The 115,343-nt window shown below is 29.8% G+C and carries 107 protein-coding genes and 1 riboswitch (1 of these 108 running past the window's edge); of the genes, 65 read left to right on the plus strand and 42 right to left on the minus strand.

From position 1 onward, the window contains the following. The coding region (locus XO10_RS05115; protein ID WP_175421208.1) for an AAA-like domain-containing protein at positions 1–639 on the minus strand (639 nt) is incomplete at its 3' end. 219 nt (positions 640–858) lie between these two features. Here XO10_RS05115 and XO10_RS05120 point away from each other — a divergent pair. The 9 genes from XO10_RS05120 (at position 859) to XO10_RS05160 (ending at position 10,454) form a co-directional block, all read left to right on the plus strand. Continuing rightward, positions 859–2,535 carry an ABC transporter substrate-binding protein gene (locus XO10_RS05120; protein WP_075780464.1) on the plus strand — a complete coding sequence of 559 codons (1,677 nt, stop codon included), beginning with the start codon at positions 859–861 and terminating at the stop codon, positions 2,533–2,535. A gap of 104 nt (positions 2,536–2,639) precedes the next feature. Next, positions 2,640–3,629 carry an ABC transporter permease gene (locus tag XO10_RS05125; protein ID WP_014296510.1) on the plus strand — a complete coding sequence of 330 codons (990 nt, stop codon included), beginning with the start codon at positions 2,640–2,642 and terminating at the stop codon, positions 3,627–3,629. A 4-nt stretch (positions 3,630–3,633) separates the two neighbouring features. After that, positions 3,634–4,491 carry an ABC transporter permease gene (locus XO10_RS05130; RefSeq protein ID WP_175418259.1) on the plus strand — a complete coding sequence of 286 codons (858 nt, stop codon included), beginning with the start codon at positions 3,634–3,636 and terminating at the stop codon, positions 4,489–4,491. A 9-nt stretch (positions 4,492–4,500) separates the two neighbouring features. Then, complete coding sequence (locus tag XO10_RS05135) at positions 4,501–5,469, plus strand: ABC transporter ATP-binding protein (RefSeq protein WP_014296512.1); 969 nt, start codon at positions 4,501–4,503, stop codon at positions 5,467–5,469. Beyond that, positions 5,462–6,406: an ABC transporter ATP-binding protein gene (locus tag XO10_RS05140; RefSeq protein ID WP_014296513.1), complete on the plus strand. Its 945-nt coding sequence runs from the start codon at positions 5,462–5,464 to the stop codon at positions 6,404–6,406. The genes XO10_RS05135 and XO10_RS05140 overlap by 8 nt, the downstream gene beginning before the upstream one ends. Positions 6,407–6,417: 11 nt before the next feature. Beyond that, entirely contained in the window at positions 6,418–7,866 is a 1,449-nt protein-coding gene (bgaS, locus tag XO10_RS05145; RefSeq protein WP_075780465.1) for a beta-galactosidase BgaS, read from the plus strand. Positions 7,867–7,889: 23 nt separating this feature from the next. Further along, a complete protein-coding gene (locus XO10_RS05150; protein WP_175418260.1) occupies positions 7,890–8,888 on the plus strand; it encodes a LacI family DNA-binding transcriptional regulator in 999 nt (332 codons plus the stop codon). Between the two features lie 4 nt (positions 8,889–8,892). Next, positions 8,893–9,753, plus strand: coding sequence for a DegV family protein (locus XO10_RS05155; RefSeq protein ID WP_014296516.1), 861 nt, complete (start codon positions 8,893–8,895; stop codon positions 9,751–9,753). Positions 9,754–9,776: 23 nt separating this feature from the next. Continuing rightward, positions 9,777–10,454 carry a hypothetical protein gene (locus XO10_RS05160; RefSeq protein WP_014296517.1) on the plus strand — a complete coding sequence of 226 codons (678 nt, stop codon included), beginning with the start codon at positions 9,777–9,779 and terminating at the stop codon, positions 10,452–10,454. A gap of 41 nt (positions 10,455–10,495) precedes the next feature. Here XO10_RS05160 and XO10_RS05165 read toward each other — a convergent pair whose 3' ends face one another. From XO10_RS05165 to nth, 3 genes are all read right to left on the minus strand, one after another. Next, on the minus strand, positions 10,496–11,812 hold the full coding sequence (locus XO10_RS05165; RefSeq protein ID WP_075780467.1) for a TldD/PmbA family protein: 1,317 nt from the start codon (positions 11,810–11,812) through the stop codon (positions 10,496–10,498). After that, positions 11,809–13,197, minus strand: a complete 1,389-nt coding sequence (locus tag XO10_RS05170) for a TldD/PmbA family protein (RefSeq protein ID WP_014296519.1) — start codon at positions 13,195–13,197, stop codon at positions 11,809–11,811. Before XO10_RS05170 ends, XO10_RS05165 begins: the two co-directional genes overlap by 4 nt. 77 nt (positions 13,198–13,274) lie before the next feature. After that, positions 13,275–13,907, minus strand: a complete 633-nt coding sequence (gene nth / locus XO10_RS05175) for an endonuclease III (RefSeq protein ID WP_014296520.1) — start codon at positions 13,905–13,907, stop codon at positions 13,275–13,277. 124 nt (positions 13,908–14,031) lie between these two features. Here nth and XO10_RS05180 point away from each other — a divergent pair, with 124 nt between their 5' ends. From XO10_RS05180 to XO10_RS05200, 5 genes are all read left to right on the plus strand, one after another. Continuing rightward, the gene (locus XO10_RS05180; RefSeq protein WP_175421209.1) at positions 14,032–16,494 is read left to right on the plus strand and encodes a CDP-glycerol glycerophosphotransferase family protein; all 2,463 of its coding nucleotides are present in this window, start codon (positions 14,032–14,034) and stop codon (positions 16,492–16,494) included. A 320-nt stretch (positions 16,495–16,814) separates the two neighbouring features. Then, positions 16,815–17,318 carry a glycerol-3-phosphate cytidylyltransferase gene (gene tagD / locus XO10_RS05185; protein ID WP_014296522.1) on the plus strand — a complete coding sequence of 168 codons (504 nt, stop codon included), beginning with the start codon at positions 16,815–16,817 and terminating at the stop codon, positions 17,316–17,318. A 409-nt stretch (positions 17,319–17,727) separates the two neighbouring features. Further along, on the plus strand, positions 17,728–19,092 hold the full coding sequence (locus tag XO10_RS05190; RefSeq protein ID WP_175421210.1) for an ATP-binding protein: 1,365 nt from the start codon (positions 17,728–17,730) through the stop codon (positions 19,090–19,092). A 147-nt stretch (positions 19,093–19,239) separates the two neighbouring features. Beyond that, positions 19,240–20,505, plus strand: coding sequence for an AAA family ATPase (locus tag XO10_RS05195; protein WP_175421211.1), 1,266 nt, complete (start codon positions 19,240–19,242; stop codon positions 20,503–20,505). A gap of 47 nt (positions 20,506–20,552) precedes the next feature. Then, a complete protein-coding gene (locus tag XO10_RS05200; RefSeq protein WP_014296525.1) occupies positions 20,553–21,194 on the plus strand; it encodes an HAD family hydrolase in 642 nt (213 codons plus the stop codon). Positions 21,195–21,226: 32 nt separating this feature from the next. Here XO10_RS05200 and XO10_RS05205 read toward each other — a convergent pair whose 3' ends face one another. The 7 genes from XO10_RS05205 to XO10_RS05235 form a co-directional block, all read right to left on the minus strand. After that, positions 21,227–22,213, minus strand: a complete 987-nt coding sequence (locus tag XO10_RS05205; RefSeq protein WP_175421212.1) for a LacI family DNA-binding transcriptional regulator — start codon at positions 22,211–22,213, stop codon at positions 21,227–21,229. 18 nt (positions 22,214–22,231) lie between these two features. Beyond that, entirely contained in the window at positions 22,232–23,704 is a 1,473-nt protein-coding gene (gene bgaS / locus XO10_RS05210; RefSeq protein WP_175421213.1) for a beta-galactosidase BgaS, read from the minus strand. Between the two features lie 15 nt (positions 23,705–23,719). After that, complete coding sequence (locus tag XO10_RS05215; protein ID WP_014296528.1) at positions 23,720–24,634, minus strand: ABC transporter ATP-binding protein; 915 nt, start codon at positions 24,632–24,634, stop codon at positions 23,720–23,722. After that, positions 24,627–25,613 (minus strand): ABC transporter ATP-binding protein, encoded by a 987-nt coding sequence (locus XO10_RS05220; protein WP_175421214.1) that lies wholly within the window; start codon positions 25,611–25,613, stop codon positions 24,627–24,629. The genes XO10_RS05215 and XO10_RS05220 overlap by 8 nt, the downstream gene beginning before the upstream one ends. A gap of 5 nt (positions 25,614–25,618) precedes the next feature. After that, complete coding sequence (locus XO10_RS05225; protein WP_014296530.1) at positions 25,619–26,482, minus strand: ABC transporter permease; 864 nt, start codon at positions 26,480–26,482, stop codon at positions 25,619–25,621. A 1-nt stretch (position 26,483) separates the two neighbouring features. Then, positions 26,484–27,473, minus strand: a complete 990-nt coding sequence (locus XO10_RS05230) for an ABC transporter permease (protein ID WP_175421215.1) — start codon at positions 27,471–27,473, stop codon at positions 26,484–26,486. A gap of 67 nt (positions 27,474–27,540) precedes the next feature. Continuing rightward, the gene (locus tag XO10_RS05235; protein ID WP_175418278.1) at positions 27,541–29,226 is read right to left on the minus strand and encodes an ABC transporter substrate-binding protein; all 1,686 of its coding nucleotides are present in this window, start codon (positions 29,224–29,226) and stop codon (positions 27,541–27,543) included. 214 nt (positions 29,227–29,440) lie between these two features. Here XO10_RS05235 and XO10_RS05240 point away from each other — a divergent pair, with 214 nt between their 5' ends. Then, positions 29,441–31,819: a Lon protease family protein gene (locus tag XO10_RS05240; RefSeq protein ID WP_175421216.1), complete on the plus strand. Its 2,379-nt coding sequence runs from the start codon at positions 29,441–29,443 to the stop codon at positions 31,817–31,819. After that, on the plus strand, positions 31,807–32,736 hold the full coding sequence (locus XO10_RS05245) for a tyrosine-type recombinase/integrase (RefSeq protein ID WP_014296534.1): 930 nt from the start codon (positions 31,807–31,809) through the stop codon (positions 32,734–32,736). The genes XO10_RS05240 and XO10_RS05245 overlap by 13 nt, the downstream gene beginning before the upstream one ends. Here XO10_RS05245 and XO10_RS05250 read toward each other — a convergent pair whose 3' ends face one another. From XO10_RS05250 to XO10_RS05270, 5 genes are all read right to left on the minus strand, one after another. Beyond that, positions 32,737–34,647, minus strand: a complete 1,911-nt coding sequence (locus XO10_RS05250) for an HD domain-containing phosphohydrolase (RefSeq protein ID WP_175418280.1) — start codon at positions 34,645–34,647, stop codon at positions 32,737–32,739. A gap of 29 nt (positions 34,648–34,676) precedes the next feature. After that, entirely contained in the window at positions 34,677–36,326 is a 1,650-nt protein-coding gene (locus XO10_RS05255; protein ID WP_014296536.1) for a methyl-accepting chemotaxis protein, read from the minus strand. 77 nt (positions 36,327–36,403) lie between these two features. Further along, positions 36,404–37,414 carry a mannose-1-phosphate guanylyltransferase gene (locus XO10_RS05260; RefSeq protein ID WP_175421217.1) on the minus strand — a complete coding sequence of 337 codons (1,011 nt, stop codon included), beginning with the start codon at positions 37,412–37,414 and terminating at the stop codon, positions 36,404–36,406. Further along, the gene (locus XO10_RS05265; RefSeq protein ID WP_014296538.1) at positions 37,411–40,089 is read right to left on the minus strand and encodes a hypothetical protein; all 2,679 of its coding nucleotides are present in this window, start codon (positions 40,087–40,089) and stop codon (positions 37,411–37,413) included. Before XO10_RS05265 ends, XO10_RS05260 begins: the two co-directional genes overlap by 4 nt. Positions 40,090–40,143: 54 nt before the next feature. Then, positions 40,144–42,261: a hypothetical protein gene (locus XO10_RS05270; protein ID WP_014296539.1), complete on the minus strand. Its 2,118-nt coding sequence runs from the start codon at positions 42,259–42,261 to the stop codon at positions 40,144–40,146. 231 nt (positions 42,262–42,492) lie between these two features. Between XO10_RS05270 and XO10_RS05275 the strand changes: the two genes are divergently transcribed. Further along, a complete protein-coding gene (locus XO10_RS05275) occupies positions 42,493–43,149 on the plus strand; it encodes an HAD family phosphatase (RefSeq protein ID WP_014296540.1) in 657 nt (218 codons plus the stop codon). 32 nt (positions 43,150–43,181) lie between these two features. Here XO10_RS05275 and XO10_RS05280 read toward each other — a convergent pair whose 3' ends face one another. Next, on the minus strand, positions 43,182–43,679 hold the full coding sequence (locus XO10_RS05280) for a tellurite resistance protein TehB (RefSeq protein ID WP_014296541.1): 498 nt from the start codon (positions 43,677–43,679) through the stop codon (positions 43,182–43,184). 116 nt (positions 43,680–43,795) lie between these two features. Between XO10_RS05280 and XO10_RS05285 the strand changes: the two genes are divergently transcribed. From XO10_RS05285 to XO10_RS05330, 10 genes are all read left to right on the plus strand, one after another. Beyond that, entirely contained in the window at positions 43,796–44,413 is a 618-nt protein-coding gene (locus XO10_RS05285; RefSeq protein ID WP_014296542.1) for a YigZ family protein, read from the plus strand. Between the two features lie 64 nt (positions 44,414–44,477). Next, positions 44,478–45,578 (plus strand): alanine racemase, encoded by a 1,101-nt coding sequence (gene alr / locus XO10_RS05290; protein ID WP_175418284.1) that lies wholly within the window; start codon positions 44,478–44,480, stop codon positions 45,576–45,578. Between the two features lie 10 nt (positions 45,579–45,588). Next, a complete protein-coding gene (locus XO10_RS05295) occupies positions 45,589–46,629 on the plus strand; it encodes a 3'-5' exoribonuclease YhaM family protein (RefSeq protein ID WP_083635659.1) in 1,041 nt (346 codons plus the stop codon). Beyond that, positions 46,630–48,873: a type I DNA topoisomerase gene (gene topA / locus XO10_RS05300; protein WP_014296545.1), complete on the plus strand. Its 2,244-nt coding sequence runs from the start codon at positions 46,630–46,632 to the stop codon at positions 48,871–48,873. Then, positions 48,863–49,762: a D-alanine--D-alanine ligase gene (locus XO10_RS05305; protein ID WP_014296546.1), complete on the plus strand. Its 900-nt coding sequence runs from the start codon at positions 48,863–48,865 to the stop codon at positions 49,760–49,762. The genes topA and XO10_RS05305 overlap by 11 nt, the downstream gene beginning before the upstream one ends. A 60-nt stretch (positions 49,763–49,822) precedes the next feature. Beyond that, the gene (locus XO10_RS05310; RefSeq protein ID WP_175418285.1) at positions 49,823–50,836 is read left to right on the plus strand and encodes an elongator complex protein 3; all 1,014 of its coding nucleotides are present in this window, start codon (positions 49,823–49,825) and stop codon (positions 50,834–50,836) included. Between the two features lie 106 nt (positions 50,837–50,942). Continuing rightward, positions 50,943–52,037 (plus strand): iron-containing alcohol dehydrogenase family protein, encoded by a 1,095-nt coding sequence (locus tag XO10_RS05315; protein WP_014296548.1) that lies wholly within the window; start codon positions 50,943–50,945, stop codon positions 52,035–52,037. A 25-nt stretch (positions 52,038–52,062) separates the two neighbouring features. Continuing rightward, entirely contained in the window at positions 52,063–52,704 is a 642-nt protein-coding gene (locus tag XO10_RS05320) for a histidine phosphatase family protein (protein ID WP_014296549.1), read from the plus strand. Further along, positions 52,701–53,417, plus strand: a complete 717-nt coding sequence (locus XO10_RS05325; RefSeq protein ID WP_075780485.1) for a 2-phosphosulfolactate phosphatase — start codon at positions 52,701–52,703, stop codon at positions 53,415–53,417. The genes XO10_RS05320 and XO10_RS05325 overlap by 4 nt, the downstream gene beginning before the upstream one ends. A 13-nt stretch (positions 53,418–53,430) precedes the next feature. Beyond that, positions 53,431–55,101, plus strand: coding sequence for a peptidylprolyl isomerase (locus XO10_RS05330; RefSeq protein WP_175418286.1), 1,671 nt, complete (start codon positions 53,431–53,433; stop codon positions 55,099–55,101). A gap of 184 nt (positions 55,102–55,285) precedes the next feature. On the opposite strand, the gene XO10_RS05335 is transcribed toward XO10_RS05330, so the two are convergent. Next, positions 55,286–55,861, minus strand: coding sequence for a hypothetical protein (locus XO10_RS05335; protein WP_014296552.1), 576 nt, complete (start codon positions 55,859–55,861; stop codon positions 55,286–55,288). A 234-nt stretch (positions 55,862–56,095) separates the two neighbouring features. After that, positions 56,096–56,274: riboswitch (cobalamin riboswitch) on the plus strand. A 52-nt stretch (positions 56,275–56,326) separates the two neighbouring features. Between XO10_RS05335 and XO10_RS10785 the strand changes: the two genes are divergently transcribed. From XO10_RS10785 to XO10_RS05350, 3 genes are all read left to right on the plus strand, one after another. Then, positions 56,327–57,349 (plus strand): ATP-grasp domain-containing protein, encoded by a 1,023-nt coding sequence (locus tag XO10_RS10785; RefSeq protein WP_014296553.1) that lies wholly within the window; start codon positions 56,327–56,329, stop codon positions 57,347–57,349. Continuing rightward, positions 57,346–58,182: a CoA-binding protein gene (locus XO10_RS05345; protein WP_175418287.1), complete on the plus strand. Its 837-nt coding sequence runs from the start codon at positions 57,346–57,348 to the stop codon at positions 58,180–58,182. The genes XO10_RS10785 and XO10_RS05345 overlap by 4 nt, the downstream gene beginning before the upstream one ends. Positions 58,183–58,258: 76 nt before the next feature. Beyond that, entirely contained in the window at positions 58,259–59,410 is a 1,152-nt protein-coding gene (locus XO10_RS05350) for a hypothetical protein (protein WP_175418288.1), read from the plus strand. 36 nt (positions 59,411–59,446) lie between these two features. Here XO10_RS05350 and XO10_RS05355 read toward each other — a convergent pair whose 3' ends face one another. The 5 genes from XO10_RS05355 to XO10_RS05375 are packed head-to-tail and all read right to left on the minus strand — an operon-like array spanning position 59,447 to position 64,177. Beyond that, positions 59,447–59,770 carry a hypothetical protein gene (locus XO10_RS05355; protein WP_014296556.1) on the minus strand — a complete coding sequence of 108 codons (324 nt, stop codon included), beginning with the start codon at positions 59,768–59,770 and terminating at the stop codon, positions 59,447–59,449. A gap of 12 nt (positions 59,771–59,782) precedes the next feature. Beyond that, the gene (locus tag XO10_RS05360; protein ID WP_175418289.1) at positions 59,783–60,247 is read right to left on the minus strand and encodes a 23S rRNA (pseudouridine(1915)-N(3))-methyltransferase RlmH; all 465 of its coding nucleotides are present in this window, start codon (positions 60,245–60,247) and stop codon (positions 59,783–59,785) included. Between the two features lies 1 nt (position 60,248). After that, a complete protein-coding gene (locus tag XO10_RS05365; protein WP_014296558.1) occupies positions 60,249–61,406 on the minus strand; it encodes an FtsW/RodA/SpoVE family cell cycle protein in 1,158 nt (385 codons plus the stop codon). Further along, positions 61,393–63,477 (minus strand): HD domain-containing phosphohydrolase, encoded by a 2,085-nt coding sequence (locus tag XO10_RS05370; RefSeq protein ID WP_075780490.1) that lies wholly within the window; start codon positions 63,475–63,477, stop codon positions 61,393–61,395. The genes XO10_RS05365 and XO10_RS05370 overlap by 14 nt, the downstream gene beginning before the upstream one ends. Beyond that, positions 63,467–64,177 (minus strand): ABC transporter substrate-binding protein, encoded by a 711-nt coding sequence (locus XO10_RS05375; RefSeq protein WP_014296560.1) that lies wholly within the window; start codon positions 64,175–64,177, stop codon positions 63,467–63,469. Before XO10_RS05375 ends, XO10_RS05370 begins: the two co-directional genes overlap by 11 nt. Before the next feature lie 165 nt (positions 64,178–64,342). Between XO10_RS05375 and XO10_RS05380 the strand changes: the two genes are divergently transcribed. From XO10_RS05380 to rpsT, 20 genes are all read left to right on the plus strand, one after another. Continuing rightward, positions 64,343–65,068 carry a DUF2520 domain-containing protein gene (locus tag XO10_RS05380; protein ID WP_014296561.1) on the plus strand — a complete coding sequence of 242 codons (726 nt, stop codon included), beginning with the start codon at positions 64,343–64,345 and terminating at the stop codon, positions 65,066–65,068. Position 65,069: 1 nt separating this feature from the next. Continuing rightward, positions 65,070–65,885, plus strand: a complete 816-nt coding sequence (gene panB / locus XO10_RS05385; RefSeq protein ID WP_075780492.1) for a 3-methyl-2-oxobutanoate hydroxymethyltransferase — start codon at positions 65,070–65,072, stop codon at positions 65,883–65,885. A gap of 11 nt (positions 65,886–65,896) precedes the next feature. Beyond that, positions 65,897–66,625, plus strand: a complete 729-nt coding sequence (locus XO10_RS05390; RefSeq protein WP_255370596.1) for a biotin--[acetyl-CoA-carboxylase] ligase — start codon at positions 65,897–65,899, stop codon at positions 66,623–66,625. After that, positions 66,622–67,152, plus strand: coding sequence for a hypoxanthine phosphoribosyltransferase (gene hpt, locus XO10_RS05395; protein WP_014296564.1), 531 nt, complete (start codon positions 66,622–66,624; stop codon positions 67,150–67,152). The genes XO10_RS05390 and hpt overlap by 4 nt, the downstream gene beginning before the upstream one ends. Positions 67,153–67,206: 54 nt before the next feature. Next, positions 67,207–68,040, plus strand: a complete 834-nt coding sequence (locus tag XO10_RS05400) for a purine-nucleoside phosphorylase (protein ID WP_075780493.1) — start codon at positions 67,207–67,209, stop codon at positions 68,038–68,040. A gap of 1 nt (position 68,041) precedes the next feature. Next, positions 68,042–69,043 (plus strand): lytic transglycosylase domain-containing protein, encoded by a 1,002-nt coding sequence (locus XO10_RS05405; protein WP_171814210.1) that lies wholly within the window; start codon positions 68,042–68,044, stop codon positions 69,041–69,043. Positions 69,044–69,052: 9 nt separating this feature from the next. Next, the gene (gene fliF / locus XO10_RS05410; protein WP_075780494.1) at positions 69,053–70,603 is read left to right on the plus strand and encodes a flagellar basal-body MS-ring/collar protein FliF; all 1,551 of its coding nucleotides are present in this window, start codon (positions 69,053–69,055) and stop codon (positions 70,601–70,603) included. Positions 70,604–70,614: 11 nt separating this feature from the next. Further along, a complete protein-coding gene (gene fliG, locus XO10_RS05415; RefSeq protein ID WP_014296568.1) occupies positions 70,615–71,625 on the plus strand; it encodes a flagellar motor switch protein FliG in 1,011 nt (336 codons plus the stop codon). Next, the gene (locus XO10_RS05420; RefSeq protein WP_075780495.1) at positions 71,618–72,301 is read left to right on the plus strand and encodes a hypothetical protein; all 684 of its coding nucleotides are present in this window, start codon (positions 71,618–71,620) and stop codon (positions 72,299–72,301) included. The genes fliG and XO10_RS05420 overlap by 8 nt, the downstream gene beginning before the upstream one ends. Next, entirely contained in the window at positions 72,288–73,610 is a 1,323-nt protein-coding gene (gene fliI, locus XO10_RS05425; RefSeq protein ID WP_014296570.1) for a flagellar protein export ATPase FliI, read from the plus strand. Before XO10_RS05420 ends, fliI begins: the two co-directional genes overlap by 14 nt. Positions 73,611–73,635: 25 nt before the next feature. Beyond that, a complete protein-coding gene (locus XO10_RS05430) occupies positions 73,636–75,000 on the plus strand; it encodes a carbohydrate ABC transporter permease (protein ID WP_217671664.1) in 1,365 nt (454 codons plus the stop codon). Positions 75,001–75,018: 18 nt separating this feature from the next. Next, positions 75,019–77,244 (plus strand): carbohydrate ABC transporter permease, encoded by a 2,226-nt coding sequence (locus XO10_RS05435; protein ID WP_014296572.1) that lies wholly within the window; start codon positions 75,019–75,021, stop codon positions 77,242–77,244. A gap of 2 nt (positions 77,245–77,246) precedes the next feature. Beyond that, positions 77,247–77,594 (plus strand): hypothetical protein, encoded by a 348-nt coding sequence (locus XO10_RS05440; RefSeq protein WP_041638518.1) that lies wholly within the window; start codon positions 77,247–77,249, stop codon positions 77,592–77,594. Further along, positions 77,521–78,282, plus strand: coding sequence for a class I SAM-dependent methyltransferase (locus tag XO10_RS05445; protein ID WP_014296573.1), 762 nt, complete (start codon positions 77,521–77,523; stop codon positions 78,280–78,282). Before XO10_RS05440 ends, XO10_RS05445 begins: the two co-directional genes overlap by 74 nt. Next, the gene (gene miaA / locus XO10_RS05450; protein WP_014296574.1) at positions 78,279–79,187 is read left to right on the plus strand and encodes a tRNA (adenosine(37)-N6)-dimethylallyltransferase MiaA; all 909 of its coding nucleotides are present in this window, start codon (positions 78,279–78,281) and stop codon (positions 79,185–79,187) included. Before XO10_RS05445 ends, miaA begins: the two co-directional genes overlap by 4 nt. 46 nt (positions 79,188–79,233) lie before the next feature. Continuing rightward, on the plus strand, positions 79,234–79,494 hold the full coding sequence (gene hfq / locus XO10_RS05455) for an RNA chaperone Hfq (RefSeq protein WP_014296575.1): 261 nt from the start codon (positions 79,234–79,236) through the stop codon (positions 79,492–79,494). After that, positions 79,484–80,695: a GTPase HflX gene (hflX, locus tag XO10_RS05460; protein ID WP_175421218.1), complete on the plus strand. Its 1,212-nt coding sequence runs from the start codon at positions 79,484–79,486 to the stop codon at positions 80,693–80,695. The genes hfq and hflX overlap by 11 nt, the downstream gene beginning before the upstream one ends. Next, a complete protein-coding gene (locus tag XO10_RS05465; RefSeq protein WP_014296577.1) occupies positions 80,692–81,684 on the plus strand; it encodes a M23 family metallopeptidase in 993 nt (330 codons plus the stop codon). Before hflX ends, XO10_RS05465 begins: the two co-directional genes overlap by 4 nt. 114 nt (positions 81,685–81,798) lie before the next feature. After that, a complete protein-coding gene (gene metK / locus XO10_RS05470) occupies positions 81,799–82,995 on the plus strand; it encodes a methionine adenosyltransferase (protein ID WP_014296578.1) in 1,197 nt (398 codons plus the stop codon). A gap of 33 nt (positions 82,996–83,028) precedes the next feature. After that, the gene (rpsT, locus tag XO10_RS05475; RefSeq protein ID WP_014296579.1) at positions 83,029–83,307 is read left to right on the plus strand and encodes a 30S ribosomal protein S20; all 279 of its coding nucleotides are present in this window, start codon (positions 83,029–83,031) and stop codon (positions 83,305–83,307) included. 38 nt (positions 83,308–83,345) lie between these two features. Here the strand turns inward: rpsT and XO10_RS05480 are convergent, their stop codons facing one another. The 8 genes from XO10_RS05480 to XO10_RS05515 all read right to left on the minus strand — a co-directional run bounded on the left by XO10_RS05480 (position 83,346) and on the right by XO10_RS05515 (position 89,326). Beyond that, positions 83,346–84,341 carry a bifunctional 5,10-methylenetetrahydrofolate dehydrogenase/5,10-methenyltetrahydrofolate cyclohydrolase gene (locus XO10_RS05480; RefSeq protein ID WP_041638520.1) on the minus strand — a complete coding sequence of 332 codons (996 nt, stop codon included), beginning with the start codon at positions 84,339–84,341 and terminating at the stop codon, positions 83,346–83,348. Positions 84,342–84,362: 21 nt separating this feature from the next. Further along, positions 84,363–84,692 (minus strand): DUF1292 domain-containing protein, encoded by a 330-nt coding sequence (locus XO10_RS05485; RefSeq protein WP_014296581.1) that lies wholly within the window; start codon positions 84,690–84,692, stop codon positions 84,363–84,365. A gap of 29 nt (positions 84,693–84,721) precedes the next feature. Next, complete coding sequence (locus tag XO10_RS05490; RefSeq protein ID WP_014296582.1) at positions 84,722–85,375, minus strand: metallophosphoesterase family protein; 654 nt, start codon at positions 85,373–85,375, stop codon at positions 84,722–84,724. Next, positions 85,376–85,996: a hypothetical protein gene (locus XO10_RS05495; protein ID WP_014296583.1), complete on the minus strand. Its 621-nt coding sequence runs from the start codon at positions 85,994–85,996 to the stop codon at positions 85,376–85,378. It lies immediately after the preceding gene. A gap of 18 nt (positions 85,997–86,014) precedes the next feature. Beyond that, complete coding sequence (pdxT, locus tag XO10_RS05500; RefSeq protein ID WP_014296584.1) at positions 86,015–86,587, minus strand: pyridoxal 5'-phosphate synthase glutaminase subunit PdxT; 573 nt, start codon at positions 86,585–86,587, stop codon at positions 86,015–86,017. Between the two features lies 1 nt (position 86,588). After that, on the minus strand, positions 86,589–87,464 hold the full coding sequence (gene pdxS / locus XO10_RS05505; RefSeq protein WP_014296585.1) for a pyridoxal 5'-phosphate synthase lyase subunit PdxS: 876 nt from the start codon (positions 87,462–87,464) through the stop codon (positions 86,589–86,591). A gap of 40 nt (positions 87,465–87,504) precedes the next feature. Then, positions 87,505–88,800 (minus strand): nicotinate phosphoribosyltransferase, encoded by a 1,296-nt coding sequence (locus tag XO10_RS05510; protein ID WP_075780497.1) that lies wholly within the window; start codon positions 88,798–88,800, stop codon positions 87,505–87,507. 67 nt (positions 88,801–88,867) lie between these two features. Then, positions 88,868–89,326 carry a methylated-DNA--[protein]-cysteine S-methyltransferase gene (locus tag XO10_RS05515; RefSeq protein WP_014296587.1) on the minus strand — a complete coding sequence of 153 codons (459 nt, stop codon included), beginning with the start codon at positions 89,324–89,326 and terminating at the stop codon, positions 88,868–88,870. A 170-nt stretch (positions 89,327–89,496) separates the two neighbouring features. Between XO10_RS05515 and XO10_RS05520 the strand changes: the two genes are divergently transcribed. Then, positions 89,497–90,318, plus strand: a complete 822-nt coding sequence (locus tag XO10_RS05520; RefSeq protein WP_014296588.1) for an ATP-dependent Clp protease proteolytic subunit — start codon at positions 89,497–89,499, stop codon at positions 90,316–90,318. A 42-nt stretch (positions 90,319–90,360) separates the two neighbouring features. Here the strand turns inward: XO10_RS05520 and XO10_RS05525 are convergent, their stop codons facing one another. The 3 genes from XO10_RS05525 to XO10_RS05535 form a co-directional block, all read right to left on the minus strand. After that, positions 90,361–91,206: a carbohydrate ABC transporter permease gene (locus XO10_RS05525; RefSeq protein WP_014296589.1), complete on the minus strand. Its 846-nt coding sequence runs from the start codon at positions 91,204–91,206 to the stop codon at positions 90,361–90,363. 10 nt (positions 91,207–91,216) lie between these two features. Beyond that, positions 91,217–92,092 (minus strand): carbohydrate ABC transporter permease, encoded by an 876-nt coding sequence (locus XO10_RS05530; protein ID WP_014296590.1) that lies wholly within the window; start codon positions 92,090–92,092, stop codon positions 91,217–91,219. 65 nt (positions 92,093–92,157) lie between these two features. Next, positions 92,158–93,471, minus strand: coding sequence for an ABC transporter substrate-binding protein (locus XO10_RS05535; protein WP_014296591.1), 1,314 nt, complete (start codon positions 93,469–93,471; stop codon positions 92,158–92,160). Between the two features lie 432 nt (positions 93,472–93,903). Here XO10_RS05535 and XO10_RS05540 point away from each other — a divergent pair, with 432 nt between their 5' ends. Together XO10_RS05540 and XO10_RS05545 are read left to right on the plus strand one after the other, a co-directional pair. Further along, positions 93,904–94,497 (plus strand): hypothetical protein, encoded by a 594-nt coding sequence (locus tag XO10_RS05540; protein ID WP_175418293.1) that lies wholly within the window; start codon positions 93,904–93,906, stop codon positions 94,495–94,497. 22 nt (positions 94,498–94,519) lie between these two features. Next, positions 94,520–94,915 carry a hypothetical protein gene (locus tag XO10_RS05545; RefSeq protein WP_175418294.1) on the plus strand — a complete coding sequence of 132 codons (396 nt, stop codon included), beginning with the start codon at positions 94,520–94,522 and terminating at the stop codon, positions 94,913–94,915. 739 nt (positions 94,916–95,654) lie between these two features. Here XO10_RS05545 and XO10_RS05550 read toward each other — a convergent pair. The 8 genes from XO10_RS05550 to XO10_RS05585 form a co-directional block, all read right to left on the minus strand. Then, the gene (locus tag XO10_RS05550) at positions 95,655–96,977 is read right to left on the minus strand and encodes an NYN domain-containing protein (protein WP_014296592.1); all 1,323 of its coding nucleotides are present in this window, start codon (positions 96,975–96,977) and stop codon (positions 95,655–95,657) included. Positions 96,978–97,002: 25 nt separating this feature from the next. Further along, positions 97,003–98,598, minus strand: a complete 1,596-nt coding sequence (locus tag XO10_RS05555) for an NAD(P)/FAD-dependent oxidoreductase (RefSeq protein WP_175421219.1) — start codon at positions 98,596–98,598, stop codon at positions 97,003–97,005. Positions 98,599–98,671: 73 nt separating this feature from the next. Next, on the minus strand, positions 98,672–99,847 hold the full coding sequence (locus XO10_RS05560) for a PLP-dependent cysteine synthase family protein (protein ID WP_175421220.1): 1,176 nt from the start codon (positions 99,845–99,847) through the stop codon (positions 98,672–98,674). A gap of 177 nt (positions 99,848–100,024) precedes the next feature. After that, on the minus strand, positions 100,025–101,062 hold the full coding sequence (locus XO10_RS05565; RefSeq protein WP_175421221.1) for a DUF362 domain-containing protein: 1,038 nt from the start codon (positions 101,060–101,062) through the stop codon (positions 100,025–100,027). Positions 101,063–101,160: 98 nt separating this feature from the next. Further along, a complete protein-coding gene (locus XO10_RS05570) occupies positions 101,161–101,691 on the minus strand; it encodes a folate family ECF transporter S component (protein WP_014296597.1) in 531 nt (176 codons plus the stop codon). A gap of 70 nt (positions 101,692–101,761) precedes the next feature. Next, complete coding sequence (locus XO10_RS05575) at positions 101,762–102,238, minus strand: hypothetical protein (RefSeq protein WP_014296598.1); 477 nt, start codon at positions 102,236–102,238, stop codon at positions 101,762–101,764. Position 102,239: 1 nt separating this feature from the next. Beyond that, positions 102,240–102,887, minus strand: coding sequence for a hypothetical protein (locus XO10_RS05580; protein WP_014296599.1), 648 nt, complete (start codon positions 102,885–102,887; stop codon positions 102,240–102,242). A 1-nt stretch (position 102,888) separates the two neighbouring features. Further along, entirely contained in the window at positions 102,889–103,125 is a 237-nt protein-coding gene (locus XO10_RS05585; protein WP_014296600.1) for a helix-turn-helix transcriptional regulator, read from the minus strand. A gap of 162 nt (positions 103,126–103,287) precedes the next feature. Here XO10_RS05585 and XO10_RS05590 point away from each other — a divergent pair, with 162 nt between their 5' ends. The 12 genes from XO10_RS05590 to XO10_RS05645 form a co-directional block, all read left to right on the plus strand. Then, complete coding sequence (locus XO10_RS05590; RefSeq protein WP_075780501.1) at positions 103,288–104,379, plus strand: 4Fe-4S binding protein; 1,092 nt, start codon at positions 103,288–103,290, stop codon at positions 104,377–104,379. A 352-nt stretch (positions 104,380–104,731) separates the two neighbouring features. Next, positions 104,732–105,100, plus strand: coding sequence for a hypothetical protein (locus XO10_RS05595; protein WP_175421222.1), 369 nt, complete (start codon positions 104,732–104,734; stop codon positions 105,098–105,100). An 83-nt stretch (positions 105,101–105,183) separates the two neighbouring features. Further along, on the plus strand, positions 105,184–105,678 hold the full coding sequence (locus XO10_RS05600; protein WP_175421223.1) for a hypothetical protein: 495 nt from the start codon (positions 105,184–105,186) through the stop codon (positions 105,676–105,678). Between the two features lie 2 nt (positions 105,679–105,680). After that, on the plus strand, positions 105,681–106,013 hold the full coding sequence (locus XO10_RS05605) for a hypothetical protein (protein WP_175421224.1): 333 nt from the start codon (positions 105,681–105,683) through the stop codon (positions 106,011–106,013). A 33-nt stretch (positions 106,014–106,046) separates the two neighbouring features. Continuing rightward, a complete protein-coding gene (locus tag XO10_RS10500) occupies positions 106,047–106,253 on the plus strand; it encodes a 4Fe-4S binding protein (protein ID WP_175421239.1) in 207 nt (68 codons plus the stop codon). A 361-nt stretch (positions 106,254–106,614) separates the two neighbouring features. Continuing rightward, positions 106,615–108,300: a Na+/H+ antiporter NhaC family protein gene (locus XO10_RS05615; RefSeq protein WP_014296602.1), complete on the plus strand. Its 1,686-nt coding sequence runs from the start codon at positions 106,615–106,617 to the stop codon at positions 108,298–108,300. A 198-nt stretch (positions 108,301–108,498) separates the two neighbouring features. Then, complete coding sequence (locus XO10_RS05620) at positions 108,499–109,755, plus strand: ABC transporter substrate-binding protein (protein ID WP_075780502.1); 1,257 nt, start codon at positions 108,499–108,501, stop codon at positions 109,753–109,755. Positions 109,756–109,766: 11 nt separating this feature from the next. After that, on the plus strand, positions 109,767–112,427 hold the full coding sequence (locus XO10_RS05625) for a discoidin domain-containing protein (RefSeq protein ID WP_075780503.1): 2,661 nt from the start codon (positions 109,767–109,769) through the stop codon (positions 112,425–112,427). Positions 112,428–112,471: 44 nt separating this feature from the next. Further along, positions 112,472–113,350 (plus strand): carbohydrate ABC transporter permease, encoded by an 879-nt coding sequence (locus XO10_RS05630; protein WP_075780504.1) that lies wholly within the window; start codon positions 112,472–112,474, stop codon positions 113,348–113,350. Between the two features lie 9 nt (positions 113,351–113,359). Further along, on the plus strand, positions 113,360–114,187 hold the full coding sequence (locus XO10_RS05635; protein WP_075780505.1) for a carbohydrate ABC transporter permease: 828 nt from the start codon (positions 113,360–113,362) through the stop codon (positions 114,185–114,187). 17 nt (positions 114,188–114,204) lie between these two features. Further along, entirely contained in the window at positions 114,205–115,143 is a 939-nt protein-coding gene (locus tag XO10_RS05640; protein WP_083635661.1) for a glycoside hydrolase family 130 protein, read from the plus strand. Between the two features lie 16 nt (positions 115,144–115,159). Next, positions 115,160–115,343: the beginning of a GntR family transcriptional regulator gene (locus XO10_RS05645; RefSeq protein ID WP_075780507.1), read on the plus strand. It continues 842 nt past the right edge of the window; 184 of the gene's 1,026 nt are visible here — the first part of the coding sequence; the start codon lies at positions 115,160–115,162; its stop codon lies off the right edge, out of view.

Genomic DNA, 115,343 nt, shown 5'->3' on the forward strand with positions numbered 1-115,343 from the left:
GAATATTTGCCCTGTTTCCTTTTCATGTTGTGAAAGTAAATCATATACCTGTTCTTTTGTAAAGTATGGCACTTCCATATGTTCTGCTATATTAAATGGACTGGCGTTGTCTTCTAATACTCCGCTTAAATAGCTTACGCTGATTAATATTACACTTCGAAGTTTGTACATCTCTTTTTTATGATATATTTTTCTTATTACATGCAATAATGTATTCATTATTTCCTCATTATTTAATTTTTCAAATTCATCTATCATTAATACTACTTCTTTTCCGGTTTTTTTATATATCTCCTCAAATATATTTTTTATCATTCTTATTTTTTGAGGTTTTGTTTCAAGAGTTATATTGTATTTTTCTGCTTCTTCTATTATTTCTTCATAAAAGGTTTCTATAAACTCTTCTTCCGTTTTCATATTTTTATAATCTTCAAAGGATAAAAAAATAGTTATATATTTATCCTTTATCTTCTCAACTATATCATTTAATAACGTGGTTTTTCCACTCTGTCTTGGTGCAGATACTGTAAAGTATCTCCAGTTTTCTATATGATTAAGTGATTCTGCCATTATATCCGGTCTTTCAACATAATAACATGTTTTCTTATCAACAGGTCCTGATGTACAAAACGTCCTCATCATTTCCACCTCCACACAGTAAATAGGCATAAATATTATATCACAATATGCTTATTCTAATTTAAACAAATATTTTAAAAATTTCAAAGAAACACATTTAAGTTTTTTTATTGTCTTTTTTCTATATGAAATGGAAAATTTTTTCATTTTTTCTTGTTTGGAATGTAAATATTTTCATGAGAGAATGAAAACGTTGAAATTTTATAAGGGGGGAATCTTATGAAAAAAGTTATGGTAACCTTGGGAATATTGGTATTGTTAGTAAGTACTTTTTTTGGTGCAAGATATGCAAGAAATGAAACTTTGTACGTTGGGGGAGGATTATGGGAACCACCAAGTAACTGGAATCCATTCCTTCCATGGGGTTCAGTCTCAGGGACGATAGGGTTAGTTTATGAAACACTTTTCAACTATGATCCAATTACAGGTCAAATGGAACCATGGCTTGTAAAAGATGGAAAATGGGTAGATAAAAACACATATGAAATAACATTAAGAGATAATTTAAAATGGAGCGATGGGAAAAAATTTACAACTCAGGATGTGAAATTTACATTTGAGCTTGGTAAGAAATATGAAGATGTTTATTATCACAATCTCTGGGAAAGTCTTGACAGAATTGAGCTCGGAAGCAACAATAAAGTAAGATTCATTTTTAAAGAACCATCTTATCATTCATGGGAAGTAAATTTATACAGTATTCCTATTTTGCCAGAACACATATGGAAAAACAAATCAAAAAATGAAATCATAGAAGGTGCAAATGAATATCCTGTTGGTTCTGGTATGTATAAGGTCGAAGGCTGGAGTCAGGATAGATGTATCTTTGTTAGAAATGACGATTGGTGGGGTAATGAAGTATTTGGAAAACCCGTTCCAAAAAGGGTAATTGAAATTGTTATTTCAAGTAACAACGTTGCACTTGGTATGTTATTACAGGGAACTCTTGATTGGAGTAACTTCTTCCTTCCTGGAATACCAAGACTTGCAAAAATTTATGAAAATATTAAAACATGGTATAAAGAATCTCCATATATGTTATCTTCAAGTACAGCATATTTATTCATGAACACAAAGAAACCACCTATGGACAATGCACAATTCAGAAAAGCCGTAGCTTATGCAATTGATAAGCAGAATATAGTTAATAAAGTTTATGAAAATCAGGTTATTGCAGCAGATTCACTTGGTTTCTTGCCAACACCTGCATGGAAAAAATACGAAGACAAAAAGGTTTTAGAAAAATATGGATTTAATTATTCACCAGCAACAGCAAAGAAATTATTGGATGAAGCAGGATATGTAGATAGAAACGGTGATGGCTGGAGAGATTTGCCAGATGGTAGCACAATTGATTTATTAATAGTTGTTCCATATGGCTGGACAGACTGGATGGAATCAGTAAAATCAATTGCTGAAGATTTAAGAAAGGTTGGAATTAAAGCTGAAGCAAAATTCCCTGATCAGGGTAAATATGAAGAAGATATGTCAACAGGAAACTTTGATATGCTCATTAATGATTACGGTTCAACAAGTTCTGTTTCGCCATGGACATTATTAAATTTTGTAGCAAATCCATTGATTATGGATGAAATGTGGGATGGAAACTTTGGAAGATATGAAAATGAAAAATTGTTCTCACTTATAAAAGAAATAAACAAAACACCTTTCTCAGAAGAAGCAAAATTAAAGGAACTATTCTCAGAAGCAGAAGAAATCTTATTAAAAGAAATGCCAGCAATTCCTGTATGGCACAACGGATTGTGGTTCCAGGCAAGTACTTATGCATGGGAAAATTGGCCAGATGAAAATAATCCTTATGGTTATCCATGTAGCTGGCCAGGACAATGGCAGTTTGGAGCAGTAAAAATCTTATTAAACTTAAAAGCTAAGTAATTATAAGTTTCTTCATATACTTTGTCCTCAATATTCGGCTGTCAGGCCACCTGGCAGCCTTTCCTGATTACCCTGTTTTTTTACTTCGTTTGGAGGTGCCATTAATGAATAGTTATTTAAAGAAAAAGTTTTCAATATACTTTTTAACCTTTTTTGTAGCAATAACAATTGACTGGGCAATACCCAGATTCATGCCAGGTAATCCTGTTGCATTGCTTATGGGCAGATTTGCAGCAATGCCAGGTTCAAGGCAATTAATGATGTCTTACTTCACTGAAGCATTTGGATTAAACAAACCGCTTTTAACTCAATATATAGATTTCTGGAAAGCCTTCTTTCACGGTGATCTTGGCGTAAGTTTATATCTTTATCCAAAACCTGTTATGGAAGTAATAAAAGAGGCTATTCCATATGATTTAATGTTATTATTGCCATCAATATTATTAAGCTGGATTGTTGGGAATAAACTCGGTGCTTATGCAATAAAGAATAAATTCGTGGAAAAGGTTATTATTCCTCTTTCTTACTTTTTTACAGCAATGCCATACTTCTGGTTTGCTATTATTTTAGCCTGGTTTTTAGGTGTTGTAAATCCTATATTTCCAATTTCAGGTGCTTATAGTTATTCAATAAATCCTGAATGGTCTGTAGATTTTATCCTTGACTTTCTTTCACACTGGATATTGCCATTTTTATCATTATTTATGGTAATGCTTGGCGGTTGGGCTATAGGTATGAGAAATATGATTATTTATGAAGTTGAATCAAATTACTCAAGATATATGAGAAGTTTAGGATTATCTCAGCGTTTGAGATTAAATTATGCATACAAAAATGCTTTGCTTCCACAAATTACAGGTCTTGCTTTACAATTGGGAACAATAGTTGCAGGAGCCTTAACAACAGAGGTTGTTTTTTCATATCCTGGAATTGGTTATTTATTATTACAGGCAATTTTACATCAGGATTATTTCCTTATCCAGGGTTGTTTCTTATTTATAGTTCTTGGTGTATTAATAGCTAATTTTATTGTTGATATAGTTTATGTATTAATCGATCCACGTGTAAAAGCTTCATTTGTAGAAGGGGCGTGAGGAAATGAAAGAATGGTTGAAAAATCATGAAGGGTTATATTATACCTTTACAAATAGACGTGTAATTTTTGGGAGCATTGTATTGATATTTTTTGTTTTACTTGCAATAATTGGACCAATGATTGCAAAATTTGATCCGCTTGATACCTCAAGCATGCCATATTCTCCGCCAAATCCCACCAACTGGCTTGGAACAACAACCTTTGGTCATGATATATTTTCACAACTTGTCTATGGTTTAAGAAGTTCATTATACCTTGGAATAATAGGCGGTGGAATTGCTACAATAGTAGGACTTATAATTGGATTTATATCCGGCTATTTAGGAGGATTTTCAGATGAGTTCTTAATGATGATTACAAATATCATGATGGTAATTCCTACTATGGCATTACTGATTATAATTGCAGCTTATTTACCATATAGAGGCGTTACAATAGAAAGTATAATAATTGGTTTAACCAGCTGGCCGTGGACAGCCCGTGCTGTAAGATCACAAACACTTTCATTAAAATCAAGGGAATTTGTACAGCTGGCTAAAATTACAGCGGTAAAACCCATGAAAATAGTTTTTAAGGAAATAGCACCAAATATGATGTCTTATGTGTTTATGGTATTTATCCTTCAATTTGGAGGAGCAATATTATCGGCAATTGGACTTGATTTTATAGGTCTTGGTCCAACAAGGGGCGTTTCACTTGGAACCATGCTTCAACAGGCTGTATTATGGAGTGCTATTCAATTAAAAATGTGGTGGTGGGTTGTTCCACCAGGATTGGTAATAACAATCTTTGTAGGAACATTGTTCTATGTAAATACAGGATTAGACGAAGCATTTAACCCTCGTCTCAGGAAACAGTGAGGTGGTATGATGAACCCATTATTAGAGGTAAATAATCTAAAAGTTTATTATAGTACATTAAAAGGTGAAGTTAAGGCTATAGACGGTGTTTCATTTAATCTACATGAAGGTGAAGTTCTGGGAATAGCTGGAGAATCAGGTTGTGGAAAATCCACACTTGTTAATTTCTTTGTATTCCCATATGAGCCAATGCATTACGCCGGAGGCAGTGTAAAATTACGGGGAATGGAATTAACAAATCTGGCAGATAAGGATATGAATAAGATTCTCTATAAAAAGATTTCCATAATTCCTCAATATGCTTTAGATGCACTATCACCAACAAAAAAGATTAAACGTATAATCACGGATTTCCTTGCTGAACATGGTTATCAATATGATGCAAAAAAAGTAGAAGAACGTCTTGAAATGGTGAATCTTGACAAAAGTGTTTTAAACAGATATCCTGTAGAGTTATCCGGTGGGATGAAACAAAGAGTGGTTATGGTTATTTCAACTTTACTCGATCCAGATATTTTAATTGCAGATGAAGTAACCTCGGCTCTGGATGTTAGCTCGCAAAAGTTTGTAATTCAAATGCTTGAAAAGTTTATGCATGAGGGAATTGTAAAATCAATAATGTTTATAACCCATGATATTTCAGTATTATATCAAATTGCCAACAGAATTATGATTCTATACGCAGGGCATGTCGCTGAAATAGGGCCCACAGATGAAATAATAAAAAATCCAAAACATCCATATACAAAAGCACTTATAGATTCATTACCAAAGATGAATATAAAATTTGAAGAACAAAGACTTAAGAGCATTCCTGGACATCCACCAATGTTATTGAATCCACCTTCAGGATGCCGATTTGCAGATAGATGTCCAGTTGCAATTGATAAATGTAGAAAGGCTGTACCTCAGGAAAAAAGAATTGGAGAAAATCATTCTATATATTGCTGGAATGCTGGAGATGATTTAAATGATTAAAATTAAAAATTTATCTAAAACCTTTTCAAGTGGATTTATAAAAAAAGAATATGTAAAAGCGGTGGATAATGCTACATTTGAAATAGAAGATGGAAAAATTGTTTCACTTATAGGAGAATCAGGAAGCGGAAAAACTACAATTGGAAAGTTAATATTAAAATTGGTAAAACCTACTGAAGGCGAGATATTATATAAAGATAGAAATATATATGATTATAATCCCATTGAATATTATAGAAATGTTCAGGGTGTTTTTCAGGATCCATTTGCATCATTCAATCCCATTTATAAAATAGATAATATATTCGATATGCTCTTTAATAGCTTATACAATGAAATTCCAAAAAGCGAAAGGCTTGGAAGAATTGAAAAATCACTTAAAGATGTGGGATTAAATCCAAAACATATTATTGGAAAGTATCCTCATCAATTATCTGGAGGACAATTACAAAGATTATTAATAGCAAGGGCTTTAATACTTGAAAGCAAATTCCTCGTTGCCGATGAGATTATCAGTATGCTCGATGCATCAACAAGGGTTGACGTTTTAAATATTCTTGGAGATTTAAAATATAAAAATAAAATGAGTATTTTATTTATTACACATGATTTATCCCTTGGATATTACATAAGCGATTGGATGCTTATTATGTATAGGGGAACTATCGTAGAAATGGGAGATACAAAGGAAATATTTTCCAATCCTTTGCATCCATATACACAAATGCTTTTTGATTCAGTACCAACTCTGGATAAAAAATGGGATGATTCAGAAACAAGCACAGAAACAGGTGAAGAACCACCGAAAACAGGTTGTAAATTCGCACACAGATGTCCTTTTGCAACAGATAAATGTAAAACATATAATATGGAAAGCTATACAGTTAATAAAAATCATCAGGTAAGTTGTATAAAATTTGCCAACAAAAATAATTGAGAGGTGATAAGATGTTTAAAAATGATTTTTTATTTGGTGTTTCATTATCAGGAATGCAATTTGAAATGGGCTCAATAAAGGATTTAGACGATAGAACAGATTGGTATAAATGGACTACAGATAAGATGAATATAATAGCGGGAATTGTTAGTGGAGATAGAGCTGAAAATGGCTCCAATTACTGGAATCAATATGAAGAAGATCATTCAAATATGGTGAAATACGGAATGAATGCTATTAGAATTGGCGTTGAATGGTCAAGAATATTCCCTGAAAGCACAGAAAATATATTTGCAAAGATTGAGCGCGATGGTGATAAAATATATAATGTAGAGGTTACAGAAGAAACAATTTCTGAATTAGAAAAAGTTGCTAATATGGAAGCCGTTGAACATTATAAAAAGATATTAAAGGATTTGAAAAATAAAGGAATTCATGTTATACTGGATTTAACCCATTTCAGTTTACCTGTATGGCTTCATGATCCTATAAAAGTTCAAAGAAAAGGTTTATGGAATGTTAAGGAACAGGGGTGGGTATCAACATTATCTGTAACAGAACTTGCTAAGTTTGCAGGTTTCTGTGTAAAACACTTTGATGAATTTGTAGATGAATGGAGCAGCATGAATGAACCACAAATTGTCTCCTCTCTTGGATATCTTCTGGTAAAATCAGGATTCCCACCAGCATATCCAGATGAAAAAGCATATAAATTAAGCATGATAAATCAGGCTCAGGCACATGCAAGAGCATATGACGTTATAAAAAAATACACAGATAAACCTATGGGACTTGTATACTCATTTACACCTGTTTATCCAGAAAGTGATGAAGCTGGAGACTGTGTGGCAAAAGCTCTTGATTTCTATAACTTCTGGTTTATGGACATGATTACATATGGAAATGTAGACGGTGAAATAAGGGAAGATATGAAGAACAAAATCGACTTTATAGGTGTCAACTATTATACAAGAGCTGTTATTGCAAAAGATGAAAACTCAGAAGAAGGATGGACTGTATTAAGCGGCTATGGCTACGATTGCGAACCATATTCAAAATCAAAAGCCGGATTTCCAACAAGCGAAATGGGCTGGGAAATATATCCAGAAGGAATATACGAGGTTTTAAAATTCCTCAATGAAAGATATAATTTAAGAATGATAGTTACGGAAAATGGAACAGCGGATTCAGAAGATAGGGTAAGACCTTTCTTTGTATTATCTCATTTAAATCAAATTGAAAAAGCCGCTGAAGAAGGAATAAAAATAGAAGGATATCTTCACTGGTCATTAATAGATAATTTCGAATGGGCTGAAGGATTCTCAAAGAGATTTGGACTTATGAAGGTTGATTATGAAACTAAAAAACGAACACCAAGACCAAGTTTATTGGTATATGCAGATATTATAAAAAATAAAACTACAAAGCATTTAATTGACAGTGTTTTCTATATGAAATGATTTAAGTTAGGAGGCGTTTTGCCTTGAAAATAACCATAAAAGATGTTGCAAGAGAAGCCAATGTTTCCATTGCAACGGTATCCAGAGTATTAAATGGAACAGGTAAGGTTAATAAAAAAACAAAAGAACAGGTATTAAAAGCTGTTAAAAAGCTTGGTTATAAAACTTCCACAATTCCACTGGCACAGGATCTCAAGATTATAGGGATCCTCGTGCCGGATCTTTTTGCATATCATTATAGTGAAATTATAGAAGGAGCTACAGAAACATTAAGAAAAAATGGTTATGGTTCTATAATTGCCACATTTAATGGTCGTATTCTCGAAGAAGAGGTTGCAATTGAATACTTTTTTACAAGAAGGGTATATGGAGTAATAGTCTGCACATCAGAAGAAGATGATGAAAAATTAAGAAGATTACTCGATATAGCCATTCCAGTGGTTACTGTAGACAGAGAAAATACTGATTTCAGGTTTGACTCTGTAAACATAGACAATTATCTTGGTGGAAAAATGGTTGCAAAATATTTACTGTCAAAAGGACATAAAAAATTCTTACACATTACCGGAGATATTGATTTATACTCAATTAGATATAGAAGAGACGGCTTCAAATATCAAATAGAAAAATCTGGTGGAAGAGTAAATGTTCTTGAATCAAGCTTTACAACAGGAACAACTTATAAAAAGCTAAAAGAATATATAAGAAAAAACGGTGTTGATTTTACAGCAATATTCACATCAGACGATTTAATTGCTCTTGAAACATTAAAGGTATTATACGATGAAGGAATTAAAGTGCCTGATAATGTTTCAGTAATGGGATTTGATGATGGTTATATGGCACAATTTAGCATTCCACCATTAACAACAGTAAAACAGCCAAGAAAAGAAATGGGAAAAATGGCTGCAAGATTGTTAATTGATAGGCTAAATCCCGAAAAAAGAAATAGCGTTGTTAGAAAAATGATGATGTCCCTTGAAATAGTTGAAAGGGAATCTGTAAAAAATATTGAGAGGTGATTATATGGAAAAAATAGGTGTTGTTATTGATTCAGGTTGTGACCTTCCAAAAGATATAGCTGAAAAACATAATGTAAGAATTCTTCCTTTACGAACATTTATAAATGGTGAAGAATATGAAGACGGGACATTTAGTGAAGAATTTCTCTTCGAACATTTAGATGAAGATGTTAAAACATCACTGCCAAAACCAGAAAAAATTAAAGAAACTATGGAAAATATGATTAATGAAGGTTATAAAAAAATTCTTACATTTAACATTTCACATGGTTTAAGCGGCTCTTATAATATATTTACAATGGTATCAAGGGAATTAAGGGAAAAATATCCAGATGTAAGAATAGAAAATATCGATACACTAAATATTTCCATTGGTTCAGGTATTATAGTATATAGAGCTTTAGAATATATAGAACATGGTTTTTCATATGATGAAATACTGGAAAAAGTGAAAAAAGACATTAATAACGCTACTGTATTTTATGTTATCCCAACATTAAAATACCTTGCAAGAGGAGGAAGGATAGGAAAGGTTTCTGCTGCTATTGGAAACTTTCTCGATGTTAAGCCTATAATTTCTGTTAACGAAGAGGGAATCTATTATACAGTGGCTAAAGTAAGAAACATTAGAAGAGCTGTTAATGCCATGTATGAGGAATTCTTGAAATTCGTTGGGGAGAGGGATTTTTATGCTGTTGTTAGTATTACAGGAAAATCAGAAAAGGCTGTATCTTTGCAGAACATGTTATTTTCAAAAATGAGAGCACTTGAAAATTCTTTAAAGGTTTTTATGTGGGATGTTTCTGCAACATTGGCTGTTCATACAGGACCGGATCTTGTTGGAATTGGAATTTTAAGGATATAAAATTTTTATCATAGGTGATACAGATGAAAAAAGGATTTTATTTCCTATTGATAATTATTATCATCTTAATTCTAATATCCTGCGAAAAAGGAGAAAAAGATATGCAAAACAACTATATATTACATAAGGATATCACCGTTACAATATTCTGGGTTGGAGAAGATGCCAGCGAAGAAAATGGCTATATCACCAACACTCCAAGCGCATGGGACGAAAAATGGACAGAACATTATGGCGGCATAGACGATCCAGATAACAGAAACGGTTATTATCCTGCAGGATTTATCCCAAAAGAAAATCCATTCTATTTTGCTTTACCATATAATGATTTCGATGAAAACGGAAATAGAAAAAAAGAAGCATATGAAATTATTCCATGGGCCAAAGAAAAGAAATGGGGAAATCTGGAATCCATGTGCAAAAACAGATGGATAAAGATAATAAAAGGCGATAAAGTCGCTTATGCACAATGGGAAGATGTTGGTCCATTTAATGAAGACGATAAAGAATATGTTTTTGGAAATTCAAAACCTAAAAATACCATAAACAATTATGCAGGATTGGATGTTTCACCTGCTGTAAGGGATTATCTTAACTTAAAAGACATTGATAAAATAGACTGGCAATTTGTTGATGAAAAAGACGTTCCAGATGGTCCGTGGAAAGAAATAATTACAACAAGTCAAATATACTGGGAATAAAGAAAAAGGTCCGGATAAAACCGGACCTTTATTATTGATTATTATGCATTACCTGCTATATCAATTTCAGAAATAATTACTGATGGTGCTATTGTACTGCTAAATGAAATCCACATATCGTTTCCTGCTTCTTCAATCTTTGATAATACATCAAGGAAATTACCGGAAATTGTAATCTGTTCCACACCACTTACTATCTTACCGTTTTCTACCTTTAATCCCTGTGCTCCAAGTGAAAATTCACCGGAAATAGGATTTGCACCTGAATGTAATCCTTCAAGAGAAGTAATTATAATACCGTCTCCCAGAGTTTCAACAAGTTCATCAAAATTTTTCTTTCCAGGTTCAAAATACATATTAACAGGTGCAATACCTCTTCCAAGGGCATTACCTGTAGATTCCTTTCCCTCTTTTTTAGCTGTTTTTAAGTTATATAAAAATGTTTTAAATACACCATTTTCAAGTATTGTTTTTTCCTGTGTAGGAACACCTTCACTGTCAAATGGAGCATTGTTTAAAGAACCTTCATAATATGGAATATCTTTAATATTTACAATATCGCTTCCAATCTTTTCACCAAGTTTTTCCTTCAATGGTGACATATTTTTCTGTGCGTTTTCAGCTGAAATCATAGGAATAAGCATAGTTGCCAATAAACTGGTAAATTCGTCACTTCTAATAATAACCCTATATTTCCCGCTTTTCACTGATTTTGAACCTATTTTGGCTATAGCCTCTTCAGCTGCTCTTTTTCCAATTGCTTCAAGGTCTAATTTTTCAGGTTTTGGGGCAATTCCAAACCAGAATCCTGATCTTGGTGATTCGTCTTTTGCCACAACTGAAGCATATGCATATCCGCCATCACCTTTATAACTTTTCTCCAATCCCAATGTATTTGCAATAATAATTTCAGATGTTTGGTGAGCAAACATTGCCATTGGAACCATCACAATTCTTTCATCTTTACCTGCTGCTTCTGACATTTTATATAATCTATCCAATTTTTCCTTTACGCTTAACTTTTCAAATTCACCATAATATGATTCAAATTCAGGATACTTCCCAGAACCGTCATAAAAAAGATTTTCTTCTTCTGAATCTATTATTTCATAATTTGTAATTGCTTCTTCCACTAACTTTTCAGGAGTATCAAATATCGTTGTTGAAGCTGTTCCTATCTTTCCATCCTTTAATACCGTTAAAGAAATTGAATTGCTATTTGCATCTTTATACTCATCCAATTCTCCATTGCCCAATCTTAAAGAAAATTCATATGTTCCATTATATGAAATCTGTGCTTCAAAACCTTTTTCTTTTGCTAATTTAAATGCTTTATCTTTAAATTCATTGAATGTCATTTATTTCGCCCCCCAACGATAATTTCAGAAACCCTTATTGTTGGCTGTCCTACATCAGCAGGAATGCTTCCTGAAATGGAACCACACATTCCCTGACCACGTTTTATATCGTTTCCAACCATATCTATCTTTTGAATTATTTCATAACCTTTTCCTATTAAAGTTGCACCTCTAACTGGTTTTGTTATTTTACCGTTTTCTATTAAATATCCTTCATTAACTGCAAAATTAAATTCGCCTGTTGATGGATTTACAGAACCTCCACCAAGTCTTTTTGCATATAATCCATATTCTGTATTTGCTATTATTTCTTCTGGATGATAATCACCTGGCAAAATAAATGTATTTGTCATTCTTGAAGTTGGTGCAAATGTATAATCCTGCCTTCTTGCGCTACCAGTGGATTTCATACCCATTTTTCTTGCACCAAGCTTATCTATCATATATCCTTTTAAAATACCATTTTCAATTAATACATTCCTCTGTGTTGGCGTTCCTTCATCATCTACATTTAAAGAACCCCATGCATTTGGAATTGTTCCATCATCAACTGCAGAAACGCATTCTGCTGCAACCTTTTCTCCCAATTTACCTGCAAATACAGATGCGCCTTTTGCTACAGCTGTTGCCTCTAAAGCATGTCCAACAGCTTCATGGAAAATAACACCACCAAATTCATTTGAAATAACAACAGGATATTTCCCAGCTGGTGCTGGTTCTGCCTTAACCATTCTTGCAGCTGTTCTCGCAGCTACCTTTCCAGCTTCTTCTACATCTATAACATTAAAAAATTCAAATCCCATTCCTGCTCCAGGGCCATAAAATCCTGATTCCATAACGCCATTATGTTCTGCAACAGCATTTATCATTAATCTTGTTCTTACCCTATTATCTTCAACAAAAACACCTTCTGAGTTTGCTATTAATACATTTTGATCATATTCCCAATAATATACAACTACCTGAGATATTAAGTCTGAGTAATTTTTTGCTGCATTATATGCTCTCTTCATTACAGCAACCTTTTTTCTTTTTGAAATATCTTCAGGATACAAAAATACAGGATGTTTATTTTCATATTCTGTTTTGTTTAAATTTAAAACAAGGTCTTCTACCTTTATTTCACCAAGAGCTTCTCCAACTCTTTTGGCTACACTTAATAATGACTCTCTTGAAAGATCATTGGTATATGCATATACTGCCTTTGTTCCTAAAAATCCTCTAACCCCAACTCCAAATCGATTCCCTGTTGTTGCACTTTCAAGACTTCCATTCTTCATAGTAAAGTTATTTGTATATCTTTTCTCAACAAATACTTCGGCAAAATCTCCGCCGTGTTTGAGAACGGTTCCTATAATATCCTGTACAAGCTCTTTACTTAACACCATTTCACCCCCGAATATTTTGTTATGATATCATTATAACATAAGAACCCATAATTCGCAAAGCGAATTATGGGTTCTTATTTTTGATTATAATCACATAACTCTTTTATTGGACAAATATCGCACTTCGGATTCCTCGCCTTACAAATATTTCTTCCATGATAAATTAACCAGTGATGCGCCTGTCCCCACAAATTCTTTGGAATTACCTTCATTAAATCCTCTTCGGTTTTTTTAACATCCTTTGCATTTGCCAGTCCAATTCTATTTGCAACTCTAAAGACATGTGTATCAACCGCAATTGCATCTTTTCCAAAAGCTACGCTTAAAATCACATTTGCTGTTTTCCTTCCAACTCCCGGCAATTCCATTAACTCTTCTCTCGTTTGTGGAATTTCTCCATTGTACTTTTCAACCAAAATCTGACATGTTTTTATAATATTCTTGCTTTTTGTTTTGTATAATCCAACACCTTTAATGTATTCCTCAAGCTCCTCAGGATTTAATTTAGCAAAATCATAAGGTGTTTTAAACCTTTTAAACAACTCTGGTGTAACTTTATTTACCTGATTATCGGTTGTCTGTGCTGAAAGCATTACAGCAATTAACAATTCGAAATTATTACTATATTTCAACGCTGTTTTCGATTCGGGATAGGTTTCTGATAGTATTTTTAATATCTTTTTTATTTCCGATTTTGATTTTTTCATTTATTTTATCACCTCGATACTATTATATCATATTATTTTACCAATATTTTGTACGATTATATTTATGATATAATATAGAAAAGAGTACTTTTAATACAAAAATTTAATACTTAGGAGGAAGTCCATGGCATTAAAAAAATTTTTTGAAAAAAATGAATTTAGTAAAGTAATTGATCTGTTTAATTCAAAAAATCATAAAACTGAAGAAGACTATATTATCACTGCTTTATCTTATTTTAATTTAAATCAAACAAATAAAGCTATTTCTCTTTTAAAAGAAATTTTAAGAGAAAATCCAGACAATTTGGATGCTCTTTTTAATCTAACAACTATATATTATAAAATAAAAAACTGGAATAAAGTAAAAGAATTTGGTTTAAAATATTATGAAAAGGATAATAATGATTGGGCCATTAATGATATGCTGGCAGAATTATGGCTATTTGAAGGTGATTTTGACAAAAGTTTATTCCATTTAGAAAATGCATTTAATGCTGCGCCATCTGAAATGTCAGCGTATTTTAAAAATAGAATTTCCATTTTTAAAGAAAAAATTAATAAAGTAAAAAAATTACCAAAATTGGCTTTTATATGCGCTAAAGGTTTAGATAATTTTATCAATGATATTATAGATGGTTTATCAGAAAATTATTGGGTAAGAAAATTTGTTGTAACCACAGATAAAGAAATATACTCTGCTATTGATTGGGCTGACATCATATGGTTTGAATGGGCTAACGAAGTAGCTATAATTGGAAGTAATTATCCTAAAACTAAATTTAAACCTACAATACTAAGATTACATGGTTATGAGTCTTTAAGACTTGATTTTCTAAATTCAATAAATTGGAATTCTATTGATGAAATAATTTTTGTTGCAAAAAATGTTATGAACACTGCTATAAATAATAATCCTATTTTAAAACAAAAAAAGACTTCTCTTATCCCAAATGGAATTCCCTTAGAAAAATATACTTTTAAAAAAAGAAAAAAAGGTTTTAAATTAGCTTTTTTGGGTCACTTTAATTATAAAAAGAATCCCATGTTAATGATACAAATACTTCATAAATTAGTCTCCATAGATAAAAGATATGTAATGCATTGGGGAGGAACTATACAAGATGAAAGAATATGGAGATACATAAATTATATATTAGAAGATATGAATCTATCTGAACATTTTATATTTGATGGTTGGATAGAAGATACCGATAAATGGCTTGAAGATAAAGATATCTTTTTATCTACAAGCATCCACGAAGGATATGGTATAGCTATAATGGAAGCTATGGCAAAAGGAATAAAACCTGTTATACATAATTTTTATATAGCAAAAGAATTTTATCCTGAAAATATTATTTTTAATACCGTAGATGAAGCAGTTAATATGATAATTTCTGATGATTATGATTCAGAAAAATATAGAAAATTTATAGAAAAATATTCGTTAGATAAACAAATTGATGAAATAAAAAAAATCATAAAAATTCAAACAGCAAAACAATCATCAAATAATTATTATTTAAAAAAGGAAATATTGACGTTATATTATAAATCATTTAGTGGCTCAAATACAATATCGTTGTATAAATTAAATTCATGGAAAATAAAAGAAAAATATGATATCAAATTATACAAATTAACTGCTAATTTTTTTAAGAAAAAAGAAATATTGAAAAGTAAAATGATAATTACAACACATGGACCGATATTTAAAAATAATAATATTATAAATTTGGAGTTATGGCATGGCTTTCCATTAAAGGCTATGGGATTAATGGATAACAACGAAAAAAATAAAATTAAGGTTAAAAAAATATTTAGCAATACAGATTATATTATTTCTTATTCTAATATGTATAGTATGTTAATGTCTGCTTGTACAGGAATTCCAAAGGAGAAATTTTTTATCACAGGAATGCCGCGAAATGATTTCTTATTTTTATCAAGTGGAAAAAATAATATATCAAAATTTTATAATGTTCTTGATAAAAAGATAATATTTTTTATGCCGACTTTTAGATTTGGATTTAACAGAGTGGAAGGAAAGAAAAATTTTAATAATATATTTGGATTTGAACATTTTGATTATGAAGTTTTTTTTGAATTTTTAAAACAAAATAATATATTATTTATTGCCAAACTTCATCCAAATGAAGAAAATAAAATTAATATAAATATAAATAATGAAAATTTTAAATTATTAAGAGATAGAGACCTAGAAAAAAATAATATGGATTTATATGAATTAATAAATGGAGTTGATTTATTAATTACTGACTATTCTTCTATATATTTTGATTATTTATTATTGAATAAACCTATAATTTTTACACCAGTTGATCTTGAGGAATATAAAAAAACAAGAGGTCTTCTATTAGACCCGTATGACTACTGGACCCCAGGTGAAAAAGCATTGACTCAAAAAGAATTACAGAAATATATTTTAAAAGCTTTCAATAATGATGAATATAGTGAAAAAAGAAATGAAATAAAGAATATTATTCATTATTATCAAGATGAAAAGTCATCTCAAAGAGTATGGAATCTGATAGATGAATTAATAGGTAGAAAAAAAATTTTTTAATAAAAATTTTAATCACTTCTTGCAAGATTTATAAAAAATAAGAAAATGATATTCTAAGAATCATAACATAAATGGTATGAATTTACTGATATTGTAAAAAATAATTCCAATAATTCTAATTTTTTAAAAAAACTTGAATATTATAAATGTCTTTTTCTTCTCGAAAAAGAGTTTTTTTAATTAATCAGATTTTAGTAATACTTAATTAATTTTGATGATTTTTATTATACTATTTTTTCTCCAATATCCAAAACCCATGTTAAAAAAATACAAAATTTTAACTACTAAAATAATAAAGAATTTAATTTTGAGGTGAAAAAATGAAAACAGTAATAACCTATGGGACATTTGATTTATTTCATATAGGACATCTTAAATTATTGCAAAGAGCAAAAGAACTAGGAGATAGATTAATAGTAGCAGTTTCAACTGATGAATTTAATGCAATAAAAGGAAAAAAATCTATAATCCCCTACGATCAAAGAGCAGAAATCGTTAAAAATATTAAATGTGTTGATATGGTTATTCCAGAAAAAAATTGGGAACAAAAAATTGAAGATATTAAAAAATATAATGTAGATATTTTTGTAATGGGAGAAGATTGGAAAGGAAAATTTGATTTTTTAAAAGAATATTGTGAAGTTGTATATTTACCAAGAACAGAGGGAATATCCTCTACAGAAATAAAACAAATTCTACAACATATCTCTAAACTATCTACCACCGAATTAAAAAAAGCTTTAGATATATTGACAAAAATAGATTTTGAAGAATTGAAAGAAGCTTTTCAAATTTTAGAACAACTAAAAAAGAATTTATGGTAAATAATTTATTAGTAATAAATATTTAAGAAAAATAAGTATTGTATTTTACTTAGAAAAGCGGACACTGAAAAATTATCAAAAAATATTATAATAGAAAAAGAAAAAAATGACCACGTGAGTGAAAATAGAAAAAGATATAGATTGAATTCAAAGAATAAATAATAAAATTATGTGAAGTGTGTAAAAAAGTATATGATTTGAGTCACGATATAGCATAAGTAATATAATTATTTATAAAAGAATCATACCTTTTAAAATCTTCTGGAATTTTTATGAGATTCCAGAAGTTTTTTTATTTAATTAATTTGCTTATAATAGAATTTTATGCTATAATAAAAATACAAAGATATGTTTGCTAAATATATCTTTTGCAAATATACTTTTGTATTTTTTAATAGGAGAAGATACTATGAAAATGATAAATCGTGAAAAAGAAAAAGATTTTTTAGAAAAAAAAATTTATTCAAATAAAAGTGAATTAATAATTCTATATGGCCGAAGAAGGGTTGGAAAAACCTTCTTACTGGAAAAAACCTTTGAAGAAAAGGCTGTATTTTTCACTGCTGATCTTTCTAATACTTCATATCTAATCAATAGATTTTCCAGGGAAATAATATCCAAACTTCCAAATTTTCCCGGAAATATCCAGGTTAATCAATGGGATGATTTTTTTGGTTTATTGAAAATGTATTTACTACAAAATAGAGATAAAATAATAATATTCGATGAATTTCAATATATTCCATTTCAGGATTCTTCATTTATGTCTATATTCCAAAGATGGTGGGATATAGAATTCAGTAAGATGAATGTTAATTTTATTTTATGTGGTTCATATTCCGGAATGATAGAAAAAATTGCACTTGAACATAATAGTCCATTATATGGTCGAAGAACTGGTCAATATAAAATATTACCCATGGATTTCTTTGATTCTTCAAAGTTTCTTCCTAATTTCAATATTGAAGATAAAATATATATATATAGTATAACTGATGGTATTCCACTATACTTAAAAGAATTTTCTGAATTTTCTAATTTTGAAGAGGCACTTTTTAATAGAGTGTTTTCACCAGGGGAATTTCTCGTTGAAGAAGGAAAATTCTTAACTATGGAAGAATTTAAAAAGGATCCTTCAAATTATTTTTCCATTATGCGAGTAATTGCCGATGGAAAAACTTCACCTGTAGAAATTTCAAATTTCAGTGGTGTAGAAAATAGAAAGATTTCCACATACCTTTCAAAGTTGCTGGATGTTGAACTAATAAAAAAGGAATTTCCCGTTTCATTAAAAAAACCAAAAAGAAAACCGTTGTATTATATAAATGATGAGTATATAAAATTTTATTTTAAATATATTTTTCCAAATATAGATATAATTTATAGGGGACACGGAGAGCAACTTGTTAAAAGTATCCTTATGGAAATAAATAATTATACATCATTTACTTTTGAAAAAATAGCAAGGCAATACATAGAAAGAGTTGAATCACCACAAAAGATTGGAAAATGGTGGAATAAAGATATAGAAATTGATATTGCAGCTATAAAAGAAAACAAAGTAATTGTTGGAGAATGTAAATGGACAAATAAAAAGGTTGATAATAGAGTTTTGCAAAAGTTACAGCTGAAAACTCAAAAAATGATAGAAGAATGGAATTTTGAACCTGATGAAATTATTTATTATCTATTCTCAAAATCAGGATTTACAAACATTTTAGAAGCAGAAAATATAAAACTTATTGATTTAGAAAGCTTATCAGAACTTATATAAAATTTACTTTTAAAGTTTCATATAATATCAGCAAAAAACTTCTGGAATTATCCTTTTAAATTCCAGAAGTTTTTTATATTAATCTGTTATGATATAATCAATATAGAGAATTATTAAACCGATTTATACAACCAAGAGGTGAAGTAAATGAAAAAGAAAATACCATATGGAAAGCAAAATTTTGAGGTAATAAGAAAACAAAATTATTATTATGTTGATAGAACAGAATATATAGAAAAATTGGAAAAATTAGATGAAACATATATAGTATTTTTAAGACCAAGAAAATTTGGAAAAACATTGTTTTTAGATACACTTGGAAAATATTATGATATTAATTATAAAAACAAATTTGAAGAATTATTTGGAGATTTATATATCGGCAAAAATCCAACACCATTAAAAAATGAATATTACATATTATATATGGATTTTTCAGGAATACAAACAGAAAACAAGGATATATTAATAAAAAGTTTTAAAAACAATGTAATTGTATATCTTGAGAATTTTAATAGTAGATATAATTTAAAAATAAAAATAGAAAAGGAATTCAGTGAACCAGCAGATATAATAAGAGCATTCTTAAACAATGCAATTGAAGTATTAGACAAACCAATATACTTATTGATAGACGAATATGATCATTTTGCAAATGAATTATTGAGTTTCAATCTTGATCTGTTCAGAAATAGCGTAACAAAACATGGATTTGTAAGAAAATTCTACGAAGAAATAAAAAAAGGAACCAAGACAATTATAGAAAGAATATTCATGACAGGAGTAAGTCCAATAATGCTGGATTCATTAACCAGTGGATTCAATATTACAAAGAATAAGACTACAGATATAAACTTCAATAAAATGCTTGGATTTACAAAAGAAGAAGTAATTCAATTACTTGAATATTATGAGATATACTCTGATAAATTATTAAAGGAAATGGAAGAGAATTATAATGGCTATAAGTTCAATTCAGATGCAACTGAAACAGTATATCATCCAAACATGATATTTTATTCTATTAAGGAGTATTTATCTAAAGGAAAAATACCAGAAAAAATAATTGATGATGATACAGAAAAATATTATGAAAGAATTAAAAATCTTTTTGAATTTGCAATATTTTCGGATGATAAAAAAGAAAAATCTAATATTCCATTAAAAGAATATGGATTGAGAAGAATAATAGGAGATAAGTTAAAGGAAATATGTGAAAAAGAAGAAATTTTTATAAACGAGCTTGCAACAAAAATATATTCTGATTATATGCCGAATGCAAAAGAAATAAAATCATTGTTGTTTTATGAAGGATTCCTGACTCTTGAAAAAGAGGGAATAAAAACGTATTTAAAAATACCAAATCATTCAATGAAAAATGTATTTTTAAAATTTAGTGAAAAATATTATTGAAATTCAATCTTTGTTGGGAAAGATGCTAAGTTTGTTGAGGAAGTGAAATGATGAAATACAAATATCTATTTTTTGATATGGATGGAACTTTGTTTGAAACATCAAGAGGAATTATATACTCACTACAAAAGGCTTATAAAATTAATAATCTAACGCCTTTGCCTGAAGACAAAATAAAAAAATTAATAGGTCCTACACTTGATGAAATAATGAACATATTATTTGGTGAAGAAAATACAGAATTAAAAATGAAAGTACGAGAAGATTTTAGAATGACATATGCAAAAGAAGGCGTTTTTATGCTGGATTTATATCCTGAAGTAATGGATACACTGGAAAAATTATATTCCAAAAATAGAATAATGTACATAGTTACATCAAAACCAGAAATCTTTGCATCTCAAATTCTTGAGAAATTTAATATGTCCAGATTTTTCAAAAAAATATGTGGTGTGCCTTTAGATGGTAAAATTCCTCCAAAATCAGAACGTTTAAAAAATCTCATAATAGAAGAAAATATTCCTTTAAAAGAAGGATTAATGATCGGAGACACTTTAAGTGACGCAAAGGCTGCATGGGAAAACAATGTGGATTTTGCATGGATAAGTTTTGGTTTTGGCCATGAAAATGAAATTAAAAAATATGATTATAAAATAAATAATTTCTCTCAATTACTTAATCTAAAATAAACAAATATAGCTCTTTTGGGAATCCAAAAGAGCTATATTTGTTTTACCGAACTTCTTTTTATTAATTCAGTAGGAAGTATTATTCTGCGTTTCACTTTACTTCCTTTTCCTTCAATCCGTTCTATTATAAGTTTTGCTGCCATTTCACCCATTTCAAATCTTGGTTGCTTAATCGTTGTTAAAGGCGGATAGAGAAATTTAGAGTATCTGTCATCATCAAATCCTATTACAGAAACATCGTCAGGAATACTTAAACCGCTTTCATATAACGCTCTCATTCCACCTAACGCATTTTGATCATTGGAAAAGAATATTGCTGTAAAGTTTTTTCCATGTTTTTCAAGATGCTCTTTTATAGGATAATATCCCCCTTCAAATTCAAAATTACCTTCTAAAACTGTTAACTCTAAGTTTTTCCGTTTTGCAAAATCCTTTACAGCCTGTTCTCTTTCATATGTTGAATATGTATTTCTACTCGCCTGAACAAATAGTATCTTTCTATGACCCATTTTATACAAATATTTTATTCCATTATAAGCAGATTGGTAATTATCAATTCCAACGGAATCCACTTTTATATTTGAATCTTTTCTATCAACGGCTACAACAGGAATAGCTGTCTTTATTAACTTTTCTATATGTTCATCATCATTTTTAGTTGTACAAATTATTATTCCATCTACTCTCCTTGAAAAAAACTGTTCAAGGATTTCCTTTTCTTTATTTATTAATTGAGAAGTTGAACTAAGAAAGCTATCATAACCATTTGCCGTTAATTCAGTTTCTATTCCTTCTGCAATTAGATTATAATGATTTCCCCATAATGTTGGAACGAGAATTCCAATAAGATGATGCAACTTTCTTTTGGCAACTTGAGGTGGTTGATAATCATATTCTTTAAGTGCTTTAAGCACTTTTTTTCGTGTTTCTTCAGAAACATTATCAGCTCCATTTAAGACACGGGAAATTGTAGCAATTGAAATACCTATTTTCTTTGAAATTTCCCTCAAAGTTGCCATATTATCACCTCTTTTTTATCACAATAATTTATACGGATATTTTACATAATTCTCCATATAATCTGGAATTCCATTTTCCTGAATTATTTTCTGATACACAAGAAATCCCGGTTTTATTGTCCTCTTTTTACTTTCAAAATCAACATGCACAAGACCAAATCTTTTTGAAAATCCATGTGGCCATTCATAATTATCCATAAAAGACCAATACATATATCCTCTTACATTTGCACCTTTTTTAATAGCATTATACACGCTATTAAGATGAGAAACAAGATAATATGGTATATATCTTCCTGTACTTTCTCCAATTCCATTTTCTGTAATAAATATTTCAGGAGAATTATAACGTTCATTTAATTTCAGAATTATTTTCTCAAGACCTTCAGGATATATCTCCCATCCCATATCTGAAACAGGTCTTCCTGATTTTGCTATACTTCCAGGGACACATGCATATCCATAACCTGGAACAACATTCCAGCCATATTTTCCTTCTTTTCTTACCACAATTCTTGTATAATAATTAATTCCAAGAAAATCTGTTTTCCCATCCATATCTTTTCTATATACATGATTATTGTTTATATTAAAATCCACCATTCCCTTAAATATCATATCTGTATATTGAAAATTAGAAAAATACATGGCTTTTTCTGCTGCTTCTTTATCGTTCTCTGTTTCTGGATCAGCCCATGAGAATGAATAAATAAATCCCACTGGTTTGTTGCTAATTCTTTTTATAGCGTCATATGCCCTACAATGTGCTTCAGCCTGGTGTTTCTGGCTTTTTTTGTAAAATTCTTCATTAATAATTGCAGGGGGGAATCCGGCCTTTGGCTGGGTATAGCCTAATGAAGATACTATTTGCGGTTCATTCATAGTAGACCAAAAATCTACATAATCATCAAGTTCGGAGGCTATAAACGCGGCGTATTTTGTAAATTCAACAACAGAGCGTTTTTCTACCCAGCCAAGAGGACCGTTATGTTCAAGATTCACCTTTACCGGGTCATGAATCCAAAGTGGCAATGTAAAATGGTTAAGATTTACCATTACTTTTATGCCTCTATCTTTTAAATCGCGTATCATTTCTTTATAATGTTCGAGGTTTTCCAAGTTCGCAATATTTCTTAATTGTTTAAGCGTATCTTCTGTAATCTCAACATCAATAATATCGTTATTATATTCATTCACATTAACTCGAATGCTTTCTGTTGAATCTGGAAATATTCTTGACCACTCGATACCCACTCTTACTATTTTTACACCTAATTCTTTCATTAAATTATGATCATTCTTATATAATTCCCAATAATTAGGACCATTCTCAGGAAAATCACCGCTTACAAGTCCAGCTGAAATTATTCTCTTATCGTGTACCCATTCATACCAATCGCTATTTTCATCGATTCCTGTTTTTCCACCCATTTCAAATTGAAAACCTGACATTGATATTCCAAAAAGAAAATCTTCATTGAATTTTAGCATAATTGCACCTCCAGGTTATTTTTTCACTTTAACATAATGATTTTTGCTAATAGCTTCATATATAGTTGATTTTTCTTTGTTTGCCTGATAATACAATTCTATTTCTTTTATTATTGTTTCCGGTATAAACTTTTCATTTTTATCCCATTTCCTGTCTATTTCTGGAACAGAATTAAGAAGCATTTTTGTATACGGATGTTGAGGATTGTTATATACTTCTACCGTATCCCCTTTTTCCACAATTTCGCCTTTGTACATTATTAATGTTGTATCACTGAGATAATATCCAAGCGAAAGATCATGAGTTATAAATATTATTGACATACCTGTTTTTTCACTAATTTCAGCAAGAAGATTAAGTACATCTATTCTTGTTGAAGCATCGAGCATACTGATTAATTCATCGGCAACAAGCACCTTTACATTCATCAACAAAGCCCTGGCTATTAACAATCTTTGCAATTGACCACCGCTCAATTGATGCGGATATTTGCCAAGGATATTTGTTGGATTCATTCCTACTTGTGAGATAACCTTTTCTATTTTTTCCTTTCTGTTTTTCTCCTCTGGAAAAAAGTTATCAAATATCATATTAAATACTCTATTTATTTTAAATAAAGTATTAAATGATGAAAATGGATCTTGAAATATAGCCTGAACATTTCTATAATATTCCTTCACTTCATTCTTTTTTAAATCCCATATATCTTTATTTTCAAATAATATCTTTCCAGATGTTGGTTTTAATAATCTGAGAATCATCTTTCCAACAGTGGTTTTTCCGCTTCCACTTTCACCAATAAGGGATATAATTTCACCTTTATTTATTTCAAAAGAAACATTGTTTACAGCTTTAAATCTCTTTTTTGAAAAAAAATCAAGATCAAATTCTTTCGTAAGATTTTCTATTTTCATTATTATTTCATTCATTGTTTTCACCTTCAATTTTTTTCCAGTTCCAGCAAGCTATTTGATGATCTGAAGATAATTCCTCTATTTTAGGCGTTTTTGTTTTACATATTTCTGTTGCATATGGACATCTAAATCTAAACCTACAACCTTCACCGATATTTAAAAGATTTGGTGGTGTCCCTTCTATACTGGTTAATTTCTTTTCCTTATATCTTATATTGCTTTTTGGTATGGAATTTACCAGTGCTTGTGTATATGGATGTTTTGGATTGTGCAATATTGTTTCTGTATCCCCAATTTCTGCAACCTGCCCTGCATACATAATCATTATTCTATCTGCAATTTGATTTAGCACAGCAACATCGTGTGTAATAAATATCATAGATTTTATTATTCCCAAATCTCGAAATTTAACAAGCATATCACAGACATATCTCTGGGAACTTACATCTAATGCTGAGGTTACTTCATCTGCTATTAAAAGATCTGGATCAAGTAATGTTGATATAACCATTATCATTCTTTGTTTCATTCCACCTGATAACTCAACAGAATATTTGTTTAATACACTTTCATCCAGATTAACAAGTCTAAGTCTCTCTTTCACCTTTTCAAAAAATTTATTATCTGGATTAATCCCATGCTCTTTTACAAGATCCGAAATAAATTTTTTTATTTTCTTAGTAGGGCTAAATGCATCCATTGCATATTGTGGAATTATAGAAATATCTTTAAACCTTATCCTTTTCATTTCTTTTTTTGATAATGCCATGAGATTTATCCCATTTAATTTTGCTTCACCAGAAATATATTTCATAGGCGGTTTTAAAAGAATTAACCCATTCCCCAACGTACTTTTTCCACACCCAGACTCACCAGCAATCCCAAGAATTTCACCGGATTTTATATAAAAACTTACATCATCTATAGCTTTTACATAACCTTTTAAGGTTTTATAGTATATTTTAAGATTATTTACTTCAAGTACTTTTTCCATTATTATCACATCTCCCGTAATTTTGGATTAAATACTTCATCTAATCCCGTGTTTATAAAGTATAGTGACGATACGAGTAATGTAATTACAAGCCCTGGAATAATAGCCCACCACCACATTCCAAGTTGAACCGCATTCCAATCTCTGGCAATTTGCATCATTAAACCAAGTGAAATGCCTTTTGTCGGACCAAGACCTATAAAGTCTAATGTAACTGCTGATAATACTGCGCCAGCAAATTGAAGTATAAATACCATAAATATATATGAAAACATATTTGAGGCAATATCTTCAATTATGATTTTCCCTGTTGGTAATGAAGAAATTCTTGATAGATTGACAAATTCCTTGTTTTTTATTGACATAGTAAGTGATCTTATGGCTCTTGCTGTCCATGGCCAATTTGTAATACCAATAATGATACTTTCAAATACCATTCCTCTAAATGAAAGGTATGAAGAAATTATTATTAATATTGCAAGTGTCGGAATTACAAGCATTACATTTGTAAGCATCATAAGTAATTCATCTACCCATTTACCTTTATAGCCCGAAAGAAATCCAACAAATAATCCAATTATTGTAGCAAGTGTTCCACCAAAAAATCCAACAAAATATGAGCTCCTTAAACCATATACCAATTGTGTATATACATCATGACCAAAAATATCTGTACCAAGCCAATATTCCTTACCTGGCGGCATATATCCAGGACCTGCATATTCTAAAGGTCCATATTTTGACAAATGAGGGCCTACTAACCCCAACAGAAGAAAAAATAAAAATACAAAAAAACCAAATAAAACCTTTTTATTTCTAAGCATAAAATATAAGTAGTCATTATTCTTAATTTTTTCTTTTAATGTCATATCAAACCTCCTCGGTATATGAAAACCTTATTCTTGGATCTATAAATACATATATTAAATCAACTATAAAGTTTCCTAATAATACCATTATGACTATAAATAAGAAACAACCTTGAATAAGGAAATAATCCTGATTTTGTATAGCCTGCAATAATAAAAATCCTAATCCCGGATATGAAAAAACCGCTTCTGTTGTTAATGATCCCAGAATAATCGTTCCAAGTTGCAACGCCAACCCTGTAACCTGAGGGAGTATTGCATTTCTGTATGCATATTTTCTTATCAATTTATCAGAAGCGCCTAATGCTTCCATATATTTTGAATAATTTGATCCCATTTCATATATAATCATATTTCTCATACCAATAGCCCAACCACCAAGCATAACAAGAAACAACGATAAAAACGGCAGTGCAAGATGATATAAGAAATCAAGAATAAATTCAAGTGAAAAGCTTGGTGTCATTGTATAACTATATGCTCCTGATAATGGAAATATTGGTATTACAAATCCCAAAAACCATGCCATTAACATTGCCATCCAAAAATATGGCGATGATGTAAGAAAAAAGAATATAGGGATTATACTATTGTCAGTCTTTTTATTAATAGCTGCCAAAGCACCAAGTTTATTACCTGCTATCCAGCTTAAAACTATGGCAGGAACTAATAAAAAGAAGTCATATATAATAGATCCCTGTATTATCTCCATTACTTTTCTTGGATAAAGAAATACACTAATACCCAGATCACCCTTAAATAACGCAACCCAGAAATTTATATATTGCTTCCATAATGGTTGATCTAAACCAAATGCTTTTGTAAAATATGAATTTAATCTTTCTGTTGCTTCAGGCAATCCAGCAAATCTTGACATTAATAGGGATATAGGGTCACCAGGCATAAACCTTGGAATAGCCCAATCTATGGAAACAGCAACAAAGAATGTTATTAAATATATGAAAACCTTTTTTCGTAAATATTTCCACATTATATTTCCTCCTGATTTTAATATTATGCCCCAACTCCATTAAAGAGTTGGAGCATAGTATAGAATTTTATTTTGCAGGTTTAAGTTTTAATATCATCATGCTTCCGCCTATTTGCCATCTTCCACTCCATAATGATGGCCATGCATATGGTTGATTTTCATCTGGATAATTTGTCCAGTATTTTTCACTTGCCTGGAACCACATACCGTTATACCAAACAGGAATTACTGGCATTTCTTCAAGCATTATTTTCTCTATTTCAGATGCAATTTTTTTGCCTTTTTCAAGATCCTTTGTTTTGTTAAATTCTGCTACTAAACTAAATAATTTTTCATTTTCATATCTTCCCCAGTTTCCACCATAGGCTTTTTCGTTCTTTATCTGCTGAGATTCAAATAACCAGTTGAAATATGTCCATGGTGTTGATGTTACATTACTTCCAAAGTTGTTTAATAATATATCGAATCCATCTGAATACATATCTTCTGCATATTTACTGTAATCAGGAAATTTTGGTTCTGTCTTTATTCCAATCTTTTCAAAATCAGCTGCAATTAATTTTATAGATTCCATCCAGTCTGTCCAACCAAAAGGAACTATAATTGTTAAACTGATTTTATCTCCGTTTGGCATTTCTCTGAAACCATCACCATCTATATCTTTGTATCCTGCTTCATCGAGTAATTTTTTAGCTTCTGCAGGGCTGTATTTAAATCCATATTTTTCAACAACATCTTTATCATAATACTTCATCCATGAATCAACAGGTAAAAATCCAACTGGATTTGCAGGTTCAACCTGATATTCAAAAACTCTTCTAATTATAGGAGCTACATTAATTGAATAAGCAAGAGCTTTCCTGAATTTTGGATCGTCCATAGGTTTTTTCTTTGTATTTAAGAATAATAATGCTGTGTTGTCTGATAACATATAAGGAGCATCTTTAAACCATGTTTTTATTCCATATATTCTTTTTATGGATGGAATACCTGGTAAGAAGAAATTACTTACATCAAGTTCGCCTTTCATTAGCATACCAAGAGCAACATTATTTGAGAATATCTTCAATTCAATCAATCTCTTTGGTGCAGGAAGTCCAAATACATCTTTACCCCACCAATTATCGTTTCTGACAAAAATCATTCTGTCATCTGTATGACTTTCTGCCATATACATACCTGAACCAATAGGATTTTCATTTGCCAATGACATTAAACTATCAACAGGATATTTACTCCATATATGTTCTGGGATTATTGCAATCTGATATAACTGATAATCCCATTCATGATATCTTGGTTCTGAAAATGTAAATAATACTTCGTAATCGCTAAGTTTTTCAACCTTATCTAACCAATTCCAGATTGATGCATATGGAATTCCTTTATTCTTTTTTGTGATTTCAAATGTAAATACAACATCATCAGCTGTCAATGCTTCACCATCTGTCCATTTTACGTTTTCTCTTAATTTTACATAATACTGATTATCGTTTTTCCAATACCCTTTTTCTGCTAACCATGGAACAAGTTCATTGCTTATAGGATCATAATTGAATAATGTTTCGTAAATTCCACCAATTGTTCCTGGAACAGCTGCCCATGGAACTAAAGGATTCCAGTTTGAAGGTGCGCTCCATAATCCTCCACCAAAGAAGAATGTTTCTTCTCTTTTAAATGTTTCACCAAACATACTTACTGCAAATACCAGAAGAATTGCAATAATACCCATTCTTTTAAGCCAGTTCTTCATAGATAATACCCCCTTTTAGATTGTCGTAATGTTACTATATCATGAAACCTGTTTCATGAAAAATATACATCTTGTTTCACATTTTGTTTCATGAGCGATTAAATGGAAATATTAAAAAAAATCTTATGAGTTTAGATGTTTTTAAAAAAACATTCAAGTTTTTAACATTGCAATGTATGATATAATTAATATATACTGTGATGGGGGTGTGAAAATGTTATTAAAGTATGATGATTTCAAAATTAAGATGCCTCAATTAAACTTTGAAAATACAGAAAATATCCAATCAATTACAGAATATATTGGACAAAAAAGAGCATATGATTCAATGATTCTTGGAATTGAAATAGAGGAAAAAACGCATAATATATTTATTACAGGTCCTGTAAATACGGGAAGAAGAACATTTGCAAGAAATGTGCTTACAAAATATTCCTTGAATAAGAAAACACCAAATGATTATATATATGTATATAATTTTAAAGATCCTATGAAACCAAAGGCTATTTCTCTTAAATCTGGTGAGGCCATAATCTTTAAAAAGAAACTTAAAGAGACCATAGAAATATCCTTCGAAGCTCTAAAAAAGGGAATAGAAGGTGAGGATTTTTCTGAAAAAAGAACCCAACTCGAGGATGAATATTTGAAAGCAAGAAAAAGTGTATGGGATGACTTGAAAAAAGAGGTTGAAAAGTTAGGATTTAAACTACAATTTACAACTAATGGAGCCATGACTATACCTGTTTATGATGGGAAAGAAGTTACAGACGAAGAATATGACAAACTTCCAGAAGATGTAAGAAATAGTTTTGAGGAAAAGACACCTATATTAAGGCAATTAATGGAAAAAGCTATGATTAAGATTACCGAATACGATAAGAAATATAGGGAACAATTAAGGAATCTGGAAAAGTATTGGGCATTATTTACCATTTCAGGTATTTTTGAAGATCTCATTAATGAATACTCAACAAACTCGGATGTTATAGAATTCCTTAATGAGATAAAAAACGATATTGCAGAGAATTTTCAAGATATTTTATCAAGCGATGAGTCTATAACAAATTATTATAAGAAAAAATATTCAGTAAATGTCATAATAGATAATTCATCAATTAAAGGGGCTCCAGTAATTGAAGCCAATGATCCAGCATATTCTTCTTTAATTGGAAAAATAGAGTATTTTTCTCATATGGGAATGTTAAAGACGGATTTTACAATGATAAAACCTGGATTATTACATAAGGCAAATGGAGGTTATCTTATTTTAGATGCAGAAAAGGTAATGAGAAGTCCATACGTTTGGGAAGCTTTAAAAAATGCTTTGATGAATAATGAAATAAAAATAGAAAATCTTGAAGGTAAAATGGGATTAAGTGTTGTTCATACTTTAGAACCAGATCCTATTCCTCTTAATGTAAAAGTTATTCTCGTTGGAGAAGAATGGATGTATGAAGTGTTATACCAGTATGATCCAGATTTCAAGAAACTTTTTAATGTAAAGGTTGCATTTGACACAGAAATCGAATTAAATAAAGAAAATGCAGAATATTTTGCAGGTTTTGTAAAAAATATTGTGAAGCAACATGAATTAAAGGATTTTACAAAAGGCGCTGTTGAAGAATTACTAAAATATTCATGCAGGATAAATGAAAGAAACGATAGATTTTCCGCAAAGTTTGGTGTTTTAAAGAATATTATACTTGAAGCAAATTATATTTCTGATAGATATAGCGATACAATTCCGTATGTTGATAGAAATGCAGTAATTAAAGCTATACAAAAACATGAAAATATGTTTTCATTGTATAGAGACAAGATTTTTGATTCAATAAAAGATGGACAGCTTATTATTGATACAGAAGGTGAAAAGATTGGTCAAATAAATGGATTAACTGTTGTTGATTTTGATACGTATTCTTTTGGTGTTCCTGTAAAGATTACAGGAAATGTTTCTTCTGCAAAACAGGTAGGTGTTATTGATATTCATAGAGATGCAGATTTAAGTGGTAAGATACATAGAAAATCAACTTTTATTATAGAAAATTATTTTTATTCTAAATATAATCTTGATGAACATATGGTGTTTTCTGGTTCTATTAGTTTTGAACAGACATATTCCATGCTCGAAGGAGATAGTGCATCACTTGCTGAAATACTCGTTTTACTTTCAGCGATTTCCAAAATCCCGTTGAAACAGTATATTGCAGTAACAGGTTCCATAGACCAACATGGGAATATACAACCTGTAGGTGGAATAATAGAAAAGGTGGAAGGATTTTATTACACCTGTAAACTAAAGGGTTTAAAAGGTAATGAAGGGGTTATTATTCCTCATCAAAATATTAAAAATCTTGTTTTAAACAATGAAATAGAAGAAGATATTAAAAAGGGTAAATTTAGAATATATGCAGTAAAAAATGTTGATGAAGCTATTGAAATAATGACAGAATATACCGCAGGAAAATTAAATGAAAATGGTGAATTTGAGGAAAATTCATTTAATTGGCATATTATAAAAAGGATAAAGGAATTGAGAAAGATAGAAGATGAAAAATCACATAAGAAGAGGTTCTGGCTATGGGGGAAATAGAGAGAAAGGAAATAAATAAATTTGACGAGATATTGCTTGAATTCCTAGAAGAACTCGATGATGTTACCGAGGATACAAAAAAGCAATATACAAAATCAATAAAATATTTTCTGGATTATTTGAGAAAACACAATATTCCAAAGCCTACACCCAGGACTGTAAAGTCCTGGAAGGCTTATTTATTAAGGGAAAAAAGTCCTTATACTGTAAATTTGTATCTTTCTGGTATACGCCGTTTTTTTGCATTTCTCGAAGATAAAGGGTTATATAAAAATATTGCTAAAAATGTAAAAGGGGCTAAAAGACCTTTTGGGCATCAAAAGGATATCTTAACCGATGAAGAGATACGAGAAATCTTTGATGCTATAGATACGTCAACGCTTAAAGGAAAACGCGATATGGCTATTATAAAAATGATGGCATACACAGGGTTGAGGGTTTATTCTCTTACGCAAATTCGAATTAAAGATATGGTTAAGAGAAATAATAAAGTGTTATTGCATTATAAATCCAAAGGACACGTTAGCAGAGACTCTGTTATTGCATTGCATAAGGAAGTATATGAAAGTATAAATGACTATTTAAAAGAAAGAAAGAAGGTCAAGAAGTATAGACCTTCTGACCCTCTTTTTATTTCATTATCAAGAAACTCCTTTGGTAAAGCTCTTACAGAAAGAGCTATACAACTGATTATAGATGGATATTTTGATGAATTGGGATTAAAGGAATTTAGAGGAAACAAAAAACTTTCTGCCCATTCCTTTAGACATACTGTTATTACAAAGGTTGCTCTTAACTATGGAATAGAAGCAGCAAGACAAATCGCCGGTCATAAAAATATTTCTACTACACAAATCTATTATCACGAAGCTACATCTGTAGCTCTTGATGCAGATGAAATGATAGATTTTGAATAATTAAATTTCTCCTTCTTTCCACAATTGTATAAATACCTTTACTATTTCTGGCGAAAATTGTTTTCCTGCATTTTCTTCAATTTCTTTTATAGCTATTTCAATATCAAGCGGATTTCTATAAGACCTTCTTGAACGCATGGCATCCCATGCATCTGCAACAGATATTATCTGAGACATTATTGGTATTGCTTCACCCTTTAATCCATCAGGATATCCCTTACCATCCCATCTTTCATGATGATGTCTAATTGCTATTGCAATTTCGCTAAGGCTTTCTGATTTTATTAAAGCGTTATATCCATATTCTGGATGTTTCTTTATATATTCATACTCTTCTTCTGTTAATCGGGATTTTTTATTTAATATTTCAATAGGTATTAAAAGTTTCCCAATATCATGCAGCAATCCTGCCCAATAAATCTTTTTTATAAACGGTTTCCCAAATCCCATTTTTTCTGCAATTTTTTTGGATAATTCTGCTACGTTTTTTGAATGATTTTTCGTATATTCATCATGCAATTCAAGGAAAGAAATAAGAGATTTAATAATATCTTCTCTAAATCTTTCTTCAATATCAGCTTCATTTTTTATCTTAAAGAATGTAGTTGCAAGAATTTTAAATGATTCTATTAACTCATTGAGACTTTCTGTATTAATTTCATCTTTTTTGAAATAAAGGGTTATTATATATGAAAGATTGATATTTAAATTAATTGGTATATCCAACGAATAAACTTCATTTTTGTTAATATTGTTTATCTGTAATCCTTTTTCAAATATTGTTTTTTCTTCATCATTTTCTATTTTTAATATTCTTCCATGGACTATTCCTGGAAAAACAAAATCGAGTATCTTAAAAAGTTCTTTGAGATAATTATCCTCCGATGTATATTCTTCTCTTCCAAGATCTGATATAGCTTTGATAATTAATTTTAAAGAGTTTTGTAGCTTTTCGTTATGAAGATAAAGTTCTTCCAGCTCTTCATTTTGCGATGAGATCTCCTCATTTAATGATTGTAATTCTTCATTTTTTTTCTGTAATTCAAGATTTAACTTCCTCAGTAACATTGTACGTCTTTCTACCAGTTTTAAAAGAACTAAATGGTTTATTATTAAAAATACTATAATCAACATTGAAAATAAAATAAATATTTTTAGCCATCTTGGAACAACCGGTTCATCTTGCACATATAGATATTTATTTATTACTTCATAATATTTAGAATCTGTATCTTCCTTTAATTTTTTTAATTCTGTATCAATGAGATTGGCTATATATTCTTTTTCCGGATAATCCTTTCTAAAAGCTATCATTACCTTTACAGGGAAAAATATTATATCTGTTGGCGAAAGATTGTATTTTTCCGCATTTGTTAATCCAAAAGCTCTGTTAACCACTCCGGCATCTATCTGAGATTTTGATAACGCCTTAAAAATATCCTCATATGTATTAAATTCAACATATGATACATCTATATCAAAATTTTTAAGCAACTCTTTTAATCCCTTTTCTTTATCTTCGTAAAAGATATCACCTTTTAAAACGCCTATTTTTTTATTTTTTAAATCAAACATATTATGTATATTAGAATTATGATTTGTATAAACTACAGCCCAATCCGAAATAAAGGATTCCTTATTAAAATAAAAATGCTTAGCCCGTTCTGCCGAATAGGCAATACAGGCTATAGCATCTATTTCACCATTATTCAATTTTTTTAAAAGATTTGAAAACGTATCCATTTCATAATTATGTTTAACATTATTTTGAGTAAGGATATAATCAATTAGCTCTGGAAATATCCCCGTTTCTTTATCTATTATTTTTGGCGGATTATGATAAATCCCTATGGTTAATCCAAAAGATATTAGATTTATTAATAGGAATATATACAATAAAAGCCTCTTCATTCTTCACCATCCAATTCATTGTAATTTTATCAATTCAATTTAAATTGATTCACTATGTCCATTAACCTATCAGCAAGCTTTGTCATACTATTTGCTTCTGAGGTAACATTTTCTATGTTTGCCATTTGTTCTTCAATTGAGGCATTTATTTCCTGAGTAGAAGCATTTATATTTGTTGTCATTTCTGACAATTCTGTCATTGCTGTAGCTATTTCATCAACAGCAGCTGTTTGTTCCTGAACACCTGCTGCAATACCTTCAAGTTTTTCTGTTATTTCTTTTATAGCACTTAATATCTCTTTTAGATTTTCTCCTGCTTCATTTGATAATTGAGAACCTTCTGCAACCTTTTCATTTACAGTTTTTGAAACATCTAACGCATCATTTGAAACATTGATTATTCCATTTACAACCTCTTTTATTTCATCTGCAGCCTTTCTACTTTCTTCTGCCAATACTCTAATTTCATCAGCAACAACTGCAAAACCCTTTCCTGCTTCTCCAGCTCTTGCAGCTTCAATTGCGGCATTTAATGCAAGAAGATTTGTTTGTTCTGCAATATTTGAAACGGTGTCTACAAAATCATTAATCATCGTAGCGCTGTCATTAAATTCTCTTACTACTTTATCAATTTCTTTAGATATCTCTGTTATTTCAGCCATTTTATCTATAGCTTGTTTAACAGTTTTTCCCGCATTTTCTGCGCGTTCTGTTGATACATGACCAAATTTTGCTGCTTCTGTGGCACTATCTGCAATTAACTTAGTAGCAGAAGAAATTTCTTCAACTGAAGCTGTTGTTTCCTGAATTGACGCTGTAGAATTTTCCATCTCTGTAGCTATATTATTTACAGCAATTGTGATTTCCTGCAATGCTTCACTTGATAAATTCATAGCATTTACTATCTCTTTCATTGATTCTGTAAGTGATGTACTTTCCTGTTTTAACTGTATCATGTCTTTTTTCAATTGATCATGCATAGATCTAAATATTTCAATTAATCTTCCAAATTCACCTTTATCTTTAATTTTTGGAATTTCAACTGTATAATCCTTTCTGGATAATTTTTCGGCATAATTCATTAATATTTTCAATGGTGTCAATATTGATTGTATTATAATGAATGCCAATCCTGCTCCAAAAATCAAAGACAATACAACTAAAGTTATTCCTATTTGCTTGGCTTTGCTAAGAGAGTTAGCATTCTCTGATGTTATCTTATCTACATCACTTTCTATAGCTTTTTGAAAATTGGAAAAGCTTTCAATTACTTTATTACCAATCTCTTTAAATTCAGAAATTCTTGAAAGTAATTCTTCTTTAGAATTAATAGAATTCAAAAATGATGCATATTCATTTAGTTCTTTTAATAAACTTTCCTTTAATGTTGAATCTGTTTTAATGTTTTTTAATTGCGAAATTAATGAATTTATTTCTTTTTTAGCTGTATTAAAAGCTGTTTCGTCATTAAACGCCAGATATTCTGCAAGTAATTTTCTTACTTCCATAAACTGTGTAGAATAATGCCCGATTTCCTTCATTGACTTTACATAATTTTCTGCAAGATTCTTTTCGTTACTATCAATTACTGAAAATGAATAATTGCTCACCATAAATAATACAAATTGAGAGAATAACAATATTAATACCAGTAACCATATTTTTGAACGCAACTTCATAATTCATCCCCTCCTTTGAGCATATATACATTTTATATTTATATTATATCATACTTTTAGTTATAAAAAGGACAGGATTAAAACCTGTCCTTTTCTCTAAGCTGTTTTACTATATCTCTAATTTTATTTATTTCCGTTTCTTTAGATATTAACAAACCATTTTCTGTATCAATTACTATTATATTTTCCAAACCTACAATACCTACATTTTTATTGGATTTTACAAATACATTTTTGCTATTTACAAGATATACATTATCCTTATTATCTGAATATCCTTCCATTTCACGAACTGAAACCCAATTCCCCACATCTGACCATTCAAATTCCGCTTTTACTGTATATACATTTTTTGATTTTTCCATTAGAGCATAATCTATACTTATCTTTTCAAGTTTCGGATATTTTTCTTTTATCTCATCTATATTATACGGATTTACATCCTTTAAGACTTCAAAGGTTTTGTGATGGTTCAACTCCATTTCTTTTATAAACACACTCTTCTTCCAGATAAACATTCCACTATTCCAGAAATAATTTCCTTTTTTGAGATATTCTACAGCTGTATTGAAATTAGGTTTTTCTTTAAAAGATGAAACCTTCATTACTTTATCTTCCAGCAATTCTCCTGACTCTATATATCCGTATCCTGTTTCTGGTCTTGTTGGCATTATTCCAAGGGTTATTAGACCATTATATTCTTCAGCTGCTTTCACTGCTAAATCCACTGTTTTCCAGAACTTTTCTTTATCCGGAATATAATGATCTGCTGGAAGTATAAAAACAACTTCATTTTCATCTGCAACAAGTGTTCCTAAAAAACATGCTGGTGCTGTATTTTTAGCAATTGGTTCAAGTATAACATTTTTTTCTGGAATTTCAGGTAATTCTTTTATTGTCTGTTCTTTATACTTTTCACCTGTTACAACAAATATATCTTCTGGGGATAATTTAAATTGTAATCTTTCAAATGTTTCTCTAATTAAGGATTTTTCCGAAAATATTTTTAAAAATTGCTTTGGTTTTTTAGACGTACTTAATGGCCAGAATCTTTCTCCTGAACCACCTGCAAGAATTATTGCTTTCACTGATTTGCCTCCTTCTCCATTATTACTTTTCCCCTCTGGAATATTTTTCCTCTTTCATCTATCCAACTTTTTTCTTTATTCCCATCAAATACATTTTTTATTTCTGTATTTTTTAAATATATATTATTTATCCCTTCAATATATATATCATATTCATTTTGCAAAAATGTTGAATTTAATATGAAGAATTTTTCTTCTAATGTATTGTCAAATACAAAAACTGCTCTTTTTGAATTTCTAAATTCTGAATTTTCAATATTTAAAGGCGTTTTATATATGTCCAATGAAACTATATTGTTTATAAAATCTGTATTTATCACAGAGATTTTCATATCTTTATATGATTTTATTGATTTAAAATTATCCTTAAACATAGATTGTATAATACTTATATTTGAATTAAATGATTTTATTGCATATTTGCTATTAATAAAATCTGTAAACTTAATCAATAATTGAGAATCATGAATTTCTATATCTGCTTTTTTGGAATCAGCAATAGATAAGTTATAAAGATATACATTTGAATTGTATATATTAAAACCAACTTCATTATCAAAAAGCAGCGAATTTTTAAATTCTATTTTTGTGTTAATTATATCAAGACCCTTTTTATTTTCTGAAATTAATATATTATATAATAACCCTGTTGAAAGACCTTTTGAATATATTCCTGTAATACAATTTTTTATTGAAATATTATATAATTCAAATTTATCTGTTGTTGGGAAAATACCAATATTTGCATTATATATATCTACATTTTTTAATTCTGAGCTTTTCAGTATCACTCCTTCAAATTTACTGGATAATGCGTTAAATATCACCTTACTTTTTATGGTTTTGAAATTAAGATTTTTTATAGTGACTTTTTTATCTGGAAATAAATATATTTTTACAATGCCATCTATTATTGTATTATTTAATTCAATATCATTTCTAAATATATATGGAGATTGACTTTCTAAAAGTGTTTGTGGAACGGTTGTATATATTTTTTTGTGATACATAAACTTATCTTTTAATTTTATAGAAATTTCTTTTGTTTTGATGTTTTTAAATTCCCTCCATATAATCATTGTCGCAGAATTAGTTAATTCTTGAGGTGATATATTTACAATATATTTATATCCTTCAAATTTTCCGGTATATATATTGTTTTGAGTAATTATTTTATAATTATTATCTTTTGAATAATTTTTAAGAGTTATTTCAAATTGTCCTATTCCAATATTTTTTATTGATTTTATTATAGGCGTTGATGGTGGAATTGTTTTTGAATATATTGTTTTTTGATGTTGTTTATCTATATATACAACAAAATGATATTCTTTTTCAGGAGAAAAATTAGAAAAGGTTATATTGCTTATTTTATTTAAATTAAAAAGAGAGATTATATTATTCTCATTATCCTTTATCACTAATTTTGGATTTTCTGATATTCCAATTTTTTCAACCTTTATCTGGATAAAATTATTTTCATCTATAACCTTATATTCCGGGTACAAATCCAGATTAATACTTAATGGTTTTGATTTATTATTAAATTTATCTATAGCTATTAGTGTTGCAACTGTTGATTCTGTTTCAAATTCAAAATTATTTGTGTTAAATGTATATGTACTTTCATCTGTAAACAACATATAATGAGCATCTTCATTAGTTACAAGATTAAGTTCATATATATTATTTGCATACTTTATCTTATAATCTGAAATTTTCGGAGGTACAGTATCGACATAAACCTCTACCATCCAGAATACATTTTCTAAAAGCTCTATTTTTAGTTTATTTTTCCCTTCCTTCAATAAATCTGGCGAAAATTCCTTGCCATTTATATATATTTTCTTATACGGAAAATCAAAAGATAATTTTTTTGTATTTATATAATTATTTATTTCTGGTAATTCGGGCTTTACTATATTGTATTGCTCACCTTTATATCCACCAGAAAATACAGGAATTATTGTATATTTTATACTTTTAGATGTAGTAATATCTTTAAATGTTGTATTTTCAATAGTTTCAAAAAAATCTCCATTTTTGTATATTTCAAATTTAATAGGTTTTAATTCATTATATTCAAGATTAAATGAAACTATTGTAAAATTATCGATATTTATTTCATGAGAAATTATCTTTGAAATTGGCGCAGAAATCTTAAAATTTTTGGAATATGCTGAATTCCCTGAAAAAATCGCCTCAGCATTCAATATTCCACTTGCATATGGTGAAATATATAATGAAAAATTTGATAATGTAGTTGTATATTCCTTATTATCAAATGAAATCTTCCAGAAATCCGGTTGATAATATTTATATGAAAATTCCAGGGATAATCTGTCAACATCGCTTCGATATAATTCTATATGAAAATCCGATTTCGGTAATACAATATTTTTTTCAATACGCTTGAAGTTAAAATAAGGAATTTCTATATAAAAATTTTTAATAATCTTTCCCTTAAAATATATCTCCCCATTATACTTTCCTGGCAATAAATTCATCTCCATCTTCTTTGACGAAGTTAAATATTTATCATTAACTTTTACCTTTAAATCTTCCACATTAATAAATCCAGGAAATTCAAGGGATATAATAACTTTTGAAGGCTTAAATAAAAGCCCTATTATTAAAATTAATACCAAAAAAACTATAATGATAGTTTTTTTCATATTTTACCTCCAGGAAAAAAAGGAGCCGAAGCTCCTTTAATTTAAATTTAAAAGTTATATTTCTTCGGCAATTATATATACAATTTCAAGTTGTTTTTCACCTTTTTTATCCTTCTTTACAGAAACCTGGAACCATAACAATAAGTCTCTTAAATATTCTTTTGAATCATTTAAGAATAAGTCTTTACCCTTGCCATTTATCTTTCCGCTTTTAATTGTTCCGTCTTTATATTTAACATATACAATTGCATCATCTGCATATTTAAATGGTTCTACAAATTTCTGGGTAAATAATCTATGTGTTGCCGGTTCAAACGAAACTAACTTTCCACCATAAAATGTCCAGAAGAAAATATTCATATCTTCAGGTCTTTGGATAAATTTTTCTTCTACAATGTCAAGAGTTATTCTTGCATCTGGAACAAAATAGGCTTTATCGGAAATTTTCATATCATTTAATTTATCTTTCACTTCATTCCAATAATCCAGAAAATCTGTATTTTCTGTATAATCAACCTTTTCATAACCATATTGATAGTATTCAAGAAAGTCTTTAAGTGATTTAAATGTTGCATAATCGCGTTTAACGTTTAATCTATCTTTAGTAAAGTAATATGCTATATTTCCATTTATATAATCATTTTTAATTACTTTATTTCTATAAATATAATCAACTTCTGTATTAAACATTACACCTATTCCAGCTGGAACCTTTGAAGCATTAACCTCTTTGAACAATACTTTATATTTTTCAGGAATACCTTCAAACCCATATTCTGCCAATTTTTTCATCATTTCTATTGTATCAACATTTACTGTATACCATTTAATTTTGAAGGAATCTGGATTGGCAATTTTAAATTTATTTGTCAATTTTAAAGTCACAGGAAGCTTTTCATTTTTTCTGGTTGGTTTAAAAACATGAGAGATATTTTTAATCCATATTTCATTTCCATTTTTTTCAATTGTACCAAAACTTGAAAACTCAAATTTTTTACTATTATTATCAACAGTAGCAAGAGACTTATATCTTAGCGCAAAGTCTTTTCCATCAAATATTTCTTTCTTATCCCATTTTAGCCTTTTGCTTACATATGTATTTTCTGCAATATTTTCAACATAGAATTTTTTATGCAAATAAATCTTTGAATTATCCAATGTAATTATTTCATTGCCATTATCTATATTAAACTTTATTATATCATTTGAAAGATTATATGGCTCAAGTATTTTAATTTTTCCGCTATTTGGTTTTAATGGTTCAAATAATGCATATTCCCCTTCTAATGATTTTTTAGGAAGATAAGAAATCATGTTATTATACGTTCTTACAGGTATTTTTGCATTATCCGGTATTTTAACTGGAGCCTGTGTAAATAAATATGAAACCATTGTATAAAAATATGCTCTTGAAACAAGGGTATATGCATCTATCTTAGTTGTTTGATCAAAATATTTTATTAAAGGAACTATTTTTCCTTTATCATTTGTTAAGAAGTATTTTTCAAAAACTGTTAAATATCCTGCTTCAGCCGGTGATTGTATTCCTGTATATACACTTAATCTTCTATTTAACTCTTCTGCGTATGTCACGAGATTTTTAGATGAAGTCATGGGAATATACGGACCAAAGCTCCAATTATTTTCAAGGGCTTTTAACGTAAATATCTTAACAAAATATTTTATCATATCCAACTTTGTTATAGTATTTAATGGGTTTATAGAATCAAATAATGGTACTCCAAGCTTTTTTATAAAATAATTATTCATATATTCCATATATCCAAAATCTCTTGAAAAATCGTATCCATCATTAACATATAATTTCTCCAATTTTGATTTTACATCTTCAAAGGTTGGAGAGGATAATGGAAAATCCTTTAAAATTTCATCTTCAACGCCAAAAATTCTTGCTGCTACCACTGCAACTTCAACTTCTCTAACGGCATCTTCAGGATAAAAATTATATGAAAATCTTGAATCAAGCATTTTAAAATTAGTTTCAGAATCTATATTTTCGTATATAACCGTTTTTAAAGCATCTCTTACAAAATTTTGATAATCTTTTATTGAATCATCAATATTAAAAAACAAAAGTGGTTGTTTTGGTGAATTCACAGCTAAAACCAACACACTTAACATAAGCAATGCTAAAACAAAAATCTTCTTCATACAGGTCCCTCCTTGAATATTTTTATGTCAGAAATAATATCGTCTAAATTATATCATAATATTACAATTCGAACAAATTTTTTTCAAATTTTATATAAAATACGAATAATTTATCACTTGATATATTAATTTAAAGTTAAATGAAGGTGTCTTTTTTTACAAAAAAGCGATTGTTATATGTTTTTTTTTATGATATAATACTACTATAATATTTTCATTCAGGAGGCGTATATGAAGAAGTATGTAGCTTTTTTTGATCTCGATAAAACCATTCTTGATACTTACAGTCCAAAACTATATTATAAATATGAAATAAAGCATGGAAAATTCCCATTATGGAAATACTATAAAATGGGAATTTATACTATATTCTATAAAATGGGAATTGAAATAAAAGATATGGAAACAATGGTTAAGGAAATGGCTATGAAATATAAAGGACAAAATGCCGAAGAAGCTTTTAGTTTCGCAAGACAATGGTTTGAAGAAGATGGCAAATATCACATAAGAGAAAGCATAAAAGAAGAAATAGAATTTCATAGATCAAATGGCGCTTATCTTTCTTTAATTTCTGCTTCACCAGACTCTCTTGTGGCACCTTTTGCAGAATATTTGAAATTTGACGATATGATCTGTACAAAAACTATTGTTGAAAATGGTATTATTACCGGAGAAATAGGAACATATATGTATGAAAAAAATAAGGTTATAGAAGCTAAAAAATTATGCGAAAAAAACGGCTTTGATATTAAAGATGCATATTTCTACAGTGATTCCATTTCCGATTTACCGCTTTTGGAAACAGTGGGAAATCCTATATGTGTTAATCCTGATCTTAGATTAAAATGGATTGCTAAAAAACGAGGTTGGAGAATTATATATAAATAAAAAAAATCGGGCATTTTTATTGCCCGATTTTTTTACCAGATATTCAATCTAAATCCCTGAATATCTTCGTCTGTACTTTCAAATTCCTCATCTTCTATTCTTTTATATTCCCAGTCAAATAAGGTAAAGTAAATTTTCCCTTCTTTACATTCTGTAAATACAGAAGGTAAAGTATCTTCTTCATCTTCTTCACTCATTGCCTCAACGATGAATGAATATGCGTTTGCATCTGTAATTTCTGCTATATCTTTCAATAATTTCACAGCATTATCAAATTCCAGATCACTTTCAAATGAAAACGGAAATGGGATTGGAACATCCATTGCATTAATATCATAATCTTCAAGCATTTCCTTTAAATCTTCTGCATAATCATAATCATATTCTCCAACCTTCTCAATAACCTTTTTAGTTGTTTCTTCATTTAATGATGTCCATAACATCACTGTAGGATGAATATGATCTCCATGAAATATTCCATCTTTTGCACCTTCTATTGCTGCTTCATGATAATTTTTACATTCTGCCATAATAACACCTCATATCTCCTGAATTTTCTACGTTTTGATTATAACACTCTTTTTTTAATTTTTTATAAAATTAATAATAGGTTTATGATATAATAAAATCGAATTTTTATAGCGAGGTGATTGAAATTTACTATTCAATATTAAAACCTGTTGAAGTATCCATTAAAATAAAACGTTCTGAATTTATTGGAAATATTAAAAAAGTTAATTCCGAAGAAGAAGCAAAAGCATTTATAAAAGAAATATCTTCAAAATATAAAAATGCCACACACAATTGCTGGGCATACAAAATTTCTGAAAATAAATTCAATTATTCCGATGATGGAGAACCATCTGGAACAGCAGGAAAACCAATATTTGGAAAAATAGAAAAATTTAACCTTTCAAATGTTGCTATTGTTGTGACCAGATATTTTGGTGGAGTAAAATTAGGAGTTCGTGGTTTAATTGATGCATATTCTGAAACAGCTGAGAAGGTTATAATTGAATCAAAAATAGCAAAATATATAGATTTAAAAATATATAATGTAATCACTGATTATTCTAAATACGCAGAAATAGAAAGATTATTAAAAAGATTAAATGGCTGGAAAATAATAAATAATACATTTACAGATAAAGTATCTTTTGAAATAGCCATTGAAGAAGAATATGAAAAAGATATTGTTTCTATATTATCCCAAAAAGGTGAGATCAATTATTTAAGAATAGAAGAAGTTGGTAAAGAAGTATGATATAATTCAATTTGAAAGGCAATTCATATTATACAAAATATATATATAAGATTGGGGGAATATTATGTTTGATAGAGGCACATACACAGAGATTAATATTTCCAATTATTTGTACAACATAGATTTAATTGAAAAAAAAGCTGGAACAAAAGCAATACCGGTATTAAAAGCTAACGCTTACGGACACGGGGCTATTCCTCTTGCAAAGGCATTGGTTAAAAGAGGAGTTGATATGATAGCTGTAGCCTTTTTAGGAGAAGGAATAGAAATTAGAAAAAGTGGTGTTAATATACCAACACTTGTATTCAATTATGTTAAACCTGAATATATAAAAGAAAATATGGAAAATTTCATCTATACACTTGGCTCCATTGAACAGCTCAATGGACTTATTGAATATTTTGGAAGCGATATTAAAAAAATTGATTTTCATATAAATATAAATACAGGCATGAACAGAATGGGTTTTAAAAGAGAAGAAATAGACTTTCTCATTAAACAAATTAAAAAATATGATTTGAATATAAAGGGGATTTATTCCCATTTTGCAACAGCAGATGCGCTTGATGAATTTGTAAAAGAACAATATTATAATTTTATTTCCGCTGTAGATTATATTGAAGATAATGGAATAGAATTGCCAATAAAACATATATGTAATTCAGCCGCAGCTCTATTCTTTCCGGAATTTGCACATGACTATGTAAGACCAGGAATTGCAACATACGGATTACAACCTTCAGATATAGAAAAAGAGGAGGGATTAAAACCTGTATTATCCTGGAAAAGTGTTGTTGCAAAAAGAGGTGTTTTAAAAGCTGGAGAAAGTGTAAGTTATGGCAGAACATATTTTGCAAAACAGGATATACCAATAGCCACAATACCTGTTGGATATGCTGACGGATATTTTAGGCAACTTTCAAACAAGGGATATGTATTGATTCATGGAAAAAAATGTAATATAATAGGGAGAGTCTGTATGGATCAATTTGTTGTAGAAACAACAAATGTAGAAAATATAAACCTTGGCGATGAAGTTATTTTAATAGGAGAACAAAACGGAAACAAAATCACAGCTGAAGAGCTGGGAAACTTAGCTGAAACTATAAATTACGATATTACTTCAAAAATAACCTGGAGAGTACCAAGGGTATATATAGACTAGGAGGAAAAATATGAAAAACACTGGCGGTATAAGTTTAGGAGATATGTTAAAAGAAAAAGGGCAATTATCAGACGATATTATAAACACTTCATATATTTCAGATTTAAAGGTTAATGATGTAAAAGATGTTGAAGGAAAGGTTTTAAGCAAACGCCTTCAAACAACAAAGGATGGAAAGGAATTTTTGCTTTTTACTCTGGGAGATAAAACAGGAACATTAAGAGCTATTGATTGGTTCAATGCCTCAAAAAACAATGAAAAAATAAATATTGGAGACATTATCAGATTAAGAGGTAAAATAGTTGTATTTGATAGTAGATTGCAATTAAATGTTGATAAAGACAGTGAAATAAAAATCTTAAAAGAAGACGAAATAGACCCTGAAAAGTTTATCAAGAGCAGCTCTAAAGATGTGGAATACCTAAAAAATGAATTATATGCAATTATTGATTCCATTAAGGATATAGATATCAAAAACCTGCTGACATATATGTTTATCAAGGATAAAAAATTCATTAAGCAATTTTTTGATTCACCTGCAGCTATTAGCGTTCATCATGCGTATAAACACGGATTACTTGAACACACAGTAGATGTCGCAAAATTATGTATTTCAATCTCTGAAAATTATATAGATATTGTCCAGAAGGATATTCTTATTGCAGGAGCGTTATTACATGATATTGGAAAAATAAGAGAATACAAAATAACCCCTGCTGGTATAGAGAAAACAGATGAAGGCGAGTTAATAGGACATATTGCACTGGGAACAAATATGGTTATAGAAGCTGCAAAAAAAGTTAACAATATGCCTTCTGAAAAACTTGAACAGATACTACATATGATTGTTTCACATCATGGAGAACTCGAATGGGGTAGTCCAATAGTTCCCAAAACAATAGAAGCATTTATATTACATTTTGCTGATAATTTAAGTTCTAAAGTAGAGCAGGTTAGAAATCATATTGAAGAATCCAATAACAAAGATTGGACAGATTATAACAAAAATCTTGGCCGAAAGATAAAAATAACAAAAATGGAGGACAAATAAATGCCTAAAACTGCAAAAAAAATAGTAATAGTGGAATCACCAGCCAAAGCAAAAACAATAGAAAAATATCTTGGCTCAGAATACAAAGTAGTGGCATCCAAAGGACATATTAGAGATTTGCCACAGAAAAAATTTGGTGTTGATATTGAAAAGGATTTCGAACCGGAATTTGAACTCATGCCTGGTAAAGAAAAGGTTGTAGAGGATCTTAAAAAAATAGCAAAAGGTAAAACAGTCTATCTTGCACCTGATATGGATAGAGAAGGAGAAGCTATTGCCTGGCATTTGAGTTATTTACTCGGACTTGATGAAAATGAAGAAAATAGAATAATCTTTTCAGAAATTACCAAAAACACCATTCAGGAAGCCATAAAATCACCAAGAAAAATAGATAAAAATAAAGTTGGTGCTCAATTAGCAAGGAGAATTCTTGATAGGATAGTTGGTTATAAAATAAGTCCTATTTTATGGAGAATTTTAAAGGATTATAATACCAGTGCCGGTAGAGTACAATCTGCCGCTTTAAAGATACTTGTTGACAGAGAAAGACAGATATTTAAGTTTAAACCAAAAGAATTTTATAAGATATTTTTAAAGTATATGGAACAGGATATACCACTGGTAAAAATAGATGGAAAAAAATTTAAAAAAGAAAGTATTTCAGAAAAGAAAAAAGAAGAAATATTCAAAGAACTGGAAAACGCTATTTACTCTGTTACTGCGGTTACAGAAAAGGAAACAAAGAAAAATCCCCCTCAACCATTTATAACCAGTACATTACAACAAAGCGCAATTTCAAAATATGGCTGGTCATCACAAAAAACAATGCAAATAGCTCAAAAACTATACGAAGGTATTGAAACAAAAGAAGGCCCTATTGCCTTTATCACATATATGAGAACAGATTCAACAAGAATCTCAGAAGACGCTATGAAAAAAGCTCACGAATATCTCGAATCAAATTTTGGAAAAGAGTATACAGGTCATTTTAAGGTTAAAAAGTCAAAGAAAAAGATTCAGGATGCTCACGAAGCTATAAGACCAACAGATGTATTTATGGATCCTAAAAAAGCAAAAGAACTTATCTCTGGCGATGCTTTAAAATTATATACATTAATCTGGAATAGGTTTATGGCTTCACAATCAGCTCCTTCAAAATATATTGAAAAAACATATACAATAAGCGATAACAATAAAAAATATGAATTTGAAGCTGTTGGAAGAAAAAGAATATTTGATGGATTTGAAAAATTCTGGAGTTCAAGCACAACTGAAAAAGAATATGAAATACCGGAAAAGGGTATATTAGAAAATATTGAATTAAAGGCAGAAAGAGATGAAACCAAGCCACCTTCAAGATATACAGAAGCTTCATTGGTAAAAGAAATGGAAAGTAAGGGAATTGGAAGGCCTTCTACATATGCAACTATAATCACTACATTATTAAATAGAAAATATGTAATAAAAGAAAAAAATTCATTAATACCAACACTTGTTGGATTTGTAGTTTCAGATATACTCGAAATGAACTTTCCGGAAATTGTTGACGTTAAATTTACCGCCCATATGGAAGAGAACCTGGATAAAGTTGAATCTGGAGAAATGGATTGGAAAACCCTTTTAAAGGAATTTTATGCAGAATTTGAAAAATTCCTTAATGATACAGATAAAAAATTAAAAGAGCGTTCTATGGACTTTACATATAATACAGATATTTCATGTGAAAAATGCGGTGAAAAGATGCAACTCCAATTTGGACGTTACGGATTATACTTAAAATGTCCAAAATGCGGTGAAAACAAAGGCATTCAAAAAGGCGCCTTAGGTGTTACCATTGATAAAAAGGTATATTTAGATGAATCATTTTTAAAAACAGAAAAAGGAAAAGAGGAAGGAATAGGCAGACAATGTCCAAAATGTGGCGGTGAATTGGTAATAAAAAGCGGAAGATTTGGAAAGTTTATAGCCTGTTCAAATTATCCAGAATGCAAATATACTGAACCATTACCGGCAAGAGGTAAATGTCCAAAATGTGGCGGTACCGTTCATAAAATGAAAAGCAAAAAGGGGAAAGTATATTATAAATGTTCAGAATGTGGTGAAATGTTCTGGGATGAACCTTCCGATTATAGATGTCCTTCATGTAACGGACCTTTATTCTATAAAAGAAAAAACAGAGAAGAAATGCTCTATTGTCCAGAAGAAAAGAAATACTTTAAAGAAAGTGAGATAAATGAACTATAAAATAGCCCTTATTTATGGCGGTAATTCAAATGAACGTGAAGTTTCAATAAGAAGTGCAAAAAATATAGCTATGGCCATTGTAAAAAATGGCTATAGCTTATGTAAGTATGATTTAAAAACAGATTGGGAAAGGTTTGTTAATGAATATAAAATTGCAGATCTGGTTTTTAACATTGTTCATGGCTATGAAGGTGAAGATGGAACTTTACAGAGAAAACTTGAAAAACTTGGAATTGAATATATTGGATCAGATTCCAGCACTTCTGAAAAGACCTTTGATAAATGGGCGTTTATTCAAAGTATAAAAAAAGATTTCTCTGTTCCAAAATCCTTTTTAACAGACAAATATATAGAACCGCCTTTAGATTTTCCTTTAATTATTAAACCAAGGAAAAGCGGCTCTAGCTTGGGGATTCATATATGCCATAATTTAGATGAATATAATAAATTTCTTAAAGAAGAACTCCAAAATTTTGGCGAAATAATAATACAGGAATATATAAAAGGTCGTGAAATCTCTGTAAGTATCATTCAGAAAAATGATGAAACCTTAGTTCTACCTATTCTTGAAATAAAACCTAAAAATGAATTTTATGATTATGAAGCAAAATATACAGAAGGATATACTGATTTTGAAGTGCCTGCAAAACTCGAAAAAGATTTAGAAGAAAAGATTATAAAAGATTTTAAAAAGCTTTTTTTAATGATGAATATACGGGATTTTTGTAGAATTGATGCAATAATAAAAAATGATAAATATTATATTCTGGAAATAAATACAATTCCTGGAATGACTGAATTAAGCGATTTACCTCAATCAGCAGCAGCATATGGCCTTTCTTTTGAAGAATTGGTGGATATACTAATAAAAAATCATTTAAAAGATTAAACAATCGGGCTTTTAGCCCGATTTTAATATATTTAATATAATCGTACAGAGGTGATTTTAATGTCAAGAGAATATATAATTCCTGTTTTTATACCACACGCGGGTTGTAAAAAAATATGTGTATTTTGCAATGAATATTCTGCAACAGGAATAAGAAAAAAACCTGATGAAAATAATTTAAATGATATATTCAATAGATATATTGAATATTTCCCTGAAAACGTAAATCCTTATATAGCCTTTTATGGAGCAACATTTACAGGAATGGACATAGAATTAATGAAATTTTACCTTAACTGGGCAGAAGAAAAAATTAAAAATGGCTTGGCATATGGCATTAGATTTTCCACATCACCAGAAGAAATTACAGAGAAAAAAATGAATGTTCTAAAAAATTATACAATTAATTTTATAGAAATTGGTATTCAATCATTTTATGAAGATATAATAAAAGCAGCAAACAGGCCACACGATTTAAATAACGTCTGGAATGCAATTGAATTATTGGAAAAATATGACTTTGACTATGGCATTCATTTAATGACAGGTTTGCCAAAAAGCTCTTATTATAAAGACTTAAATTCTGCAGTAATTGCAACATTTATAGGTGCTAAAAGTGTGAGGATACATCCAACAGTTATTTTAAAAAATTCAACACTTGAAAAAATGTATAAAAACAAGAAATATACTCCAGAAACGCTTGATGAGGCTGTTGAAAAAGTAGCTAAAATGACAGAAATTATAGAAGCTAATGATAAAAAGGTAATAAGACTTGGTATATGTTTATACGGTAAAGAAAGAGAAAATGTTGTAGCTGGTCCTTATCATGATTCTTTTGGTGATCTTGTAAGAAGTAAAATAGCTCGAGATATTATTGAAACTTTTGCTAAAGATAAATTGATTGTTCCTATGCAATATAAAGCAAATTTTATTGGCTTTAAAAAGAGCAATAAAGAGCTTTTGGAACACAGCAATATAGAATTTCATAATGGCAGTAAATTTTTATTAAACAATATTGAACTTAAATATGCTGATATTCTAAAAATCTTATTAAATCAAAATTTCATCTTATAGTAAAAAAGATAATTTCAATTTTTCTATTTTAAAATTGCAATTTGCTATTTCCTCTTTTTTTTATTATAATAATAGATAAGAAGATTTTAAAAAAGGGGTGATTGAGATGCTATACCATATGCCTACAAAATTGTATTACGGAAAAGATATTATTTCTAAACATAAAGATGAAATGATTTTAGGAGAAAAGGCTCTTATTGTTACAGGAAAACATTCTGCAAAACTTACAGGAGCACTTGATGATGTGATTTCTGTTCTTAATGAATTTAAAATCCCATATGTGCATTATGATGAAATAGGTGAAAATCCCACATATGATATGGTTATAAAAGGAAAAGAACTCGGTATAAAGGAAAATTGTGATTTTGTTATTGCCATAGGCGGTGGAAGCCCTATGGATGCAGGTAAGGCTATTTCTGTCTTAATTGCGAATCCAGAGTTAACACCAGATGATTTATTTGATTCTTCAAAATATGAAGTTTCAGTACCAATTATAACAGTTCCAACAACTGCAGGAACGGGAAGCGAAGTTACAGAATACGCTGTTTTAACAAAACCAAACGGAAGAAAATCCGGTTTTAAAGATGTTCTAATATTCCCTGATGTTTCTTACTTAGATCCTAAATACATGACAAAAATGAGCAGGGAGTTAACTCTTACCACTGCTGTTGATGCGCTTTCACATTCCATTGAAGGTGTTCTTTCAAAAAAGGCTACATTTATGTCTGATATCCTTGCAAAAGAATCTATCTCATTAATAAAAGAATATCTTCCAAAAGTATTAAATGATCTTGAAAACGTTGAATATAGAGAAAAACTGGCTTTAGCTTCAACATTAGCTGGAATAGTTATAGCCCAAACTGGAACAATATTACCACATTCTCTTGGATATAGAATTACCATTCACAAAGGAATAAGGCATGGACAGGCTACAGCTATATTCCTTCCATTTGTACTTGAAGAAGTAAAAAAAGCAGAACCGGAAAAAGTAAAAATAATTGAAGATATATTTGGTTCAATTGATGAGTTCACAACCTTCTTAAAAGAACTTGGTATTTATAACTTTAAATTTGAATATAAAGACGATGAACTTGATTTATTTATAAATGAAGTTTTAAATTCATCACATGTAAAAAACACACCGGGTGAATATAATTACAACAAGATTAAAGATATGTATAATAAAATATTGGAAATGTGATAAAATAATATTGGAGTGATAAATTTTGAAAATATTTCTTATAAGGCATGGAATGACAGATTGGAATCTAAAAAGAAAATGGCAGGGCACTGTGGATATAGAATTAAACGATATAGGCAAAGAACAGGCAAGAAACCTTGGAAAAAGATTTAAACGTGAGAAATATTCAAAGGTTTATGCTTCACCTTTATCTCGAGCTTATAATACTGCTCTTGAAATATCTAAAAATATAAATAAAAAACCTATAATTCATGAAGGTTTAAAAGAAGCTCACGTTGAATTGTGGAATGGATATCATATTGATGAAGTAAAAGAAAATTTCCCGGAAGAATTTAAATTATGGGGAAATGATCCGTGGGCATATATTAAGGGCGTTGAATCTATGGCAGAAGTTCAGGCAAGAGGAGTAAAAGCCTTAAAAGAAATTGTTAATAATACCTATAATGAAAATGTTGTAATTGTTTCACATGCACTTCTGATCAGAAGCTTAATTTGTTGGGTATTAAATCTTCCTTTAAACCAGCATAGAAATTTTATGCTCGATAATGCGTCAGTAACAACTATAGAATTTGAAAATAATAGATATAGATTAATAAATCTCAACGAAACATGGCATCTTGATATTGAAAGAATTATACATCCAAAAACAGTGGAGGAAGAAATATGAGATTATATGCTTATTTTCTACCAGATGTAAAATTGGAAAATCATAAATATTATTTTGTGGTTGATACTTTAAGAGCATCAACTACAATGGCCACTCTTATTTCTGTTGGAGCAGAAAGCGTTTCAATAACCGATGATCCTGATACAGCAATACAAATAAAAAATATGGATAATAATGTAGTATTAGTTGGAGAAAGAGGCGGATTAAAAATTACAGGCTTTGACTTTTCAAATTCTCCAACAGAAATTTTAAGAAATGCTAATCAGGTAAAGGATAAAAAGGTTATTTTATGTACTACAAATGGCTCAAAAGCTTTTTTAAAAGCAAACGATATGGGAATTACCATTTCATTGTCTTTAATTAATCTTAAATCAGCTATTCAATATGTTTTAAGTAAAAAAATTGATGATATTGGAATTGTATGTTCTGGAACAGATGGATATGTTTCTCTTGAAGATGTATTTACAGCAGGTAGATTTTTATCTATATTATCAAAACAGGATATATGCTATTTCAACGATGAAGCATATATAGCATTAAATATGGCTAACATTCCACATACCAGAATATTCCAGTATTCTTTACATGCTCAAAAACTCAAAAAACTTGGCCTTGAAAAAGACCTGAAAATGAGCTTTAATGAAGGATTGCTAAATGTAGTTCCTATCTCAAAGGCAAAAACAAATGAGTTTAAGCCAAAAATAGAAATTTAGTCGGAGGTGTCCAATGAAAAAGGTATTAGTTTTATTGTCATTAGTAGTATTTGTATTAGCAGGTTTTTCTGAAGAAATTGTTGGTTATTTAATGAAAGACGGAAAGATTTTAAGTAATTATTATCTTACAGAAAAGGCTTTTAAAATTGAATATTTAAATTCCCTTCAACAAATGCAACAAAACGGTCAGCAATTTGATCCTATGAAAGAACCTTTTTACATGGTTTCTACAATAAAAACAGCTTTAAGTTATAAAATTCTTGAATACTACGCAAACGAAAACAATTATAAACCCAATATGGAAGAAATAGACAGAAAAGTTGAAGAACTCGCTTCACAATACTTATCAAATGAAGATACAAAAAAACAGATTATTTCTTACTTTGGCTCTGAAGATAGTTTCAAAGATTATATAAAAAACAATTTATTAGCTTCATATTACTATAAATATATTGACTCAAAAATAGGAACAGTTACAGAAAATGAAGTTAATGAATATATAGAAAAAAACTTTGAAAAATTAAAAGAAGATAATGATAAAGTACTTACACAACATATTCTCGTTACAGATGAAGCTACCGCAAATAAAATATTAAACAAAATAAAAAGCGGTAAAATTTCATTTGAAGATGCTGCAAAAAAGTACTCTATTGATAAAAATTCTGCTGTTAACGGTGGAGAAATTAACTGGGTTACAAAAAAACAGGTTGTTGAACCTTATTTCTTAGCAGCCTGGAATGCGAAAATCGGTAGTATTGTAGGTCCTGTAAAAACAGATTATGGTTATCATTTAATAAAGGTTAAAGATAAAAAGATTTATAATTCTCCAGAAGATATGGAAAACAATTCAGAAATTGTGGAAAAAATTAAATCCGACTTAAAAAACGAGAAATTATACAAATGGTATATGGACTATTCAAAACAATTTGATTTTGCGATAGTTTATAAACCTCTAATCTATGAGGATAGAATCCAAAAAGCTAAAACAATTGACGATTTAATGGATATAGAAAAAAAATTATTCGACGCAATAAAAACAGATCAGGATGTACCAGAAGAATGGAAACTCAGTTATGTTACTTTAGCAAAAAAAATAAAAGAACAAATCCCTGAAATTATAGAACTTGAAAAATCCTTATTAGTTCTCGATAACAAATACAAAAACCTTGATGAAAAAGCTTTAGACGAAGAATTAAATAAAATAGAAGAGGAAATCTCTAAATTAAAGGACTCACCTGAAAAGAAAGAAAAAGATCAGCTTAAAACAAACCTTGAAAATTTATACTACATAAAAATAATGTATCCTTACTTAATAAACAAAACAAATACAGAATTAAAAGAAGATATAAAAGAAAAAGAAGATTATTCCAGAGAACTCAATAACAGAAATTTCATTATTTTAAAAGAAATTTATATGAAAAACAAAGATATGAATACACTTGTAGAATTATATCAGCTTAATCCAGAAGATCCCGAAATTGCATTTGATTATAATTATTCATATTACAACTATATCAAGCAATATATTCAATCACAACCAAAAGATGTAATTCAACCAGAGCTTGAAAAGCTTTTAAAAGCTTTTGAAGGAATTGTGGAAAAAACAGATAACCCGGAAATAAAGTCTCAGTCAGAAAAGATTATAGAAGAAATAAAAACAACTTTAAAAAACATGATGCAATGAAAATATTTTCTCAAAATGTAAAAAAAGATTTAAATTTATCAGTTTCTTGTAACTGTTAATTAATATATCTAAGATATAATAATTTTGAAATCCCCATCCCCCGATTCCATATACATATATGGTTTCGTAAAAGCCCCGATTGTCGGGGCTTTTGTTTTTTTATTATTATTTAATCAATAAAAATTTATTCATCAAATTCTCCTAAAAACATTCCCCAATATTCCCATGCTTCCCAATCAGGATATATTACTACTTTATCCTCTTCTTTTTCATAATACACAACTCCTATATACCATCTGTCTTTTATATAATAAGCGCTTCTTGTAATATCATAATGTTTTGATGTTGTTTCACCTACTGCAGTGAGATCAAAAGATAAATCTGCTGTTAATACCTTTTCTACATCAGGACAGATATTTTTTAAATCAGCCGGTGGTTCTGATTCTTTTTCATTTGTTATCTCAAGATTTTCAATCTTTCCTGTAACTTTTCCTGTACTACCATCATAAATTGGACAATGATAAATAAGCTCTTCTATAGCCCACTCCCATGCATCTTCGTCAAAATCTGTCATTCCTGTAACATTAACATTGTAAAAGTACTTTTCTAATACGGTTATAGAAGAATTTTCTGTAATGTTTTTCAAATCATCAAAGTAACTTTGGAATACGTCTGAATTATCCTGTTGTAAAAGATCTACACACCCTACAAAAAGAAAAGCAATGCTTAATAAAACAAGTATAAGAGTTACCTTTTTCATATAAACACCTCCCTGAAAATTTGTATTTAATATCCTTAAATTATAATTTTACTATAATTCCATTATTGATTCAAGTTTTAAAAGATATTAAAAAAAAATAAAAATTCTTAGTTTTAATTAGATTTTAAAATTTTATCAGGCATAATTCTACAAAATTAGAAAATATATACTATCTTTTCAGGTTTGTATGTAAAGATCTAATATGGTAGAATCATATAGAAAATTAAAAAAGTAAATACCTCCGGAATTAAAGGTGAGAAATCTTAAAAGGGAAGATGGTGAGAATCCATCACGGCCCCGCCACCGTAACCGGGTACGAAACCAACAAAAGGCCACTGGGAATTGTCCTGGGAAGGCGTTGGGAGTAGGATGATCCGGAAGTCGGGAGACCTGCCTTTAATTCCAGAGCGATCCTGATCTCGCGGGAGATTAGGATGGAATTTTTATTTTATAGGAGGGATTTAAGTGAAAGTACATGAATTTATTGGTAAGGGTTTTTTGCAAGATTATGGAATAAAAGTGCCTCAATCGTATCTAATTACTTCTGAAAAAGACATTAAAGTAACATTCCTGCCTGCAGTATTAAAGTCTCAGGTGTTAGTGGGCGGAAGAATGAAAGCAGGCGGTGTATTATTTGCACATACAGAAGAAGAATTTTCTGAAAAAGCAAAATATCTGCTAAAAAAAGAAATAAAAGGCGAAAAACCTTATGGGGTTCTCGCTGAAGAAATGATTCCCATAAAAAAAGAATACTATATATCTCTACTACTTAATAGAGAAGAAAAAGAAATAAGTATACTATTTTCCGAAAGTGGTGGTATTGATATAGAAGAAAACAAAGATTCAATTATAAAAACAAATTTTGAAAAATTTCATGAAGTAATTCCGGAAAAAATCCAGAAAATATTGCCTAATTTAAGAAAATTATTTAGAGAAAAGGATTTAACCCTTCTTGAAATAAATCCATTAATCGAATCAGAAGGAGGAGAAATAATCGCTCTTGATGCTGTAATGCATCTTGATGATAACGCTATATTCAGACAAACCTGGGCAGAGGAATTTGTTGATGAAAAGTATCCTTTTCACTTTGTAAAACTTGAAGGAGATATTGGAATTATCGGCTGTGGCGCAGGAATAGTTATGGCTACAATGGATGCTGTTAAATTACATGGTGGAGAACCAGCAGATTTTCTTGATCTTGGTGGAGGAGCTGAAAAGGATATTACTCTTGAAGCTTTAAATTTATTAAAGAATTCTGGAATAAAAAAAGTAATTCTAAATATTTTTGGTGGAATTACAAAATGCGATGAAATAGCCAGAGGACTCGTTGAATTTAATAAGGAAAATCCTGATATACAATTATTTATAAGATTAACGGGAACAAATGAAAACGAAGCAAAGGAAATTCTAAAAAAACACAATTTAAATTATTATGAAGATATGTATTCCATGATTCTTGATGCAGTGAAAGTGGGTGAGTATAAATGATTTACGGAAATGAAAGAGTTTGTGTCCAGGGTATTACCGGAAAATCTGGACGATTGCATACAAAGAAGATGCTCGATTATGGAACAAATATTGTATGTGGTGTTTCAAAAAACAATAAAATAAAGGATTTATATAATATTCCTGTATTAACCAATATGAAAGATGCTGTAGAAAAATATAATGCAGATACATCTGTTGTATTTGTACCTGCTCCATTTGCAAAAGATGCTATTTTTGAAGCTATTAATGCTGGCATAAAAAAAATTATAATTATCACAGAACATATTCCTCAACAGGATATGCTGGATGTATATCATATTGCAAAGGATAATAATGTAAGGGTAATAGGACCTAATTGTCCTGGCGTAATATTACCTGGAATTTCAAAAATCGGGATTATGCCTGAAAAAGCTTTTAAGCCTGGAGAAATTGCTGTAATATCAAGAAGCGGAACTTTAATGTATGAAATATCAAATTATCTTTCTTTATATTCAAAAGGCATAAAAATCGGAATTGGTCTGGGTGGTGATCCAATTATCGGAACATCTGTTGAAGAAGCTTTTGACTATTTAATTGAAAATAATATAAAAGAGGCTGTTATAATAGGTGAAGTTGGGGGGAATGATGAAGTTACAGGTATCAAAAATGCTCTTAAAAAAGGTTATAAAGGGAATATAAAGGTATTTTTTGCTGGAAGAACAGCTCCAAAAGGAAAAAGAATGGGACATGCCGGAGCTATTGTAGAAGGTTATGAAGGTAGTATTGAATATAAAGAAAAGCAACTTCTTGAAATGGGAATAAATGTGGTTAAAAATATACCAGATCTTTTATAAGAAAAGTAAATATAAAGATAATAAATTTTGATATGATATAAATAACTATATTATTATAACAAAGGAGTTGAAGAAGTTGCTTTCAAATCCATATTTTCTTTTATTTTCATCAATTTTTTTAGGTATCTTTATAGGTAAGTTTAAAATAGGTAGATTTAAATTAGGGAGTTCGGGAACCCTTTTTAGCGGATTATTTTTGGGGTGGTTGGCTACCACCCTCCTTTTAAAAGATAATAATCTTTCTTCAATCCAATTATTAAAGGCTTCATTTCACCAATTTTTTCTTTTTTCTTTGATTTTATTTATTTCAGCTGTTGGATTAATAGCTTCCAGAGATATTAAATTTATCATAAAAAAATTTGGAAGTAGATTTATAGCCATGGCATTTGTTATAACTCTTTCTGGTTTCATTCTATCCTATTTTTTTGGAAAAATATCAGGATATAATATTTATAATTTTATTGGAGTATATTCTGGTGCCCTTACCAGTTCCCCAGGACTTGCAACAGCACTTGAAACTGTTCCTGATTTCCAGGATGAAATAACCTTTGGATATTCTGTTGGATATATCCCTGGTGTTCTTGCGGTAATTCTTTCTATGTACTTAATTCCTGTAATATTTAAAATAGATATTTCAAAAGAAAAAGAAAAACTGGCATCTGAAATAACTTTTGAAGAAGATAAAATTAACAATTTTGACTTCATGGCATTTTCTTTTGTAATAATTGTAGGTATTCTATTAGGTAAGATAAATATCAATCTTGGAATTATACAATTTTCACTTGGCATGACCGGTGGAATATTGATTTCGGCTTTATTTTTAGGTTCATTAGGTAAAGTTGGACCTATTAATTTTAAAATGAACAAAAAAATCTTAAAAAGTATTCAAGAATTAGGATTGCTTATGTTTTTGTCATCTGTTGGATTGAAATCTGGATATAACACCTTTAATAATCTTAACGAAAAAACGCTTATTTTAATGTTTTTCGCACTAATTATTGCTTTTTTTTCTATTCTAATAGGTTATATTATAGGAAGATATATTTTTAAACTTAACTGGATAATTTTATCTGGCGCTATTTGTGGAGGAATGACAAGTACTCCAGGACTTGGTGCCGCAATTGATGCAAATGAATCTGAAGAGGTTGCTTCTGGATATGGGGCAACATATCCATTTGCATTACTGGGAATGGTAATATTTACAAAGATTTTTTCTTTATTAAATTAACACATAAAAAATAACCCTGAAATTTGATTTTCAGGGTTATTTTTTACTTGAAACTTCAAATATTATCTCCAATTTTAATTCTTTGTCCATAAAAGTAGGTGGATTTTCAGCCCATAATTCTTTCTTTGAAATATCCTCTGAAGAGTATTTTTCAAAACATAATTCGCAACTTCCCATATGATAGAATTTTATATAATTTATTTTATCATTTTCCTCGAATAAAATAAATTCCTCATTGCTTTCTTCATCTAATACCTTTCTCACTGGAATTAATGCATTTTCAGATATATTATCCATAGAACTTAAAAATTTATATACATCTTCATATGTTTTCATCCTCTTAAATATTCTCTGATGCACACTTTCACCTTCTTAATAATGATATTTTTCGTTATTATTTATTTTAAATGCTCTATATATTTGTTCCAGTAAAAATAGCAGTATCATTTCATGCGTAAAGGTCATCTTAGACATAGAAAGCAAAAAATCTGCATTGTTTCTTATATATTCATGATGTCCCAACGGTCCTCCAATAAAAAAAGATATGTTTTTTTTACCTATTCTCCATGTATCTATTTTTTTTGCAAAATCTATTGAGGATAATTCCTTTCCTCTTTCATCAAGAACAACCCTGAAAACATCTCCTGTAAAATATTTTAAAATCCTCTCCATGTCCTTTTTTTTATACTCTTCTGCTGATATTTTATTTAAATCATCTGATAATGGCAAAGTAATTAATTCCACTCTATCATATTTAGAAGTCCATTTCAAATATTGTTCAAGACCTGTTTTTATAAATTTCGTCTTTGGTTTTCCAATAACATAAACCTTTATCATATTAATTCATTTCTCCTTTAAAATTCGTTTCATCATCTATATAATTTTCTTCTGCATATGATTCTGTTGTTGCAATACCTTTAGTTACCAAACCCAGCAAAAATGAAAAAATAATTATCTGACTCCCTCCATATGAAATCAAAGGCAACGGAACTCCTGTAACCGGCATTATTCCCAAATTCATCCCTATATTTTCAAAGACATGAAAAAATATAATCAAACTTGTTCCAAAATATATGTATTTCCAGAATCTTCTGGAAGTTTTTTGTGCATAAATATACATTCTATAAATTAATATTCCATAAAGCAATATGATTACAGTTATTCCCAAAAATCCAAATTCTTCACCTATTACAGAAATAATAAAATCATTATGGTCTTCCGGTACAAAATCAGAAAGATTCATAAAACCATTTAAATATCCTTTTCCAAAAAAACCACCAGAACCTATTGCTCTCATTGCCTGTAAAGTATTATATGCAACTCCAGCGGCATTTTTTTCAGGAAATAAAAAACCTATAATTCTGGCTTTTTGATAATCTTTCATAAAATAAAAGGCAAAAGGTGAGGAAAATAACATTAAAAACATTGAAGTTTTCCATGTTTTTTCATGTTCACCAGAAACATAGGTTAACATAAACCATAAACCAAATGTAAATAACGTCATACCCAGATCCGGCTGTTTAAAGATTAATCCAAGCCCTAACAACGTTGTTAGAGATAATATATAATATGCTTTTTTGTTTTTTTCTGCAAGGTATTTTGCAAAAATAATAAGTGTAAAGATCAAAAACAAATGAGAGGGCTGTATTCCAACAGGACCAACTCTTATCCATCGTCTTGCACCATAGCGTGCTCGTTCAAATACCAAAACATATATTAAAAGAAAAATAGTAAAAGAATATAAATAGCCGATAATTCTTTTTAAAAAACTTTCTTTTAAAAAATATGCGGTAAAAAATACTATTATTCCTAACGTTGAAAATATTATTTGTTTATAATAATTATCTTCTATATACTCTCCATATGTAGCTGTTCTTACTGCAAAAACTCCTATTATCAAAAGTAAAAAATATATTAAAGGAATTATATACTCAAATTTTCTCATTCTTTCAAAAGGTTCTGTATAAATTCCTGACAAAGGATTATTTCTTATCATTGTAATTTTTCCTCCAACTTTCTTCTTTTAAGAAAGCTACAAATTTCATTGCTAAATCAGGATCAAATTGTGTTCCGGCATTTTTTTCAATTTCCTTTATGCTTTCTTCAAATGAAAGTGCCTTTTTGTAAGGTCTGTCTGTTGTCATTGCATCAAAACTATCAGCAAGAGATATTATTCTTGAAATAAATGGTATTTCTTCGCCTTTTAATCCTTCTGGATATCCTCTGCCATCCCATCTTTCATGATGATACTTTGCAATAATTGCATATTCATCCATATAACCACTTTGTTTAAGCAATTCATAACTTTTAGTGGAATGTGTTTTTACTATTTCATATTCTTCATCTGTTAATCTTGTCTCCTTATTTAAAACTGTTTGGGGAATAAAGAATTTTCCTATATCATGCAATAAACTGGACCAATAAACCTTTCTTATCATATCTTTATCCAGTTTAAGATATTCTGCAAATTCTGTTGCATAATATGCAACTCTTTCTGAATGACCTTTTGTATATTTATCATAATACTCAAGAGCTTTTACAAGAGTTAATACAACATTTTTATGGAACCTTCCTTCTTCTTTTGAAATTTGCTTTAATCTAACAAATGCAGAAGCAAGATGCGAAAGAGCCTCTACAAGTCTCATAGATTCATTTGAAAAAGTCTTTCTGCCATTTTTTACACTTATATCCAGAGCAATTTGCCCAATAACATAATTGTTTATCTTTAAAGGCGCTAATAACGATTTTGAAATTGGTTTTGTTGCATCGGCTAATTCCTGAAGTTTTGTATCATCAAGCAATCCTTTATTTTTTTCAACAATATTTTCAACAACAGATACCTGTTTCGCATATATAAATGTTTTATTATCAAACACAACATGTTTCAGCCGTTTTTCATCATGCCCAATTGCACTGATAATCTTCCATATATTTTTATCTTTATTAAACAGAAAAATACTTCCATAATCGGCTTCAGGAACTATTTTTATAGCACTTTCAAGTAATTTGTCAAAAAAGACCTTTTCATCCATATCGGAAAGACTAAGACGGGCAATTACCGTTATTAACTCTTCTAATTTTTCAAAATACGTCTCTAATCGCTTATTTAAATCACTTAATTCTTCATTCATTGCCGTAGTTTCCTGCAAATAACCTTCTAATTCCAATTTATGCGCATAAATTCGTTTAATCAGTGAATTAAATGAATTTTTCAGAGATTCAAATTCTTCTATTTCAAAATTCTGATCAAACTCTTCCAGTAATTCATTTCTCATATGTTCTGTCAATGATTTAATAGGCCTGATAATCTGATTATTTAAATGCTTTATTTCCAATTTTCTCATAATTATTGATATTAATACAACAACAATCATACTTAATAATGTTACTAAAAAGAAGTTATATATATATTTACTATAATCTATTATTAAATAAACCTTTCTTCCATAAAGTTCAAATGTTTTAAAAATTGCAAACGGCTTATTTTCTTTAGTCAAAGAAATTTTCTCATTTTTTGCAAGAAAAACCTTTAATTCATCAATTACCGCTTTGACATCTAATTTAACAACTAAAATCCCTTCGAAAAAACGACTTTCTCCGTAAAAATCATAAAAGTACGGAAATAAATAACATATATTTTCATTGTCAACAATAACTTTAAACTCTGTTTTTTTCAATTCATCTATATGTTTATCAATATCAAATTGTTGAAACCCGGCTTTTTCTGGATATACAAAGGTAAATGTTTTTAACGACGGCTTATAGTCTCCTATACATGAGATAACAGAGTTGCTATTAACAACATTTTTTAGGATCTTTTCAGCATCAACAGATAAAGAATAAACATTTGCAATAACTTCCATATTCGTAATAATTCTCTTCTTTTGAGTATCAATAATCTTTAATATCCTATTGTACTGGATTTCAACTTCATTGTTCATATAAAAATATGTATTTAAAGCAAAAAAGATTGCCATTATTAAATATATGGCAGTGGTTGCAGCTATTAACTTTTTTCTTGTGTTTCTTCTAAACCATTGTTCTAATTTTATTTTATTATTTTCCATATTTTTTCAGTATAATATTTATTTTCTGTTTATTCTTCAAAATTATATAATTTATCTTTTCCAGTAAAATCTTATCTTTTGTTGCAATACCAACATCTGATTTTTCAAATGGCTCTCCAACAATTTCTACAGGATATTTTTTTGAAAAATATAAAGCATTTACCAGATCAAAGAAAGCAGCATCTACATTTCCATCTAAAACCCCTTCAAGACACTCTTCATTTGAAGAATATACATGTAAATGTACTATTTTGCCGCTATTAATTAATTCAAGCGTTTTTTTATACCCCGTTGAATCTTTTTTTGCGCCAATAGCTATATTATCAAAACTTGTTATTTTTTTCTTATTATCTTTTAATTTTATTAAAACCAACCCTGTAGTTAAATACGGTATTGAAAAATAATATTTTTTTCGTCTTTCGGGAGTAATATGTATTCCGCCTATTATCATATCCACATTTCCTTCATTTAGCGCATTGTCGACCAGATATGGAAACGAAAAAATATAAATTTCTACATTTTCATGCAGCTCTTGAGATATCATTTTTACAATTTCTACATCAATTCCTTTTAAAATATACCCATCTTCTACTTCTTCCATATATGCATATGGCTCTGTAAGTGAAATCCCAACCTTTAACACTGCATAAAATTGCACAGCTACTATCAAAAAAAAGATTATAAATAACTTGCTCTTCATAATAACTCCCTTTCAATTTATGTTATAATATAAGTAAATTTAGATTATATCATCATAAACAGCAAATCCAAAATAAATCCCGTATAAATATTATATCATAAAAAATATGCATTATGAAATATTCGTTATACTAAATATATTTAACTTTGCGGAGGTTTTTTATACATGAAAATTTATATAATTGGACCTGGAAAAGTGGGAAAAACTTTATATAATTGCTTAATAAAAAAATATTCTGATATAATATTAATAGGGAAGAATATTGATATATCAAATTACAGATTTGATGGCATTATAATAATTACAACACCCGATGATATTATTGAAAAAATATGGAATAAATTAAAAAATAATAACCTCGAAAATGTTCTCGCAATTGGTCATTGTAGTGGAGTATTGGACTCTTCTTTTATACAATCTGTGCCACATTTTTCCATGCACCCTAACTTTCCATTTAACTCAGAAAAAAAATGTGAAGAAATACAAAATATAGTCTGGGGAATTGAAGGCAATGAAAAGGGATTGGAATATGCAAAAAAATTAGTTACAGACTTAAAAGGAAAATATATCATTATTCCCCAAAACAAAAAAATCCAATATCATCTTGCAGCTGTTATACTTTCAAATTTTTCATATGCTCTGGCGAAATTATCCATGGATTTATATAAAGATATGAATCTTAACAACATAGAGCATTTAATAGACCTTGCAATCTATTCATTAAATAATATAAAAAAAGTAGGTTTAAAAGAAGCTTTAACTGGCCCTGTTGCAAGAAATGATATTAAAACCATTCAAAAAGAAAAAAAAATATTCAAAAGCTATTTTAACGATGAAAATATTTATGATTTTTTTATAGATACGCTATACAGGATAAAGGAGGAAAATTGACATGAGCATAAGAAAATTTCTAAAAATGAAAAAAAAGCAGGAGAAAATAGTAATGATTACTGCATATGATTATTTCTCCGCCAAAATCGCTGAAGCCGCAAATGTCGATATGATACTTGTTGGTGATTCAGCTTCAAATGTAATGCTTGGAAATAATGATACTATAAAAATAGGCATGGAAGAAATGATAATCTTTGTCAAAGCTGTAAAAAAAGGTGCTCCTAACACATTTATTATAGGAGACATGCCATTTTTAAGCTATCAGGTTTCCGATAGCGAAGCTATTAAAAATGCTGGTTTATTACTAAAAGCTGGTGCTGATGCTATAAAACTCGAAGGTGGATTAAATGTTGTGCCATTAATAAAAAAAATGGTGGATTTCGGGATACCGGTAATGGGTCATATAGGTTTTACTCCACAATCATATAAACAAATAGGTATAACTTCAAAAGGCAAAACTCAAACTGAAGAAGAAGTTTTATTAAACAGTGCAAAAGCTTTAGAAGATGCTGGAGCATTTTCAATTGTGTTGGAAATGGTTACAGAACCTGTTGCAAAAAAAATCTCAGAAGAATTGGCAATACCCACAATAGGTATAGGTTCTGGAAGATTTTGTGATGGTCAGGTTCTGGTATGGCATGATTTATTGGGGTTAAACAACGAATTTGAACCTAAATTTTTAAAAAAATACTTAAATGGTTTCGAATTATTTAAAGAAGCTATTGAAAATTATTCATCAGAAGTAAAAAATGGAAAATTTCCAGAAGCTAAACATGCATATAAACCTATAGAGGAAGGCAGTGACCAAAAATTATAGGAGATAAAATTATACATTTTGATACTATTAACTCAACAAACATTTTTTTAAAAGAACATTGGAAGGATTTGCCATCTGAAACAGTAGTATGGGCTGACAAACAAACAGGCGGATATGGAAGAATGAAAAGGCAGTGGATTGCAGATAGAGGAGGATTATGGTTCTCCGTATTATTTAAACCAACAAATATAAGACCCTATAATCCCTGGCACTATGTTCGATTATACAGTTTAGCCATACACGATATTTTAAAAGATAAATATAAATTAGAAACAGTAATAAAATGGCCAAATGATTTGCTTGTAAATGAGAAAAAAATATGTGGTATTCTTGGCGAAGCTGTATTCACTGGTGTAACACCTTCAGCTATAATAGTTGGCGTTGGATTAAATGTAAATAATAAAATTCCTGAAGAATTAAAAGATATAGCCACAAGTTATATTGAAGAAAAAAACAAAAAACTACATCTTGAGAAACTTCTAAAGCAAATTAATTCCCATGCATATTATAAATATTATTTAAAATATTTTAAAAGAGATAAAATATCCGCTTTCACAAAACAATGGATAAAAAAACTTAACATTCGAAATGGAGATTTTATAAAAATAATATTCCAAAATGAAGAAAAACGTGGTAAAATTATTTCAATACATGGTGATTATCTTGAAGTTGAATTTGAAAGTGGTATAGAAAAGGTATATGCTGGTGAGGTCTCATTAAGAAAGGAGCGTGTGGTATGAATATATCCCCTGAAAATTTAAAGGTATTATTAACAGAAGAACAGATTTTAAACAAAGCAAAAGAACTTGGTAAAGAAATTACAGAATATTATAAGGATATAGATGAAGAAATAGTTGCTGTTTGTGCTTTAAAAGGTTCTGTTCATTTTTTTGCTGATCTTGTAAAAAACATTGAACATGATATGGTATATCAGTTTGTAAGCATATCCAGTTATCACGGCGGAACACAATCAACAGGAAAAATCACAGTAAACAGCTGGTTAAATTATAGCTTAAAAGGAAAACACGTTCTGCTCATTGAAGATATAGTCGATACAGGAAATACCATAAAATTTTTAATGTCTGAAATATTAAAAGAGGAACCTGCTTCTTTAAAATTAACATCCCTTCTTATAAAAAATGCTCATGATCACGGTATAAAAGTAGACTTCCCTGGATTCTATATAGATAATTACTTCGTAATAGGTTATGGTCTTGACTATGATGAAAAATACAGAAACCTGCCATTTATTGGATATGTAGAATAATGTGATATAATAATAAATGAAAAATAAATATATTATATTTTGGAGGTGTTTTATATGAATTTTGACATTGAAGCATATGTAAAAAACGTAAAAGAAGCAGCTGAATATATAAAAAGTAAAGTATCTGAAAAACCTGAAGTGGCAATTGTTTTAGGTTCAGGGCTTCATGGAATCGCAAATAAACTTGAAGATGCCCTTGAAATAAGCTACTCAGAAATTCCAAATTTCCCTGTATCAACAGCACCTGGACACAAAGGTTCATTAATGTTTGGAAAAATTTCTGGAAAAAATGTGATGTTAATGAATGGAAGATTCCATTATTATGAAGGTTATACAATGAAAGAAGTAACATTCCCTATTAGAGTAATGCAGGAATTGGGTATTAAAATTCTTATTGTGACAAATGCTGCTGGTGGAATGAATCCAAATTTTGAAGTTGGAAACCCATGTATCATTACAGATCAAATTAACTTCTTTGGAGATAATCCATTAATAGGTCCAAATTATGATGAATGGGGACCAAGATTCCCTGATATGAGTGAAGCTTACGATAAAGAATTAACAGAAAAAGCTATCAGCGTTGCTAAAAAATTGGGAATTCCTGTTTATACAGGCGTATATCTTGGAATCACAGGACCAACATTTGAAACACCTGCTGAATTAAAAATGATGAGAAATTTTGGTGCAGACTTAGTTGGAATGTCAACAGTTCCAGAAGTTATTGTTGCTAATCACGCTGGAATAAGAGTTTTAGGTTTCTCTGCAGTAACAGACAAAGCAGTTCCAGATGAATTAAAACCTGTAACAGCCGAAGAAGTAATTGAAATCGCTAATAAAACTGGAGAAAAAATTGCCAATATAATTTTAGAATTATTGGGTGAATTATAAGGTGAAAAGGGTTATACTTTTCCTCTTTACTATATTAATTACTATATCTGGTTTTTCAGAAAAAACAGACATATATAATAAAATATTCTATAAACCAGGATTACACATGGAGTTGTATACCGACTCCATGTTTTTGACATTTGAATATACATATATTGGAAAATATTCTTATATGGATTCCAATGAATTACTAAGATATGTATGGACACAGGATAAAACATTAATAGGCGGTCAGATGTATGTTGAATCAAACTATTATACGCATGCAATTTCTTCAAGTCATGCAATAGGGCTTTTACAACTAAAACCTATAGTAGCTGAAGATTTTGGCGCTCATAATCTATTTAACCCTATTGATAATATAACAACAGCCTCTTTATATCATGATTATCTAAACAAAACTCTTGGTACTGAAAAAAAGCAAATTGCAGGATATTATCAGGGACCAACGTCAGTATTGAAAAATGGCATAAATTCAGCGGGAAGCTATTATTATAATAAAGTAAAAAAAGCACAAAAAAAATATAAAAACACTTCTGTCTATTCACCTTATTTAATAAGCATTAGCGGAAATGTGAAAAAAAATTATATGAATCTAATTGCAAATGAAGGTTTTGCATACAAAAATTGGGAATTTTATTCAAACCAACATTTCGAAGTTACAACTGAAAATAAATTTGAATTCAATAATCTTGAAGTTAAATTTGGTGGTTTTTACTTTCCAAAAACAAATTTCTCAATAGGTGCATTTTCAGATTATAATTTAAACATGGATACAATTGCAAGAATTGGCTATCCATGGGCTCAAAATGTAGTATCATTTAACAATAATAATAAAATTTTAAAACAAATTTATATGTCATATGATTTTAAAAACAATATGTGGATGAAATTTTATATAGATAAAGATTTTCTTTTTATAACAGGTATATCCATATACGACATAAAACTTGGAATTTTATTTAATTCCTCCTATAGAATAGGTATATTTATGAGTTTATGAGGTGGCTTTATGAACTTTTTAGAAAAGATAAAGGATTATTGGGATAATTTCCCTACAAATCAAAAGATATTGCTATCTATATTAGCCGCAGTTTTTTTAATAATAATAATATTTTTCATAATATTAAACTTAAGACCTAATTATCAGGTCTTAATAAGTGGTGTTGACGAACAACAGGGTGGAAAAATCATTTCAAAACTTGAGGAAATGAATATCCCATATAAAGTTGGTGCTGGCGGTTCTATAATGGTTCCAGAAAAATACAATAAATACGAATTATGGATGAAATTAGCTTTAGGTGGTGTTCTTGGAAATCAGGTTACAGGATATGAATTGCTTCAAAAACAGAGTTTCGGCGCTACAAGTTATGATAAACAGGTAAATTATCAAATAGCAATAGAAGGAGAGCTTGCACGTTCAATTTCCACAATGAAAGGAATACAATATGCAAGAGTTCATATTGTAATGCCTGCAAGGACATATTATACACCTGCAGAACAATCTAAACCAAAAGCTTCTGTTTTATTATTTCTTGAACCAGGTGCATCTATAGATTCAAATCAGGTAAGAGCTATTATGGAATTTGTTGCAGGAGCTGTTCAAAATCTTGATCCAAAAGATGTAAAGGTTGTAGACAATTATTCTCATAATCTCAGCGCGCAGGTTTTAGCTGAAGGAAATATAGCAGATGCAGCTACAAAGTTTGATTTAAAGAGAAAAATAGAAGAGTATTATACACAAAAAATAGAAGACAAGCTTCAGGTAGTGTTTGGAATGGGCGCAATTGTTGTATTGCCAGAAGTAGATTTAAACTGGCAAAAAATAGAACAGGAAGCACGAAATGTTCAACCTGTAAATAAAACTTCAGGTATAGTTGTTAGTGAGCAAAAAGAAACGGAGGAAAAAACCTCCTATTCTGGAACATCAAATGTTCCAGGCGTTGATTCAAATGTCCCTCCATATACAACACAAACGCCTGATAATCAGGGAGCCGATACATATAAAAATTCAAAAAGTATAATAAATTACGATTTTAATGAAATATATAAAAAGGTTACCGAAGACAAAAATGGTGAAATTGCCAATAAATCTATTACTATATTTATAGACGAGGACAAATCTCCTATTCCAAAAAACGAAACAACAATAGCTCAAATAAAAACAGCCATTTCAACAGCAACAGGAGCAACTCCTTCTAATATTACTGTTTTATTTACCAAATTTAATAAAGATTTAGAAGCAGAATACCAGAAAATGGTTGAACAGTCAAAAAGAGCAAAAACACTTACCATTATCATGGTTGCTTCTATAATATTCATGATATTTATTGCATTATTTGTAATAGCAATAATCAATGTTAGAAAGAAACAGAAAGCAAGGAAAACCATTCTTGAAAGAAAGAAAAAGCTTGAAGAAGCAGCAACAAGAATTATTGAAGAAATTGAACCGGAAGAAGTGGAACTTACCGAAGAACAAAAATCATTTGAAAAACTTGCAAAAATCGTTGATCAAAGTCTCGATGATGTTGTAGAAATTGTAAAATACTGGATTAATCAATAAGAGGTGATTTTATGGCTGCCAAACAAGATGTAAATGGCTTAAGGAAAGCAGCTATTTTGATAGTTTTAATGGGACCTGACAGAGCTTCAAAATTATTAAAAGAATTAAATGAAGAAGAGGTTGAAATGCTAACTTTAGAGGTTGCAAACCTCGGAAAAATATCAGATGAAGAAAAAGACGCTGTAATGTCAGAATTCTTCGAACTGATGAAAGTAAAAGAGTTCATAAAAGAAGGCGGTGTAGACTACGCCAAGAAATTGCTTGAAGAAGCATTTGGTCCTGAACAGGCTATCAAAATTATAGAAAACCTTGTTACAAACTTACAGGTTAAACCTTTCGATTTCTTAAAGAGAATCGATATTGCACAAATTACCAATGTATTGCAAAATGAACATCCTCAAACAGTAGCATTGGTATTATGTTATCTTCCACCAGGAGCTGCTGCTCAGGTTATTGCAGGATTACCGGAAGACTTACAGGTTGATGTTATTAAAAGAATTTCTATTATGGATAGGGCAACTCCTGATGTTGTTAAGGAGGTGGAGTCCCGTATGAAAGACAGATTATCTTCATTTGCCGCTCAACCATTCAGTCAGGTTGGCGGAATAGAAACAACAGCTGAAATTATGAATAATATCGACAGAACTGTATCCAAAAACATATTTGACAGATTATCCGAAACAGATCCAAAACTTTCAGAAGAAATCAGAAAGAAAATGTTCGTATTTGAAGATATACTTAAACTCGATGACAGAACTATTCAGAGAATACTCAGAGAAGTTGATACCCGTGATCTTACTCTTTCACTTAAAGGTGCATCAGAAGAACTCAAAGATAAATTACTTGGAAATATGTCACAAAGAGCTCGTCAGATGATAGAAGAAGAATTGGAATTTATGGGTCCTGTAAGATTAAAAGATGTTGATGAAGCACAGCAAAGAATTGTTGCAATTATAAGAAAACTCGAGGAATCTGGAGAAATCATAATTGCCGGTGGAGGAGGAGAAGAATTAATTGTATAATAAACGCATAATAAAGGGTCAATATGTAATATTTGAACCACCGGAAGAGGAATTAGAACACGAAAAAGAAAGCGCAGAAGAAATTGCCAGAAGAATAATAGAAGACGCCGAAAAAAAAGCAAGCGAAATAATTGAAAATGCAAAACAGGAAGCGGAGAGCATCATAAATGATGCTCACCTTGCTTATGCTGAAGAAGTTGAAAAAGGACGAAAAGAAGGGCAACAAAAAGCCCAGGAAGAAATAAATGCTTTAATAGAGCAATATTCTACCGAGTTAAACAAAATGTTAGAAGGATTTAACAATTCTCTCAACTTAGAAATATATAATGCAAGGATACTGATGTTTAATATTTTGAAATCTCTGGTTCATAAATTTCTTGATATTGAAATATTTTCTACTCCAAAATGGGTTGAAAATGCTTTAAATAAAATACTGGAATATTACATAGAAATGGAATTTATAAAAATACATGTAAGTTCAAATATTTTAAAAGACTATCCAGAATTAATAGAAAAAATAGAAAAAGTCGAAAAGGTTGAGATAATAGAAGATATTACTCTGCCAGATTTTTCAATAGCAGTACATACAAATATGGGTAAAGTTGTAATTAACAGGAACGAATTAATAAAAACTGTAAGTAAAATTATAGAGGAAGAATTAAATGAAAACTCATAACGATATACTGGAAAACATAAATCAACGTTTAAACGAACTGGATATATTTTCCCTTGAAGGAATAGTGGATAGAATAACCGGTGTGGTTATAGAATCCAGAGGACCTGATGTTTCTCTGGGAGATTTGTGTTCTATAACCTTAAAAGATGGAAGTACTGCTCTGTGTGAAGTTGTTGGTTTCGTTGGAAACAAGGTTTTGCTCATGCCATTTGAAGATGTTCACGGATTATATGTTGGTGCCAGAGTAAAAAAATTAAATAGAAAGGTGTCCATTGGCGTTTCTAATAATCTTCTTGGTCGTGTTCTTGATGGATTGGGAAGGCCTATGGATGGTAAACCTCTATATGCAGAAAAATATCGTTCCATTTACTCACCACCACCAAATCCTTTAATAAGAAATAAAATAGAGGAACCTCTTCCTGTTGGAATTAGAGCTATAGATGGTTTAATTACACTTGGCAAAGGGCAAAGGATTGGTATATTTGCTGGAAGTGGTGTTGGAAAGAGTACATTACTTGGTATGATAGCAAGAAATACCTCTGCTGATATAAACGTTATTTCTTTAATCGGTGAACGAGGTCGTGAAGTAAGAGAGTTTATAGAGCGCGATCTTGGCGAAGAAGGTTTAAAACGTTCGGTAGTTGTTGTTTCAACTTCAGATCAACCAGCCTTAATGAGAACAAAGGCTCTATTAAGCGCTACAACAATTGCTGAATATTTTAGAGATCAGGGATATAATGTAATGCTTATGGTTGACTCACTTACCCGTTGGGCTATGGCACAAAGGGAAATAGGATTGTCCATAGGTGAACCACCAGCAACACGCGGATATACACCAAGTGTATTTGCTGAATTACCAAAAATTTTAGAGAGAGCGGGTAATTCTGATAAAGGAAGTATTACAGCAATATATACTGTACTTGTTGAAGGTGATGATTTTAATGAACCCATTTCAGATACAGTTAGAGGTATTGTTGACGGTCATATCCTTCTTTCAAGACGATTGGCTGAATCTTCGCATTATCCGGCTATAGATGTACTTGCAAGTATTAGTAGGTTAATGTCTACCGTTGCAAAAGAAGAACATCTTGAAGCTGCGTATAGGGTAAGAGACATAATGGCAACATATAATGATGCAAAGGATTTAATAGAGGTTGGTGCTTATAAAGAAGGAACAAACCCTAAGATAGATATAGCAAAAAGGGAAATAGATAATATAAATCAATTTCTCAGACAAAGAACAAATGAAAATCCAGATTTCAATCAAATTGTAAATCAACTTATTGACTTAGCAAAAAAATTAAAATAATTAAATAGAGATAGGAGGAAGTTTTATGCCAGCTGAGATTCTTATTCCCGTAATTGGCGTCAGTATAGCTGTAGTATTATTCGTGATTATGAAAGTTTCTAAATACTTCTTATCTCCACATGCCTGGAGAAGAACCAGAGAAAGTATAACTGCATACCTTTATCTTTTACCTTCAATGATTGTTTTATCAATCTTTGTATTCTGGCCTATTATTTATTCATTTGTTTTGAGTTTCTTTAAATGGGATTTTAAAAATCAGGCTAATCCACAATTTATAGGCTTTGATAATTACATTCAATTATTTAAATTAAAACACCCAGTTTCAATGACTTTTAACGTGGCTTTTTTAGGAACATTTTTCCTCATATTTGCTACAATATATTTCTTAACAGTATTGCTTGATTTGAAAAGGATTTCAGATAAAAAAGTGAAAAATATTATTATTTTAAATGCTGTTATAAGTGCTATAACCTTTATTTTATGGAATGTTATATCTTATCAACTTCAATGGATAATATTTTTATGGTTAGCCTTTTCCTATACAGCCATCGCTGCTATGAAAAAAATAGAAGGAACTCCTGATAAATTATTATTAAGAATGATTATATTGATTACAGTATATGTTGCAGGAATCAAATTAATTCATATACCAGAAATTGTTACTTATCTTAGTATGGCAAAAGAAGAAGCGGATTTTCTTAAAGCTATATGGAATACAAGCTATTACGTTTTATTGTCAATGCCAATAACAATATTCCTTTCATTGGTAATAGCCATGTTATTCTATCAGGAAGTAAAAGGAAAGGTTGTATTTAGAACAATATACTTTATTCCTTTTGTTACCAGTGTTGTTGCTGTATCTCTTGTATGGCAATGGATATTTAACGATAACGGGCTTTTGAATTATATCCTTTCATTCTTTGGTGTGGAAAAGATTTTATGGTTAAAAGATGAAAAATGGACAATACCAACAATTGCTATAATCTCAATCTGGAAACTTGTTGGATATTATTCAATAATCTTCCTCGCTGGATTACAGAATATCGATAAAAGTTATTATGAAGCAGCAGAAGTTGATGGTGCAAACTCATGGCAGAAATTCGTTCATATTACATGGCCTTTATTATCACCAACAACATTCTTTATATTAATAGTTTCAATGATTGGTGCATTTAAGGTCTTCTCTGAAATATTCGTATTGTATTCAGGGCTTCCTGGACCATATAATAATAGTGGTTTAACCGTAGTTTATTATGTATTTGAAAAGTTCTATGGTGAACAGCGTATGGGTCAGGCAAGTGCTGCGGCATATGTATTATTTGGTATAATACTCATATTTACATTTATACAATTTGTTGCCGGTAAAAAACGTGTACATTACGATTCATAATAAAGGAGGCCTTTAAAAATGTCATGGAATAAATTCTTTAATACAATGGGAATTACAATAGTTTATCTTTTAATTATAGGTGGAGCAATAATAATGGCAATGCCATTTGCATGGATGGTTGTTACATCATTTAAAAGCAGCAGTGAAATTGCTCAATGGCCACCAAGGTGGACATCTAAAAACTTCAAATCAGAAATTATGGTTAATGTAAAAGGAACCTCATCTTCTGGAAGTTCTAAAAGCGGACTCAGTCTCGCAGAATTCAGAGCAGCACAAAGTGAAGATACATATAATCCATATAAAAAATTATTAATTATCGAAGATGACCCTGTAAGAAGAGGGTTAATAACCTTAACTTTTTCTAAACTTGATTATGCTGATAATCAGGAACTTAATAGTTTAGTAGAAAAAATAAAAGAGTATAATGCTAATTATCCATTAGTTCCTGATCTTTCTGCAGAAATCAACACATTGGATAATAGCCCTGAATCCTTTGAAAAATTCTATTTTAGCTTATATTCAACAGCAAATGGATTATTTAAAAAATCTCAATTATTAAAATATTTAGACAAAGAAATAAAAGATTCCATAAATTATATAGATAAATTTACAAAGGTATCCTTAGATAGACTTCCATATTTAAAAGTGAAAAGTACAGATTCCTCAGTGGTCAAAGAAGAAAAAGCAAGAAAAAAAGAAGAATTAAAAGAGTATCTTTTTTCTCTAAAAACAGAATTATCAAATGTTTCATCAGTAGTTGTTGAAATGTCCAAAGGAACAGGAATTGTAAGTGATAATGAAATAAATAAGGTTTTAGCCCTTTTAACAAATCTCGAAAGTAAATTTGTTTCATTTAATGACATGTATTTAAGAAGGGTGAATAGGCTTCTTGAAAAAAATATTTATTCCTCAATAATTAACAGTAAAAATTCTCTGGAATTTAAAGTATTCTTTGAAAAGAATTACTCTGATATTCAGAAAAAAGCAGCAAAGATTAATATAATCCAATTTAACGTCCCAACTAAAGAAGATATGAAAGAAAACTTCTTAAAAGCTTTTCATAATTCCAATATTCCTGAAGAATTTAAAAAAGCTTTAAATGAAAATGATGATATATTTGAAATAAAAGATGAATTTGTTCTTGCACTTGAACATAAATTCAATGAACATACATTAAATATATTAAAAATAAAATCTGAAGACCTTTCAAGAACTTTAATGGTCATAAGAAATCTTACAAAATACATTGATAAACTTCAACCTGATAATGTTGAACAATATTTAAATCCTTTTGATAAAGAATTTGTAAAAAATCAAAACTTTAAAGCTGAAGACCTCATAAAACTCGCAAAAATGAGAAAAGATTACAACAATATTCTTGAAACATTTAATAAATTGTATTCTGATTCTATCTCAGAAGTAAAATTAATTCAAAAACCGGAAAATGTTGAAAAAGTATATTACAGAAATTACTCAAATATAGAAATATACTTTAAGGATACTTATGCAATATGGTTCCTTGAAGATAATCCTACTATGAAAGCTAAATTTACACCTTCACAGGTATTTGCAAATGTCTTCCAGAATTATGTTGATGCATGGCATGCTGCACCATTTTCAAAATACTATATAAATACTGTATTTATGGCAACTACTACTACAATATTTGAAATCTTAATTGCAGCAATGGCAGCTTTTGCATTTGCCAAACTGGAATTCTGGGGTAAAAATGCATTATTCACGCTCTTCCTTGCAACTATGATGGTTCCAGGAGAAGTAATGCTCGTTCCTAACTTTATCACAATAAGTAAATTTAGATGGCTTGATACATACTATGCGCTGATAATTCCATGGATAGTAAGTGTATTTGCTATATTCCTTTTAAGACAGCAATTCTTAACCATACCAAATGATTTATGGGACGCTGCAAAAATTGATGGAAGCAGTAGCTGGAGATTCTTATGGACTGTAATGGTTCCATTAAGTAAACCTGCAATTATAACAGGTGCATTGTTAAAATTTGTTGGTAGCTGGAATGCATTCTTATGGGTATTAATAGTTACAAAGTCACCTGAAATGAGAACATTGGCTGTAGGATTGCAAACATTTACCACAGAATCTGGTACCATGTATAACCTGTTAATGGCTGCATCTACATTCTCAGTAATACCAATTATTATACTATTTATATTCATGCAAAAATACTTTGTTGCAGGAATTGCACGTTCCGGATTAAAGGGATAATTATGGCTCAACGAAAAAAGTTTGTTGTTGGAAAAAAGAAAAAAGAAAAAAAGAAATTAAATATAGGCTTTATAATAATATACATAGCTGTAATATTTGTTATACTTTATTTTAGTATTCAAATGGTAAGAATGTTTATAGTGTATTCCAGTTTAACCGAGGAATACAAAAAAACTCAATCGGAATTCGAAAATCTAAAGGAACAATTGAAAGAGCTTGAAAAAGAAAGGGATATGATAAAAGAATTCCTTGAAAAGAAAGGTGTGACCCTTGAAAATGGAAAAATTAATTATAACAACATCCCACAAACCATCGAAGGAACAAATACAACGGGCGAAGCAACTCGCTGAACAATATAATGGAGTATATAAAAACAGAAGGCATTTAAAAGCAAAAGATATATACTTTGTAGTTGAAAAGAACCTCACTTTAAAATTAAAAAAAGGTGATTTTGAATTTTTCTTTCATCCTTCTATTGTAAAAATAAGAATGAAAAATTATGTTGCCGACAAAAAGGATTATTTATTAAATAATCTTGAATTAAAAGGTAATGAAACAGTTCTGGATTTAACCTTTGGTCTTGGTAGTGAAGCATTATTAATAGCTTCTCAATTAACAGATGGAAAATTAATAGGTGTAGAAGGATCTTTCCCTATATATCTTGTTGTAAAAGAAAGTATGCCATATTATCCTTTTAAAATAAAATGGATAAAAGAGGCTTCAAAAAGAATAGAAATAATACACGCAAATTATAAATCATTCTTAAAAAAACAAAAAGATAAAAGTTATGATATAATTTATTGTGATCCAATGTTTGAAAATCCTGTTTTTGAATCATCAGCTCTAAATCCTTTAAGAAAATTCGCAGTATATGACCCACTTGAAATTGAAGATATTGAGGAAATGAAACGAGTAGCAAAAGATAAGGTAGTAATAAAAGCCCACATTAAAGATTCTATATGGGATAAATATAAATTTGATAAAGTAGATGGAAGCAAAAATTCAGGGGTATATTATGGAGTGATATACTTAAAATGAAACTAACGGCAATATTAGGTCCTACTGCAGTTGGAAAAACAAATATACTCACTAACCTCGGCGAAAAGTTCGAGGTTATTTCTTGTGATTCAAGGCAAATTTATAAATATATGAATATAGGTACAGCAAAGCCAACACCAGAAGAAAGAGAAAAAATTCCACATCACTTAATTGATTTCGTTTCACCTGATGAACATTATAATGCATACATGTATAGAGTAGATGCATTAAAAAAAATAAAAGAAGTCCTTAATAAAGGAAAGATTCCTATAATTTCAGGCGGAACTGGATTATATTTTGATGCAGTATCACGAGGTTTTTTTGAAGCACCATCTTCTTTAAGTTTAAGAAGCTATTTAAAAAAATTAGAATATTCTCAGCATGGTATAATAAGAGAAATATTAAAAGATGTGGATCCAGAAAGTTATGTAAGAATACATCCCAATGATTTAAAAAGAAGCATTAGAGCGTTGGAAATATATATACTTTCCGGCAAAAGAATGTCAGACTTAATAAAAAGCCAGAAAACAGAAAATCCTTACGAATTTCAAATTATAATTTTAGACAGAGATAGAAAAGAATTACATGAAAGGATAAATACACGTGTTGAAAAAATGATAGAAATGGGTTTAATTGACGAAGTAAAAAATCTATTAAGAATGGGTTATAACAAAAACTTAAATTCAATGAATACTATTGGATATAAAGAAGTATTAGAATATATTGAGGGAAAAGTTGATTATGATAAAATGATACATTTAATAAAAAGAAATACAAGAAGGTATGCACGACGCCAGATTATTTATTTTAGAGGATATAAAAACGCTATATGGATAAATCTTTCAGAAGAAAAAAATCCTGTTGAAAAAATCAAAAAAATCATTAAGAATGGTTTTAATGAATAAAAAAACTTATATTACTTTTTTCAATATTATTAAGGGGGGTATGACCATGGCAGAAAAATTTAATTTGCAAGAACGTTTTTTAAATTTATTGAGAACAAATAAAATTGAATGTAAAATCTATTTTGAAGGTGGATTTCAGACATCAGGATACATAAAATCATTTGATAATTTCACCATTCTTTTAGAGAAAAAAGGACAACAATCATTAGTTTATAAACATGCAGTAAAAATGATTGTTCCTATGAAATACGTAAAGCTTTTCCAGCAGCAACATCAGGAAAATCAATCAGGAGGTAATGAGAATTAAGAAAGGTGTATTAGTTCTCATAAACAGCAAAAACTTAAGAGAAGATGTTGAGGAGATAATAGAATTATCCAAAAATATAAATATAGAAATCGTTGAATACATACATCAAAATTTAAATAAACCAGACCCTCTCACTTTTATTGGAAAAGGAAAGTTTGAAGATTTGAAAGAACTTATTGCGTTTGTTGATGCAGAAGTGCTCGTTATAAATTCTGAATTATCTCCGAGACAATATATTCATATTTCAAAAGAGCTTAATATTGAAGTATACGATAGAACAGATGTAATATTAAAGATTTTTTCGGAGCATGCCGAAACTCAGGAAAGCAAGTTACAAATAAAACTTGCTACTCTCAAGCACATACTTCCAAGGATATATGGTCTTGGAAGCGAAATGTCCAGAACCGGCGGGGGTATTGGAACAAGAGGTCCAGGTGAACAGGAAAAAGAATACAAAAAAAGAACCATAAAAAATGAAATATCTAAAATTCAAAATAAACTAAAAAAGATTAAATCCCAAAGAGAACTTACAAGAAAAAACAAAAAAGACATAATAAAAGTTTCCATTGTGGGATACGCAAGTGCTGGAAAATCAACTTTATTAAAAGAATTAAGCCATGAAAACAAGATAAAAATTTCTGAAAAAATGTTTTCAACTCTGTCTCCAAAGTCCAGGAGAGTAATGCTTCCTTCTGGACTCTTTGTTATATTATCTGACACGGTAGGATTTATTAGAAATCTTCCTCATGAATTAATAGAAGCATTTAAATCCACGCTGGAAGAAATAAAATATTCCGATCTAATCATACATCTCGTAGATATTTCATCTCAAAATATTGAAGAAAGAATAAGTACCGCATATGATGTTTTAGAGAATATTAAAGCTTTAGATATTCCACGTATACTGGTTTTTAATAAAATAGATAAAATTAATGATGAACAACTTTCAATTTTAAAAAACAGATATAAAAACGCTATTTTCATTTCATGTAAAACCGGCGAGAACATTGAAAATTTAAAAAAAGCTATACAGGATAAATTAATTGAAGAAGAGATAATAAAAACTTTTGAAATTGAAGAAGAATATAAAAATGTTCAAAACTGGTTTAAAAAACGTGGTAAAATTGGTATAGAGGAAATTGCATTCAATAATACAGATATAAAATTAAAGATATATGCGCGCAATGGAGGTGCTTTATGAAAAAATTTTTAGTATTTACCGTAATTTTATTAAGTGTTTTAACGGTATTTTCTCAAAGGTTTTTACCGCCGGTTAAGGATTCATATCTTACATCTTCATTTGGAGAATATAGAGATACTGGAGATAAACCACATTTCCATCTGGGAATAGATTTTTCATCTTTTTCAAGAATTGGTTATCCTGTAAATGCCGCAGCTGATGGATACGTGTGCAAATTATGGGTAAATCATAAGGTTTATGGAAATACTATATTTATATATCATCCAGACTATGATTTAATAAGCGTATACGCCCATTTAAATTCTTTCAAAGGACTAATGGCAGAAATCGCAAATTCTGTGGTAAGCGAATTTGGAAATACATTTGCAGAAATAAAATTTCCTGATGATGAAATAAGGGTATCAAAAGGTGAAGAAATTGGATATTCTGGAAAAAGTGGTGAAGCTGAAGTTCCACATGTTCACTTTGAAATTAGAGAAGTTAAAAAATCGGGAAATAATGAAATAGAAATAGTAAGAGATGCACTTGAATTTGTTGATTATGTTGAAATGAGACCAAGAAAATTACAGGCATTTGAAATTAGATCAAATAATAGAACATATAAATTATTAGATGATCAGGTAACTGAAGTTCCATTTACCACTTTACCAAAACTCGAAGTAAAAGTTTCAGAAAAAGTTGGTGATAATACAACAATAATTCCAAGAAAGATTTCATTAAGGGTTAATGATGAATTAGTATATGAAATAGAATTCGATGCAATAAGAGAAGACGAAATGTATTCACCAAATGCTATTTATGGTTATGGTTCAAATTTATTTACGTATTGGATTAAATTATATTCTTCATCATTTATTACACCAATAAAGGTAAATAGATGGAATGAAATAGCCTTTACTTTAAAAGATAAAAATCCTGCAGAACTAATACTTGAAGATATCTGGGGAAGTATAAAGGTATATAAATTAATACTGGTAAAAGAAATGTAACTCAAAATACAATAGATTTTATTTTAACGTTAATTTTTTATACGCCTATTGATTCATATTTTTGGTATAATAATAATTCGGATATTAATAAATTTTCATAAAGGAGGAAGAGAATTGAAAAAAAGACTTTTCACAAGCGAAAGTGTAACAGAAGGACATCCAGATAAAGTAGCAGACCAAATTTCCGACGCAATCTTAGATGCTTTATTGGAAAAAGACCCATTCTCAAGGGTTGCAGTTGAAACATTGGTGACAACAGGTGTTGCTGTAATAGCTGGAGAAATTTCAACAAAAGCTTATGTAGATATACCAAAAATCGTAAGACAGACAATATTAGACATTGGATATACAAGAGCAAAATTTGGTTTTGATGGAGAAACTTCAGCAGTTTTAGTGTCAATAGACGAACAATCACCTGATATTGCAATGGGTGTTGATAAAGCTTTAGAAGTAAAAGAAGGAAAAATCAAAGAAGAGGATCCTTACGAAAAGCTTGGCGCTGGTGACCAGGGTATTATGTTTGGTTACGCAACAAATGAAACACCTGAAATGATGCCTTTACCAATAGTTCTTGCTCACAAATTAGCATACAGACTTGCAGAAGTTAGAAAAAATGGCACATTAAAATTCTTAAGACCTGATGGAAAAACACAGGTTACTGTTGAATATGATGAAAACAATAAACCAATAGAAGTTGAAACAGTATTAATTTCCACTCAACACGAACCAGACGTAACAATTGAAGAAATTAGAGAAGCTTTAATTGAACACGTAATTAAACCAATAATTCCAGAACATTTATTAACAAAGAATACAAAAATATTGGTAAATCCAACAGGAAGATTTGTTCTTGGAGGACCACACGCTGATACAGGATTAACAGGAAGAAAAATTATAGTTGATACATACGGCGGTTGGGTTCCACATGGTGGAGGAGCATTCAGCGGAAAGGATCCAACAAAGGTTGACAGATCAGCACACTACATGGCACGTTACGTTGCTAAGAACATAGTAGCTGCTGGATTAGCCGATGAAGTAATGATTCAATTAGGATATGCTATTGGTGTAGCTGAACCAGTATCAATATTAATTGATACAAAAGGTACAGCAAAGGTTGACGAAGAAAAATTATATGAAGTAGTAACAACAATGTTTGATTTCAGACCTGGTGCAATAATTAAAAACTTAGACCTATTAAAACCTATTTACAGAAAAACAGCAGCATATGGACATTTTGGAAGAACAGATGTTGAATTCCCATGGGAAAGAACAGATAAGGTTAATGAATTAAAAGCTGCATTTGGATTATAATTAATAAAATAATATAAAAGGAGGAAAATCAAAGTGCCAAACGTAAAATCAGCTAAAAAAAGAGTTAGACAAACAGCAAAAAGAAGATTAAGAAACAAATCATACAAAACAAGAGTTAAAAACTCAATTAAAAAAGTATTAGCAGCAGTAGAAGCTAAAAAAGAAAGAGAAGAAGTATTAGAATTATTAAACAATGCATTTTCTGTAATTGATAAAGCAGCTAAAAAAGGTGTTATTCACAAGAATAACGCTGCAAGAAAGAAAGCAAGAATCCACAGAAAAGTAAAAGAACTTCTTGGCGAAGTGCAATAATAAAAATGGTTCGGCAAAAGCCGAACCATTTTTATTTATTATAGACTAAGTATATTATCTTCAAATTTTCTTAATTCCAATAAATCATTATCTGGAAGTTTCCTATTTACAAGATAAAACATATTTGAAATAAGCCTGTGCAATGTCATATCATTAATACGATTTCCTTTTTTAACAAGATTCCATTTAGGTGAAATCTTATATACTTTATCAAATATAGAAGGATACTCAAAATTTCCTTCAAAAGAAATATCAAATACTATAGAATTTTGAGGCACCTTTTCTGTTGGAATAATAAATTTTGACGATGGAACTGCAGAAACTATTATATCTGAAATAGAAACAAACTTTAAAATATCCTCATAATCTGTATATTTCTGACAAACCCTTACACTGGCATTTTCATTTAACAACATTAAAGCCAGGGATCTTCCAACAGCAAGTGAATCATTAATTACAACTATTTTTTTGCCTTCTAAAGAAAATGGATTTCTATCAAAATTATCTGGATAATTTCCTGTTTTTCTTTTTATATTCTCAAATATTAATCTATATCGTTTTAATACATATAATATTCCTTTTGCTGTTGGTGGTATTACTAATTTTCTTAAATGCTTTGGATCTTCATAACCTTCATGTTGAACAAGATATCCCATATATGAATGATGCAGCCCTTCTATATCCTTTTCAGGGGAAATCATATTCATAAAATGCGTATCTTTAACCTCAAAGGGTGTAGGGTACATAACAATAATACCATGTGTTTGAACATCTTTATTATAGTATTCTATCTTTTCTTCCAGCTCTTCTCTGCTGTGTACCACAACGCTTTCAAATTCTATATTATATCTTTTACATATACCCTTAATACCCCTGGAATAAGAAACACTTCCAGGATCATCAGAAGTTAGAATACATACCAATTTTGGATGTATATTATTCTTCTCTAACAATTCAAGATTTTTATTAAAAATAGGCTTATCAAAACGATCCAGAATAAACTTTATATCAAATAGTTTCGCCGCATTTTCCATCATTCTTTCACCTGTTTATAATTAATTATTATCTTTTGAATCGTCATCCTCTATCAAAAAAAATTCTTCATTTTCATCAATATCGACATCTTCCATTACCTTTTTCCATTCTTCTTCAACCAATTCAAGTTCTTCATCATCTTCAACAGCATCTAAGAACAATTCACCCTTTTCTGAATTTACCTTAAATGCAACTGTATCTCCTAACACTATATCTTCACTATCTTCCTCCTTAAAAGCTTCATAACAAATCCAATACCTTTGATTATTAATCTTTAATTCTTCCAAAAACATAAAATTATATTCATTTCCGTCTTCGCCTGTAATTGTGAAAAATTCTAATCTTTCCATTTTTTATCCCTCCGATAAATAAAATACCTCTATATTGATATTATATCATACTTATTATCATTTGATATACCAAGAGCCGATAACTTACCGCCATATACACAACCGGTATCTATATCTATGCTGAGAATTTTATCATCTAACTTTCTAAAATATACCTCGTATTCACCGGTAATATATTTTGTTGGTGTATGACCATGTATAACAATGTAATCTTCATAAGGCTGATCACTCATATAAAAATCATCTCTTATCCACAACAAATCACGCTCCGCTTGATCAGAAAGAGAAATTCCTGGTCTAATACCTCCATGTACAAACAAATATTTTTGAGTTCCAATTTTTTCAATATGATAAAGCTTTAAATTTCTAATAAAATCAAGATATTTTTCTTCAATATCATTATTAAAACTATCAAGTGTTGCCTGGGCACCATTTCTAAACCATGCACCCTCTTTATATTTACCCGTATTTTCAAAATAATCAAGCATCATATCTTCATGATTTCCTTTTAAAAACACCGCTCTATTTTTTAATTTAAATAAAAGATCAAGGACCTGTCTTGAACCAGGCCCTCGATCCACATAATCTCCAAGAAATATTATTTTATCATTTTCCGGTATTTGATTTAAAACCTTTATCAAATTATCATACATTCCATGAATATCAGATATTGCCCATATCATTTATAACACCACATTCATAAATAATATCCATATCGAAGATACTATAACACCATAAATTGGAGAAAAAATCCATTCCTTTGATTTTTCTTTTACAAAGAAAAAACGATATAAAAGTCCTGCAAAAATCGATACCAGTACAAGTTCCGCTTTAAATTTACTTAAGAATATATATATAGCCAATCGTTCTGAAGCACCTGCTGTATCCTTCATTTGTGGATCTATTATATTAAATGTCCTTTCAATAAAAGAGCCAAAACTCGTTGCAAACATCATCCCTATTAAATAATACACAAACTCCTTTGATATATAGGAATGTATATATACTTCAAAAAATACTACATTTATCAAAAAAGCCCCGGCTAAATATGCTAATTCTTTCTTAAAATCAGTCCCTTTCTTTGATCTGTAAATATCTACACCTACATGATAAGATACAAGCACAAAAAATGCTATTATTCCCGCAACGCTTTTTAAGGATTCAAATGTAAATGTCAATATTACAAAGAAACTCCACAATATATGGGTCATTAATTTATTTTTATCCTTTAATGTATCAGAATATACATTTGTAAATGCATGATCTGCAATAAAATGTGCAAGAAATCCATTTAATGGAATCATTAAACAATTCACCTTCTTTTATTTTGACTTTTTAACCATCTCTTCCACAAAGTATTCATGAACAGATGGATCATCTTCTATTTCAGGGTGAAATGAAGCTGCTAAGATATTATTTTGCCTTACAAGTACAGGTGCATCTTTATATTCTATTAATTTTTCAACATTTTCACCGTATTCAACAATTTTTGGTGCTCTTATAAATGTTACCTTTATATCATTACCTCTAAATTTTAATATTTCTTCAAATGAAAATACCTGTCTTCCGTAAGCATTTCTTTCAACAATTATATCAATAAGCTTCATTGTATCCTGTTTTTCATACTTTTTTATTCCATTTGAAAGCACTATCATCCCGGCGCATGTGCCAAAAATAGGAAATCCTTCTTTTGCTTTCTTTATAATTTCATCCCATAATCCTGTTTTCTTGAGTAACTTTGTGATAGTGGTACTTTCACCGCCAGGAATAATAAGCCCTTCTACTTCATTTAATTTTTCTATTGACTTAACTCTTATAGGTGTATGACCTATCTTTTCAATCATATTTGCATGTTCACGGATATCTCCCTGAACTGCCAATACACCTATTTTCACATTACCATCCTCTTTCCTGTAAGTGTACATCTAATTTATCAATTTCCAATCCTTCCATAGCTTCTCCAACGTCTTCACTGATCTTTACTAATTTTTCTGGATCGTCATAATGCAATACAGCTTCAACTATAGCCTTTGCCATTCTCTTTGGATCTTTTGATTTGAAAATACCTGAACCAACAAATACACCATCTGAACCAAGCATCATCATTAATGCTGCATCAGCAGGTGTTGCTACTCCACCAGCTGCAAAGTTAACTACAGGTAATCTTCCTAATTTTTTAACTTCTGCAACTAAATCTACAGGAGCTCCTATCTGTTTTGCATATGTTACCAATTCTTCTTCTGGCATATTTTGAACTAATCTTATTTCATCCATAACCTGTCTCATGTGTTTTACTGCTTCAACAATATTACCTGTTCCAGCTTCACCTTTTGTTCTAATCATTGCAGCACCTTCTGCAATTCTTCTTAATGCTTCACCAAGGTTTCTTGCACCACAAACAAAAGGAACTTTGTAATCGTGTTTATTTATATGATATTTATCATCAGCAGGAGTTAAAACTTCTGATTCATCTATAAAATCAACACCTAAAGCTTCCAACACTCTTGCTTCAGCAATATGTCCAATTCTAACCTTTGCCATTACAGGAATAGAAACTGCTTCCATGATTTCTTTTATCTTTGAAATACTTGCCATTCTTGCAACTCCACCAGCTTTTCTAATATCTGCTGGAACTCTTTCAAGAGCCATAACTGCAACTGCACCAGCTTCTTCAGCAATCTTTGCCTGTTCTGCAGTTGTAACATCCATTATAACTCCATTTTTGAACATTTCAGCAAAACCCTTTTTAACAACCCATGTACCTTTTTCCATTTTATAATCCTCCTTTAATAATTTAATTTTATATTTTAATTTATTCTTCCCAATATTTTTTTGAAACCACTGATAATCTCGATAAATCTCCTTTTTTTCTTCCCACCTTGGCACAATGTTTTCCATTTACTTCAACAATATCTGCAGTAAAATCTATCTTTTCTTTTAACAATTTTGAACCCACACCATAGCTATCAACGGGTACATCTAAGGTTTCAAATAATTTTATTTTCTCAGCATCAAAACCGCCTGAAACTAAAATCTTTAAATCCTTTAAACCATTTTCATCGAAAACCTGTCTTGCACGCCATACGAGCTCAGGATTAACCCCAAGAGAAGATTTGTCCTTTGGAATAACGCTCTTATCCCTTAAACTTCCAGATGTATCAAAACGCACACCCCATATTTTGTTTTTTCCCGGTCCTATTATAACAGAAGGATCTGTTTTACCTGGAATAAATTTTTCACCTGTTACATATTCATAAAACCTTGATACAAGCTTCATCGTCGTTCCAATTACATCATTATCCCAATCTACAAGAACTATTCTATTTACATTTCCTTCAATATGTTTATCAAAGGCTATTGCAGCTGCTGTTGTATCACCATCATACGATGCAATTAATGCATGCGGAATTGTACCCAATGATTCTATTCCCCAATAATCTGCATTAGCGTCTGTTGATACACCAAAAGCACCTGCTTTTAACGCCGCATAACCATCGGTTGCCTGTACCCAGAAATGGTCAAATCTTGCACTAAAAAATAATATAGGCTTTCCATTGGCAACATCTACAACCTTTTTAACAGCAGTGGCAGTTGAGGTAGCCCTTGCCAATACTCCCAATAAAATTGTTTCAAGATATCCAAAATATGACGGATCTCCTTCAATAGTCAAAACCGGTTCCATATCCTTTGCTTCGTCACCATCAAATAGTGCTTTAACTTCTATTTCATTCCATTTATCAACCCATAAATCATTTAACATCATCCTTAAATCCCATTTTTTTGACGTTATTTCAAGCAATTCCTCTTTATCCATCTTATGAGCTGCATTTTGTAAAGCTTTCTCCAATTCTAAAATACTGTTAAACAATTCATTAGCTTTTTCTTCATCCCTATAATAACCAGTTCCAAATCTTAAAATAGCAAGTGCTTCATCAATTCCTACAACAACACAATCCTTTCTGGGAAAATACTGATAAAGCACGTTAACATGCTTATTGTCTTTTTTTAACACCTCAACATATCTTGTAAAATACTTATCCGAATAATAACCCATTCTAATCCTGTCAATAGGGACTTTAAAAACTTTTGGATGTAAGCGTTTTGACATTATTATCACCTCAAAGATATTATATATTCCAATTTATTCTTGAATGTTTTATAAAGGTTAAAGTTTGTTACACAATATATTTTTCAATTTTTAACAAAAACTCTTTCCAGTGTTGCCCGGGTCCAAAATTTCCAATCCTTCCATCGCTTTTAATAACCCTATGACACGGAAATATCAATGGAAGATTATTATGTGCCATAACAGTTCCAACAGCTCTTGCTGCGCGCGGATACCCTGCCATAACTGCTAGCTCTCCATAAGATACAACATGTCCAAATAATACTTTATTTTTTAAAGTCTTCATTACTCTTTCCTCAAAAACAGTTTTAAAATACTTTTCATAAGGCAATTCATCAAGAACATCGTATCCTTTAAAATACTTTTTTATAGTTTTATAAAACAAAGCCGTATGATTATCATAATATTCTTCAAGATAATCATTATAAAATTTTATTTCTATAATCTTATTATTTTTCACAAATCCTTTAATACTTCCAGCTTCGGTTGTAATTACAAAAATCTCCATAATAATAACCCCGTAAATAATATTTCACAAATGTAGTATACCAGAAAAAATGAAATATTCATATACTTAAATTAATTAAATATACCTGATTATGGTATAATAGATTTAAAAAAGATTAAAAAACATTATTATTAATAACAATGAAAAATTTTTCATGGGAGGTGGTATAAGTGACAACAGGTTTAGGTTCTTTATTGTGGCTCATATTTATGTTCTATATTTTACTCGGGCCACAGTTTAAATTTGCACAGTTAATTGCTTCAAGGAAAGGTCTTTTGTCCTCGTTATCTAAAAAGAGGAATTCAACAGTTATTACTCTTATACACAGACAGGAAAGTATGGGATTTTTAGGAATGCCATTCTATAAATTCATTAATATAGAAGATAGCGAAGAAATATTAAGAGCTATAAGAAAAGCACCTAAAGATAAGCCTATAGATTTAATTATACACACACCAGGAGGCCTTGTATTAGCTGCTACACAAATTGCCAAGGCTTTACACGATCATCCAGCAGAAACACGGGTAATTGTTCCTCATTATGCAATGAGCGGCGGAACATTAATCTCATTATCAGCAGACAAAATAATAATGGATCCCCATGCCGTTTTAGGTCCTGTTGATCCACAATTAGGCCAAAATCCCGCTCCAAGTATCGTTAGAGCAGTTGAACAAAAAGGTGTGGATAAAGTCGATGATCAAACATTAATACTTGCAGACGTTGCAAAAAAATCCATTCATCAGGTTCAGAAATTTATATATGAATTATTAAAGGACAGATTCGGAGAAGAAAAAGCTAAAAAATTATCAGAAACCTTAACAGAAGGAAGATGGACTCATGATTACCCAATAACAGTTGAAGAAGCAAAAGAATTGGGATTAAATGTAGAAACAGATGTTCCAGATGAAGTTTATATGTTAATGGATTTATATACACAACCTGTAAGACAAAGAGGAACTGTTGAATTCGTGTCATTTACCGACAAAAAATAAATAAAATAATAAAAACCGGGACTTTTTAAAGACCCGGTTTTTTTATCCTTTAAGCCCTGAACTAACAAGACTCTTAACAAATAGGTTCTGGATGGCAAAGAATATAATCAGTGTTGGAACAAGTGCTATCATTGTACCAGCCATTATTATTCCCCAGTTGTTAGCAGCATCAGAACTAATTAACATCTTTATACCAATTTGAACTGTCTTCATTTTATCGTCCATTGTTACTATCAATGGCCACAAATAGAGATTCCATGCATAAACAAAGTTGATTAACGCTGCACCGCCAAGCATTGATTTGGATAATGGCAATAAAATCTTCCAGAAATATTGCATTGACGTTGCGCCATCTATCTTAGCAGCATCGCTTAATTCTTTTGGTATTGTCATAAAATGCTGTCTCATTAAAAATGCATTTGTGGCACTTGCAGTAAAAGGTATAATAAGCGCATAATATGTATTGATCCAGCCAAATTGCTTCATTATAAGGAATAATGGCAAAATCATAACTGTTTCTGCCGGCAAAAATAAGGTTATAAATAATAACATAAATGACAAATTCTTTCCTCTAAATTGAAAGTTCGCAAAGGCATAACCTGCAAGCGTTCCTGTAATCAACTTACCAAATGTAATAAAAAATGCTATAATTGACGAATTAATAAGCATTCTTCCTAAATCAACTAATTTTAAAGCCTCTGCATAATTCTGCCAGTGAAATGTACTTGGAAATAATTTAGGTGGAAATGTATAAACCTCTGTATAAGTCATAAAACTCATACTAAACGCCAATAATATTGGAGCCATAACTATTAATGAAATAAGTATTAATATTATTTCAGATAAAATTAAATTAACTTTTTTTCTCCTTGAAATACTTGAAGCCATTAAGATCACCTCACTGATAGTGGACGGATTTTTCGACGCCTTTGAAATAGATTACTGTGATAACTCCCATAATAGCAAACATTATAACAGATTGAGCTGCGGCAGAACCATTATTTGTATAGGTAAATGCATCTAAGTATAATTTATATATCAAAGTTGTTGTAGTTCCTGAAGGTCCACCCTTTGTCATAATATCAATAATACCAAATGAAGTAAACATAGTTGTTGTAAAATTCATTATAAACAAATAAAAACTTATAGGTGATAACAATGGAAATTTAATTTTCCACATACGTTGCCAGAGATTTGCACCATCTATCATAGAAGATTCCAACAAAGAATCAGGAATCGATTGTAGTCCAGCTATATAAAAAATCAAATCAAAAGGTAACATCTTCCATATTGTTGCAAGCATTACAGCAATAAATGCATACGGCGTAGTTGTAAGCCAATCTGTATCTATACCAAAAAACTTCATAAATATATAGTTTAAATATCCAACAGTTGGAGTTAATAAAAATGACCATAATATACCAGCAATTGCTGGAGAGATTGCATACGGGGCAAAGATAAATAACCTAAAAAATCGTGTTCCAGGAATATTTTGAACTAATAATTGTGAAATTAAAAATGCTAAAAACATCGTTAAAAAAACAGTGGAAAACGAATAAATCGCAGAAGTCAACAGAGCCTTATAATACGCAGGATCTGTAAATAACTCTGTATAATTTTCCAGACCAACAAAAATACTTCGATTTCCAAAAAAAGATTCCTGATAAAAACTTAATTTAAAAGAATATGTTGCTGGCCAATAAATAAATAAAATAATTATAACAAAGGTTGGTACAAGTAATAAATATGGAGTTAATTTACTTTTCCACGACATATGAAGATTCCTCCTTCTTTAAAAAAAGGGCGGAAAACCGCCCTGGTATAATTATAACTTAAAAATTATTTATAAAGTCTGTTGTATCTCTTCAATTCTAATGTAACCTGTCTTGCGGCATCATTAAGAGCTTGTTCTACAGATTTCTTTCCATTAATTACATTTTCATATTCTGTTTCGATAACTTCTCTTGTTTTTGGGAATACACCCATAACTGCTCCATTTGTATTAACTGTCTGTTTTGATAAGAGTAATTCCATTATAGCTGTTAAGTAATTTGGATGTTCTGAATAGAATCCGCTGAACAATAATTGTTCTATAGCATCTTTTCTAACTGGGAAGTATCCTGTTTCAAGGTGCCATCTAATCTGCTGTGCTGGTTCTGTCATCCATTTTACAAATTCCCAAGCTGCATCAATTTCTTCTTTTGGATGATTCTTAAGAATCCATAATGATCCTCCACCTATAACTGATCCACCCTGTACTGATTCATCTGGTTTTGGTAAGAATGCAGTTCCAACTTCAAAACCATTTTCTTTTGCTGATTCATCAAAGAATTTAACATCTGATGTTGAGTATAATAACATACCAGCTTTTTTAGCTAAGAAAATCTGACTTGCGCCATTCCAGTCTTCTCTTTTTGTATTTAATAATAAACCTTCGTCTGTCATCTTTTTGAATAAATTGAATATGTTTTTACCAGCTTGACTATTGAAAACTGCCTGTGTAGGTCTTACTCCTGCTCTACCATTTCCATTATTTACTAATGGAGCATTCTGTACAGCCATTAATTGTTCAAAGAACCATGAATGTGTTGGCCATGTTAAACCGTATCTAATAACCTTACCATTTGCATCTTTCTTCTGTAATTTTCTTGCATATTCTATTAATTCATCATATGTTCTTGGTGGTTTATCAGGATCTAATCCAACTTCCTTGAACATTGTTTTATTATAGAATAAAATAGCTGTTGATGAGTTAAATGGCATTGAATATAATTTTCCATTAACTGTATAGTAATTAGCTACTTGTTCAAGGAAAGCACCTTTATCTATAGTTGGATCCTGTTCTATTAAATCACCAATTGGAATAGCGATTCCACCATCAATCATTGCCTGTGTTCCAATATCGTATATTTGTACAATATGTGGAGCTTTTCCTGCTTTTACAGCTGCAATTGTTTTGTTGAAAGTATCAAGATATGAACCTGTGTATTGTACATTAACCTTGATATCTGGATGAGTTTTCATGAAATCGTTTGCCATGTCCTGTAATAATTCAATTCTCCACCCACTCATAGCATGCCAGAATTCGATAGTAACCTGTGCAAACATAGAAACACTTAAAATAACAACCAATAATACTGCCAGTTTTTTCATATACTTTCCCCCCTTGATAAGATGATTTCTTAATAGAAAATATCATATATACAATAAACGAATAAAAAGAAATATTAAGAAATATTAATTTGTGTTAAAGTTTTTTTACCGTATCTTTATTATACTACTTTTTTTTAAAAGAATCAAATGTTATGTGAAAAAGAAAAAATGAAAATTAATACTGTTTTTCGCACTCTTTGCGTTTTAATGTCTTTTATTATACATGGCCAGTTAAAAAATTCTAAACTTCAATATGAATTATGTTTTTCAAAGTATTTTATTTTTTTGTATCTATTTTTATTGAAATTATTTAATCAGTTGATAAATTAATTCAAATAAAAAATATAGTAAATATTCCATATATATATTGACTTTTCTTTTTTTTTTTATATAATTATATTCGAAAGTTATTGCTAATATTGAGGTGATCTAATGAAACCAAATTTTTATTTCAATAATCTTAAATTAATAAAATTTACATCAAATGGCACAGAGGAATTTTACATAAAAAGAGACACAAACATTAATTTACAAGATAACAATATATACCTTTTAAAATTAAACAATAAATTACTTCCTTTTCCTATAAAAAAACATAAAATAATATTTAGTGATGATTATCCTTTCTGTATTGTTAGTGAAGAATTTAATTTTCCAAAAGTTGATAAATTTATTATTTCAAATAATGAAAAATTAATTCAGACATCTAATTTTTCATTACCTTACGACAATTATTTATTTGTTGCAATAACCTTTGATTCAAAAACTATTACTAACTGCCCTTTACTTATCACTTTAAGAGATAATAATATGAATGTCTATGATTTTAATTCGTATATTATAAATATAAATCAAAAAGATAATTTGCTTGTTATTAAATTTAATTTAAACTCATTAAATCTTCAGCAGAGAAAATATTATGTTGATTTGTTGATCTCAGGTAGAAAGGTTTTTTCCCGTGAAATTTCTATTCTTCTCAATAATATTTACAATTTTAAAACTTCTTGTGTAAAAAATTACAGATGAGATTTCACATGGAGGTGATATTATGAGAAGTGGTCCTATCGGAGTTCAGGCCATTACTGCTGATGATGGTACAGGAAGATACTGGTACGATGGCAACATTGATAAATTAAATGAAAAAAACAAAGTAATTGATGATATTTTAAAAAGAAGAGCGGAGAAAATAGAACAAACTATAGATACGATAAATAAAAGGGCACAATATGTTGCTGGAAAAGCTTTAACTGCAGCAGAAGGTGCATCTGTAGGTGGATTAGTTGGTGCTGTAGCTTATGTTGGTATTGATATTGCTACAGATGTAATAAAGCATTACACTCCTGATCAATATGATGGCTGGATTGATTTAGGAATAAGGGCTGCTAAGGGAACTTATGACGTAAAAAATATAAAAAATCTCTTTAAACTTTTTAGGAGGCATTGATTAATATGACGGAAATCTTTTTTAAAAAAGAAAATTTTATTTTTTCCTCTATCTTGCTTTTTAATTTAATTGAAAGTATAATAAGTATAAACAAAATAAATATATATATTACATTTTTCTATTTTATTTTTTTTCTTTTTTTAAAAAAAGATTTAAATCTTCATTCTAAATTAGAAAAATCAACTATAATATTATTCCTTTCGATAATTTCTGGATATCTTTTCAGCTATTTATTATACACAACCTTTTTTTCAAATATAGAAAATATACTATTTGGTAAATTTTCAGCTGTAATTTTATTATTGATATTCACAGGAAATTTTTTTAAATTTTATAATAAAAAAAATGTGTATTCAATAATCTATATTATAAGTATTTTCACTATAGCCATTGGTTATAACTTTATTTCCTTTCATCTTTCATTGAATCAAAAAATTTTATCTCTTTTTATTTTTATACTTTCAGATTTTATTAGTTTTTACTTAATTGAACATTATATTAATTCAGAAAAAAAAGAGGATTCAATTTTTATTGCTATCATTGCACTTAAAATTTATTTCTTCAGAAATATTTTATTTTATAGTAATATATCAATTGAAGAATCTTTATTTATTAAACCTATAGTTCTTGCTGCTATATATTTATTCTTACAATATTTCATTAAAAAAAATTATATCTTAAGCTTTATTTTTATTACAATTTCATATATTTTTATATTCTAAATTGAAAGCTGTGACTTTCATTTATTTAAATTTTTATAATACTTATAATAGGGCTTTATATAAAATACCTCCTGCAAATCCATTAGATGTTCTATTATCTCATTTAATCTTTTGGTATTTTCTGTATTGTATATGTACTTTGAAGCTATTGGAAGATTTTTTTCATGAATATCTTCCTCTTTTAATATGCTTTTTAAATAGAAAGCTTCAACAGCTGTTTTAAAATCTTCATAATCAGCATTTAGATACACAGGTGTTTTCATACTTACATAGTCACTTCCATCTTTACCAAGAAATTTACCGGAAAACTTTAATGCTATACCAAATGAACCAACTACTTTATTGGTAAGATTTAATTCCTTTTTTGCAGTATGTATAGCTTCAATTATAGAATTTGCTTTTCCAGCTTTAAACAAGTTATACACAAATTCAACAAACTTATCCCTGTGCTCAGGATAAGGAAGTATCTTTTCATGTTTTATTTCCCATCTTCTTGGAATAGGAACTATTATATATCCACGAGAATTCTTCCATAATCTCTTTTCCTCTATCATTTTTTGAATTAATTCCTTTAATGAATATTTTGAATTTTTGGTAATCCACGGATTCTTTTCCTGTGCTTTTTTTACAAGATCATCCAATCTCAATGGCATAACACTGGTAGCAAGAAACCGTTCTATATATCGCATATAATTTTCTTCATATTCGCTATATTCACCATTATTAGAATAAAATTCATCACGAACCTTTTTTATTAAATTATCAACAAAATCGCTAAAAGATAAAAATCCAAAATCCCTATAATCGATCTTCATACCGGTTACTATTCTTTTTATAATATGCTCATTTACATCTTCATAATTATGTTCTTCAATAATCCTTATAACCTCTTCAACAATATCTTCAATAGAATCCTTATCCTCAATCTTTTCAGATTTTACTATATCCTCATAAGGAATAAACATATCTGCAGATAATTCCATTTCTTTTGAAGTATTTTTACTTCTACTTACAACAATAACCTCTTTTCCATATATTCGAAGTTTTTTTACAAGTGGAACAAAATCAGCATCTCCCGTTACCAGAACAAACATATCAATATGAGGCAAAGAAAACATTGTTTCAATTGCATCTATTGCAAGTTTTATATCATTGCCTTTTTTATTTTCAAAACCGTCTTCTGGCATTTCTATTAATTCAATACCATGTCTTGAAAATGAAAACATTGTTGCGGGATATTTTGACCAATGTGCATAAGCCTTTCCCCCAACAATTTTCCCCAATTCCTTTATTTTTTCAATAATCAACTCCGGATCAACCGGTTGATTTTGATAGTCCATAAAAATAAATATGCTTTTGATATTATCACCATCCCTTTTTATATCTTTTTATAATACTTTCTGCAACTCGAATGCCATCTACTGCAGAAGATGTAATTCCTCCTGCATATCCGGCACCTTCTCCTATAGGATATAACCCTTCAGTTGAAATACTTTCATAATTTTCATTTCTTTCAATCCTTACAGGAGATGAACTTCTTGTTTCAACACCTGTCAGCAATGAATCATATGAAGAAAACCCTCTTAGTTTTTTTCCCATTACTAAAATGCCTTCTTTTAAAGCGTCGGTAATATATTCTGGATATATGTTATTAATATCATAAAATATCGTTCCCGGCTTATATGAAGGCTTAACTGCTTTAAATTTTACAGATTTTTTGTTTCTTAAAAAATCACCAAATAATTGAACAGGTGCATAATAAAAATTAGAAATGGCATATGCTTTTTTTTCAAAATTCCTTTGAAATTCAACACCTGCTAATGGATGATTTGAAGGATAATCTGAAGGTTCGACACTTACTAATATAGCACTGTTAGAATTGACATTATCTCTTGCAAATTCACTCATTCCATTTGTAACAACCATATTCTCTTCTGAAGCCGATGCAACAACATATCCCCCCGGACACATACAAAAAGTATAGACAGCTCTTCCATTTTTCGCCCTATGAGAAAGCTTATAATCTGCAGCCTTTAATCTCGGATGATTATAAAATTTACCATACTGACTTTTATCAATTAATTCCTTTAAATGTTCAATCCTTACACCAATAGAAAATGGTTTTTGTTTGATTGTTATTCCTTTGTTGAATAACAATTCAAAAGTATCTCTTGCACTGTGACCAATAGCTAAAATTATTACATCAGAATATATTTTTTCATTACCGTTTACAACAACACCTTTTACCTTTCCATTTTTGATAATAATATCGGTAACCTTGCTTTCAAATAAAACACTCCCACCAAGAGAAATTATTTTTTTTCTTATATTCTTCACAGCTATTTCCAGTTTATCAGTACCAATATGCGGTTTGTTGACATATAGTATCTCTTCTGGAGCACCGGCCTTTACAAATTCTTCAAGCATCTTCCTAATTCTATTATTCTTATCCTTTATAAGCGTATTTAACTTGCCATCAGAAAATGTTCCAGCTCCACCTTCACCAAATTGAACATTACTTTCTATATTTAAAACACCCTTTTTCCAGAAAAGATTTACGTCTTTTTTTCTTTCTTCAACCGCCTTTCCTCTTTCCAATATTATAGGCTCAAACCCTGCTTCGGCAAGTATTAATCCAGCAAATAACCCGGAAGGTCCGGAGCCTATTATTATCGGTCTCGTAGTCAAAAGTTCCTCTCCCTGAGCTGGTAATATATACTCTTTCTCTGGAGATATCATAACAAGGGAATTATTTTTTAATTTATCTTCATCTTCCACTTTAAAATCCACATTATACACAAAATAAATCATATCATTCTTTTTACGCGCATCAATAGAGCGTTTTATAATTCTAACTTCTTGAATTTCTTTTGATGAAATATTCAACTTTTTTGCAATTTCTTTTTTTATATCTTCATCTTGATGATCAATAGGTAATTTTATATTATTTATTCTCAACATAATTTTTTAATCTCCTTCTATAATCTTCAAATGTATTATATCATAAAATAAAACGACCTTTGCAGGCCGCTTATTATATCTTGCACTCATCAAATAACTTTCTCAAAATTATTTCATCATTAACTTCCAAGTTATTATCTTTCATCCATTCATCATTAAAAAATTTTGTTAAATAGCTTCTTCCACTATCAGGAAAAATTACAACAGCTTTTTTATTCTTTATATTATTTTCTTTTAAATACTTTATCATTCCAAATAATGCTGCCCCAGAAGAGCCACCGACCAATATCCCTTCTCTTTTTGATAAAAATCTCGCCATTGAAAATGCTTCCTGATCATTAATCACAACTATATCATCTATAATGTCTAAATTTATGGTTTTTGGGATAATATTTTTTCCTATTCCTTCAACTAAATATGAATGAGAATGTTTCAATGCTTCCTCAACTGTAAGACCAGCTTTTACGTGATGATATATTGACCCCTCTGGATCTACTCCTATTAATTTTATATCCTTTCTTTCTTTAAAATATTTACCAATTCCAGAAATTGTTCCGCCTGTACCCAATCCAGCAAAAATATAGTCAAGCTCTCCATTAAATTGTTTCCATAATTCTGGTGCAGTTGTTCTATAATGAGCTTTTGGATTATTTTTATTAAAATATTGATTGGGGATAAACGCATAATTGTTTGGATCTACAGCCTTTTCAAAAATCTTTTTTAATTCTTTTTCATTATTTTGATTTATTAAAATCTGGATATAGCTTACTATTCCTTCTATTTCTGATTTTGATAAAGGCTTTCTCTTTTCCCAGATTATATTTCTAATAATTTCAGCGATTTTATATTGCGACATTATAGAAAATGGGGAAACATTACCTGGGACTCTTATTATATATGCTCCATATGCTCTTAGCAATAATTCCTTTTCCATGCTTATTTTTTGGGGCATTATGAATATTACAGAATTTCCTTTTTTTACAGCATATAAAGCTAGCCCTATTCCTGTATTTCCAGATGTTGGTTCAATAATAACTGTATCAGTTGTTATTAAATTTTCTTTTTCAGCCATTTGAAGCATATATGCTCCAACTCTATCCTTTATGCTACCTCCAGGATTAAAATACTCCACTTTTGCATATAATTCATTTTTTACATTAAAATACTCTTCTATATTCTTCAAACGAATAACAGGTGTTTCACCCATTAATTCCAATATTTCATTGTATATTTCCTTATTCTTTTTCATATAATCACCTCTTGTGAATATTTTCTTTTTTATATTGGCAATATTTTTTCCTTAGTATATCAAATTGGATTAAAAATGTCAATATTAATTTTTTATGTTTATACAATATTTACATTTTGTTTTACCTAACATATATTATAAAAAATAGCCAGCATAAGCTGGCTAAGACTAAAAATCTTAAAATATTTTTCTAACTAATTTTATTGCATCTTGAGGACACACTTCGTGGCAAACATAACATCTTATACACTTTGAATAATCTATATACTTATCGTTATCAATATTTATAGCCTCAGCAGGGCATCTACTTTCACAGATTTTACATTCAACACATTTATCTTTATTGATTTTTGGAACCCTTTCAAAAACTCTTGTTATATTGGTTACAGTTTCAAAAATAGGTGTTGTAAGAGGAAGTTTTATTCCTGGCGCATTCCAATTAGATATAAGGTTATAGTCAGGTATTAAATTTCTTCTTGCAGCTTCTTTTATAATATAAACATATTTTTCTTTTATCCCCAATGATTTTATAATCGCATGATCAAGTGCATAAGCATTTTCTGAAATGCCTATCACATTAAATTTCTTCTTTTTACCATTTGCCGGTCCGTTACCTTCCATTCCTTCTATACCATCTATTATATTTAATGTAGGATTAACTATATTATGTATATCTATTAAAACATTGGCAAAATTGGTATTTGTTTTTGCCCTGAAATGCCATGCAGACTTTTCCTTGCCAACAATACAGCCAAATGTATTTTTTACTGCTAATGTCATTATCATTTGAACGTGTGTCTTTAATTTAGCAATATTTACTATTTTATCTGCCTCTAAAACCTTTCTCGAAACCTTAAATCCCCTGAAATTTTCTCCATCTACCTCCACAGGATCATCTAATTCTACAATAGGAATATCAAGTTCTTTGCAAATTTCGTAGACGCCATTAGCCTTTGCAACAGATATTGCATTTCCTGTAGCAGGGCTATCACCAACAAAAGGCTTTGTTCCAAGAGATAATAAAAACTTTAAAACAATTTCTACAATTTTTGGATTAGTTGTAATACCGCTTCCAACATGATTAGGAGACAACATATTTGGTTTAACGAGAACTCTATCATTCTTTGAAAACAAGCTTTTATATTTTTCCAATAATGGAAATAAAACTTCTTCAGCATTTGTATAATCGGTACATTGCTTTAAATAGACATCCATAAGCCTTTTCTCCTTTTTTTAATATATAAATATTATATCATATTCTTAATAACAAAATCCCCGGAGTTAAATTGACAACTCCGGGGATTGGATTTATTTTATATACTTGGATGTGTTAATTTTTCAAGTTGAGGTATTCGTTTATACAAAATTACCATAATTGCTGGATATAAGAAAAACTTAATTGAAAGCGAAACTATTCTTGGAGGCATCAAAACTCCATATGGAACACCAAAAAGAGTATGTATAAAATACGGTGTTAATGTAACTCCAACCAAAGCGCCTGCTAAATATGAAAATGCAAAACTCCAGAAATTTGTTTCTTTCTTAAATACATACCAGAACACAAGACCAGGCAATAACCCATGCAATCCAGAAGTAAGAGTGAAATGTGGCATAAATGGTCCCATTGGGTTTATCCAATATCCAAAGAAATCAGCCAGAGCCCCTACCATAAAACCATACCATGGTCCAAGAATCAATGCTGAGAGGAATATTGGCAATGTTCCAAACCCAATTCTGATACTTTCAACACCAAATAGACTGAATCTAAAGGATAATAATCTTGTTAAAATAATACTTAAAACAATGAATAAAGCGCTTAAAATCATTTTCTTGGTTTTTGTCACTTTATTCCCTCCCAAAATTAAATTTCAGAGTGATTATATCAAAATTTGAAACTTTTTTCAATACTTTTCTCTAAAATTCATATTCACTTTTAATAAAAGGCACCGGTATAATTCCCATTCCTTTTTCCCATGCACGTTTTCCAGCACTTAAAGGAAGTATAAATTCACCATACACACCCAGATTAAATGATTGATTATTAATTGGAATTTTATACTTTATTCCTCCTCCCATTAAATACAACTGTTCAAAATGATATGGAACAACCACTAATGCTTTTAAATTAGCCTCAATAGTAAAATTATATGGCAAAGAATATCCTGCTTCTATTGTAGGAGCAAAAATATAATCTAATTGTTCAGGATTTTTTTCATCTGGACCAAAAATAAATCCCAGAGTTGCACCAACATTATATGATTCATTATTATAACTAACCCCCACAAATGGCAATATCGCCCCGGATAACTCTATTCCCAACGAGTAAGAAAAACTTCCTGCAAATATTACAAGATTGAAGACCAAAAAGGTTATTAATAACATTCTTTTCATTTTAATCACCCTCCTTTCTTAATGATTGAAGAGATAAAAACAATAAAGGAATACCAATAAATGAATAAACGACTATTTTCATATCATTAATACTTCCTCTGATGAAATAATAGCTTACAACAACAAATGCAACAAAAAACATAAAACTTCCTATTTTTCTGTATCGAGTTGCTACAAACGTTGAAATTATTAAGTAAATCCATGGCATCGCCTCTATTAACCCCGCAAATGAAAATCCTTCAGATAAAATAGTAAAAATCAGCAACAACAAACTCAATGAATACCCAACACGTTTAATTACAGTTTCTCTTTCAAAAATATATCCTGCATATAGCATACTCTTCAGAACCAATGGAAACGCCATATAAAAAAGCAGCACATTATAAACGGAAAGCATTTTTATATTAAAAGAATAAAGAATTATTGAAAATACAACTGTTGAATACAAAACTACATTTGAAATTTTAAACCGCAAATATCTTTCCATTTCGTCAATTTCTTTCGAAAAAATATCCTTGTATATTTCAATAACAACAGCTAAAATTAAAAATAAACCATAAACTCTATTTTCACCAGTAGCTAAAAGAACAGCATATATAAATAAAAGCTCAAAAAGATAAAAATATTTGTTAAAGAATAAACTCTTCATATTATTCACTCCCCTTTGAAATTGAAATTACTTCCTTCAATTCATCTTCTTCCAGGAAAAAAATGTCTTCAACAGAGCATTCAAACACCTTTGAAAGTTTTAATGCGAGTACAACTGAAGGCGTATATTTACCTTTTTCTATATAATTAATTGTCTGTCTTGACACTCCTACAAGATTTGCAAGTTTTTCCTGACTTAAATCATACATTGCTCTATAAACCTTTAATTTATTTTTCATATAATCCCTCCCATTATTATTGTATAATATTTTTGATATAATGTCAAGTATACTTGACATTATATATGATAAAAAGATAAATTTTGTGCAACCATACTATAAAGATATGGTTAAATTTATGATATAATAATGATAGTCTACAATACTCAAGGGGGGGAAGTTATGGATTTAAGTACAGAATTTGCCGGAATAAAACTTAAAAATCCTTTAATGCCAGCTTCAGGACCTTTAGTTGGCGATGATGAAAAGATGTTATATCTTGCAAGACTTGGTGTTGGCGGAATGGTTACGAAAACGATTTCAACAAAAGCTGCAGAAGTTCCAAGACCCTGTATTTATGGAACAAACAATTATATTGTTAATGCAGAACTATGGTCAGAATTACCACCAGAAAAATGGATAAATGAAATCCTGCCAAATCTAAAAAAAGAATTGGATTTACCTTTAATAGTAAGTGCAGGATACACCAAAGAAGATATGGAAGTATTAATACCTCAACTCGATAAATTTGCAGATGCATTTGAAATTTCAACACATTATGTTGGAAAGAATCTTGATACAATAGCTGAAACTGTGAGAACCATAAGAAAACATACAGATAAACCTATATTTATGAAAATGAGCCCACATATTCCTGATCCTGTAGAATTTGCAAAAATGGTTCTTAAAAATGGCGGAACAGGTGTGGTAGCAATAAATTCATTAGGTCCCACAATGCTTATTGATTTGAAAAACAGAACAAATTTAATAGGTAATGATAAAGGACAGGTATGGATTTCAGGACCGGTAATTAAAAATCTTGGCCTTGCCCTGGTAAATACAATAAAAGAAGCAGTTCCTGAAATTACTGTTATTGGTGTTGGCGGTGTGGCTTCAGCAGATGACGTATTAGAATATTTATTAGCCGGTGCTGATGCTGTTCAAATGCTATCTGCAGCATTAATCAGAGGAAAACAATTATATAAAACCATAGTAGATCAACTTCCAAAAGCTCTAGAAAAATTTGGTTTTTCCTCTATTGAAGAAGTTAAAAAAGTTGGATTAAAAAAGAAAGAGGTTGTTTTTGAACCAAAATATCCACAAATTGATCTTAACAAATGTACTTTCTGTAAATTATGTGAAATGGTATGTCCATATTGGGCAATTACTGTTGATAAAGAAAATAAACAGGTAATAGTCGATGAAAGCAAATGTTTTGGCTGTAGCCTGTGTCAGAGCAGATGTCCTGTAAAAGCAATTAGTGGTGTAATATAAAAATTTGGCTGCTTATAGAGCAGCCGATTTTTTTACGAAATCAATATATGAACCTATATATTTTCTATTAACCAAAAAATAATACATTTAATTTTCTTCTCCAATATTCAGAGTTCAGGCCGTCTTCCTGCTGTTTTTTATTATATTTTTTGTTAATTTTTTGACATCTGCTTTCGCTGGTTAAATTTAAATAAAAATTTAAATATAATTTAATTTAAATTTAATAAAATGTGTTGATATCTTTTTTTTTTTTTTGCTAAAATTATTATAAATTGAATAAGTGAAAATAATATCTTTTAACTATAAAATTGCATAATACAAAAATTATATATTTTACGTGAGGGGGGATAGAATGTATATTATTAATGGAGAAACTTATAGTACAAAAGATTTTTCGGACTACTCAAAATGGTCAATGAAAGTTCATAGTGAAGTTAGTGATAGCGTAGACTCTTTTAAAAATAATGTAGCTGTAAGAACAATTAAAGGAATAAACAGCGGAATACGAAGTGGTTTGGTTTCTGGATCCAAAACAGCAGCAGGAAGTTTTTTAGCAATGTATCGTGGAATTAAGCTTAAAAAAGGTAGTACTAATATGGCTCTTTTCTATGGCACACAAGCTGCAGCAGGAGGATTTGTAGTTGGTTTTGCAAAAGGCTTTGCTGATGGCTTTGCTGACGGTTTTACCTTTAAAGATTATGAACCTATTCCAACTAAATAATCATGAAAAATTATAATAATATGTCTATTGTTTTATTAAATAATAATTTAAAAATTCAAAAACAAATTCCTTTAATTGAGAAAATGAATTATACAGATTATAATTATTATGTTCTTAATTTTAAGAATAAAAATTTTCCGATTCCATTTGATAATCATAAAATAGACATGTTTGGAAAAGTTGCTGTTTGCAACAAAAATAGGAAAAGTATATTTGAATATTCTGAAGTTATATATAAAATATCATCAAATATTTCACAAAATAATAAAACGGTTTTTTTTAGCGGTGTTGAGAACGAGATAATTTTAAGTATAAAATTTAATACAATTAAAAAAAGTGATGATATACTACCTGTTTTTTGCGTATTATCAAAAAATAATTCAATATACAACGGATATTTCAATTTAATATCTCCAGATTTTAATAAAAGAAATAAAGAATTATTGTTTATCTTTAAACAAAATACAGAAAATTTTATAGGTTTTTATGATATAGATTTTTATGTTGCAGGATATGAGATTTTTTCAAGTTCTATTGAATTTAAAAAGCATACTTATTCTTTCCATAAAGGAGTATAAAAATGAAAAAATTATTAAAATTAATCGATGATTTGTTCACTGGTTTTTTCACAACTACAGGTTTATGGTTTATTTTTATAAAAGATTCTATAGAAAACAATAACATTTTCAAATTTATTCTGGTTTATTTTATGTTTATTATAATTTTTGAAATTGGGAAAAAATTTGATGTTCACTGGAAAGCTATATTTCTTAAACTATTAATAATCATAATAATAGTTTTTGGTTTTGGATATATAATAGGTATTTCTCTAAAAGGGAAAATATATATAATAATTTTGATGTTTTATACTGATGTTTTTTTGTGGTATAAACTGAAAAACAACAACCAATGAAATATGGCGAAAGGTTAACTTAATTTTTTTGTAATATACAATAAAAGTTTTGAACCAAAATATCCACAAATTGATCTTAACAAATGTACTTTCTGTAAATTATGTGAAATGGTATGTCCATATTGGGCAATTACTGTTGATAAAGAGAATAAACAGGTGATAGTCGATGAAAGCAAATGTTTTGGCTGTAGCCTGTGTCAGAGCAGATGTCCTGTAAAAGCAATTAGTGGTGTAATATAATTTAAAGTCAAAAAATGGCAAGAATTTTTTATTCTTGCCATTTTTATTGATTATATAAGTAACAATTGAGTAACAATTCACTAAAAATAACTTATAAAGAAATATTTCACTTTATTAGACTTGTTTCTAGAATTAGCTAATAAACCGAAAGATGATTCACCATAATATTAATATTATTAAAAATAGCAGTAAATCAAGGAATGCAAGCATTTATTACTTAGCAGAAAAAATAAAATACAATTATAGTCAAATATCTTTCATTTATTAATAATAATAATGTGTAATATAGATTAAAGAATTTTGACAATAATGTCTAAAATGTGTTATAATAATTAAAAATCTATTAAGGGGAGGTAGAGTTATGAGGAAAAGACGGTTGGTAGCGTTATTTATCATGGCAGCATTTATAATGTTAGCTACCATGGCCTTTGCAGCAGGGGGAGATGCAGAAGCTGTAAATTATGGTTTCTGGTCAATTATTCCACCTCTATTAGCCATTGTTTTGGCATTTGTGACAAAAGAAGTTATTTTATCATTATTGTTGGGAGTATTTTCGGGAGCTCTTATTAGTGTTTTTGCAACATCTAACTCAGGATTCTTTATGAAACTCATAGAAAGTTATACAAAAACATTTGAGTATCCTGTAAATGCATTAGCAGACAGCTGGCATGCAGGTATTATTGTATTTACACTTACAATTGGTGGTATGGTTGGCGTTATAGCAAAAATGGGCGGAACAAGAGCTATAGCAAATGCACTTGCTAAAAAAGCTCAAACAGCAAGAAGTGCACAGCTTGCAACAGCATTAATGGGTGTTGTAGTATTCTTTGACGATTATGCAAATACATTGATAGTTGGACCTACAATGAGACCTTTAACAGATAAATTAAGAGTTTCAAGGGAAAAATTATCATATATTGTTGACTCAACAGCAGCACCAGTAGCAACAATGGCTGCAATATCAACATGGATAGGTTATGAATTGGGATTAATAGGAGACGCATTTAAATCATTAGGCGTAGAAGTTAATCCATATTCAGTATTCTTCCAATCAATTCCTTACAGAATGTATGGTATATTTGCTCTTGTAATGGTATTCATGGTTGGTGCAATGATGAGAGATTTTGGACCAATGTATGAAGCAGAAAAAAGAGCAAGATTAACAGGAAAAGTATTGGCAGACGGAGCAGAACCAATGCTTTCAACAGATTTTGAAAAAGATCTTGAAAGCAAAAACATTCCTTTAAGAGTTTCCAATGCTTTAGTACCTATTTTAACACTTGTTATTTTTGCATTTATCGGATTATGGTATTCAGGTGGAGGATTAGAACAACCATTTACATGGGATGGAATAAGGGATGCATTTGGTAATGCTGACGCATCAGCTGCATTAATCTGGGCTTCTGCATTAGCAAGTATCGTTGCAGTAGTAATGGCTATTTCTCAAAATATAATGACATTAAAAGAAGCTTTAGAAGCATGGGTAGAAGGAGCAAAATCATTGGTAATAACAACAATAATCCTTATACTCGCATGGTCAATTGGATCAATAGCTTCTGACTTAGGAACAGCTGAATACTTAGTTCAGGTAATTTCAAGCTCATTACCATCATGGACAATTCCAGTATTGGTATTTGTAATTTCTGCAATAGTTGCATTTGCAACAGGAACATCTTGGGGAACAATGGCTATTATGTTACCTTTAGCAGTACCTCTTGCAGCAGCATATACAGGCGGAGAACCTTCAACATTAGTATATGCAACACTTGGTGCTGTATTAACAGGTTCAACATTTGGAGACCACTGTTCACCTATTTCAGATACAACAATTATGTCCTCAATGGCATCATCAGCTGACCATATAGATCACGTTAAAACACAGTTACCATATGCATTAACAGCAGCAGGTCTTGCAGCAGTAGTTGGATACATACCAGTTGGACTTGGAATGCCTGTATGGCTTTCATTAATCCTTGGTGTTGCCGGTATCTGGGCTATCCTTAAATTCTACGGTAAGAGTACAGATCCTAAAGACCTTAAAGCTTAATAATATTAATAATAAAGGGTTCTCCAAATGGAGAACCCTTCTTTTTTTATTTTTTTAATTGCAATTTTTTTATTTTTTCTTATATATACCTGTATATACAGGTATAATCAGCCGCATTCAGATATAACCGGATTTTTAAAAAATCTATAAATATATTAAAATTAATATGTAAAAATTCATTTTATAGGGGGTGTGTTAATGAAGAGATTTTTCTTTTTACTCGTGATTTTATTAACATTTGTATTACTTTATGCAAAAACTGAAGTAGTATTCTGGCATGGTATGGCACGTGATCCTGATAAAAGTAGTATGGACAAAATTATAAAGGATTTTGAAAAAGAAAATCCTGATATTAAGGTAAAAGTTGTTATTGTTCCTGCTGCCGAAACGGATTCTACAAAATTACTAACTGCTGTTGCAGCCGGTACAGGACCTGATCTTGTATATATTGATAGATTTACTGTATCGCAAAGAGCTGCAAAAAATGTTTTAGAACCTATGGAAGATTATCTTAAAAAAGCAGGAATTAACATTGAAAAAATGAAAAAAGATTTTTATGATTTTGCTATTGAAGAATGTATGTTTAAAAATAAAATGTGGGCTCTTCCATTTGATACTGATGTAAGAATATTATTATATAATGAAGAATTACTTAAAAAAGCTGGATTTGATGATCCACCAAATAACATATACGATATGATAGATATTGCTGATAGATTAACAGTGGAAGGGAGAAGGGGAAAATATATAACTGTTGGATTTATTCCATGGTATGCTCAGGGATGGCCTTACACGTGGATATTTGCATTTGAAGGAAAAATTTTCGATAAAAAAACTGAAAAATTTATATTTGCTACAGATCCTGGAGTAATAGAAGCGTACAAATGGCAAAAAGAATGGGCAGATAGATTTGGTTATGAAGCCTTAAATGCTTTTGGTTCTTTACAAATAGGTGATTTAAACCCTTTTACCGCTGGAAAATTAGCCATGGTTGTTGATGGAAATTGGACTATCTCAGGATTAAGGTTATTTGCTCCAAAAGATTTCAAATATAAAATCGGTGGTATCCCTACAAAAAGTGGAAAACCGGTAACCTGGGCCGGAGGATGGAGTTTGGCAATTCCACGAGGTGCTAAGCATAAAGAAGCTGCTGCAAAACTTGCATATTTCATAGCAACTAAAGGACAGATTCAGTATGCTGTAGATACACTTCACTTACCAACATATAAACCCGCAATAAATAAATTCTTAGAGAAAGATCCCTCTCAAAAAGTTTTTGTAGAACTCTTAAAAAACGCCAAAACAAGACCACCTCTTCCTGTTGGTGCATTATTGTGGGATAAACTTGTAGAAGCAAGAGATTATATACTCACCGGAAGAAAAAGCGTGGAACAGGCCTTATTAGATGCTCAAAATGAAGTTCAAAAAGAATATGATCTTATAATGGAAAAATAGGGGGGAAATAAATGAAAAAAATTATTACTATATTATCTATTTTTCTCTTAATTTCTTATATTTTTGCTGATATACCAGAATCATCTTATTGGTATCCTAATGATATAGTGGATTGGTCACCACAAAACGATCCAGATGCCGTATATAATGTTTCGCATATACCTCTTGCAAAAAGAGTTTATGGAGAACCTTTAACAAAACATGCATCAAAAGAAATTAAAATAATGGCTCTATCAATATTAAATCCATCTACCAGCGGTATGCCCTCACAGGGAAGTAATAATTCATTTAAAACTTATCCATTTTCAATGTGGCAATATGTAGACTACATGGTTGCATGGGCTGGTTCTGCAGGAGAAGGCATTATTGTTCCACCATCAGCAGACATAATAGATGTGGCTCATAAAAATGGGGTTCCTATTCTCGGAACTATATTCTTCCCTCCAAATAAATATGGTGGTCGTCGAAATTGGGTTGACCAATTATTAAAGGAAAAAGATAACAGATTCATAATAGCTGATAAATTAATAGAAATAACTCAATATTATGGTTTTGATGGGTGGTTTATTAATCAGGAAACCGCAGGTTGTCATGAAGAACACGCAAAAAAAATGATACGATTTTTAAAATATATAAAAGAAAAAGCTCCGTGGATGAAAATCATATGGTATGATGCTATGAATAATACAGGAGAAATAAATTGGCAGGGTGAATTAAATCAAAAAAATATTGTATTTATAAAAAACAATAACAAAAAAATTTCAGATGCAATATTTATAGATTTTAGATGGCAATCATTAAGCAAAGAAAATACAATTTCCAACACATTAAATACAATGAAAAAATATAATCTGAAAAAAGATGATATTTATGTTGGCATGGATTTACAGGCTAAAGGATATTATACATACGCTAATTGGCCAAGAATTATTGATAATAATGGAAAGTTAAAGGTTTCATTGGGTTTATACTGTCCTAGTTGGGCATATTATTCCACAAAGGACATAAATAAATTCTGGAATAATGAAGAGATGTTATGGCTTGCTGATCATCCAGTTTTACAATTTAACAATAAAGAGAAATTTAAAGAAATAGAATGGTATAAAGATTATGAACAATATAAATGGCAATCTCCTGCAAAATTTGTGATAGAAAAATCTCCTATTACTCAATTACCTTTTATAACCTATTTTAATGCAGGACATGGTCATGGTTTTTATTTAAATGGTACAAAAGTTTCACCATTTGATTGGAATAATAGAAGTATGATGGATATTTTTCCAACATACAGATGGAAAGTTGAAGGAAAAATACCCAGAATCACAATAGATTATTCTACCGCATATTACGGGGGTTCATCTTTAAAGTTTACCGGCAATTTAAAGAAAAATGAAAAAAGTTTAATTACTCTTTATTTAACTAATCTTAATATTAATTATTCTACTGTTTTAAAAAGTGCAATTAAAGGAGTAGGAGATGTAAGCATAGGAATAAAGCTTACGTATAAAAGTGGAAAGGAAAAAATATATCCTTTAATTCTTAATAAAGATTGGAAAGTTACCTCTTATAATCTTGAAAAAGGAAAAAATATAAAATATATCTCATTATTAATTACTGGTCAAAAAGATACTTCTTACACAATTAACCTTGGAATGATCGGAATTATTCCGGAAAAGAAAACAACTATTTCAAAGGTTAAAAATATTATAATTGATGATATAACCTTTAAAGATGGTTTATATGCTACTCTTAAATTACATTGGGAACCTATAGAAAATGTTCAATATTATGAAATATATAGAAGATTGCCTGATGGAAAACATGAATTCGTCTGGGTTACATATAATCCATATACTTATATTTCATATATACAGCGTTACGGAAAAGAAAATATAACCGCATTAGAAATTATTCCTATAACTTTTTATGGAACACGAGGTCAAAAAAGTATAATTACCTTTAAATGGCCAGCATATCCAAAACCAAAAGCTGAATTTGAAGTTGATAATACAATAATATTTCCTGGTGGAAAAGTATCCTTTAAAAACAAATCTTCAGAAGTTACAGAAAGGGTTGTATGGATCCTTCCAGGTGCAACACCTTCTGTTTCACACGAATTTAATCCTATAGTAAAATATGAAAAAGAAGGAATTTATCCAGCAATTCTCGTTGCTATTAATTCAGAAGGTGAAGATGTAAAAATATATAACCCGTTAATAGTGGTTACAAAAAAGGCAAATGATATAAAAAATCTTGCTTTAAATAAAAAAACATATGCAAGTTCTAATGTTCCTGCTGAAAAACCTTCCATGGCTGTCGACGGAACTGTAGAAAATAATAGTAAATGGTGTGCTGTAGGCGAATTACCTCATTGGTTGGTAATTGACTTTGAAAAAGAAGTCATTATAAACAAAGTCATTATAAAACACGCTGAAAGTGGTCATGAAACCGCAGATTGGAATACAAAGAATTTCAGATTGCAAATAAGTGATGATGGTAAAAATTGGAAAGATATTGTAATTGTTCGAAATAATATAAAAGGAATTTCAGAACATGCATTTGCTCCTGTTAAAACAAGATATTTTAGACTTCTTGTTGAGACTCCAACTCAAACAGGAGATAGAGCAGCAAGGATTTATGAAGTTGAAGTATATGGTCTTGAATCATTTTAAAAAAATCCCCATGCATTTGCATGGGGATATTCAGGAGGTTATAAATGAAAAAATCCAAAAAAGAACTACTTAAAGGGATTGTATTTATTTCGCCATGGTTAATAGGTTTTATCGTTTTTACTTTAATTCCCTTTGTAGCCTCTTTCTTTTATTCATTTACACGCTTTAGTATAACAACAGATATGAAATGGATAGGTTTTGAAAATTATATAAATATTATGAAAGATCCCATATTCTGGAAATGTTTGAAAAATACTTTAGTTTATGCTATAGGATTAGTACCACTGGGGTTAATCGTTGCCTTGGGGATGGCATTTCTTTTAAATAAACCTTTAAAAGAGGTTTCATTTTACAGAGCGGCCATTTATATGCCATCTATTGTTCCGGCATTTGCCTTTTCAGCAGTTGTAACCTGGTTTTTTCAACCATATCTTGGACTTGTAAATAATCTTCTTGATTTAATAGGAATTGAAGGTCCTTTATGGTTAAGTAGTGAAAAATGGGTAAAACCTACAATAATAATTGCCGCGCAATGGGGCGTTGGAAGTGCTATGTTAATATTTTCAGCTGCATTAAAAGATATACCCAAAGAACTCTATGAATCCGCCAAAATTGATGGTGCTGGAAGTTTTACAATGTTTAGAAAAATAACACTACCCTTAATAACTCCTACTATATTATATTATTTAATTACATCCACAATAGGCGCCCTTCAGATATTTGATTTGCCTATGTTATTAACAGGTGGAGGGCCGGCAAATGCAAGTCTTTCACTTTCTATATACATATATAAACATGCCTTTACATATACAAATATGGGATATGCTTCTGCACTTGCATGGATTCTTTTTGGATTAACACTTATATTAACAATTATTTATTTTATTACATCCAAACGATGGGTATTTTACTTTGGAAAGTAGGTGATTGTCATGAAAATAAAAAAATTATATCTTATACGCAGATTATTATTAATTCTAATTTCATTTATTTACATTTTACCATTTTTATGGATGATAGGAACCTCACTTAAACCTGACAATGAATTACTTTTATTTCCTCCAAGAATTTTTCCTCAAAAAATAGAATGGTCAAACTATATAAAAGCAATAGAAAAATTCCCATTTTTTCTCTATCTTAAAAATAGTATTTTAATAACATTAGGTAATATTATAGGAGTTGTATTTACTGCACCATTTGTTGCATATGGTTTTTCAAAAATTAATTGGAAAGGACGTAGTTTCTTTTTTGCAGTTATGATGAGTACAGTAATGCTACCGGGAGCTGTAACAATGATTCCTGTTTTTTTAATTTATAAACATCTGGGTTGGCTTGATACATTTTATCCGTTAATAGTACCTGCATTTCTTGGTGGAGGAGCCATGAATGTTTTTTTAATACGACAGTTTTTTAATACTATTCCAAATGAAATCATTGAAGCTGCCAAAATAGATGGTGCAGGGGACTTTAGAATATTTTTCAGTATAATGCTCCCACTTTCAAAACCTGTATTGGCATTAATAGCCCTTTTTACTTTTACTGGTAGCTGGAATAATTATATGGGACCTTTAATATACATTACAAGTGAAGATAAATTTCCATTAGCTCTTGGTATGCCAATGTTTATGAGCAGATATGGAAGTTACTGGAATCAATCAATGGCAGCTGCAACTTTAACATTTATACCTACTTTAATTTTCTTTTTCCTCGCTCAAAAATATTTAATCGAAGGAATAAAACTAAGTGGTATGAAATCTTAAAAAAGAAGGTGAAAATAGTGATACCCTGGGAAGAACGTCCTAAAAATTGTAACTCTGTTATGTGGAGATATTCAAAAAATCCAATAATTAAAAGACATGATGCAAAAAATTCAAATAGTATTTTTAATAGCGCAGTAATTAAATATAAAGATGGTTTTGCAGGAGTTTTTAGAGTTGATGATACTGAACGTAACATGAACATTCGATGTGGCTATAGTAAAGATGGGATAAATTGGAAAATAGAAGATTTTCCTATAATATTTAAATGTGAAAATAATGAAATTAAAAGTGAATATAAATATGATCCAAGAATTACATATATAGAGGACAGATACTGGATTACATGGTGTAATGGATATCATGGTCCTACAATTGGTATTGGTTATACATATGATTTTAAAAATTTTTTTCAGATAGAAAATGCTTTTTTACCATATAATAGAAATGGTGTATTATTCCCAGAAAAAATTAATGGAAAATACTGTATGTTAAGTCGTCCATCTGATACAGGACACACACCTTTCGGCGATATATTTTATAGTGAAAGTCCAGATATGATTCATTGGGGAAAACACAGACATGTAATGTCATCCGGATATTCTCCCTGGCAATCATTGAAAATAGGCGCCGGACCTGTACCAATAAAAACAGAAGAAGGCTGGTTATTATTTTATCATGGGGTATTATTATCCTGCAATGGATATGTTTATAGTTTTGGTGTTGCGCTTTTAGATCTTTATAAACCATGGAAAGTAATAAAACGTTCAAAAAAATATTTACTTTCACCCCAAATGGAATATGAATTAATAGGAGATGTACCAAATGTTGTATTTCCTGTTGCGTCATTAACAGATAACAATAAAATCGCTATATATTACGGAGCAGCTGATACTGTAATCTGTTTGGCATTTGGATATATAAATGAAATAATCGACTGGTTAAAATTCGAAAACTAATGGAGGAGTTTTTAGTATGATACCACTTTATTTGAAAATATCAAATTACCTTGAAACACTTATTTTAAAAGGAAAATATCTCCCTGGAGATAAAATCCCCTCTGAAAATGAACTAGCTGAAGAATTTAACACAACACGAATGACAGTTAGAAAAGCCCTAAGTGAGCTGGAAAAAAAAGGAATAATAACTAAAATTTCTG

Source organism: Marinitoga sp. 1135, from assembly GCF_013363245.1.
GTDB lineage: Bacteria > Thermotogota > Thermotogae > Petrotogales > Petrotogaceae > Marinitoga > Marinitoga piezophila.

Excerpts from the sequence above, each read along its gene's own strand:
- XO10_RS05120 (WP_075780464.1), top strand. The coding sequence starts at position 859 with ATGAAAAAAGTTATGGTAACCTTGGGAATATTGGTATTGTTAGTAAGT.
- XO10_RS05125 (WP_014296510.1), top strand. The coding sequence starts at position 2,640 with ATGAATAGTTATTTAAAGAAAAAGTTTTCAATATACTTTTTAACCTTT.
- XO10_RS05130 (WP_175418259.1), top strand. The coding sequence starts at position 3,634 with ATGAAAGAATGGTTGAAAAATCATGAAGGGTTATATTATACCTTTACA.
- XO10_RS05135 (WP_014296512.1), top strand. The coding sequence starts at position 4,501 with ATGAACCCATTATTAGAGGTAAATAATCTAAAAGTTTATTATAGTACA.
- XO10_RS05140 (WP_014296513.1), top strand. The coding sequence starts at position 5,462 with ATGATTAAAATTAAAAATTTATCTAAAACCTTTTCAAGTGGATTTATA.
- bgaS (WP_075780465.1), top strand. The coding sequence starts at position 6,418 with ATGTTTAAAAATGATTTTTTATTTGGTGTTTCATTATCAGGAATGCAA.
- XO10_RS05155 (WP_014296516.1), top strand. The coding sequence starts at position 8,893 with ATGGAAAAAATAGGTGTTGTTATTGATTCAGGTTGTGACCTTCCAAAA.
- XO10_RS05160 (WP_014296517.1), top strand. The coding sequence starts at position 9,777 with ATGAAAAAAGGATTTTATTTCCTATTGATAATTATTATCATCTTAATT.
- XO10_RS05165 (WP_075780467.1), bottom strand. The coding sequence starts at position 11,812 with ATGACATTCAATGAATTTAAAGATAAAGCATTTAAATTAGCAAAAGAA.
- nth (WP_014296520.1), bottom strand. The coding sequence starts at position 13,907 with ATGAAAAAATCAAAATCGGAAATAAAAAAGATATTAAAAATACTATCA.
- XO10_RS05180 (WP_175421209.1), top strand. The coding sequence starts at position 14,032 with ATGGCATTAAAAAAATTTTTTGAAAAAAATGAATTTAGTAAAGTAATT.
- tagD (WP_014296522.1), top strand. The coding sequence starts at position 16,815 with ATGAAAACAGTAATAACCTATGGGACATTTGATTTATTTCATATAGGA.
- XO10_RS05190 (WP_175421210.1), top strand. The coding sequence starts at position 17,728 with ATGAAAATGATAAATCGTGAAAAAGAAAAAGATTTTTTAGAAAAAAAA.
- XO10_RS05195 (WP_175421211.1), top strand. The coding sequence starts at position 19,240 with ATGAAAAAGAAAATACCATATGGAAAGCAAAATTTTGAGGTAATAAGA.
- XO10_RS05200 (WP_014296525.1), top strand. The coding sequence starts at position 20,553 with ATGATGAAATACAAATATCTATTTTTTGATATGGATGGAACTTTGTTT.
- XO10_RS05205 (WP_175421212.1), bottom strand. The coding sequence starts at position 22,213 with ATGGCAACTTTGAGGGAAATTTCAAAGAAAATAGGTATTTCAATTGCT.
- bgaS (WP_175421213.1), bottom strand. The coding sequence starts at position 23,704 with ATGCTAAAATTCAATGAAGATTTTCTTTTTGGAATATCAATGTCAGGT.
- XO10_RS05215 (WP_014296528.1), bottom strand. The coding sequence starts at position 24,634 with ATGAATGAAATAATAATGAAAATAGAAAATCTTACGAAAGAATTTGAT.
- XO10_RS05220 (WP_175421214.1), bottom strand. The coding sequence starts at position 25,613 with ATGGAAAAAGTACTTGAAGTAAATAATCTTAAAATATACTATAAAACC.
- XO10_RS05225 (WP_014296530.1), bottom strand. The coding sequence starts at position 26,482 with ATGACATTAAAAGAAAAAATTAAGAATAATGACTACTTATATTTTATG.
- XO10_RS05230 (WP_175421215.1), bottom strand. The coding sequence starts at position 27,473 with ATGTGGAAATATTTACGAAAAAAGGTTTTCATATATTTAATAACATTC.
- XO10_RS05235 (WP_175418278.1), bottom strand. The coding sequence starts at position 29,226 with ATGAAGAACTGGCTTAAAAGAATGGGTATTATTGCAATTCTTCTGGTA.
- XO10_RS05240 (WP_175421216.1), top strand. The coding sequence starts at position 29,441 with ATGTTATTAAAGTATGATGATTTCAAAATTAAGATGCCTCAATTAAAC.
- XO10_RS05245 (WP_014296534.1), top strand. The coding sequence starts at position 31,807 with ATGGGGGAAATAGAGAGAAAGGAAATAAATAAATTTGACGAGATATTG.
- XO10_RS05250 (WP_175418280.1), bottom strand. The coding sequence starts at position 34,647 with ATGAAGAGGCTTTTATTGTATATATTCCTATTAATAAATCTAATATCT.
- XO10_RS05255 (WP_014296536.1), bottom strand. The coding sequence starts at position 36,326 with ATGAAGTTGCGTTCAAAAATATGGTTACTGGTATTAATATTGTTATTC.
- XO10_RS05265 (WP_014296538.1), bottom strand. The coding sequence starts at position 40,089 with ATGAAAAAAACTATCATTATAGTTTTTTTGGTATTAATTTTAATAATA.
- XO10_RS05270 (WP_014296539.1), bottom strand. The coding sequence starts at position 42,261 with ATGAAGAAGATTTTTGTTTTAGCATTGCTTATGTTAAGTGTGTTGGTT.
- XO10_RS05275 (WP_014296540.1), top strand. The coding sequence starts at position 42,493 with ATGAAGAAGTATGTAGCTTTTTTTGATCTCGATAAAACCATTCTTGAT.
- XO10_RS05280 (WP_014296541.1), bottom strand. The coding sequence starts at position 43,679 with ATGGCAGAATGTAAAAATTATCATGAAGCAGCAATAGAAGGTGCAAAA.
- alr (WP_175418284.1), top strand. The coding sequence starts at position 44,478 with ATGTTTGATAGAGGCACATACACAGAGATTAATATTTCCAATTATTTG.
- XO10_RS05295 (WP_083635659.1), top strand. The coding sequence starts at position 45,589 with ATGAAAAACACTGGCGGTATAAGTTTAGGAGATATGTTAAAAGAAAAA.
- topA (WP_014296545.1), top strand. The coding sequence starts at position 46,630 with ATGCCTAAAACTGCAAAAAAAATAGTAATAGTGGAATCACCAGCCAAA.
- XO10_RS05305 (WP_014296546.1), top strand. The coding sequence starts at position 48,863 with ATGAACTATAAAATAGCCCTTATTTATGGCGGTAATTCAAATGAACGT.
- XO10_RS05310 (WP_175418285.1), top strand. The coding sequence starts at position 49,823 with ATGTCAAGAGAATATATAATTCCTGTTTTTATACCACACGCGGGTTGT.
- XO10_RS05315 (WP_014296548.1), top strand. The coding sequence starts at position 50,943 with ATGCTATACCATATGCCTACAAAATTGTATTACGGAAAAGATATTATT.
- XO10_RS05325 (WP_075780485.1), top strand. The coding sequence starts at position 52,701 with ATGAGATTATATGCTTATTTTCTACCAGATGTAAAATTGGAAAATCAT.
- XO10_RS05330 (WP_175418286.1), top strand. The coding sequence starts at position 53,431 with ATGAAAAAGGTATTAGTTTTATTGTCATTAGTAGTATTTGTATTAGCA.
- XO10_RS05335 (WP_014296552.1), bottom strand. The coding sequence starts at position 55,861 with ATGAAAAAGGTAACTCTTATACTTGTTTTATTAAGCATTGCTTTTCTT.
- XO10_RS05345 (WP_175418287.1), top strand. The coding sequence starts at position 57,346 with ATGATTTACGGAAATGAAAGAGTTTGTGTCCAGGGTATTACCGGAAAA.
- XO10_RS05360 (WP_175418289.1), bottom strand. The coding sequence starts at position 60,247 with ATGATAAAGGTTTATGTTATTGGAAAACCAAAGACGAAATTTATAAAA.
- XO10_RS05365 (WP_014296558.1), bottom strand. The coding sequence starts at position 61,406 with ATGATAAGAAATAATCCTTTGTCAGGAATTTATACAGAACCTTTTGAA.
- XO10_RS05370 (WP_075780490.1), bottom strand. The coding sequence starts at position 63,477 with ATGGAAAATAATAAAATAAAATTAGAACAATGGTTTAGAAGAAACACA.
- XO10_RS05375 (WP_014296560.1), bottom strand. The coding sequence starts at position 64,177 with ATGAAGAGCAAGTTATTTATAATCTTTTTTTTGATAGTAGCTGTGCAA.
- XO10_RS05380 (WP_014296561.1), top strand. The coding sequence starts at position 64,343 with ATGAAAATTTATATAATTGGACCTGGAAAAGTGGGAAAAACTTTATAT.
- panB (WP_075780492.1), top strand. The coding sequence starts at position 65,070 with ATGAGCATAAGAAAATTTCTAAAAATGAAAAAAAAGCAGGAGAAAATA.
- hpt (WP_014296564.1), top strand. The coding sequence starts at position 66,622 with ATGAATATATCCCCTGAAAATTTAAAGGTATTATTAACAGAAGAACAG.
- XO10_RS05400 (WP_075780493.1), top strand. The coding sequence starts at position 67,207 with ATGAATTTTGACATTGAAGCATATGTAAAAAACGTAAAAGAAGCAGCT.
- fliF (WP_075780494.1), top strand. The coding sequence starts at position 69,053 with ATGAACTTTTTAGAAAAGATAAAGGATTATTGGGATAATTTCCCTACA.
- fliG (WP_014296568.1), top strand. The coding sequence starts at position 70,615 with ATGGCTGCCAAACAAGATGTAAATGGCTTAAGGAAAGCAGCTATTTTG.
- fliI (WP_014296570.1), top strand. The coding sequence starts at position 72,288 with ATGAAAACTCATAACGATATACTGGAAAACATAAATCAACGTTTAAAC.
- XO10_RS05430 (WP_217671664.1), top strand. The coding sequence starts at position 73,636 with ATGCCAGCTGAGATTCTTATTCCCGTAATTGGCGTCAGTATAGCTGTA.
- XO10_RS05435 (WP_014296572.1), top strand. The coding sequence starts at position 75,019 with ATGTCATGGAATAAATTCTTTAATACAATGGGAATTACAATAGTTTAT.
- XO10_RS05440 (WP_041638518.1), top strand. The coding sequence starts at position 77,247 with ATGGCTCAACGAAAAAAGTTTGTTGTTGGAAAAAAGAAAAAAGAAAAA.
- XO10_RS05445 (WP_014296573.1), top strand. The coding sequence starts at position 77,521 with ATGGAAAAATTAATTATAACAACATCCCACAAACCATCGAAGGAACAA.
- miaA (WP_014296574.1), top strand. The coding sequence starts at position 78,279 with ATGAAACTAACGGCAATATTAGGTCCTACTGCAGTTGGAAAAACAAAT.
- hfq (WP_014296575.1), top strand. The coding sequence starts at position 79,234 with ATGGCAGAAAAATTTAATTTGCAAGAACGTTTTTTAAATTTATTGAGA.
- hflX (WP_175421218.1), top strand. The coding sequence starts at position 79,484 with ATGAGAATTAAGAAAGGTGTATTAGTTCTCATAAACAGCAAAAACTTA.
- XO10_RS05465 (WP_014296577.1), top strand. The coding sequence starts at position 80,692 with ATGAAAAAATTTTTAGTATTTACCGTAATTTTATTAAGTGTTTTAACG.
- XO10_RS05480 (WP_041638520.1), bottom strand. The coding sequence starts at position 84,341 with ATGGAAAATGCGGCGAAACTATTTGATATAAAGTTTATTCTGGATCGT.
- XO10_RS05485 (WP_014296581.1), bottom strand. The coding sequence starts at position 84,692 with ATGGAAAGATTAGAATTTTTCACAATTACAGGCGAAGACGGAAATGAA.
- XO10_RS05490 (WP_014296582.1), bottom strand. The coding sequence starts at position 85,375 with ATGATATGGGCAATATCTGATATTCATGGAATGTATGATAATTTGATA.
- XO10_RS05495 (WP_014296583.1), bottom strand. The coding sequence starts at position 85,996 with ATGATTCCATTAAATGGATTTCTTGCACATTTTATTGCAGATCATGCA.
- pdxS (WP_014296585.1), bottom strand. The coding sequence starts at position 87,464 with ATGGAAAAAGGTACATGGGTTGTTAAAAAGGGTTTTGCTGAAATGTTC.
- XO10_RS05510 (WP_075780497.1), bottom strand. The coding sequence starts at position 88,800 with ATGTCAAAACGCTTACATCCAAAAGTTTTTAAAGTCCCTATTGACAGG.
- XO10_RS05515 (WP_014296587.1), bottom strand. The coding sequence starts at position 89,326 with ATGGAGATTTTTGTAATTACAACCGAAGCTGGAAGTATTAAAGGATTT.
- XO10_RS05525 (WP_014296589.1), bottom strand. The coding sequence starts at position 91,206 with ATGGCTTCAAGTATTTCAAGGAGAAAAAAAGTTAATTTAATTTTATCT.
- XO10_RS05530 (WP_014296590.1), bottom strand. The coding sequence starts at position 92,092 with ATGTCGTGGAAAAGTAAATTAACTCCATATTTATTACTTGTACCAACC.
- XO10_RS05535 (WP_014296591.1), bottom strand. The coding sequence starts at position 93,471 with ATGAAAAAACTGGCAGTATTATTGGTTGTTATTTTAAGTGTTTCTATG.
- XO10_RS05540 (WP_175418293.1), top strand. The coding sequence starts at position 93,904 with ATGAAACCAAATTTTTATTTCAATAATCTTAAATTAATAAAATTTACA.
- XO10_RS05545 (WP_175418294.1), top strand. The coding sequence starts at position 94,520 with ATGAGAAGTGGTCCTATCGGAGTTCAGGCCATTACTGCTGATGATGGT.
- XO10_RS05550 (WP_014296592.1), bottom strand. The coding sequence starts at position 96,977 with ATGGACTATCAAAATCAACCGGTTGATCCGGAGTTGATTATTGAAAAA.
- XO10_RS05555 (WP_175421219.1), bottom strand. The coding sequence starts at position 98,598 with ATGTTGAGAATAAATAATATAAAATTACCTATTGATCATCAAGATGAA.
- XO10_RS05560 (WP_175421220.1), bottom strand. The coding sequence starts at position 99,847 with ATGAAAAAGAATAAGGAAATATACAATGAAATATTGGAATTAATGGGT.
- XO10_RS05565 (WP_175421221.1), bottom strand. The coding sequence starts at position 101,062 with ATGGATGTCTATTTAAAGCAATGTACCGATTATACAAATGCTGAAGAA.
- XO10_RS05575 (WP_014296598.1), bottom strand. The coding sequence starts at position 102,238 with ATGAAAAGAATGTTATTAATAACCTTTTTGGTCTTCAATCTTGTAATA.
- XO10_RS05580 (WP_014296599.1), bottom strand. The coding sequence starts at position 102,887 with ATGAAGAGTTTATTCTTTAACAAATATTTTTATCTTTTTGAGCTTTTA.
- XO10_RS05585 (WP_014296600.1), bottom strand. The coding sequence starts at position 103,125 with ATGAAAAATAAATTAAAGGTTTATAGAGCAATGTATGATTTAAGTCAG.
- XO10_RS05590 (WP_075780501.1), top strand. The coding sequence starts at position 103,288 with ATGGATTTAAGTACAGAATTTGCCGGAATAAAACTTAAAAATCCTTTA.
- XO10_RS05595 (WP_175421222.1), top strand. The coding sequence starts at position 104,732 with ATGTATATTATTAATGGAGAAACTTATAGTACAAAAGATTTTTCGGAC.
- XO10_RS05600 (WP_175421223.1), top strand. The coding sequence starts at position 105,184 with ATGAATTATACAGATTATAATTATTATGTTCTTAATTTTAAGAATAAA.
- XO10_RS05605 (WP_175421224.1), top strand. The coding sequence starts at position 105,681 with ATGAAAAAATTATTAAAATTAATCGATGATTTGTTCACTGGTTTTTTC.
- XO10_RS05615 (WP_014296602.1), top strand. The coding sequence starts at position 106,615 with ATGAGGAAAAGACGGTTGGTAGCGTTATTTATCATGGCAGCATTTATA.
- XO10_RS05620 (WP_075780502.1), top strand. The coding sequence starts at position 108,499 with ATGAAGAGATTTTTCTTTTTACTCGTGATTTTATTAACATTTGTATTA.
- XO10_RS05625 (WP_075780503.1), top strand. The coding sequence starts at position 109,767 with ATGAAAAAAATTATTACTATATTATCTATTTTTCTCTTAATTTCTTAT.
- XO10_RS05630 (WP_075780504.1), top strand. The coding sequence starts at position 112,472 with ATGAAAAAATCCAAAAAAGAACTACTTAAAGGGATTGTATTTATTTCG.
- XO10_RS05635 (WP_075780505.1), top strand. The coding sequence starts at position 113,360 with ATGAAAATAAAAAAATTATATCTTATACGCAGATTATTATTAATTCTA.